Genomic DNA, 112,599 nt, shown 5'->3' with positions numbered 1-112,599 from the left:
GGTTTCGGCGTCCAGCGCCTGGATCAGTTGCTGCAGGTCTACGTTGATCATGTCATCTGTCCTTAATGAATTTTGCTGCCCAGGGTCACCACGCCGTCCGCGCGTTCGCGACCGAGCCAACTGGTCCACCCGAGGCGACAGGCGTTCTGCTCACCGATGCGCAGTTCGCGGATTTCCTCCTGGCGCAGGACCAGGCGAATGTCGTAGTCCAGCGGGTCACGCAGGGTGAACCGCACCAGCGCGCACAGCGGCTGGTAGCCGAAACCGATCGGCAGGAATTCGTGGAAGCGTTGCCAGTCGAGCTGGCGGATATGGATGCGGAACTTGCCGCTGCGGTCGCGCACCCGTTCGCCCAGCACCAGGTCTTCGCCGAGCTGGCTATTGGCGCGGCCGAGGCGGTTGCGCTGCTCTTCGAGAATCTCCACCCGGCGCTCGATGCACTGCTCAATCACCAGGTCCGCATGCTTGAAGTAGTAGCGCAGCACGGCCTCGATCAGCGCCGCCGAGTGGGCCCGCAGGCTGAGCAGGCCAAGGTACGGCAGCAGGCGCTTCCAGTTCAGCTCCTTGGCCTTGCGGATGTCCTCGCCGCCGAGGCCGATCAGGGCGAACAGCTGGGCGGAAAACGGGTCGAGCGCGCCGCTCTTGAAGCTGGCGCGGTAGCGGTACTTGCGCCAGATCGGCAGCATCAGCCGTTGCAGGCGATGGTGGAACAGGTCGAGGAAGTTGCGGGTCGGGTTGCCGTCTTCGCTGTCGCCCAGGGCTTGTTCACCGTAGAACGCCGGCAGCGGCGAGCCGGAACCGAACAGCCCGATCAGGTTGAACCGCAGGCGCGCGCGCATCTGCCCGTGCTCTTCGAAAAACTCCACGCGATCGACGTCGCTGCCAGGGAAACCCAGGCTCGGATTGGCCTGGAATTCCAGCTGGTCGTAGAGATCCTCTTCGCTCAGGCCCGGGTGGGAATCGCGCAGCCGGTCCACCACCAGCAGCACGGCCTGAAACAGCGAGTACTCGCGAATGACCCGGGTCAGCCCACTTAAAGCAGGGGCTGTAGACCCATACGTGGTGTCCATTGGTACACCTCTCCCTGTGTACTTTTTACCCGCAGCTCGTGGTACGAGTTGAGACTGGCGTAAAGAGCGAAAAACTCGTTGAGAACCGAGGCGAAGACGAACATGTCGCCCTCACCGATATAGCCTTCCGGATCGATGGTCAGCTCGGTGCGCAAACCGCGCAGTGGCAGGCCCCGATGCAACCGGTCGACATGCTCGTGGCGGATCGACTTGAGCCCGCCCAGCAGGCGCTTGCTGACCTTTTCCAGGTGCTGGTCGTAGTAGCGCGGCAAGTCGTAGGTTTCGAGAATCACCTTGAGCGCATCGACGTTGGCCAGCGACAGATAGTTGAGCGACATGTTGCTGATCAGCTTCCACAGGAAGTCGCGGTTCAGCGGTGGCGCGTAGCTCGAGGTGGCCGGGGTGATGTTGCGGAAACTGAGGAACTCCGGGGTTTCCTCGCACGCCTGGTTGATCTCGCCGAGCTTGAGCCGGCGCGGCAGGTTCTGGTTGGTGCAGGTCAGCTCGATGGACAGGGTTTCGTGGGCTTCGGTGTGGCGGATGCCGAAGCTCAGGTAAGTGTCCAGACCGTCGTGCAGCAGCGAGGAACGCTGGCGGATGCTGTAGTGCGGGCGGCTTTGCGGGACGTCGAAACTCGGGTCGTGCTCGAAGGATTCGAACGGCACGTATTCCTGGTAGCCCAGGCCGCCGGGCTTCCAGCCGGTCACGGTTTCCACCGAGAATACGCCGCAGTTTTCCAGGTCGTACTCAGCCGGCAGCAGCAGGTACTCGTCCTGCTTGCCGTCGAGGCGGATCGGCAAGGCGTCGTGCTTGAACAGGTTGGCGATCGGCGTGCAATACAGCTTCACGTTGTCCAGGGTCGGCCGCAGGCGCTGGATGCCGCTCTTGCGGATGTCGAAGCGCACTTCCAGGCCGTGCAGCTGCTTGAGGGTGTCCTCCGGCAGCGACTTGAGCAGGTCCAGGCCGTTCAGGTCGACGAACAGGAACTTGTCCTGGAAGGCGAAATACTCCTGCAGGTAGCGATAGCCGCGGAAGGTGTTCAGCGGATACGGGATCAACGCCTCTTCCTCGGCAAAGCCCACCGGCTGCACGCGGTTGCCGGGCATCTTGAACGACATGGCATTGCCGCTGACACCCGGGAACGGCTTGCCGTCCATGCCCAGCGGCACCAGCTCGATGCCTTCCAGGTTGCGCAGCAGGCTCAGGTAGAGCATCTGGCTGATGTAGCGCTCGCCCGCCAGGTGCAGGCGCAGGCGGCTGAGGTTCAGCTCGCCGAGGTGGCCGTCGCAGCTCATCTCCAGGCGCAGGCTGAGCAGCGCGCCGTCGCCTTTCACCGAGTAGTTCAGCGCCGTCAGGTCCAGCGGCAGAACTTCGGTCGGGTAGCAGGTGCGGAAGCGGCAGCGCACGTCATCGATGGGCTTGCTCTCCACCGGCGTATCACGCTCCACGCGCAAGGCCGGCCCGGACTGCTTCAGCGGGTCGAACTGCAAAATGCTGAACGCCGGCAACGGCCGCATGTAGTTCGGCCACAAGAGGTGCATCAGCGAGTGGCTGAGTTCCGGCAGCTCGTCGTCGAGCTTCTGTCGCAGGCGACCGGTGAGAAAGGCGAAACCTTCGAGCAGGCGCTCCACATCCGGGTCCCGCCCGGCCTGGCCCAGGAACGGCGCCAGGGCCGGACTACGCTCGGCGAAACGGCGACCCAGCTGGCGCAGCGCGGTGAGTTCGCTTTGGTAGTAGTGGTTAAAGGACACGGGGGTTACCTGTCTGATCAATAATTTTTTAGTTCGAAAGCTGCACGCACTTCAATTCCAACCGCCCCATCGTTCCACAACCAATCGCGCAACTAACGCCAACCCGCTCATAGAAGCCGTAAGCCCACCATATGCAATTGCCCTTACCGGGTTATCCGGAAGAAAATAGAACAACACAACACCCAACATCAAAACCAACAGTAAAATTTTCAAATATATCTTCGGTACAAAAAAAACAACAAAGTTAACAAAAATAAAAAAATAAAACGTCAACTCAGCAGTACCACCTATCGCTGCTCCACGGTCTGTAAACCCGCCCATATTTTCTTTGTAGTAAGCAACACCAAAATCATGAACAAAGAAATACAAAACACCAGCCAAAAAATAAACTACAGCGCCCGCAAAGATTTTAAATTTCATGGCTTCCACGTTTTATATTTCGCCAATGTGCCGGAATCAATCAAAGTTTTCAGTCGCGTAGCTGAAGATGGCTTGAATACTGTACTCGCCACCGTTGCCCCACTAGGCCCGAACCTCTGAGCACTCATCGGCCTTTTCTCAAGTACCAATTCAAAGTTTTCGGACGCCCATAAACATGCCCTTATGATTATGAAATTGTCGTATACGTTCTCACTTCCATTGTCACTTCCACCGAGTGTTCCATCAGCCCAGTCGAGTCCGGTCTGACCTGTTTTCAGAATCGCGGCATCAACCTCGCGGGTTTCCTCCCAGTACTTCCGGAAGGTATCCACCGCAAATGGAATCTGTCCCAGGCCGTCAGTCCAATAAGGATCACCTTCGACTAAGCAAAGTAGAAATTTAGCGCCCCCTTCAGATTGCTTTTTCCAATCCCCTGGCAGATTTCTGTAGTAAACAAAAGATGGTCGGTCAACAATTGCAAAATCTATAATCGTTTGCCATGTGTGCTGTTTGTAGGCATCGTACACCTCCGAGCCTTCAACACTACTCTTAGGATTTACCCATAGCCGCTCACGATAGAAGTCAGCCAACGGCTCAAACCATTGAATCTTTTCAGCGTAAAGTTTATCAGCACTTAAAATTCGAAATGGCTTATCACAGACATCAGGCCGCACTGCAAATAAAGGCATGCCATTGGAACGAGTCACCAACCAGATATCTGGAAGATGCAGATCCGCAGGATTTGTATCATTACTGGCAGTGGTTTTATTATCCAGCCTTAATGCAGTAGTGCCATTTTCCGTAACAAAGGTGTAAGGCACACCATCGACTTCAACTATTGTTTCCAAGGCCTTACTCCGACGTTACAAAAATCGAGACAGCCTCAGGATTCTGCCCCGTAGAAAAACAGCCAGTTTTTCCGGCCTGTGCAGTACCGAACTTTTCTATCCCACTTTCGGACGTGATTCGGTAACTCAACCCATCTACCGCCTTCCCACTGGCCGTTTTAAAGGCAAACACTCGATTGAAAACACCGGGAATAACTACCGGCAACGGCGGCACAAACTGCGCTGGCGAATGCGAATTGCCGATAATCACCGTCCCCGAGCCGGCCGTGACCGTGTTGCCGTGGGTGCCCACCGAGCCGACAGTCGCCGCCGGCTTGCCATTGATCAGCACGGTAGTCGCCAGGCCGCCGGACATCGCGCCGCCACAGGCCGAGGCATCGCCTTGGCGGGCGGCCGAGAGGCCGTCGAAGAACACATCGCCGGAACCGGCGGCGATCGGGTTGGTTGCGTGGCCGGGGAGCGGGCAGGCGGTGGGGTCGCTGACGCGTGCTGCGGGTTTACCTGACATCCTCGTCTCCTTAACTGACCTTGACCTGACCGCTGCCATCCAGGCGCGCGGAAAAACTGACCTGGCGCTTGAACCCGTCCACCTCAAGCAGGCCTTCGATATTGAAAGCCAGCTTGAGCTGGTCGTGATCGCGCGGCAGGGAAACGACACGCACATTGCTCAGACGCGGCTCGTAGGCTTCGATGAAGCTTTCGATGGCCAGGCGGGCCTGGCTCAGGGCGTCGTGCAGGCTCAGGCGCATGTCGTTGAGATCGGGCAACCCGTAATCGGACAGCGTCTGCACGCTGCCCGCACGGGTGCTGAGCATCTTGCCCAGATGGGCAGCCACCGACGCCATGGCGGAAACCTCGCGGCTCCAGCCGACACGTTTGTCGGCCTCGCCACTCAGGCGTTCGAAAAGGCTGCCGTATCCGGTCATGACCTAGCTCCTGGTTACTCTTTGTCCAGCTTGCCAACCAGCGACAGGGTGAAATCGGCACCCATGTACTTGAAGTGCGGGCGCACGTTCAGGCTGACGCGGTACCAGCCCGGCTCACCTTCCACATCGCTGACGATGATCTGCGCAGCGCGCAGCGGACGACGGCCACGCACTTCGGCGCTCGGGTTTTCCTGGTCGGCGACGTACTGGCGGATCCACTTGTTGAGTTCCAGCTCGAGGTCGGTACGCTCTTTCCACGAACCGAGTTGCTCGCGCTGCAGCACTTTGAGGTAGTGAGCCAGGCGGTTGACGATCATCATGTACGGCAGCTGGGTGCCGAGCTTGTAGTTCAGCTCTGCAGCCTTGCCTTCGGCGCTGATGCCGAAGAACTTCGGCTTCTGCACCGAGCTTGCGGAGAAGAACGCCGCGTTGTCGCTGCCTTTGCGCATGGTCAGGGAGATGAAGCCTTCCTCGGCCAGTTCGTATTCACGACGGTCGCTGACCAGTACCTCGGTCGGGATCTTGGTTTCGATCTCGCCCATGCTTTCGAAGTGGTGCAGCGGCAGGTCTTCCACCGCGCCACCGCTCTGCGGGCCGATGATGTTCGGGCACCAGCGGAACTTGGCGAAGCTGTCGGTCAGCTTGGTACCGAACGCGTACGCGGTGTTGCCCCACAGGTAATGCTCGTGGCTGTTGGCAACGGTTTCCTTGTAGACGAAGGACTTGACCGGGTTCTCTTCCGGATCGTACGGGTTGCGCAGCAGGAAGCGCGGTACGGTCAGGCCGATGTAGCGCGAGTCTTCCGACTGGCGGAAGCTCTGCCATTTGGCGAATTGCGGACCTTCGAAGTGATCCTTCAGATCCTTCAGGTCCGGCAGGCCGGTGAAGCTTTCCAGGCCGAAGAATTTCGGACCGGCCGCGGCGATGAACGGCGCGTGGGACATGCAGGCAACGCTGGACACGTACTGCATCAGCTTCACGTCAGGCGAGCTTGGCGACATGAAGTAGTTGGCGATGATCGCGCCCACCGGCTGGCCACCGAACTGGCCGTATTCAGCGGTGTAGATGTGCTTGTACAGGCCGGCCTGCATCACTTCCGGCGAATCTTCGAAGTCGTCCAGCAGGTCCTGCTTGGAGACGTTGAGGATTTCGATCTTGATGTTTTCGCGGAAGTTGGTGCGGTCGACCAGCAACTGCAGGCCACGCCAGGCCGATTCCAGGGACTGGAAGTCTTCGTGGTGGAGGATTTCGTCCATCTGGCGGCTGAGCTTGGCATCGATCTCGGCGATCATGCGGTCAACCATGGCCTTCTTGACTGGCTCGCCATCGTTCTGAGGCTTGAGCAGCTCTTCGATGAAGGCCGACACGCCGCGCTTGGCGATGTCGTAGGCTTCGTCGTCCGGAGTCAGGCGGGTTTCGGCGATGATGCTGTCGAGAATGCTGTACTCGCCGTTCTCGTTGCTTTTCTGTTGTGCTGCACTAGTGCTCATAGTGTTTGGCTTCCTTGACTGATGGAGACTCAGGCTTCGGTGGCTGCGGCGTTCAGGCCCAGCTCACCGAGTACACGACCGCGCGATTCGTCGTCGGCGAGTACACCTTCGATGGCTTTACGGAATGCAGGGGCGTTACCCAGCGGCCCCTTGAGGGCCACCAGCGCGTCGCGCAGTTCCATCAGTTTTTTCAGCTCAGGCACTTGCTCGACCAGGCTGGCCGGGTTGAAGTCCTTCATCGAGTTGACGCGCAGCTTGACCGCCAGCTCTTCGGTGTCGCCCTCTTCCTGAAGACGGTTAGGCACGCTCAGCGTCAGGCTCAGCTCCTGCTTGGCCAGCACTTCGTCGAACGTCATTTTGTCGATGCTGATCGGCTTGCGGTCTTCCACTTTGCGCTCGTCCACGCGCTGGGTGTAATCACCGATTGCCAGTAGCTTCAACGGCAGTTCAATCTCTTCCTGAGCACCGCCGGTGGCGGGTTTGAAGGTGACGTTGATGCGTTCCTTGGGGGCTACCGAGCCTTCTTTGGCCATGGCTTTTCTCCTTGCGGTTGTTGGCCCTGGGGCCTATTCGAGTACCACTTCGAGGTCGAGGTGGCACAGCCTGCGATAAATCTCTTCCTTGCGTTCTCGCACTGCGTGGTTCTGCGGCAACAACTCACAGCAGCTATGCAGGAGGTGCAGCACTTCCAACGCAAGATCCGGCTCCCAGGCATGCAGGCCCGAGCTCAGTAATTCTTGATCGAGGGTTTCGAGCTGGGTCTTGGCCAGCTCGTATTTCTTGGCCATGAAGCACAGCCGCGCCAGGCTGAACTGCCAGAAAAACCTCACCCGCCCGCCATGGGCGTTCTGCAGGCCTTGCTTGAGGACCTGCACGGCGGCCTTGAGGCCGTCCTTGCGCAGGATCGGCAAGACCTCTTCGAGGGCTTCTTCCCAGGCCGGCTGGCTGGCGGTCGCTTCGACCTTGCGCGGCGCGCTGGCGCTTTGCAGATGGGGCATGACGTGGGCGCTGATCCAGCCGCGGGTGGCCGGGTCGGCGAAAGGCGCGCCGTCGTGGAAACGCAACTCAACCACCCCCGGCAGGCGCTGCAACAGGAGCGCGAAGTGAAACTCCACTTCGCGCATCGCCTGATCGGCGTTCAGCCCCTGCAGGCATTCCCAGACCATGCGCTGGCCGTCGAACCAGAACGGCGCCCTGGCCAGGCTGGCTTCGAGCTCCACCAACAGGTCGGCGTATTGCCCATTGGCAAAACGCTCCTGGTAGGTCTTGAGCTTGTCGGCCGGCAGCCCGCGCAACGCAGTGATCTGCTCGGCGTTGCGCTCCGGGACGGCATCGATGGGCAACCACAGCATGGTGCGGTTCAGGCGCAGGGCGCGTACGTCAGTGGCCTTCTGCTTGAGCCACCAGGCGCTCAGCGGGCGGGCGTTTTCCTGCATCGCACGCAGGGCCTTCTGCGCTTCCTTCTCGTTGTCGATCGGCGCGCCAGGCGTGAACAGCTGGGTCGCGGCCTGCTTGACCTGGGCCACCACCGCGCCCACGGCGCCGGGTTCTGGCTGATTGTCGGCGGCGCGCTGGACCATGGTCGACAGCCGCCGGCAGATCGGCAGCAGCAAGGGCGCGTTGTCACCCAGATGCTCGGTGAGCGCGGCATCGAGCCCTTCCAGGTGTTCCACCAGGCGGCGGAACAGCGGCAACTGCTCCTTGATCGCGATGTTTTCGCCCAGCACCTGCTCAAGACGCGGCACCAGCCAGCCGACGGCGGCAGCCCGGGTACGCAGCTTGGCGGGGTGGACCTGCGCCCAATGCTGTTCGCACAGGTGCTGCAGAAGACCAAGGCCGGCCAGCAGGCCGGGGAAGGATTCACGCTGATACAAGGCCCAGGTGAGCCAGGCGGCCACCCGCAGATCCTTGGACTGGGTACGCAGCAGCGCTTCACTGTTTTCGAGGATTTTCAGCCAGTCGATCTGACCGCTTTCGTGCATGGATTGGGCTTTGCCCAGCTCACTTTCCAGTGCCTCGTATTCGCTGGAGAAGCGAACGTCCTCGCCCGCAAAACTCTCTTTGGAAACAGAGGCCTTGGCGAGTTCGAGGTAATGGGCAGAAAGTTTACTTGAGTAGGACATCCATGGCCTTTTTCGAGATTACGGTCTATACGCCCGCGAGACATTTTTCGCGTGCTTGACAGTATCAAAGAGCGTACTCATCCAATTGAGCCTGCTCTTTCAAGAGCGCGCATCGTAATCAGTATGATGGCCACTAGCAAGCATCCCCTCAAACAACAAGACGAACTGTCATCGGCTGTTCGTAAGAGATTGCCTTATATATGGCAGGGTTTCCCCCTAGACAACCAGTTGAATCCCTATTCCAACCAGCAACGCCAGAAGCCGCGAGCCAGAGCCTTGCGCGATATAAACCAGAGAGCGATTCAATGATTAAGGGGTAATGCCAGACAGAATCGAAAGTGCCGGGTACGGAAATAAATCCTAATTCTGAACTTTTATGAAAGAGTGCAGTCGCGGACGCCTCTAACTTTGTAAAGTGCCACCAATATGATGGCACTCAAGACGATAGTTTGCCATCAAACAGCCTGTATGTTTTTTGAGCAATACAGATGTAGTTCCTCGCGAAACTTGCTGCATGCATTCCCATTCTTTATATGCCGAACAATCATTCATAAAAAATGGGCATCCGAGTTATCGGCTTGCCCATTTTTCAATACGGTTCTCCCTGCTATCGAGGGAGTTCGCAACAGTTATGGATTGACGCTGTCTTTCAGCGATTTGCCTGGCTTGAAGGCTACGGTGTTGCTGGCCTTGATCTTCACCGGCTCACCGGTTTGCGGGTTCTTGCCGGTACGGGCGCCACGGTGACGCTGCAGGAAGGTTCCAAAACCTACCAGGGTGACGCTGTCTTTGCGATGCAGGGCGCCGGTGATTTCTTCGAGAACGGCATTGAGAACGCGGTTGGCTTGTTCTTTGGTCAGATCCGCTTTTTCAGCAATTGCAGCGGCGAGTTCTGGTTTACGCATAGTGAAGCCTCTTTGACGGTTTTTTGTTGTTATGTCCGTGCTGTTCTTCCGGAACAGCGCCCAAGGCGCCGCAGGCTCTACTCTGCGGCAGACGGGTGTGAGGATGGCACGCAGTTAGGAGTGGCGCCAGTCTCTGCGCGACCTTTGTAGTGGCAAACACATGATTATTCCGACAGAACGACCGGTATTTAGGCCAACAAGCCGGGAAGCTCTTTGTTCAGGGCCAGTTTGTCCATGACCGCGGCCCCGGTCAGCGCATAGCCCAGCAGTTTGCCGCTGGCATCGCGGCACAGCGCCTTGATGTCGGCGCCCTGCCCTTCGACCGTCCACACGCCCTCCAGGCCGCGTGGCGGTGGCGAAACCACCAGCGGGCAGACCGGGGTTTTCACGGTGATCGGCATCGGGCCGTAGCTGACTGCCGTCGGGTTACCCGCCAGGGTCTGCGCCAGCGCTCGCGCACAACTCATGAGGGGCATGACGTACAACAGATTCAGCCCATCGACCTCGGCGCAGTCGCCCAAGGCATAAATGTTGGCGTGGGAGGTCTTGAGATGCCGGTCCACCACCACTCCACGGTTGACCATCAACCCCGCGGCGGCGGCCAGGTCGATACGCGGACGCAGGCCGATCGCCGACACCACCAGGTCGCAGGCAATCACCTCACCGTCGGACAGGTGCGCCTCGAGGCCATCCGCCGTGCGCTGCAAGCGATTGAGTACCGGCCCCAGGTGGAAGCGCGCGCCCAGGCTTTCCAGCCCGGCCTGCACCGCGGCGGCGGCCGCAGGGTGCAGCAACGTCGGCATGACCTGCTCGCAAGGCGCCACCAGGTCCACTGCATAACCGCCGAGGATCAGGTCGTTGGCGAACTCGCAGCCGATCAGACCGGCGCCCAGCAGCAACACCCGGCGCTTGCCGGCCGCGGCCGCGCGAAAGCGCGCGTAGTCTTCCAGATCGTTGATCGGGAAGATCAGGTCGCCGGCATCACCCTCCACCGGTACGCGCACGGTTTCCGCGCCCCAGGCGAGGATCAGGTCGCGATAGTTCACCGCTTCTTCACCAATCCACAGGCGCTTGTGGCCAGGGTCGATGCCGCTGATGCGGGTATGGGTGCGCACCTCGGCCTTCAACTGCTCAGCCATGGCGCCGGGCTCGGCCATGCTCAGGCCGTCGGCTTCCTTGTTCTTGCCGAAGCCGGTGGAAAGCATCGGCTTGGAATAGGAACGCCCGTCATCGGCGGTGATCAGCAGCAGCGGCGTTTCGCTATCGAGCTTGCGAAACTCCCGGGCCAGGTTGTAGCCGGCCAGCCCGGTGCCCACGATGACGACAGGTGCGTTCATTCCTTACTCCTTCAGGTTCAGGGGATCACAGGGTGTGATCAGCCGATTTCGATCATTTCGAAATCCATTTTGCCGACGCCGCAATCCGGGCAGAGCCAGTCTTCAGGCACGTCTTCCCAGCGGGTACCGGGCAAGATTCCGTCGTCCGGCCAGCCATCGGCTTCGTTGTAGATCAGGCCGCAGACCACACATTGCCACTTTTTCATTTACGCGTTTCCTCAGGTTCTCAGGCTGTTGCCGGCAGGATGGTCGATGAATCGACTCTGGATGACGCCAGGGGGCGCGTCCGGCCCAGCGCGTTTTGTACTGATGAGCACCGACGGATGCAAGCACGTTCGCTGCGGGCGGCCGCTCCATTGCGGCAAAATCGCCTGGCGCCATGCTAAGCTCGCGGCCTCATTTGCTGCCAATAATGACCCACTGTGCCGCACTCAATCTCTGCATTTTCCACCCCGGACTGGCTCTCGCAAAGCCGGCTGACGCCCCTCCCCGACGCACAGACCCTCGACTGGCTGTTCGATGAAGGTTCGCTGACCCGGCGCCTGACCCGTCTCTCCAGCGACGGCTTCAGCGTGACGCCGCTGGTCGAGGGCTGGCAGCCCCTGCGCGCCGACGAATGCGCCGCGCTGGACCTGCAGCCAGGCAGCCAGGGCTGGGTACGCGAGGTGTATCTGCGCGGTCACGGCCAGGCCTGGGTATTCGCCCGCAGCGTGGCGGCCCGCAGTGCCCTGCAGGACGGCGGGCTGAACATGGACGAGTTGGGCAGCCGCTCCCTGGGCGAACTGCTGTTCTGTGACCAGGCCTTTCAGCGCCGCCCCATCGAGGTCTGCCATTACCCACGCCCATGGCTGCCCGACGAGGTGCAGGCCGACGATCTCTGGGCCCGCCGTTCGCGCTTCGATCGCGCAGCCCTGAGCGTGCTGGTCGCCGAAATCTTCCTGCCGTCCCTGTGGAGCGCCGTCGGCGCCCAGCCGGAGAACCGCTGATGTATCAGAGCCTGCTCAAATCCCTCAACCGCCTGAATCCGCGCGCCTGGGACTTTATCCAGCTGACCCGCATGGACAAGCCGATCGGCATCTACCTGCTGCTCTGGCCGACCCTCTGGGCCCTGTGGATTGCCGGCGAAGGCTCGCCATCGCTGGCCAATATCGTGATTTTCGTCCTTGGCGTAACCCTCACCCGGGCCGGCGGCTGCGTGATCAACGACTGGGCCGACCGCAAGGTCGACGGCCATGTGAAGCGCACCGAACAGCGCCCACTAGTCAGCGGCAAGATCAGCTCCAGGGAAGCCCTGGTGTTCTTCGCCGTGCTGATGTTCATCAGCTTCCTGCTGGTGCTGTGCACCAACGCGACGACCATCTGGCTGTCGCTGGGCGGCCTGGCCCTGGCGGCCAGCTACCCCTTCATGAAGCGTTACACCTATTACCCGCAAGTGGTGCTGGGCGCAGCGTTCTCCTGGGGCATCCCGATGGCCTTTACCGCCGAGACCGGCGAGCTGCCGGCCACCGCCTGGTTGCTGTACATCGCCAACCTGCTGTGGACCGTGGGTTATGACACCTATTACGCAATGACCGACCGCGACGACGACCTGAAGATCGGGGTGAAATCCACCGCGATCCTGTTCGGCGAAGCCGACCGGGTAATCATCCTGACCCTGCAGGGCCTGGCGCTGGTGTGCCTGCTGCTGGCGGGTGCGCGTTTCGAGATGGGTATCTGGTTCCACCTGGGCCTGCTGGTGGCGGCCGGGTGTTTTGCCTGGGAGTTCTGGTACACCCGCGATCGCGACCGGATGAAGTGCTTCAAGGCCTTCCTGCATAACCACTGGGCGGGGTTGGCGATTTTCCTGGGGATAGTCGTGGATTACGCCGTTCGCTGAAGATCGTTATCGCGGGCCAGCCTCGCTCCTACGTAGGAGCGAGGCTGGCCCGCGATGAAAGCACCAAGGTCAATCAGGCTTGGCCACTTTCCAGGCGCCATCCATCTTGCCGTCGCCGGTCATGTCACCGGCTTTCTTGTCCATCACGAAGGTGTACAGCGGCTTGCCGTCGTAGGCCCACTGCATGGAGCCGTCGTCACGCTTGATAACGGTCCACTCGCCCATCGCCTTGTCACCGCTCGCGGCCATCAGCGGCGGCCAGTTGGCGGCGCACTTGTCGTTGCACATGGACTTGCCGCCGCTGTCCTTGGCAAAGGTGTACAAGGTCATGCCCTTGTGGTCGACGAACATACCGTCTTTGGTCATCGCCGGTTCCGCAGCGAACGCCAGCCCCGGCAGGGCCAGCGCAGCGCTCAGCAACAGGGCTTTCCAGGATTGCGTGAGTTGAGTCATGGAAACCTTCTTTGGTGGTTGTCAGGATTCGGACCCAAAGCTTAGTCCACGAATGCAGCCCTCGCACCAGCACCTAAAATACTGTCACACGACTGCAATAATTCCGTTATCTAATGCGGCGCAAGACAGTTAAATGACAAGAGGATTAAGCATGGTTGGCAGGAGCATTCTGATCGTTGACGACGAAGCGCCCATTCGCGAAATGATCGCCGTTGCGTTGGAAATGGCCGGCTACGACTGCCTGGAGGCGGAGAACTCCCAGCAGGCCCATGCCATCATCGTCGACCGCAAGCCCGACCTGATCCTGCTCGACTGGATGCTGCCCGGCACCTCCGGCATCGAGTTGGCCCGGCGCCTGAAACGCGATGAGCTGACCGGTGACATCCCGATCATCATGCTCACCGCCAAGGGCGAAGAGGACAATAAGATCCAGGGCTTGGAAGTCGGCGCCGACGACTACATCACCAAGCCATTCTCCCCTCGCGAGCTGGTCGCGCGCCTCAAGGCCGTGCTGCGCCGCGCTGGCCCGACCGACGGCGAGGCACCGATCGAAGTCGGCGGCCTGTTGCTGGACCCGATCAGCCACCGCGTGACCATCGACGGCAAACCGGCCGAGATGGGCCCGACCGAATACCGCCTGCTGCAATTTTTCATGACCCACCAGGAACGCGCCTACACCCGTGGCCAGTTGCTGGACCAGGTCTGGGGCGGCAACGTCTATGTCGAAGAGCGTACCGTCGACGTGCATATCCGCCGCCTGCGCAAAGCCTTGGGCGATGCCTACGAGAATCTGGTACAAACCGTGCGCGGCACCGGCTACCGTTTTTCCACCAAGGCCTGAAGCCGGCCCCTTATTCGCCAGACGCTTACAAGGACGCGTGTTAAGTGAACCAGAACTGGCATGGCACCCTGATTCGCCACATGCTGCTGTTGGTCACCGGCTGCCTGCTGGTGGGCCTGATCAGCGGTTACTACGGCTGGAGCCTGGCCATCGGCCTGGGGATCTACCTGGCCTGGACCCTCAAGCAACTGTTGCGCCTGCACGAATGGCTGCGCCTGCACCAACCCGATGAAGCACCGCCCGATGGCTACGGCCTGTGGGGCGAGGTGTTCGACAGCATCTACCACCTGCAACGCCGCGACCAACGGGTGCGCGGGCGCCTGCAAGCGGTGATCGACCGGGTCCAGGAGTCCACCGCGGCGCTGAAAGACGCAGTGATCATGCTCGACAGCGACGGCAACCTGGAATGGTGGAACCGCGCCGCGGAAACCCTGCTGGGCCTGAAGACCCCGCAGGACAGCGGCCAGCCGGTGACCAACCTGGTGCGCCATCCACGCTTCAAGGAGTATTTCGAGCAGGACAATTACAACGAGCCGCTGGAAATCCCCTCGCCGACCAATGACCGGGTCCGTATCCAGCTGTACATCACCCGCTACGGCAACAACGAACACCTGATGCTGGTGCGCGACGTGACCCGCATCCACCAGCTGGAACAGATGCGCAAAGACTTCATCGCCAACGTCTCCCACGAGCTGCGCACGCCGCTGACGGTGATCTGCGGCTACCTGGAAACCCTGCTCGACAACGTCGAGGAAGTGAACCCGCGCTGGAACCGCGCCCTGCAGCAGATGCAGCAGCAAGGCGGGCGCATGCAGACCCTGCTCAACGACCTGCTGCTGTTGGCCAAGCTGGAAGCCACCGACTACCCGTCGGACAACCAGCCGGTGCCGATCGACGTGCTGCTGCAGTCGATCAAGAGCGATGCCCAGGCGCTGTCCGGTGAACGCAACCAGCGCATCACCCTGGAAGCCGACGCGCAGGTCCTGCTCAAGGGCAGCGAAGCGGAACTGCGCAGCGCCTTTTCCAACCTGGTGTTCAACGCCGTGAAATACACCCCGGCCGAGGGCAACATCCGCATCCGCTGGTGGGGCGACGAGCAAGGCGCGCACCTGAGCGTGCAGGATTCGGGGATCGGCATCGACAGCAAGCACTTGCCACGCCTGACCGAACGCTTCTACCGGGTCGACTCCAGCCGCAACTCCAACACCGGCGGCACCGGCCTGGGCCTGGCCATCGTCAAGCATGTGCTGCTGCGCCATCGGGCGCGCCTGGAGATCAGCAGCGTACCGGGCCACGGCAGCACTTTTACCTGCCATTTCGCCCCGGCCCAGGTGAAAAGATTGCGTGCCGACACCCTGACCGACCAGCGGTGACAGCCACGCGCCACTAGGCAATCGCCCTGCCAGCCGCTACATTGGCTGGCTTGCGCCTGCTATCGCGCCGCGCATTTCTCTCTTTTTCGAATACACGGAACCCGCAAAACTCCATCATGGACCCTTCCCCTGGTTTTACCCTCGCGTCTCTTTTCGCCGACTTCGGCATGATTCTTTTTGCACTGCTCCTGGTTCTGCTCAACGGCTTTTTCGTAGCCGCCGAGTTCGCCATGGTCAAACTGCGCTCGACCCGGGTCGAGGCCATCGCCCACAAGAACGGCTGGCGCGGGCAGATCCTGCGCACCGTCCACAGCCAGCTGGATGCCTACCTTTCCGCGTGCCAGCTGGGGATCACCCTGGCCTCCCTCGGCCTGGGCTGGGTCGGTGAGCCGGCCTTCGCGCATTTGCTGGCGCCGCTGCTCAGCGCCGTGGGCGTGGACTCGCCGGAGGTGGTCAAGGGCGTGTCGTTCTTTACCGCCTTCTTCATCATTTCCTACCTGCACATCGTGGTCGGCGAACTGGCACCCAAGTCCTGGGCCATCCGCAAGCCCGAGCTGCTGTCGCTGTGGACGGCGGTGCCGCTGTACCTGTTCTACTGGTTGATGTACCCGGCGATCTACCTGCTCAACGCCAGCGCCAACACCATCCTGCGCATCGCCGGCCAGGGCGAGCCCGGCCCGCATCACGAGCACCACTACAGCCGCGAAGAACTGAAGCTGATCCTGCACTCCAGCCGGGGCCAGGACCCCAGCGACCAGGGCATGCGCGTACTGGCCTCGGCCGTGGAAATGGGCGAGCTGGAAGTGGTGGACTGGGCCAACTCCCGGGAAGACCTGATCAGCGTGGAATTCAACGCGCCGCTGAAGCAGATCCTCGCCCTGTTCCGTCGCCACAAGTTCAGCCGCTACCCGGTCTACGACAGCGAGCGCAACGAGTTCGTCGGCCTGCTGCACATCAAGGACCTGCTGCTGGAACTGGCGGCGTTGGACCACATCCCCGAATCGTTCAACCTGGCCGAGCTGACCCGCCCGCTGGAGCGCGTTTCCCGGCACATGCCGCTGTCGCAGCTGCTGGAACAGTTCCGTAAAGGCGGTTCGCACTTCGCCCTGGTGGAAGAAGCCGACGGCAAGATCATCGGCTACCTGACCATGGAAGACGTGCTGGAAGTGCTGGTCGGCGATATCCAGGACGAACACCGCAAGGCCGAGCGCGGCATCCTCGCCTACCAGCCCGGCAAGTTGCTGGTGCGCGGCGATACCCCGCTGTTCAAGGTGGAGCGCCTGCTGGGCATCGACCTGGACCATATCGAGGCCGAAACCCTCGCCGGCCTGGTCTACGAGACCCTGAAACGGGTACCGGAAGAAGAAGAGGTCATGGAGGTCGAAGGCCTGCGCATCATCATCAAGAAGATGAAAGGCCCGAAAATCGTCCTGGCCAAGGTGTTGATGCTCGATTGAGCACGGTCTGACACCTCATCGCGAGCAAGCTCACTCCTACAATGAACCGCGTTCATCTGTAGGAGCAGCCGGTCGAGGCTCGATTGCTCGCGATCCCCTCCCCCCGATTATCACCTGCTCCGCCGATCATCCTGTAGCCGCTGCCGAAGGCTGCGATCGACCTGGGCGGCACTCCGACGAAGCGGGCGCAGGCTCTTGAGATCGCTGAAGGCCTTCGGCCTTATCGCAGCCTTCGGCAGCGGCTACATGGCTACTTTTTGCCCAGCGCGAAATTCGGCAGGCTACCGATGGGCTGGTTGAACTGATAGGGAATCGACACCAGCCCCAGCCCCGTATTGCGCTGCACCACGAAGTGCAGGTGCGGGCCGCTGCTGTTGCCGGTGTTGCCCGACAACGCCAGCGGGCTGCCCACCACGACCCGCTGGCCTTCACGCACGCTTACCGAGCCGCGCTTGAGGTGCAGGTACACCCCCATGGTGCCGTCGTTGTGCAACACCCGCACGAAATTGCCGGAAGGGTCGGTGCCGCGCCCGCTCTGACGGTTCTCGGTCTTCACCACCACCCCGCCACGCGCCGCGATGATCGGCGTGCCCTCGGGCATGGCGATGTCCATGGCATAGCGGCTCTTGGGGCCGAAATGGCTGTACCGGCCGTTGGCGCCCTGGGTCAGGCGAAAGGGGCCGCCACGCCAGGGCAGCGGGTAACGATAGGCCTGGGCGGCGCCCGCAGGGTCGCCCAGGGAGTAACGAAACTGCGGGACATAGATCAGCGGCTTGCCCGCCTGCATGGCCGTGAGCTGCGCCAGGCGCTGTCGGCTGCGGGCCGGCAGTACCCGGCGAATCGGCTGCCTGGGGGCACTGCGGATGTTCTTCAGGCCGGTAAACCCCAGCTCGATCTCCACCGGCGCATACAGGTCGTTACGCACAAAGACGCTGTCCACGCCCCAGCTCTTCTCGACGTCCAGACGCACCTGGCGTTCCAGGTGCTCGACCATGCGATCGCGAAACACGAACACCTGGGCGCCCGGCGACGGACGGTCGCTGTAGGACACCACGCCGTTGGCGTCGGTGGACTTGTAGATGGTCATGGCCATGGCCGAGGTGGCAGCCAGCAACAGACCGCAGGAAAACAGTAGGTGCATGAACATGGGCAAGATTCTGAGGAAAGCCTGACGTCAGGCTAGCAGCCCGACGTGGACTTTGTATGAATCAACCCTGCACCAGAGGTTCCATTGCCGACGGACTGAAACTGATATCGACCCCCAGGTGCGCGGCGTCGGAGAGGTTGACCAGCGCATCCAGGGAAAACTTGTTGATCTTGCCGCTGAGCACGTCGTTGAGCCGCGGCTGGGTGATATTGAGCCGCCTGGCGGCCTCCTTCTGCGAAACACCCCAGGCCTTGATGGTCTTGCCCAGCTCCAGCATGAGCTTGGAGCGCAGGCGCATATTGGCGGCTTCCTGGGGCGAACCTTCGAGCGCGTCCCAGACACTGGCGAAACGCTCGGTATGCATGTGATCGGTCATGGCGTGCACTTATCTCCTGAAGTCTGGCCCGAGCCAGCTCGATGTCCCGCGCTTCGGTCTTGCGGGTGGTCTTGCGCATGGCGTGCAGCACATAAATGGCCGCGGGCCGGTTGGCCACGTAAAACACCCGAAACGCTCCTGAATCCTCACTGATCCTGATCTCGAACACCCCCGGCCCCACGGTTTTCATCGACCGGCAGTCATAGGGCGGCTCGCCCTGCTGCAACAGATCCAGCTGAAAACCCGCGGCCCTTCGCGCATCCAGCGGAAAAGCCCGGAGGTCCCGGAGCGCGCTCCCGACAAACACCACATCCTTGTGCCTAGGCATCGAACCTCTCCCGTTACTGACCCCAGAGAGGTTAAACAACCCGACCGCCACAGCGCGCGACCGGGTTGTTTCAAAGCGTGGCCAGGCACAAGAAAAGCCAAAAGCACAGATCACAACCTATATCAGTACAGATATAAATCAACCTGAAAAACCGAGAATCGGACACACGGCATCAAACCACTGCCCCCTCCCCCAACGCCTTGCACCGCGCCGCCTGCAACACATCACAACCATCATCCAGCAACAGATACAGCGCCTGAGTGACACGCCCCGGATCACCCTCGTCAGCGTGCAAAAGCGTGGTACAGGAAAGTGTTTGCAGCAGGTTTCGCGCCGCATTCAAACGCAGACTGGCACTGGCCTGCAGATCGACCAGCGACGCATCCGGGTTGATCAGTAGAACGGGGGAGTCGCCGGTGTTGGACTTGAGGGGAATTGGCTTGGACATCGATAACGCTCCTATTTTGGGAGCTGTCGACCATCGTCGCCAAACGATAGGGTGGCAGCTGTACGCAGGTTGGCGAACCGGGTAAATAGGAAAACCGGCAGACCCGAAGGTCTCCCACGCACAGCCGCCATAACACGGCGAACACGAAATGCCCGACATGATACATGGCGCTGTTACGCCTATTAACACGAGTCGCCAAACCCGGTCGCGGAATTGGCCGCGACAAACCAGAGCCTAGGTTTGAGCCCAGAAGGAAACAATCGAGGGATTGTGTGGGGATGTGAAAGGTCGGGGGCCAGCGGTCCGGAGAATGCAGCGTCAGAACGGACGCTATCGCGGGCAAGCCTCGCTCCTACAGAGGCGTGGCTACCCGCGAAACAGGGGGCAGGAACCCGTCAGGCGCCGGGGACGAAGTGCTTCTGCGCCGTGCCGCGGGCGATCAGGCGGGAGATGTAGTCGAGCTTCTGCGCATCCTGGTCGACGAAGCGGAAGGTCAGTTGCAACCACTCGCTGTCCGGCTTCGGCTCATAGGCCACCACCGCATGCAGGTAGCCGTTCAGGCGCGCCACTTCGGCATTGTCGCCCTGCTCCAGGTCCAGCACGGCGCTGTCGAGCACCTGCGGCAGCGTATCAGTGCGCTTCACCACCAACAGCGCCTCCTTGATGCTCAGCGCCTTGATCACGCATTGCTGAGTACCGCTGGGCAGGCGCAACTGCCCCTGGCCACGACCACCAGCAGACGCGGCGGCGGCAGGAGCCGGCGCCTTCACCGGCGGACTGTTGAGCAACCCACGAGACGGGGCTGCGGCGGGAGCAGGAGCGGACACCACGGCAGGCTTGGCAAACGGATTGACCGCCGCAGCCGTCGGCGCGGCGCCGATGACTTCGGCCTTGCCGCCGGTCAGGGCACTCAGGGAGTCATTGCCGAACGCCGAGTTCATCTTGGTCGGCGCGCTGTTCATCAAGGTGTCGAGCTTGCCGACCTTGTTCAGCGCCTGTTTGACCTTGGTCAGCAGTTGCTCGTTGGTGAACGGCTTGCTGACGTAGCCGGAGACGCCGGCCTGGATCGCCTGCACCACGTTCTCCTTGTCGCCGCGACTGGTGACCATGATGAACGGCATGGCCTTCATCGCCTCCTGGCCGCGGCACCAGGTCAGCAGCTCCAGGCCGGACATTTCCGGCATTTCCCAGTCGCACAGGACCAGGTCGAAGGCTTCACGGGCCAGCAGGGCCTGGGCTTTACGGCCGTTGATGGCGTCCTCGATCTTGATGCCAGGGAAGTAGTTGCGCAGACATTTCTTCACCAGGTCACGAATGAACGAAGCGTCATCCACCACCAACACACTTACCTTACTCATCGACCACCCCTTTAAAAATCCCGGCTAGCATAACGCTTTACTGATGGCACTTTGCCAAAACTCTTCAGTCACGCCGGGACTTTTCGTTCGCGGGCGCTGCTTTTCAAGTTAAATCCCCATAAACGAAAACGCCCGGCCAAAGGGCCGGGCGCTTCTCTCGGGCAACCTTACTTATCGTCAGCTTCACCCGGAACATTAGCGCTTTCGGCACTGGTGCCTTCAACTTCTTCCTTCATCCGCTTCAGGCCCAGATGGCGCACATCGGTGCCGCGCACCAGGTAAATCACCAGCTCCGAGATGTTGCGCGCGTGGTCGCCGATCCGCTCCAGGGAGCGCAGGACCCAGATGATGCTCAGAACGCGCGAGATCGAGCGCGGATCTTCCATCATGTAGGTGGCCAGCTCGCGTAGCGCGGTCTTGTACTCGCGGTCGATGATCTTGTCGTACTGGGCCACCGACAGCGCCAGGTCGGCGTCGAAGCGGGCAAAAGCATCCAGCGCATCGCGGACCATGTTGCGCACCTGGTCGCCGATATGCCGCACCTCCACATAGCCGCGCGGGGCTTCGCCTTCTTCGCACAGCTGGATGGCGCGACGGGCGATCTTGGTCGATTCGTCGCCGATGCGCTCCAGGTCGATCACCGACTTGGAGATGCTGATGATCAGGCGCAGGTCGGAAGCCGCCGGCTGGCGACGGGCGAGAATGCGCAGGCATTCTTCGTCGATGTTGCGTTCCATCTGGTTGATCTGGTCGTCGATCTCGCGCACCTGCTGGGCGAGCCCCGAGTCGGCTTCGATCAGCGCGGTGACGGCGTCGTTGACTTGTTTCTCTACCAGCCCGCCCATCGCCAGGAGGTGGCTGCGCACTTCCTCGAGCTCGGCGTTGAACTGCTGGGAGATGTGATGGGTCAAGCCTTCCTTAGAAATCATGTGTGTGCTCCGCAAAAGCTGTGAGCTGCAAGCTACAAGCTGCAAGCCATGTTGTGTCGTACTCGAACCGCTCTCACTTGCCGCTTGAAGCTTGCGGCTCGCGGCTGCTGCTAGCCATACCGACCGGTGATGTAGTCTTCGGTCTGCTTCTTCGCCGGATTGGTGAACAGCGTATCGGTGTCGCCGAATTCCACCAGTTTGCCCATGTACATGAACGCCGTGTAGTCGGAGACCCGCGCGGCCTGTTGCATGTTGTGGGTCACGATCACAATGGTGAACTTCGATTTCAGTTCGTAGATCAGCTCTTCGACCTTCAAGGTGGAGATCGGATCGAGCGCCGAGCACGGTTCGTCGAGCAGCAGCACTTCCGGTTCCACGGCGATGGTGCGGGCGATCACCAGACGCTGCTGCTGGCCACCGGACAGGCCGAGTGCCGATTCATGCAGGCGATCCTTGACCTCGTCCCACAGCGCCGCGCCCTTGAGGGCCCACTCGACGGCTTCGTCGAGGATGCGCTTCTTGTTGATGCCCTGGATGCGCAGGCCGTAGACCACGTTCTCGTAGATGGTTTTCGGGAACGGATTGGGCTTCTGGAACACCATGCCCACGCGGCGGCGCAGCTCGGCCACGTCTTCGCCCTTGCGGTAGATGTTGTTGCCGTAGAGGTTGATCTCGCCTTCCACGCGGCAGCCGTCCACCAGGTCGTTCATCCGGTTGAAGGTACGCAGCAGGGTCGACTTGCCGCAGCCGGACGGGCCGATGAAGGCAGTCACGCGCTGCTTCGGAATGTTCATGCTGACGTCGAACAGCGCCTGCTTCTCACCGTAGAACAGGCTCAGGCCCGGGACTTCGATGGCCACGGTTTCCTGGTCCAGGTTCAGGCTCTGCTTGTCGCGGCCCAGGGCCGACATGTTGATGCCGTGGGTATGTGCTTCTTGTTGCATGGTCTCACTCCGTTCGTAGCTGCAAGCTTCTAGCTGCAAGCTGCAAGTTTGAGCAAAAGCGGCGTGTGGCTTGCCGCTTGCCGCTTGTGGCTAATGGCTTTAGCTATCCAGCGCCTTGTATTTCTCGCGCAGGTGGTTACGAATCCACACTGCCGACAGGTTGAGCGTCGCGATCACCAGCACCAGCAGCAGCGCCGTGGCGTACACCAGCGGCCGCGCGGCCTCGACGTTGGGGCTCTGGAAGCCGACGTCATAGATATGGAAGCCCAGGTGCATGATCTTCTGGTCCAGGTGCAGGTACGGGTAGTTGCCGTCCACCGGCAGCGACGGCGCCAGTTTCACCACACCCACCAGCATCAGCGGCGCCACTTCACCGGCGGCGCGGGCCACCGCGAGGATCATGCCGGTCATCATCGCCGGGCTGGCCATTGGCAGCACGATCTTCCACAGGGTTTCCGCCTTGGTCGCGCCCAGGGCCAGGGAACCTTCACGCACGGTGCGGGGAATCCGCGCCAGGCCTTCCTCGGTGGCCACGATCACCACCGGCACCGCCAGCAGCGCCAGGGTCAGGGAGGCCCAGAGCAGGCCCGGGGTGCCGAAGGTCGGCGCCGGCAGCGCTTCGGGGAAGAACAAGCGATCGAGGGAACCGCCCAGCACATAGACGAAGAAGCCCAGGCCGAACACCCCGTAGACGATGGCCGGCACGCCCGCCAGGTTGTTCACCGCGATGCGGATCACCCGGGTCAGGGTGTTCTGCTTGGCGTATTCGCGCAGGTACACCGCCGCCAGCACGCCGAACGGGGTGACGATCATCGCCATGATCAGGGTCATCATCACGGTACCGAAGATCGCCGGGAAGATACCGCCCTCGGTGTTGGCTTCACGCGGGTCGTCGCTGAGGAATTCCCAGACCTTGCTGAAGTAGAAACCCAGCTTGGTGAAGGTGCCCATGGCGTTCGGCTGGTAGGCGTGCACCACCTTGCCCAGGCTGATCTCGATCTCTTTGCCGTTGGCGTCGCGGGCGGTGAGGCTGTCACGGTTGAACTGCGCGTGCAGGTCGCTCAGGCGGGCCTCGACGTCCTGGTAACGGGCGTTCAGCTCGGCGCGTTCGCTTTCCATGTCGGCCTGGGCGGCGGCATCGAGCTTGCCGTCCAGTTCCAGCTTGCGACCGTGCAGGCGGATGCGCTCGAGGCCGGCGTTGATCGCGCCGATGTCGACTTTCTCCAGGGTCTTGAGCTGGGCCGCCAGCTTGTTCACTCGCTCGATCCGCGCCTGCAGTTCCGGCCAGGCCGCTTCGCCTTCGGCGATGACCTTGCCATCCTGCTTGACGTTGACCAGGTAGCCGTAGAAGTTGCCCCACTCGCGCCGCTCGATGGCCATCAGCTCCGGCGGCGTGGTCTGGTTGGTCAGCCAGTCGCCGACGATCCAGGTGAAGTCGTTGCCGTTCAGGTCACGGTTGCCGACCTTGATCAGCTCGCGGGTCATGAACTCGGGGCCTTCGTCCGGCACCGGCAGGCCAGCGCTCTTGAGGCGTGCCCGCGGCACTTCTTCTTTCTGCACCACTTCGCCGATGACCAGGTGGTTGGCCTGGCCCGGCACGTCGTAGTGGGCATGCACCAGGTCCGCCGGCCAGAAGTGGCCCAGACCGCGCACGGCGATCACCGCCAACAGGCCGATAGTCATGATGACCGCGATGGACACCGCGCCACCGCTGATCCAGACGCCCGGGGCGCCGCTCTTGAACCATCCATTCAGGGAGTTCTGTTTCACAGACTTCTACCTTTCTTAAAGCGACGAGTATTTCTTGCGCAGACGCTGACGGATCAGCTCGGCGAGGGTGTTCATGACGAAGGTGAACAGCAGCAGCACCAGCGCCGAGAGGAACAGCACGCGGTAGTGGCTGCCGCCGACTTCCGACTCCGGCATTTCCACCGCGACGTTGGCCGCCAGGGTGCGCAGGCCTTCGAACAGGTTCATTTCCATGACCGGGGTGTTGCCGGTGGCCATCAGCACGATCATGGTTTCGCCGACCGCGCGGCCCATGCCGATCATCAGCGCCGAGAAGATGCCCGGGCTGGCGGTGAGGATCACCACGCGGGTCATGGTCTGCCACGGCGTGGCGCCCAGGGCCAGGGAACCCAGGGTCAGGCCGCGCGGCACGCTGAACACGGCGTCTTCGGCGATCGAGTAGATGTTCGGGATCACCGCAAAACCCATGGCCAGGCCGACCACCAGGGCGTTGCGCTGGTCGTAGGTGATGCCCAGGTCATGGGAGATCCACATACGCATGTCGCCGCCGAAGAACCAGTTCTCCATGAACGGGCTCATGTACAGCGAGAACCAGCCCACCAGGATGATCACCGGGATCAGGATCGCGCTTTCCCAACCATCCGGCACCTTGAGGCGCACCGACTCAGGCAGGCGGCTGAAGACGAAACCGGCCACCAGGATGCCGATCGGCAGCAGCATCAACAGGCTGAAGATGCCCGGCAGATGGCCTTCGACGTAAGGCGCGAGGAACAGGCCGGCGAAGAAGCCGAGGATCACCGTCGGCATCGCTTCCATCAGCTCGATCACCGGCTTGACCTTGCGGCGCATGCCCGGAGCCATGAAGTAAGCGGTGTAGATCGCCGCGGCCACCGCCAGCGGGGCTGCCAGCAGCATCGCGTAGAACGCTGCCTTCAACGTACCGAAGGTCAGCGGCGAAAGGCTCAGCTTGGGTTCGAAGTCGGTGTTGGCCGCAGTCGATTGCCAGACGTATTTAGGCTCGTCGTAGTTCTCGTACCAGACCTTGCTCCACAGCGCGCTCCAGGACACTTCCGGATGCGGGTTGTCGAGCACCAGCGGTTGCAGCTTGCCGCCGGCTTCGACGATCACCCGGTTGGCCCGTGGCGACAGGCCGAACAGGCCTTCGCCCTCGACCACCTGGTCCACCAGCAGGGTGCGGTGCGCGGTGCTGTGGAACACGCCGAGCTTGCCCGAGGCGTCCAGGGCGACGAAGCCCTTGCGGCGCTCTTCGGCAGTGATTTCGATGATCGGCGTGGTGCCCATCTGGAAGGTACGGATCTGCTTCAGGCGCAGTTCGCCGTCCGGGTCGCGGGCCATGAACCACTGGGCCAGGCCGCCCTTGGAAGTACCGATGATCAGCGAGATACCGCCCACCAGCTGGGTGCTGGCCGTCACTTCGGCATCGGCATCCTCCAGCAGTTTGTAGCGACCGTTGAGGCTCTTGTCGCGCAGGCTGAACACGTCGGCCTGGGCACGCCCGTTGATCACGTACAGCCACTGCTGGCGCGGGTCGATGTACATGGCCTTGACCGGTTCGGTCATCTGCGGCAGCTCGATGCGGTTCTGCTCGCTGGTGACCTCGCCGGTCATCATGTTTTCTTCGCGGGTCAGCTGCAGCACGTGCAATTGCGCGCCGCTGGAACCGGCCACCACCAGCGCCGAATCGGTGGCGTTGAGGTTGACGTGCTCCAGGGCACCGCCCTGCTCGTTCAGCACGATCGGGGTTTCGCCGTAGGGGTATTCGATGGCTGGCGAGATGGTTTTCTTGCCTTCCGGGTAGCTGACCTTATAGGTGTGGCGGAACACCAGCGCCTGGCCGTTGGACAGGCCAACCACCACCAGCGGGCTGCCCGGCTGATCCTTGCCGATAGCGGTCACGGTGGTGCCGGCCGGAATCGGCAGGTCGACTCGGCGCAGCTCGGCGCCGCTGTCGATGTCGAAGAACAGCGCCTGGCCCTTGTCGGAAACCCGCATACCGACCTGGTTCTGCTCTTCCAGGGAGAACATCAGCGGCTTGCCGGCGTCCTGCATCCAGGCTGGCGTCAGCGGGTCCTTGGCGGTCAGGTCGGCGCCCTGGAACAGGGGCAGCACGACATAGGCGAGGAAGAAGAAGATCAGGGTGATCGCGGCCAGCACGGCCAGACCGCCAACGAGGACGTACCAGCGGGTCAGGCGATCTTTCAGCGCGCGGATGCGGCGCTTGCGTTGCAGCTCAGGCGTATTGAAGTCAATGCGCTTGGGGGGAGAAGTCGGAGTCATGGTGGAGTTGGCCAGATCATTCATGCGCACACCCTAGCGATCCTGTATGACAGAAAGATGACAATGCAGTGACGCAACAAATCCGCCGCGGAGCAGAGCTGGCAGCGGATCGAAAATTGAGGGGTGTAGGAGCGAGCTTGCTCGCGATGGGAGCCGCCAGACACAGATGCTGCGTTGGCCTCGCCATCATGTCGCGAGCAAGCTCGCTCCTACAAGGTCCGGGACAGGCCCGGACCTAGGGTGTTACTTCTTTACGACTGCAGCGCCTTCCTGCAGGCCCAGGTCAGCCAGCGCCTTGGCGGCGACTTTGGCTGGCAGTGGGATGTAGCCGTCTTTCACTACCACTTCCTGGCCCTGTTTCGACAGGACCAGTTTCACGAACTCGGCTTCCAGCGGGGCCAGAGGCTTGTTCGGGGCCTTGTTGATGTACACGTACAGGAAGCGGGACAGCGGGTACTTGCCGTTCAGGGCGTTTTCTTCGGTGTCTTCGATGAAGTCGCTGCTGCCTTTCTTGGCCAGGGCCACGGTCTTCACGCTGGCGGTCTTGTAGCCGATGCCCGAGTAGCCGATGCCGTTCAGCGAGGAGCTGATGGACTGGACCACCGAAGCCGAACCAGGCTGTTCGTTGACGTTAGGCTTGTAGTCGCCTTTGCACAGGGCTTCTTCCTTGAAGTAGCCGTAGGTGCCGGATACCGAGTTACGACCGAACAGCTGGACCGGCTTGTTGGCCAGGTCGCCGGTCACGCCCAGGTCGCCCCAGGTCTTGACGTCGGCCTTGGCGCCGCACAGGCGGGTCGACGAGAAGATTGCGTCAACCTGTTCCATGGTCAGGTGCTGGATCGGGTTGTCCTTGTGCACGAACACCGCCAGGGCGTCCACGGCAACCGGGATGGCGGTTGGCTTGTAGCCGTACTTCTGCTCGAAGGCAGCCAGTTCGGTGTCCTTCATCTTGCGGCTCATCGGGCCCAGGTTGGAGGTGCCTTCGGTCAGCGCAGGTGGCGCGGTGGCGGAGCCAGCGGCCTGAATCTGGATGTTTACGTTCGGGTATTCTTTTTTGTAGTGCTCGGCCCACAGGGTCATGAGGTTGGCCAGGGTATCGGAGCCGACGCTGGACAGGTTGCCCGACACACCAGTGGTCTTGGTGTAGCTCGGGATAGCAGGGTCAACAGCGGCAACCGCGTGGGCAGTCGCAACGCCAGCAGCGACAAAAGTCATTGCCGCCATCAAACGCTTCAGTTTCATGCCTTACTCCTAGCAGATAGGGTGTGTTAAGTCGGGCCAAGTATCTGTAGGCCGTGTGAACACTCTATGGCTGAAATATGACAATTAGATGAAAGGCCAGCATTCGCGATGGAAGGCTGGCCTTTCTTTATAGAGCGTTTTGTAGCCGCTGCCGAAGGCTGCGATAGGGCCGCAGGCCCTTCTGCGCGCTGAAGACCGTCGCGCCCCTTCGGGTCGATCGCAGCCTGCGGCAGCGGCTACAGGGGCGTGCGCAAGGCCGGGATCAGCGGCCCTTTTTCCACAGGTACAGGCCGACCAGGATCCCGATGCTGCAAATAATTGCAACATAATAGGCCGGGCCCATCGGGCTCTCCTTGAGCAGCGCGGTCACCACCATCGGCGTCAGGCCACCGAAGATCGCGTAGGCCAGGTTGTAGGAGAACGACAGGCCGCTGAAGCGCACCACCGCCGGGAAGGCCTTGACCATCACATACGGCACCGCGCCGATGGTGCCCACCAGCAGGCCGGTCAGCGCGTACAGCGGGAACAGCCAGTCCGGGTGATCCAGCAGGCTGTGGTAGAAGGTCCAGGAAGTCGCCAGCAGCAGCGCGCTGCCGAACACGAATACCCGGCCGGCGCCAAAACGGTCGGCCAGCGCGCCGGACACCACGCAACCCAGGCTCAGGAACACGATCGCCAGGCTGTTGGCCTGCAACGCGGTGGTCGGGGTGAAGTGATAGACCGTCTGCAGCACGGTCGGGGTCATCAGGATCACCACAATGATCCCGGCGGACAGCAGCCAGGTCAGCAGCATCGAGAGAATGATCGCGCTGCGGTGGTCGCGCAGCACCGCGCGCAGCGGCACTTCCTCGGCCAGGGCCTTGCGCAGCTGCAGCTCGGCGAATACCGGGGTTTCGTGCAGCCAGCGGCGCAGGTACACCGAGAACAGACCGAACACACCGCCGAGCAGGAACGGAATCCGCCAGGCGTAATCGGCGACTTCGCCCGGGGTATAGATGCTGTTGATCGCGGTGGCCACCAGCGACCCCAGGAGAATGCCGGCCGTCAGGCCCGAGGTCAGGGTGCCGCAGGCGTAGCCGATATGCCGCTGCGGCACATGCTCGGAAACGAACACCCAGGCGCCCGGTACTTCACCGCCGATGGCCGCGCCCTGGATCACCCGCATCAGCAGCAACAGGATCGGCGCCCACATGCCGATCTGCGCGTAGGTCGGCAGCAGGCCCATGATCAGGGTCGGCACCGCCATCATGAAAATGCTCAGGGTGAACATCTTCTTGCGCCCGAGCAGGTCGCCGAAGTGCGCCATGACGATCCCGCCCAGGGGCCGGGCCAGGTAGCCGGCGGCGAAGATGCCAAAGGTCTGCATCAGGCGCAGCCACTCGGGCATGTCCGCGGGGAAGAACAGCTTGCCGACCACCGTGGCGAAGAACACGAAAATGATGAAGTCGTAGAACTCCAGCGCGCCGCCCAGGGCGGACAGCGACAGGGTCTTGTAGTCATTGCGGGTCAACGGACGAGCAGGTTGCGCGGGCTGCGCGACGCTCGAAGGCACAGTGGTCATGGCAAGGGCTTCTCTTATAGTCGGTTCTGGAAGCCGCAACAGCGCTGGTTGTGGCCTGGCAGGTTCGGCACGATAGCAAATTGTTCGAAAAAGCACATAGACGGGCACAATTGACAATCAAAATCAGAACCGGATGGTCGTCGCCGGGCCTGTCGACCGATATACTCGCAGGCATTGGAGCAACGCCGCCCCGGCAAGGGTTGCTGTGCGAAAACGCCGCTGGGCGCCCCAGGCGCCGACTGGGCCAGCCGGTTTCGCAGAGTTTCCCTTTAGTACGCCTTACGAAGAACGTGACGAACGTAGTATGTTCGGGCTGAATCGTTTTTCCTCAAGACGGCTATTCACCTGAAGTACCAATGAAGAGTCACGGGTCAGAGGCACCCCCGGCATGATAGAGCTCGAACAAGAAGATCCGATCCCGCAAGGCGACCTGGCCTTGCAAATCACTGCGCTTCCCCGCGAAACCAACGGCTTTGGCGATATTTTCGGCGGCTGGCTGGTGGCCCAGATGGACCTGGCGGGTACCGCCATGGCCAGTCGCGTGGCCGGCGGGCGTGTCGCCACGGTCGCTATCGACCGCATGGCATTCCTGGTGCCGGTCGCGGTCGGCGCGCAACTTTCCTTTTATACCCAGACCCTGGAAATCGGTCGCAGCTCGATCCAGATGATGGTCGAGGTCTGGAGCGACGATCCGCTGTCCAGCGAATGGCGCAAGGTCACCGAGGCGGTGTTCGTGTTCGTTGCCATCGACGGCAGTGGCCGCACCCGCTCGGTTCCACCCAGGGCCCGTTAAATTCGGCGTGGGTTAAACCCGGCGGCTGTTACGTGGTCCATAGCAGCCCTGCTTTTGAACGAGAACAGCACCATGCCTACCCCTCACGTTGAAACGGTGAAACTGGATGAACTGAACTGCTGGCGCATCCGCCACGGTCAGGCCGAACTGCTGGTGGCCCAGCAAGGCGCGCACATCCTCAGCTATCAATTGGCCGGGCAACCGCCGCTGATCTGGCTCAACGACGAGGCCGTGTTCAAGACCGGCAAAAGCATCCGCGCCGGCGTTCCGGTGTGCTGGCCGTGGTTCGGCAACTTCGCGCGCAACCCGCAAAGCGTCCAGGCCATGCGCCAGGGCAGCGAGCCGGCCGGCGCCCACGGCCTGGTCCGCGCCACCGACTGGGAACTGCTGGGCATCCAGGCCGAAGGCGAAAGTCTGCTGGTGGAACTGCAACTGCCGATCCCCGAAGGCGGGCTGCCAGGCTGGCCGCACCAGGTCGAACTGAAGCTGAGCATCCGCCTCGACGACCAACTGCACATCAACCTCACCAGCCACAACCTGGGCGACGACACGGTCACCATCAGCCAGGCGCTGCACAGCTACTTTGCGGTCAGCGATGTGCGCAAGGTGCATGTCGAAGGGTTGGACGGCCTGAATTACATCGAGACCCTGGATGACTGGAAGACTGCACAGCAGTCCGGCGACCTGCATTTCACCGGCGAGACCGACCGTATCTACCTCGACCCTCCGCCACAGCTGAGCATCGTCGACCCGGCCTGGGAGCGGCGCATCCAGCTGACCAGCAACGGCTCGCGCTCGGCGGTGATCTGGAACCCGTGGATCGCCCGCGCCGAGCAGTTCAGCGACATGGCCGACGATGGCTGGCAACGCATGCTGTGCATCGAGACCGCCAACGTGATGGATGACGTGGTGACCCTGGCGCCGGGCGCCAGTCATACCCTGGGCGTGAGCGTTACCAGCGTAGCGCTGTAACCGCCGGATTCTTCTGCAGGAGCGAAGCCTGCTCGCGATACGCGGCCAACACACCGCAAGATTTCAGTGAACCCGCGTAATCGTTGAAGTCCATCGCGAGCAAGCTTCGCTCCTACGGGGAAGGCATCACGTCTTACAGATCCGACTCCTGCACCACCCGCACTTTCTGCGCATCCAGCGCATAGGCCGCGTCGGCCAGGTCGTTGCTGACCGTCTCGATATTCAGGTGGCCGGTGACCCACAGCGGCGTGTAGATATCGTCCAGTTTCACACCCTTGGGGAAACGCACCAGCACCAGCTGATTGGGCGGCGGTGGCGGCACATGGATGCAGGCGCCCGGGTAAGGCACGAGGAAAAACAGCGTGCTGCGCCCCTTGGCATCGGACTCCAGCGGCACCGGATAACCACCGATACGGATGTCCTTGCCGTTCATGGCCGGCACGGTCTTGGTCGAATACATCACCGCCGGCAACCCCTTGCTCTGCTTCAGGCCGCCCTTTTCGGTAAAGGTGCCATTGGCTTCGGGGGAGTTGTGATCGATTTCCGGCATTTGCTCGAGGGCTTTCTGGTCCGACTTGGGCATCAGTTCGAGCCAGTCGGTTTCCGGCAGTTCGCCGGCATGGGCCAGGCCCGGGCCCAGCAGAACAAGAGTCAACAGAAGACGGCGCATGGAGGAGCTCGGCAAGAAAGGGACAAGACAACGCCGGGCATTCTAGCCCTCTCTACCTGCGCAGCAGAGAGGGCTTTGTCGCTAAATCAGTTCTTTTTGACCAGGCCGTAGATCACCAGCAGCACGACCGCGCCAACCAGCGCGCCGATGAAGCCCGCGCCCTGGCCCGCCTGGTAGATGCCCAGGGCCTGGCCGCCGTAGGTGGCTGCCAGCGAACCGCCGATACCGAGCAGGATGGTCATGATCCAGCCCATGCTGTCATCGCCCGGTTTCAGGAAGCGAGCCAGCAGGCCAACGATCAAGCCGATAAAGATGGTTCCAATAATTCCCATGGCATTTCCCTCTGTATGAGTTAGGTATGCCAAAGCCTAGTTAGCGCATTGGCATCCTGCCATCAGAGAACGGCGGCCCCGATTGGTTCCACCGCGGCCTCAGGAAGTTATTCGGCGATCAGCGCTTCGACCTTGAGGATCTGCGCCTCGAGGGTTGCCTTGTCCTTGCAGCGCAGGTTGGCGTGACCGACCTTGCGCCCGACCTTGAAAGCCTTGCCGTAGTGATGCAGGTGGCAATCGTCGATGGCGATGACTTTCTCCACCGCCGGCACTTCGCCGATGAAGTTGATCATTGCGCTCTCGCCGACCTTGGCGGTCGAACCCAGCGGCAGGCCGGCGACAGCCCGCAGGTGGTTCTCGAACTGGCTGCACTCGGCGCCTTCGGTGGTCCAGTGCCCGGAGTTGTGCACCCGTGGCGCGATCTCGTTGGCCTTGAGGCCACCGTCGACTTCAAAGAACTCGAACGCCATCACGCCGACGTAGTCCAGCTGCTTGAGCACGCGGCTGGAGTAGTCTTCGGCCAGGGCCTGCAGCGGGTGATCGCTGCTGGCCACGGACAGCTTGAGGATGCCGCTGTGGTGAGTGTTGTGCACCAGCGGGTAGAAGCGGGTTTCGCCATCGCGGGCGCGCACGGCGATCAGCGAGACTTCGCCGGTGAACGGCACGAAGCCCTCCAGCAGGCACCCCACGCTGCCCAGCTCGGCGAAAGTGCCGACCACGTCTTCAGGGCTGCGCAGGACTTTCTGGCCCTTGCCGTCGTAACCCAGGGTGCGGGTTTTCAGCACGGCCGGCAGGCCGATGCTGGCCACGGCGGCCTCCAGGTCGGCTTGCGACTGGATGTCGGCGAACGCCGGGGTCGGAATCCCCAGGTCCTTGAACATGCTCTTCTCGAACCAGCGATCGCGGGCGATGCGCAGGGCTTCGGCGCTCGGGTAGACCGGGACGAACTGCGACAGGAAGGCCACTGTTTCCGCCGGCACGCTTTCGAACTCGAAGGTCACCAGGTCCACTTCGTCAGCCAGCTGGCGCAGGTGATCCTGATCGCCGTAATCGGCTCGCAGGTGTTCGCCCAGGGCAGCGGCACAGGCGTCCGGAGCCGGGTCGAGGAAAGCGAAGTTCATCCCCAGCGGAGTGCCCGCCAGAGCCAACATGCGACCCAGTTGGCCGCCACCGATTACACCGATCTTCATCGTCAAAAACCTCAGGCGATGCGTGGGTCTGGATTGTCCAGGACGCTGTCTGTCTGCTCAGCGCGGAATTTTTTCAGCACAGTATGAAATTGCGGATGCTTGGCGCCAAGGATGCTCGCCGACAGCAGCGCGGCGTTGATCGCGCCGGCCTTGCCGATGGCCAGGGTGGCGACCGGAATGCCCGCGGGCATCTGCACGATGGAGAGCAGCGAGTCCACGCCCGAGAGCATCGACGACTGCACCGGAACGCCCAGCACCGGCAGGTGGGTCTTGGCCGCGCACATGCCTGGCAGGTGGGCCGCGCCACCGGCACCGGCGATGATCACCTCGATGCCACGCGCTTCGGCATCGGTGGCGTACTGGAACAGCAGGTCCGGGGTGCGGTGGGCAGAGACCACTTTCACCTCGTAAGGGATGCCGAGCTTTTCCAGCATATCGGCGGTGTGGCTAAGGGTGGACCAATCGGACTTGGAGCCCATGATCACGCCAACCAATGCACTCATCGTCGTGCCTCTTCTCTCTGGGCGCCCGCGGGCGCGTCAAAAACAACAAGCCACGCGGAGTGCGTGGCTTGAATGTACGAATTATGGCCGGGCGAACCGGCCGAAGGCCGCGCAGTATACCGAAAAAGGTGCATTAAACGCACTTTTGCCGACCATCTGTCATACACCATGTTTCAGGCGCAAAGCGGCGGTTTTATTGACTTCGGGGTCAGTCAGCATGGGCCAGGATCGTTGCCAGATTCCTGTAGTCGCTGCCGCAGGCTGCGATCGACGGCGAAGCCGGCGCAAAGGGGGTAATCCCACTCCTTCAGACAGACCGCGTCGCCAGGTTTTGCGGCCCCTGCGACGGAGTGCCGCCCAGAGCGAGCGCAGCCTTCGGCAGCGGCTACAGGTCAGGTGTTGCCTGTGCCCTGCGCCGCGCCACCTTCGAGCTTGCGCCACAGCAACCGGACGTTGGCCTTGCGCACCAGGGCGCAGCGGTACAGGCGGATCTCCAGCGGCACATGCCATTGCGCGCCGCCGCAGACCACCAGTTCACCGCGGGCCAGTTCGGCGCGCACGCTCAGGTGCGGCACCCAGGCAATCCCCAGGCCTTCCAGGGCCATGCTCTTGAGGCTGTCGGCCATGGCGGTTTCATAGACCGTGGTGAACCGCAGGTTGCGCTGGCGCAGCAGCTGGTTCACCGAACGCCCGAGAAACGCCCCGGCGCTGTACGCCAGCAGCGGCACGCTGGCCTCACCTTCCAGGTCGAACAGGGGCTTGCCGGCGGCATCCGCCGCGCACACTGGCAGCATCTCGGTCTGGCCCAGGTGCAGCGAAGGAAAGATTTCCGGGTCCATCTGCATGGCCGAGTCCGGGTCATAGAAGGCCAGCATCAGGTCGCAGCCGCCTTCGCGCAGGGCATGCACGGCGTCGCCGACGTTGGTCGCCACCAGCCGCGTGGCGATGTTCAGGCCTTCGTTACGCAACTGGGCGATCCAGCGCGGGAAGAAACCCAGGGCCAGGGAGTGCGCCGCGGCGACCTGCATCACTTCGCCCTGCCCGCCTTCGAGGTGATGCAAGTGCCGCAGCACTTCGCCCAGTTGCTCGACCACCGTGCGCGCGGTCACCAGGAACAGCTGCCCCGCCGCCGTCAGTTCGATCGGCGTGCGCGAGCGGTTGACCAGGGTCAGCCCCAGCGCCGCTTCCAGGCTGCGGATCCGCCGGCTGAAAGCCGGCTGGGTCACGAAGCGCCGTTCGGCGGCCTGCGAGAAGCTGCGGGTGGCGGCCAGGGCACTGAAGTCCTCGAGCCATTTGCTTTCCAGATTCATCACGTCCTCCCGGGGAACGCACCATTTTAGGTCGCACGCTTGCCGCGCAAGCGGCGTCACATGGGCATTATGCCGTTTATGCATAGGCCAGTGTTTAACAGCATTGGCCCAAATTTTCCCGCAGGCCTAGGATTCGCAGCGTTCCGGCACAGACCGGGTCCATATCGAGATGATTTCTATCATGTCCTCCGCTGCATCTTTCCGCACAGAAAAAGACCTGCTTGGCGTACTCGAAGTACCTGCTCAAGCGTATTACGGCATCCAGACCCTGCGAGCGGTGAACAACTTCCGCCTCTCCGGCGTTCCGATTTCGCACTACCCAAAACTGGTCGTGGCCCTGGCAATGGTCAAGCAGGCAGCTGCTGACGCCAACCGCGAGCTGGGTCACCTGAGCGAAGCCAAGCACGCTGCCATCAGCGAAGCCTGTGCCCGTCTGATCCGCGGCGACTTCCACGAAGAATTCGTGGTGGACATGATTCAAGGCGGCGCTGGCACTTCGACCAACATGAATGCCAACGAAGTCATCGCCAACATCGCGCTGGAGGCCATGGGCCACAGCAAGGGCGAATACCAGTACCTGCACCCGAACAACGACGTGAACATGGCGCAGTCGACCAACGACGCCTACCCGACTGCGATCCGCCTGGGTCTGCTGCTGGGCCACGACGCGCTGCTGGCCAGCCTCGACAGCCTGATCCAGTCGTTTGCCGCCAAGGGTGAAGAATTCAGCCACGTCCTGAAGATGGGCCGTACCCAGCTGCAAGACGCCGTGCCGATGACCCTGGGCCAGGAGTTCCGCGCCTTCGCCACCACCCTGAGCGAAGACCTGGCCCGCCTGAAGACCCTGGCGCCGGAAGTGCTGACCGAAGTGAACCTGGGCGGTACCGCCATCGGTACCGGCATCAACGCCGACCCGCGTTACCAGGCCCTGGCCGTCCAGCGCCTGGCCACCATCAGCGGCCAGCCGCTGGTACCGGCCGCCGACCTGATCGAAGCCACCTCCGACATGGGCGCCTTCGTGCTGTTCTCCGGCATGCTCAAGCGCACCGCGGTCAAGCTGTCGAAGATCTGCAACGACCTGCGCCTGCTGTCCAGCGGCCCACGTACCGGGATCAACGAGATCAACCTGCCAGCGCGTCAGCCAGGCAGCTCGATCATGCCCGGCAAGGTCAACCCGGTGATCCCGGAAGCGGTCAACCAGGTGGCGTTCCAGATCATCGGCAACGACCTGGCCCTGACCATCGCGGCCGAAGGCGGCCAGCTGCAACTGAACGTGATGGAGCCGCTGATCGCCTTCAAGATCTTCGACTCGATCCGCCTGCTGCAACGCGCCATGGACATGCTGCGCGAGCACTGCATCACCGGCATCACCGCCAACGAGCAGCGCTGCCGCGAACTGGTCGAGCACTCGATCGGCCTGGTCACCGCGCTGAACCCGTACATCGGCTATGAAAACGCCACCCGTATCGCCCGCATCGCCCTGGAAAGCGGCCGCGGCGTACTGGAACTGGTGCGCGAAGAAGGCTTGCTCGACGACGCCATGCTCGCCGACATCCTGCGCCCGGAAAACATGATTGCCCCGCGTCTGGTCCCGCTCAAAGCCTGACCAACGCCCGCCCTGGCCACAGGGCACCGCTCACCAGGTCGAGGGACTAGACACCTCTCACCTTTTGAGGGCTTGGAGATTCTTCTCCAAGCCCTTTTTTTTGCCTGCTCCTTTACCTGCCCTTGAAACCGCCGCGCCCGCTTCGCGGTCGATCGCAGCCTGCGGCAGCGGCTACAGATCCAGGCCTTTGCGATACTTCGCCCAGGCTTTGGCCAAGCACAACCGGCCATCAGGGTAGATAATCGACCTCCCGCCGCGACCGGCAACGAATACCAAGGCATCCCGTCGATGGACCCGACGCACATCCAGGCCCTTCAACAACTGCGCAACCTGATCCCCATCGGCCTGCGCCACGCCCAAACCCTGCTGGCCCGCTGCGCGGGCAATCCCCAGCAAGCCGCCGAGCTCTACAAGTCCGAGCTGTTGCAATTACTGATGGACAAGTCCGGCCTGCCTCCCGAGCAAGCCCGCGAACACCTGCACAACGCCGGCTACGACCTGAACCGTGCCCTGCACGCTATAGAAGAAGCACGCTTCACCCCGACCCAGCGCATCCTGCGCAAACATCACCGAGACAAGGGCCGGGCCCTGGACCTGATCGCCCAGGCCATCGAAACCGAGGAGCAACTGCCGCGCCAGTACTGGCTGGCCTTCGCGCCGCTGGAACAACTGGCACCGGCACCGCGCTGCTTCATGGTGCTCCACGAGTGGCTGGCCTTTGAGGACTGGGAAGGCTTTGACAGTGCCCTGCACTTTCACCTGCCCCAGGTCATCGCCCAATTCCGGCATCTGCAACTGGACGCCCTGGCAGACACCCTGGAACAGGCCGATCAGCGACAGAAACACCTGAGGGCGAGCCATGCCGGGAGCGACAGCCCTGCCGCGCTGGCCGCGCGGGTCAATCAGGACCCGCTCTTCAACAGCCACCAGGACACCTACGACCGCTACCGACCGCTGCTCGACGAGCGCCTGTTCGAGTGGGTGGAACAGCATATACGGCAGTTTCCAGCCTGAGCGGCGAATGGCCGGGGCGTTACCTGACATAAGGGCCTGGCCTGCCGCATCGCCAAACACAGTGACTTCATGCCGCCCCAGGAGTATCGACAAGGACTGCAACAGTTCTTGAGCAAATGCCCGGTAACCCCCGAGCCGGACTGATCCCGCTTGCAGATACTTTTCTTGAGGACCACAAACGCCCTCAAGGACTCTTTCTTCCCCTGATAAACCGATAACTTTTACTTGCTCTGTTTCATATACAAAACAAGTAAGCGATTTATCCCGCTTTTTGCGTTACCTGAACAAGCACCGACTTCTTGCAACTTCCCAGGCTTTGCCCGGGCAGTGTGCAATTTCGTGCCAAATAAGAAACCACGTTTCATATATGGAACATTTCATTTTCAACTAAATAAATACAACTCATTAATAAACAAGGACTTTTAAACTAAAACATCGCGTTATAAAGCACTGGCATTGTTCATGCACTAAACGGCGTATCACCTATAAAACAGACCAGAGTACCTTCCCAATGGCTGTGAAAGAGATGTACGCCGTCGCCCCTCAATGGAATAAGCCCGCTCCCAAGGAAGATCTGGAGCCGACTGAAATTGAATTTCGCAATGTCGGCAAATGTTTCCCGGCCAAGGGCCAATCCGCAGCGCCATTCGCTATTCGCGAGGTGAACTTCAAGATTCGCCGGGGTGAAGTGGTATCGATCATCGGCCCTTCCGGTTGTGGCAAGAGCACCATCCTCAATATGGGTTCCGGCCTGTATCGCCCCAGCGAAGGCGAGGTGTTCGTCAGCGGCGAGCCGGTCACCGGCCCGGTACGCCAGGTCGCCTTCATGTTGCAGAAAGACCTGCTGATGCCCTGGCGCAGCATCCGCCGCAACGTCGAACTGGGCCTGGAGATCCAGGGCGTGCCCGCCGCGACCCGGCAGACCGTGGCCAACGACCTGCTCGAACGCTGCCACCTCAAGGGCTTCGCCGATCACTACCCGTTCCAGCTGTCCGGCGGCATGCGCCAGCGCGCGGCCCTGGCCCGGACCCTGGCCATCGACCCGCAGGTGCTGTTCCTCGACGAGCCGTTTTCCGCCCTCGATGCCCAGACCAAGATGATCCTGCAACAGGACATGGCGCGGATGCTCTACGACGAAAAGAAGACCGCCCTGTTCATCACCCACGACCTGATCGAAGGCATCGCCATGTCCGACCGGTTGCTGGTCATGAGCGCCCGCCCCGGCACCATCATCGAAGAAATCAACATCGACCTGCCGTTTCGCGACAACCCTCTGGAGCGCCGCAAGCTGCCGGAAATCGGCCCGCTGGTGGGCCGCCTGATGGAGTTGCTGCAAGTCGGCGCGGACACCGAACTGCACTGATCACCGCCCTCGCGGCCCCCAACCGATTCAGGAGTCCCCATGCTCAAGTCTCTGTTTCAACGTCTTTGCGCATTCAGCCTGGGCCTCGGCCTGGCCTGCACGGCCCAGGCCCGGACCGACGTCACCTACCTGCTGCCGGCACCGCCCAACTCGCCGGCCTTCGCGCCCTGGATCATCGCCAAGGAGAAGGGTTACTACGCCGCCCAGGACCTCAACCTGACCTTTATCGCCGCCAAGGGCGGGGTCGACGTGGCCAAGCAGATCGGTGCCGGTAATGCCTTGCTCGGCGGCGCCATCGGTGACACGCCGATCGTGGTCCGGGCCAATGGTATTCCGGTGCGCGCCGTGGCGGTGCTGGGCTCCGGCGGGGTGACCATGATCGCCACCAACGCCAAGGAAAATATCGAGTCCATCACCGACCTCAAGGGCAAGACCATGACGGTGATGTCCTACTCCGACACCACCTACTACGCCCTGCTTGCCTCGCTGCGCAAAGCCGGCCTGAGCAAGACCGACGTGAATATCCAGGCCGCCGGGCCGGCCGGGGTCTGGCAGCTGTTCTCGGCCGACAAGGCCCAGGCCATGGCGGGCGTGCCGGACTGGGTGGTCAACGCCGAAGAGGCCGGGGTGCGGATCAAGCTGATTCCCCAGGCGCAGATTTTCGAAAGCATGGCCCAGGCGATCCTCGCCTCCGACGACGCCATCAAGAACCAGCCCAAGGTCGTGCGCGGCGTGGTCCAGGCCACCCTGCAAGGCATGCGCGACATCATCCAGGACCCGCGCGCCGCCGCCGTGACCTTCGCCAAGGCCGTGCCGGCCTACGCCGGCAAGGAAGACTCGCTGGAGAAGGTTTTCAAGCTTTACGTCGAGCATGTCTACGCCAACCAGCGCGTGCTCGGCCACATCGATCCGCAGCGCCTGGACAAGGTCCGCCAGTTCTACGTCAGCGAAGGCATCGTCAGCCAGGAGCCCAAGCTCGAGGACCTGTTCACCAACCAATTCGTCGACAGCCCGGTCGCCGCGCAATGAGCCACCGGGACAACAAGGTACGCACATGATGAAAAGCCTGAATAACTCCATGCTCGGCAGCGCCGCGCTGCTGGTCCTGTTCCTGGTGCTCTGGCAATGGGGCCCGGGCCTGCTCGGCATGCCCGAATTCGTCATGCCGCAACTGAGCCGCGTGGCCCAGGAAAGCCTGGTGATGTGGCACAGCGGCGGCCTGCTGCAACACACCCTGATCACCGCGCTGGAGATCATCGTCGGCTTCGGCCTCGGCGCCCTGCTGGGGGTGGTGATCGGCGTGTCCCTGGGCCTGTCGCCCGCCGCCGAAGCCATGTTGTCGCCCTACATCCTGGCCCTGCAGATCGCCCCGAAAGTCGCCTTCGCGCCGCTGTTCGTGATGTGGCTGGGCTACACCATCTACCCGAAGATCCTGATCGCCATCCTGATCGTGTTCTTCCCGGTGATGATCAACGTGCTCTCGGCGATCCGCACCGTCGATCCGGACATGATCAACCTGGTGCGCACCATGAACGCCAGCCGCTGGCAGATCTTCCGCCTGGTGGAGTTCCCCTCGGCCATGGCCGCGCTGTTCTCCGGCCTGCGCATCGCCTCGACCCTGGCGGTGATCGGCGTCACCGTCGGCGAGCTGGTCGGCGGCAACCAGGGCCTGGGCTTCTTGCTGGTGGACGCCGAGGGCCAGGGCAACACTGCCGGGGTGTTCGTCGCCATTGTCATGCTCACCCTGATCGGGGTGATCGCCTACGGCGCCGTGGTCTGGGCGGAAAAACGCGTCCTGCACTACATGCCCAAAGCCATGCTGAGCACCCAATAATGAACAGCCAGAATCTTCTGCTAGAAGGGCGCCGGGTGCTGGTCACCGGCGGCGCCCGTGGCCTGGGCTACGCCTTCGCCCAGGCCATCGGCCGGGCCGGTGCCCGGGTGGTGATCGCCGACGTGCTGCAAGAGCGCGTGCAGCAAGCCGCCAGCGAACTGCAGGCCCAGGGCCTGGACGTCCAGGCTGTGACCCTCGACCTGGCCCAACCGGCCTCCATCGACGCCTGCATCGCCGCCACCCTGGACCTGCTCGGCGGCCTCGACGGCCTGGTGAACAACGCCTCGATCACCAACTCCGGCGGCAAAGGCTGCGAAGAACTGAGCATCGACACCTGGGACCAGGTGATGCAGGTCAACGTGCGCGGTACCTGGCTGATGACCACCGCCTGCCTGCCGGCCCTGCGCGCCAGCGGCCACGGCGCCATCGTCAACCTGGCCTCCGACACCCCGCTGTGGGGCGCGCCGAACCTGCTGGCCTACGTCGCCAGCAAGGGCGCGATCATCGCCATGACCCGCAGCCTGGCCCGCGAGCTGGGCGCCGACAACATCACGGTCAACGCCATCGCCCCCGGCCTGGTGCTGGTGGAGGCCACCGCCTACGTGCCCGAGGCACGCCACCGTTTGTACAACGACCAGCGGGCCATCCAGCGCCCGCAACTGCCCGAAGACGTCAGCGGCGCCGTGCTGTTCGCGCTGTCCGACCTTGCCCGCTTCATCACTGGACAAACCCTGCCGGTCAACGGCGGGTTCGTCATGCCTTGATCTGGAGACTGTCATGACCGATCTATCTGCCCAAAACGCCACCCCGAAAAGCTGGGACCGCCCTGCCGGCGCCAGCCTGGAAAGCTGGATGAACACGCGCATCGCCCGCTACCAGACGCGCAAGTACGACTGGGACGCGCTGAAGTTCCAGGCCGACTACGACCCGAAATTCCGTCGCGCGCAAATGCGCTACATCGGCACCGGCGGCACTGGTGTCAGCAGTGACATGAACACCATTGCGTCGGAGCACTTCACCTTCTCCACCATGGTCATCCCGGCCGGCCACGAAGGCCCGCCACACCTGCACATCGACGTCGAGGAAGTGTTTTTCGTGCTGCGCGGCAAGCTCAAGGTGGTGCTGGAAAAGGATGGCGAGCGCTTCGAGACCATCCTCACCGACCGCGACGTGATTTCCGTGCCGCCGGGCGTGTACCGCGAAGAAATCAACATCGGCGACGAAGACGCGCTGATGTGTGTGATGCTCGGCGCGAAAAAGCCGATCACCCCGACCTATCCGCCAGAGCACCCTCTGGCCTCGATCAAGCGCGGATAAGCCCATGTTGCCAGGCCTCTCTCAACCCGTATCGACAGCGGACCTCCAGGCCCGACTGGCCCGCGACTTTGTCCAGCGCCTGGTGCCCGTGGCCGGCGGCCGGCAGGCCCTGCGCGAATGCGGCGCGGGCCCGGCGATCGTGCTGCTGCACGGCATCGGTTCCGGGGCGGCGTCCTGGCTAGAGGTGGCCCGACAGCTGGCGCCCCAGGCCCGGGTCATCGCCTGGGACGCGCCCGGCTACGGCGATTCCAGCCCCCTGGAATCCCCCGCGCCCAAGGCCGAGCACTACGCCGCCCGCCTGGTGCAGATGCTCGATGCCCTGGACGTCGAGGAATGCGTGCTGGTGGGGCATTCCCTCGGCGCGCTGCCGGCCCTGGCCTTCGCTCGCAGTTCACAGGCGAGCCGGGTGAGTCGCCTGGTACTGATTAGCCCGGCCCGGGGTTATGGCGCGCCGGAACGCGGCGAGCAGCGCCAGCTGGTGCGCCGCCAGCGCCTGGAGAACCTGGAGCATCTGGGGATCGCCGGCCTGGCCGAACAACGCAGTGCCCACATGCTCTCGCCCAACGCCGCGCCGCAGGCCCTGGCCTGGGTGCGCTGGAACATGGCGCGGCTCAACCCCGCGGGTTATCGCCAGGCCATCGAGCTGCTGTGTGGCGACGACCTGCTGCGCCACGGCCAGCCCGGCATGCCCTGCGAAGTGCATTGCGGCGAAGCCGACCGCATCACCCCGGCCGAGACCTGCCTGACCCTGGCCAAGGCGCTGGGCGCCAGCTTCAACCTGATCGCCGACGCGGGCCACGCCAGCCCCATCGAACAACCGCTGGTGGTCGCGGGCCGCCTGGCCTTTGCCATCAAAGAATCCCTGACAGGTAGAACCCTATGAACGACTCCGATCCGCTGAAGGACGCTCAGGACAAATACATAGTGCCGGGCCTGGAGCGTGGCCTGTTGCTGCTCTGCGAGTTCAGCCGGCGCAACCGCACCCTGACCGCGCCGGAACTGGCCCGCCGCCTGGCCCTGCCGCGCTCGACCATCTTCCGCCTGCTCACCACCCTGGAAACCATGGGTTTCGTCACCCGCAGCGGCAACGAATACCGCCTCGGCATGTCGGTGCTGCGCCTGGGCTTCGAATACCTGGCGTCGCTGGAGCTGACCGAGCTCGGCCAGCCGCTGCTGGCGCGCCTGTGCGACCGCCTCAACTACCCGAGCAACCTGGTGGTGCGCGACGGCCGCTCGATCGTCTACGTGGCCAAGGTCTCGCCGCCCTCGGTGTTCTCCAACGCGGTCAACGTCGGCACCCGCCTGCCGGCCCACGCCACGGTGCTGGGGCGCATCCTCCTGGAGGACCTGTCCCTGGCCGAACTGCGCGAGCTGTACCCCGAAGAGCATCTGGAGCAGTACTCCCACAGCACGCCGAAAACCGTGCTGGAGCTGTTCGACATGGTCCAGGCCGACCGCCAGCGCGGCTTTATCAGCGGCGAAGGTTTCTTCGAATCGGCGATCTCCACGGTGGCCGCGCCAGTGCGCGACCAGAGCGGGCGCATCGCCGCGGCCTTGGGCGTGACCATCCCCACCACACAGATCGGCCACGTCAACTTCGAGGAACTGCTGTCGCAGGTCCGCCGCAGCGCCGACGAGCTGTCGCGCCTGCTCAACTACAACGGCGTGGCCCACGACGGGCAACAGCGCGTGACCGCCTTGATGAGGGATTGAGATGAGCCTTTATCAACTGCAAGGCCGCACCGCGATCGTCACCGGCGGCTCCTCGGGCATCGGCCTGGCCTGCGTCGAGCTGCTGCTGGAAGCCGGCGCCGCCGTGGCCTTCTGCGGACGCGACGGCGAGCGCCTGCGCAGCGCCGAAGCCGACCTGCGCCAGCGCTTCCCCCAAGCACAGCTGCTGGCCCAGGTGTGCAACGTGCTCGACGCCGAGTCGGTCAGCGCCTTCGCCCATGCCAGCCAGGCCGCGCTCGGCGAGGCCAGCGTGCTGATCAACAACGCCGGGCAAGGCCGGGTCTCGACCTTCGCCGACACCAGCGACGCCGCCTGGAGCGAAGAGCTGAACCTGAAATTCTTCTCGGTGATCAACCCGGTCCGCGCCTTCAAGGCCCAGCTGGAAAGCCAGCGCGAGGCCGCCATCGTCTGCGTCAACTCGCTGCTGGCCTGCCAGCCGGAACCGCACATGGTCGCCACCTCGGCCGCCCGCGCCGGGGTGATGAACCTGGTGCGCTCGATGGCCACCGAATTCGCCCCGCAGGGCATCCGGGTCAACGGCATCCTCATTGGCCTGGTGGAGTCCGGGCAATGGCGCCGGCGCTTTGAGGCCCGCGAAGAACGCGACCTCGACTGGGCGCAATGGACCGCCCAGCTGGCGCAACGCAAACACATTCCCTTGGGGCGCCTGGGCCTGCCGCTGGAAGCGGCCCGCGCGATCCTGTTCCTGGCCTCGCCTCTGTCGGCTTACACCACAGGCAGCCATATCGATGTATCCGGAGGCCTGTCCCGCCATGCGTAACGAAAACACTGTCACCGTGGGCGCTGCCATCACCGCCTTTCTCGAACAATGCGAGGTCAAGGCCGCGTTCGGCGTGATCTCGATCCACAACATGCCGATCCTCGATGCCTTTGCCGTGCGCGGCAATATCCGCTTCGTCATGGCCCGTGGCGAAGCCGGCGCCGCCAACATGGCCGACGCCTATGCCCGCACCACCGGCGGCCTCGGCGTGTGCCTGACCTCCACCGGCACCGCGGCCGGCAACGCCGCCGGCGCCATGGTCGAAGCGCAGACCGCCGGCACGCCGCTGCTGCACATCACCGGGCAGATCGAAACGCCATACCTCGACCAGGAACTGGCCTACATCCACGAAGCCCGCGACCAGCTGAACATGCTCAAGGCGGTGTCCAAGGCGGCGTTCCGCGTGCGCAGCGTCGAGACCGCCATCAGCACCCTGAAGCTGGCGGTGCAGACCGCCCTGACCGCGCCGACCGGGCCGGTGAGCGTGGAAATCCCGATCGACATCCAGTCGACCTTTATCCCGATGCCCACCGACCTGTCGCCGTTGCCGATCCCGGTCGCGGTGCCGGCGCCGGAAGCCCTCGACCTGGTCGCCGAACGCCTGGCCGGGGCCAAGCGTCCGCTGCTCTGGCTCGGCGGTGGCGCCCGGCATGCCGGGGCGCAGGTCAAGCGCCTGCTGGCCATGGGCGTGGGCGTCATCACCTCGACCCAGGGCCGCGGCGTGGTCAACGAAGACGACGAGCGTTGCCTCGGGGCCTTCTCGCAGAACAAGCGGGTCGAGCAGTTCCTGCAAACCTGCGACGCGCTGCTGATCGCCGGCTCGCGGCTGCGCAGCAACGAGACCTTCAAGTACGCCCTGAAGTTGCCGCAGAACACCCTGCGCATCGACGCCAACCCGGCCATCGAAGGCCGCAGCTACGCCAGCGAACTGTTTATCTGCGGCGACGCCGCGCTGGCCCTGGAGGGCCTGGCCGACCGCCTCGAAGGCCGCTTGCAGACCGACCCGGACTTCCTCGCCGAACTCAAGGCGGTCCGCGAGCAATCGCGCAGCCAGCTGGTGGCCGACCTGGGGCCGTACTCGGCGATGGTCGAACAGTTGCAGGCCAGCACCGGCCGCAACTTCTCCTGGGTGCGCGACGTGACCCTGTCCAACAGCATCTGGGGCAACCGCCTGCTGACCCTCTACCACCCGCGCGCCGGGGTCCACGCCCTCGGTGGCGGCATCGGCCAGGGCCTGGCGATGGGCATCGGCGCGGCCGTGGCCGCCGCCGAAACCGCGCCCGGGCGCAAGGTCTTCGCCCTGGCCGGCGACGGCGGTTTCATCCTCAACCTCGGTGAGCTGGCGACCCTGGTCCAGGAGCGCGCCAACCTGGTGATCCTGCTGATGAACGACCAGCGCTACGGGGTGATCCGCAATATCCAGGACGCGGTCTACGGCAGCCGCCATTGCTACGTCGACCTGCACACCCCGGACTACACCAAGCTCGCCGAGTCCCTGGGGCTGCGCCACGGCCTGGTCACCGACCTCAAGGACTTCGGCAAGGTGGTGGACAGCGCCCTGAGCCAGCCCGGCCCGTTCCTGCTGGAAGTCGACATGCTCAGCGTCGGCAACTTCGCCACCCAGTTCGCCGGCCCGCCCAACAGCGAAACCAAAGCCCAGAAGGCCACCGCCTGAGGATCGCGCCATGTTGCATATCACCATGATCGGCTGCGGCGCCATTGGCGTCGGCGTGCTCGAACTGCTGGAGCAGGACCCGCAGTTGTGCGTGGACTACGTCATCGCCTCCCAGGGTTCCGAAGCCCTGGTGCGCCAGCGCCTGGCCAGCTTCAAGCAGCCGCCGCAGGTACTCACCGCGCTGCCGGCCGACGCCCGTCCGGACCTGCTGGTGGAATGCGCCGGTCACCGGGCCATTGAAGAACACGTGCTGCCGGCCCTGGAGCGCGGCATCGCCTGCCTGATCGTCTCGGTCGGCGCGCTCTCCGAAGTCGGCCTGGTGGAGCGCCTGGAAGCCGCCGCCGAACGCGGCCAGACCCGCATCGAACTGCTGCCCGGCGCCATCGGCGGCATCGATGCGCTGTCGGCGGCCAAGGTCGGCGGGCTGGACTCGGTCAACTACACCGGACGCAAGCCGGCCCGCGCCTGGAAGAACACCCCCGGCGAGCAGGCCTGCGACCTCGACAGCATCAGCGAGGCCACGGTGATCTTCCAGGGCAGCGCCCGCGAAGCGGCGCGGCTGTACCCGAAGAACGCCAACGTCGCCGCCACCCTGTCGCTGGCCGGGCTGGGCCTGGATCGCACCCAGGTGACGCTGATCGCCGACCCCCACAGCGAGGAAAACGTCCACCACTTCGAAGCCCGGGGCGCCTTCGGCGGTTTCGAGTTGAGCCTGCGCGGCAAGCCGCTGCTGGCCAACCCCAAGACCTCGGCGCTGACCGTGTACAGCGTGGTCCGTGCCCTGGGCAACCACGCCCACGCGATATCCATTTAAGGAGCCGGTCGATGACCCTCGAACAGACTTTACCGATCTGCATCGCCGGCGAGTGGCGCCTGGGCCGCGGCGAGCGTTACGCCAGCCGCTACCCGGCCACCGGCGAAGCCGTGGCCTGGCTCAACGCCGCCGATCTGCAGGATGTCGAAGACGCCATCCAGGGCGCGCACCAGGCGTTCCTGCACAGCGGCTGGGCCCAGCGCAAACCCCACGAGCGGGCCGGCGTGCTCTACCGCATCGCCGAACTGATCCGCCAGCACGGCGAAGAGCTTGCGCAATTGCAGCGCCAGGACAACGGCAAGCCGATCAACGAGACCCGCGCCCTGGTGGCCAGCGCCGCCGGCACCTTCCAGTTCTTCGCCGCGGCCTGCGAAACCCTGGAAGAAACCATCACCCCGTCGCGCGGCGATTTCGTCAGCATGAGCGTGTATGAGCCAATGGGCGTGGTCGCCGCGATCACCCCGTGGAACTCGCCGATCGCCAGCGAGGCGCAGAAGGTCGCGCCGGCCCTGGCGGCGGGCAACGCGGTGGTGATCAAGCCGGCGGAAATCACCCCGCTGCTGGCCCTGCGCCTGGCCCGCCTGTGCGAAGAAGCCGGCCTGCCCAAGGGCCTGGTCAGCGTGCTGCCCGGCAAGGGTTCGCTGCTCGGCGATGCCCTGACCCGGCATCCGCTGGTCAAGCGCGTGTCGTTCACCGGCGGCACCCGCACCGGCAAGCACATCGCCCATATCGCCGCCGACAAGATGATGCCGGTGTCCCTGGAACTGGGCGGCAAGTCGCCGACCATCGTCCTCGACGACGCCGACCTCGACCACGCCGTGGCCGGGGTGCTGTACGGCATCTTCAGTTCCTCGGGTGAAGCCTGCATCGCCGGCTCCCGGCTGTTCGTCGCCCGTGCCTTGTACGAGCCGTTCATGCAGCGCCTGGTGGCGGCCGCGGCCAACCTGCGGGTCGGCGACCCGGCCGACGAAAACACCCAGATGGGCCCGCTGATCAGCGCCGGCCATCGCGAATCGGTGGAGCGCTACGTGGCCCTCGGGCTGGCCGAGGGCGGACGCCTGCTGCTCGGCGGCCAGCGCCCAACCGGCGGCATCTACGATCAAGGCTACTTCTACCCGCCGACCATCCTCGAAGGCCTGAGCAACAGCCAGCAGACCTGCCAGGAAGAAATCTTTGGCCCGGTGCTGGTGGCCATGCCCTTCGATGACGAAGCGCAGCTGCTGGAGCAGGCCAACGACAGCCTGTACGCCCTCGCGGCCGGGATCTGGAGCCGCGACTACAAGCGCGCCTGGGCCCTGGGCCGGCGCCTGCAGGCCGGCACGGTGTGGATCAACACCTACAAGCAGTTCTCGATCTCCACGCCCTTCGGCGGCTGGCGCGACAGCGGCCTGGGCCGCGAAAAAGGCCGCCTGGGCATCCTGCAGTACATGGAACAGAAGAGCCTCTATTGGGGCATGAACGAACAGCCACTGGCCTGGGCCGGTGTGCCACGAGAGGTAGCGCTATGAGCGTGTTAGGCATCGATGAAGTCACCTATGGCGTCGAGGATCTGGACACCTGCGTGCGGTTTTTCAGCGACTGGGGCCTCAAGCAAGTCAGCGCGCAGCCCGACGAGGTGATCTTCGAAACCCTCAACGGCTGCCGCGTGGTGCTCGCCGACCTGGACAAGCCGGGCCTGCCGCCCGCCATCGAGGCCGGCTCCACCGTGCGCGAAGTGGTCTGGGGCGTGGCCAGTACGGCGGACCTGGCTCTGTACCGCCAGCGCATCGCCCATGACCCGGGGTTTGTCGAGACCGACGGGCGCATCGGCTGCACCGATCCCAACGGCCTGGCGATCCGCCTGCAAGTGACCCGCAAGCGCGAGATCGACATCGAGTGCAGCGGCCACAACACCTGGCAGACCAAGGGCCGGATCAACAAGGCGGCGCCGGTCTATGAACGCGCGACGCCGATCGAAGTCGGCCACGTGGTGTTTTTCGTCAAGGACGTGAACGCCTGCGAAGCCTTCTACCACGAGCGTTTCGGCTTCCAGGCCTCGGACCGTTATCCGGACCGCGGGGCGTTCTTGCGCACCGCCGAGGAAGGCGGCCACCACGACCTGTTCATGCTGCAACTGCCGGCGCCGCGGGCCGGGCTCAACCACGTGGCGTTCACCGTGCGCGACGTGCACGAAGTGTTCGGCGGCGGCATGCACATCTCCCGCAGTGGCTGGACCACCGAGATCGGCCCGGGGCGGCACCCGGTGTCTTCGGCGTTCTTCTGGTACTTCAAGAACCCCGCCGGCGCGCTGGTGGAGTACTACGCCGACGAAGACCAGCTGACCGGCGAATGGCAGCCGCGCACCTTCGAACCGGGGCCCACGGTGTTCGCCGAATGGGCCATCGCCGGCGGCATCGACGGCCATACCCGGCGCCAGCAGAACGTCGAGGCGCCGCAAGGCAAATTCCTCACCGACAAACCGAAACCCTGAGCAGGAGTCGTCCATGTCTTCCCTGAACATTGCCATCGCCGGCGCCGGTATCGGCGGCCTGACCGCTGCCATCGCCCTGCACCGCGCCGGCCACCGGGTCACCGTGTTCGAACAGTCGAAAGCCTTCCTGCGGGTCGGCGCCGACATCAACCTCACGCCCAACGCGGTGCGCGCGCTGGATGGCCTGGGCATAGGTGCCGCGGTGCGCCTGCCGGCCGCCCGGCCGACCCATCGCATCAGCCGGATGTGGGACAGCGGCGAAGAAACCTCGCGCCTGGAAATGGCCGACGCCGCCGAGCGCAAATACGGCGCGCCGCAACTGACCATCCACCGCGCCGACCTGCTGGCGGCCCTGGCCGAAGTGTTCCCGCTGGAGCAGGTGCAATTCGCCAAGCGCGCCGAGCGGGTGATCCAAGACGACGACGGCATCGCGCTGCACTTCAAGGACGGCAGCCAGCACCGCTGCGATGTCTTGATCGGCGCCGACGGCATCCACTCGGTGGTGCGCAACGCGCTGTTCGGCGAAGAACATCCGCGCTTCACCGGGGTGGTGGCCTACCGCGCGGTGGTGCCGGCCGAGCGCGTGGCCCAGGTGCCGAACATCCAGGCCTTCACCAAATGGTGGGGCCCCAACCCGCAGAGCCAGATCGTCACCTTCCCGCTGAACCAGGGCAAGGACATCTTCATCTTCGCCACCACCGCCCAGGACAGCTGGCACGAGGAGTCCTGGACCAGCGCCGGCGACGCCGAGGAGCTGCGTAGCCACTACCGGGCGTTCCACCCGGACGCCCGCGCCCTGCTCGACGCCTGCACCGATGTGCTCAAGACCGCGCTGTACGAACGCGATCCGCTGCCGTTCTGGTCCAGGGGCGCGATCACCCTGCTGGGCGACGCCTGCCACCCGATGATGCCGTTCATGGCCCAGGGCGCCGGCCAGGCCATCGAGGACGCGGTGGTGCTCGCCCGCTACCTGCACGACCTCGACAGCCCGGCGTCGGTCGCCGCGGCCTTGCAGGCCTACCAGCAGGCGCGCCTGGCGCGCACCAGCCAGATCCAGATCGGCTCGCGGGGCAACCAGTGGCTCAAGGACGGCGGCAACGCCGACTGGGTCTACGGCTATGACGCCTGGGCCGTGCCCACCGACAGCGCGGCCTGAACATGAGCGAGACATTGCTGGTGACCGTGCTGCTCAAGCACGACCAATCGAAGAACCTGGAAGACATCCAGCGCCACATGAAGCAGCAGGACTGGTGGGAGCGCTTTCCACCGCAAGGCGTCGAGCTGGTGTCGTGGACCGTGGCCATGGGCCTGGGCCAGATCGTCACCCTGCGCTTGCCGCCAAGCCTGCTGCCGGCCCTCAACGTCGAGCTCGAACGCTCGGCCTGGGGCGTGTTCGGCACTGAGGTTTTCCCGACATACGACTTTATCCCGGTGCGCGAAACGATCCGCGAACGGGTACGCAACGGAGGTCAATGACATGAGCACCCACGAACGATTCCTCGAACCCCATCAGGCGCGCAAGCGGCCCAACACCCAGTTCGAAGAGCTGCTGGGCGATTCCATCGAGCGCGCTTTCGGCAATGGCGTGAGCGAGCTGCCGGCGCTGCTCGCCCACCTCAACCTGGCCGGGCCGCCCTGCCCGCTGACCAGCGGCGAGTGGACCGAGGATGCCTATAAAACCCTGATGGCCCGGCTGGGCGAATGACCCGGCAGAAGGAATAACAAGATGAATACGCAACTGACCGTCGACCCTGTTGAAAATCACCTGGCCAATGGCCTCAAGGACCTCTGGTTCCCGGTATTGCCCTCGGACCTGCTGGGCGAGAAACCGGTATCGGTGCGCCGCCTGGGCTACAAGATCGCCCTGTGGCGCGACAACGATGGCAGCGTCCATGCCCTGGAAGACCATTGCCCGCATCGCGGCGCGCCGCTGTCCCAGGGGCCGGTGCTGGGTGATCGCCTGCAATGCCCTTACCACGGCGTCGAAGTGCGCTGCGACGGCACCGTGACCAAGGTGCCCGGCAGCCCCGGCTGCAAGCTCGAAGGCAGCCGGCCGACGCGGATGTTCCACACCCGCGAGGCCGCCGGCGCGATCTTCCTGTTCAACGCCACCGACCCGCACTTGGAAACTCCGCCGGAACTGGTGCTGCCGGAGCAGCTGAGTTCCCCCGAGTGGAGCAGCTTCGTCTGCTACACCGAGTGGAAAGGCGACTACCGCTATGTGCTCGACAACGTCATGGACCCGATGCACGGCACCTACCTGCACAAGATGTCGCACTCGATGAGCGAAGGCGAAGCCACCGCCAAGTTCGTCACCCGCGACACCGACAACGGTTTCTTCTTCGAGAAGGAAGGCCAGCGCGGGGTGAACTTCGACTGGACCGAGTTCATGGACAACGGCTGCCACTGGCTGCGCCTGGAAATTCCCTACCCGAAAACCGGCGGCCCGGGCGGCAACTTCACCATCATCGGCAGCTACACCCCGAGCAGCCGCTCGCTGGCGGCGGTGTTCCACTGGCGCTGCCGTCCGCTGACCGGCTGGCAGCGCGACACCTGGCGCTTCCTCTACAAGAACCGCCTGGAAGCGCGGCACTGGGCGGTACTGGAGCAGGACCGGGTGCTGCTGGAGTTCATGGAGCCGGACGCCAACCAGCGCGAAAACCTCTACCAGCACGACCTGGGCGTGGTGCGGTTGCGGCGCTACCTGAAGAACGCTGCCAAGGCCCAGCTCGAACTGATCGAAGCGAAGCAGCTGCCATGAACCGGGCCCTGCGCCGGGTGCGCAGCGCAGCCGTGGCCGAGCCGGCCGGCGCCAGTTGGTCCAATGCCCTGGTGATCGGCCGCGAGGTGCTGCTGTCCGGCATGACCGCGCACCCCGCCAGCCGCGAGGCCGCGCAAGCCGGCGCGGCGCTGGATGGCTACGCCCAGACCCTGCTGGTGCTGGGCAAGATCCAGGCATTGGTGGAAGCCGCCGGCGGCCACATCGGCAATATCTGCCGGCTGACGGTGTACCTCACCGACATCGCCGACAAGGAGCAGGTGGGCCGCGCCCGGCGCGATTTCTTTGCCGGGCAGGCGCTGTTCCCGACCTCCACCCTGGTGGCGGTCAGTGCGTTGGTGTTTCCCGAATTACGGGTCGAGATCGAGGCCGGCGCCCGGCTCGATGTCGACCTGCGTACCGTCATAGAGGTGAACGATGTCTAAACCCTCCCTCCTCACCGCCCGCGTCCACACCTTGCGCTACGAAGCCGAAGGCATCATCAGCGTCGAGCTGCGGCCCCTGGGCGATACGGTGTTCCCGCCGTTCGACGCCGGCTCGCACATCGACCTGCACCTGGCCAACGGCCTGGTGCGCAGCTACTCGCTGCTCAACTCGCCCAGCGACCAGGGCCGTTACGTGGTCGGCATCCTGCGCGACCGCAACAGCCGCGGCGGCTCGGAATACGTGCACAGCCAGCTGCGGGTCGGCATGCACCTGTCGATCGCCGCGCCGCGCAACAACTTCGAACTGGAGCCAAGCGCCAGCCACAGCGTGCTGGTGGCCGGTGGCATCGGCATCACGCCGATCTACTGCATGTTCCGCCAGCTGCTGGCCCTGGGAAAATCCGCCGAGCTGATCTACTGCGCGCGCTCGCGCCAGGAGGCCGCGCTGGTGGAAGAGCTGAGCGGGCTCAAGGCCCGGGTGATCTACCACTTCAACGATGAGAAAGGCGCGCCGCCGGACCTCGCCGCCTACCTCGCCGGCCAGCCGGCGGACACGCACTTCTACTGCTGCGGCCCGACGCCGATGCTCGATGCCTTCGAAGCCACCTGCGAGCGCCTGGGTTATCCCCATGCCCATATCGAGCGCTTCGCCGCCGCCGAGTTGCCACCCAGCGCAGACGCCCAGAGCAGTTACAGCGTCGAGCTGAAAAAGTCCGGCAAGACCCTGTCCGTGGAGCCCGGCCTGAGCCTGCTGGATGTGCTGCTCGAAGCCGGCTGCGACATCGACCACAGCTGTCGCGAAGGGGTCTGCGGCTCCTGTGAAACGCGGGTGGTGGAAGGCGAGATCGACCACCGCGACGGCGTGCTGACCAAAGCCGAACGGGCGGCCAACCGATCGATGATGGTCTGCGTTTCCGGCTGCAAGAGCCGGCGCCTGGTGCTGGATCTCTAGCACGCTATGTAATTGCTACGTAACGGTTACGTAATTGCTACGTAATCGTTGCGAGGCAAAGGCTGTACGGCTATTACATACCGCCAAAACCGCTGGAAGGCTGCAAAACGACCGCTGTAGCCGCTGCCGAGCCTGCGAGGCTGCGATCGGTTGCGCAGCAACCGCAAAACCTGCCAACTGCGCTTCCATTGATACACCGCGGCGCCCGGATGGCGGCCCCTGCGGTGCCGTTCGCAGCCTCGCCCGCTCGGCAGCGGCTACAGGAATCCAGGCATGTCGCCGGCCGACGCTCCCACACAATGGCCGCCACAACCGCCGAGAGGCTGCAAAAACCGCTGTCGTAGCCGCTGCCGAGCCTGCGAGGCTGCGATCGGTTGCGCAGCAGCCGCAAAACCTGCCAACCGCACTTCCATTGATACACCCCGGCGCCCGGATGGCGGCCCCTGCGGTGCCGTTCGCCGCCTCGGCAGCTCGGCAGCGGCTACAGGCAGTGATGTCGGCCTTTTTTATGCTCGCGGTTTATGGCGAAAAATGAACTTTCGCTGCAACCGACAGGCATCTGATTGTTCACCAGTAAAACAAACTTCCTGCCCGCTTATTTAACAGCGTGCAATAAAGACGCACCTATAACGCGCAACTTTGTTACCCACTTTCCCCGCTGTTTCACAGGCTGCACAGAAGCCTGTGTTTCCCATATAAACAATTGTTTTCAATAAACTTTTCATAAACATCCAAGATGCCGGACGCCTGGCACAGTTCCTGCTCTACCCCCTGTAAATCCACGGGCCAAACGGCGTTCCACCGATAAAACAACAATAACCAGCACTTAATCCGGCAAGACCCACTCCCGCCACAGTTGCCTTATCAGGCAAGCGGGTAAGTGTTGCCGATCGTCAAGTAGCGCCGAGCATTAAAGGTGAGGTCAAAAATGAAACGTCATGTCTTATGTGCAGGATTGATGGTAGTCAGTTGCGCAAGTTTCGCCGTCGAACCCATTCCTTCCGCCCCCGTGCGGGCCAACGCCGCCAACAAGCCTTTTCCGCATATTTCCTGGCGCAGTGACGACGGCGACAGCAGCCTGGATATCGGCGGCGCGCTGCGCACCAATTACCGCGACGAACATTGGGACACCACCGAGAATAACGGCCGGTTCCTGTTCGACACCTTCCGCCTGGATGTGCAGGCCACCTACAAGAACCTCTACAGCGATATCGGCTACTGGTTCCAGGACGACGGCAAGCGCTCCATCGACCGCGGCTTCGTCGGCTACCGGCTCAACGCCAACTCCAACCTGCAACTGGGCGCGCCGTTCAAGCCCTTCGGCCTGGAGCCCTATCCGCAGTTCGGCTGGAGTTATCACATCCCGTTTTTCATGGGCTACGGCGTGAGCGCGGGCTCGGGCCTCAAATACACCTACAAGGATCAGGACTGGGACGTGCAGCTCGGCTACTTCCCGCGCATGTTGCCCACGGATATTCGCTACTCGCCGGAAGTCGGGCGTTACGCCGACCTCGATAACAACGCCATTGCCTTCACCCAGTCGCGCCAGGACAACGAGAAGCGCAACCAATTCAACGCCCGCGTGGCGCGGACCTTCAACAGCGATGGCTGGAAGACCGAGATCGGCGCCTCGCTGGCCACCGCCCAGCTCTACAACGCCACCACCAGGGACGATGGCGACTACTGGGCCGCGGGCGTGCACGCGGTCATCAGCAAGGGTCCGTGGACCGTCACCACCCAGGGCATCCGCTACGAGTTCGATCCCCAGAACCCGACCGGCGTCAGCCAGGATTCGGTGCTGATGGGCGGCAACGGCCTGACCCCGGCGTACCTGATCGCCTCCAAGGCCACCATCGCCTCGTTCAACGTCGGCTACGACATCTACACGCCCAAGCTCGGGCAATTGAAGAAGATCAAGCTGTACAACGACTACAGCCGGATGATGAAAGACCGGAGCGGCTGGGACGACTCGCAGATGTACACCGTGGGCGCGCAGTTCCTGGCCATGCCGATCATGGCCTGGGTCGACCTGACCTGGGCCCGGAACGCCAACCCCTACGGTGGCGCGGAGAACGGCAGCGGCTTCACCAGCACCAGCTCGGTGGGCAGCAACCAGTGGTACTACCGGACCAACGTCAATATCGGCTACTACTTCTGAGGCCTGCCGGACCGCGCCGCCCCCCATCGCGGGCAATCGAGCATCGACCGGCCCGCTCCTACGAAAACGCAAAGCTGTCGCCGGTATCGTCTGCGACGGGAATCTTCTGTAGGAGCGGCCGGTCGACGCTCGATCGCTCGCGATAGCCGCAAAGCGGCGCTCTGCCAGCCACACCACATTTTCGTTGACGTTCATCGCGAGCAAGCTTCGCTCCTACGGAGGCGATAAAGCGTGCCGAGGCGCCGGCGCAAGAACCGATTCAGCCCCTTTCCCCGCCTGCCGTTCCTCGGCTCGACGCGCTACATGCAGACGGCGGGCGCGCGCACCGGTATAGTGCGCCCCCTCTTCACATGGACAGCCGTCGGTAACGAGGCTCAACCCCATGGGAAACCCGAACTAATAACAACCCGCGAATTGGAACCGGGACGAACACTCGCCCCACCTGTCGTGCTGCCCGCGCGACGGTGTGTAACTCGATGTTTCGGACCGCCCAGCTTCTGCCTTTACAAAAAACAGCGAGGAATACTCCATGCTCGAAGTCATCAACGACTTCCTCTCAGGGAAAGTACTGATCGTGCTCATTGTCGGGCTCGGTAGCTACTTCACGATCCGCTCGCGTTTCGTTCAATTGCGCCACTTCTTCCACATGTTCGCGGTGTTCCGCGACAGCCTCAAAGGCAGCGCCGGGCAACTCAGCTCGTTCCAGGCCCTGATGCTCAGCCTTGCCGGCCGTGTCGGTGCAGGCAACATCGCCGGTGTCGGCATCGCCGTGACCCTCGGTGGTCCGGGTGCGGTGTTCTGGATGTGGGTGACCGCACTGGTCGGCATGTCCAGCAGCTTCTTCGAATGTACCCTGGCCCAGGTCTACAAGCGCGCCGATGGCGACGGCCTGTACCGTGGAGGTCCGGCTTACTACATCCAGCACGGCCTGAAGCTCAAAGGCATGGCGGTGGTGTTCTCGATCCTGCTGCTGGTCACCTACGGCTTCGCCTTCATCGGCCTGCAGTCCTACACCGTGACCCATTCGCTGCAGAACGCCTTTGCCTTCGACCCACAACACACCGGTATCGTCCTGGCGGTGCTGCTGGCCATCACCTTCATCGGCGGTATCAAGCGCATCGCCTCGGTGTCCGACCTGCTGGTACCGATCAAGACTCTGGCCTATATCGGCGTGACCCTGTACGTGATCGGCACCCAGATCGAACAGGTCCCAGCCATGCTGGAAACCATCTTCAAGAGCGCCTTCGGTCTCGACCCGGCTTTCGGCGGCTTGCTCGGCAGCGCAATTGTCATGGGCGTGAAGCGTGGCGTGTTCGCCAACGAAGCGGGCCTGGGCAGTGCGCCGAACGTCGCCGCCGTGGCCGCCGTGAAGCACCCGGGCGCCCAAGGCGTGGTCCAGGCTTTCAGCGTGTTCCTCGACACCTTCGTGATCTGCACCTGCACCGCGCTGCTGATCCTGCTGTCGGGCTTCTACACCCCAGGCTTCGAAGGTGACGGCATCGTCCTGACCCAGAACTCGCTGGCCGCCGTGGTCGGTGACTGGGGCCGCATGTTCGTCAGCGTCGCGCTGTCGCTGTTCGTCTTCACCTGCATCCTCTACAACTACTACCTGGGCGAGAACAGCCTGCAGTTCCTCACCCGCAACCGCGCTGCGCTGATGACTTTCCGCGGCCTGGTGCTGGCGCTGGTGGTCTGGGGTTCGATGCAGGACCTGTCGACCGTGTTCGCCTTCGCCGACATCACCATGACCTGCCTGGCCTTCGTCAACCTGGTGGCCCTGGCCATGCTGTTCAAGGTCGGCCTGCGCGTGATGCGCGACTACGACGAGCAGCGCCGCGCCGGCGTCAGCCAGCCAGTGTTCGACTCCAGCAAATTTACCGATCTGGACCTGGACCTGAAGGCCTGGCCGACCAGCCCGTCGGTTGCTGCCGAGGCCGACGTTCAGCCGCAAGGTATTCCCGCAGCGCAACGCTGATCGGGTAAAAACCGGGCGCATGTCTTGCGCCCGGCGTGACACAAGCGGCGGTCAGCTTCATGCTCGACCGCACGCTGTCATCGTTCCGGAGACTCCCCAATGAATGCCAACACCTATCCTGCCGCGCAGAACGTCATGGTGCTCTACACCGGCGGCACCATCGGCATGCAGGCCAGCGCCCACGGCCTGGCCCCGGCCTCGGGTTTCGAGGCGCGGATGCGCGACTACCTGCACAGCCAGCCCGAGCTGGTAGTGCCCGACTGGCGCTTTCGCGAGATGGCGCCACTGATCGACAGCGCCAACATGACCCCCGCCTACTGGCAGCGCCTGCGCGAAGCCGTGGTCGATGCGATCGACGTGCAGGGCTGCGACAGCGTGCTGATCCTGCACGGCACCGACACCCTGGCCTACAGCGCCGCGGCCATGAGCTTCCAGCTGCTGGGCCTGCCCGCCCGCGTGGTGTTCACCGGCTCGATGCTGCCGGCCGGGGTGACCGACAGCGATGCCTGGGAAAACCTCGGCGGCGCCCTGGTCGCCCTCGGCCAGGGCCTGGCGCCGGGCGTGCACCTGTACTTCCACGGTGAACTGCTGGCGCCGACCCGCTGCGCGAAGATCCGCAGCTTCGGCCGCCATCCGTTCGCGGCGTTGCAGCGCCAGGGTGGCGCAGCCAAGGCGACCTCGATTCCAGCGCAGCTGGATTACCGCCAGGCCAAGCAACTGGCCAGGGTCGGCGTATTGCCGCTGGTGCCGGGGATCGCCGCCGAACAGCTCGACGCCCTGCTGGGCAGCGGCATCCAGGCGCTGGTGCTGGAGTGCTTCGGCAGCGGCACCGGGCCGAGCGATAACCCGCAGTTCCTGGCCAGCCTGCAACGCGCCCGGGAACAGGGCATCGTGGTGGTGGCCATCACCCAATGCCATGAAGGCGGCGTGGAGCTGGACATCTACGAGGCCGGCAGCCGCCTGCGCGGCGTCGGCGTGCTGTCCGGCGGCGGCATGACCCGCGAAGCGGCCTTCGGCAAACTCAACGCCCTGCTGGGCGCCGGCCTGGACAGCGCCGAAGTGCGGCGCCTGGTGGAACTGGACCTGTGCGGCGAGCTGAGCTGACAGCACGTCATCGTTCACCTTCATCGCGAGCAAGCTCGCTCCTACAGAAGCTCCACAGTCCCTTGTAGGAGCGAGCTTGCTCGCGATAGCCGCAACGCGGCGATCCAGCCGCCGCCCCACGCCATCGTTGGAATTTGTCGCAGGCGCGGCATACAAATTGCTCCGTTTTCAGCATCCCCCGGGCTGGAAACGGACATGCTGCACTCCCACCTCACCACCCTCAACGCCGTCTCGCTGGTGCTCAACACCTTCAAGGACCAAGGGCTGCCCAGCGACGCGCTGCTGGCCGGCAGCGGCATCAACGCCGCCGACCTGAGCCGCGCCGACACCCGCATCACCACCAACCAGGAAATGCTGGTGTGCGCCAACGCCGTGGCCCTGCAAAGGGATATCGGCCTGGAGCTGGGCCGGCGCATGCACGTCTCCAGCTACGGCATGCTCGGTTATGCCCTGCTCACCAGTGCCACCTTAGGTGACGCTTTGCGCCTGGCGCTGCGTTATCCGGCGCTGTTGGGAACACTTTTCGAGCTGAGCCTGGAAGCGGACGGCGAGCTGATCTGGCTGACCGCCGCGGATTACCGCGAGAACCCGGCGCTGGCGACCTTCAATATCGAGTTCTGCCTGGTGTCGTTGAAGGTCATCTGCGACGACCTGCTGGGCCATCCGCTGCCCTTGCGCGGCGCCCGCTTCGACTACCCCGCCCCCGATTACCAGCGCCGCTATGCCGAGCGCTTCGACTGCCCGCTGCAATTCGATGCAACCTGCAATGCCTTCGCCTTCGACCGGCGCTGGCTCGAACAGCCGCTGCCCCTGGCGGACGCCATCACCCACCAGGCCATGGCCGAACGCTGCCGCAAGCAGAACACCGAATTCACCGGGCGCCAGGCCTGGCTCGGGCGCATCCGCCAGCTGCTGGCGGCGCAACTGGACGCCGCGCCGGGCCTGGAAGGCCTGGCCGAACAGATGAACTGCTCGGCCCGCACCCTGCGCCGGCACCTCAAGGACCTGGGGTGCAGCTATCAGGAACTGCTCGACGAGCTGCGCTTCGAGCGAGCCAAGCAGATGCTCTGCGAGGACGACCTGCCGATCTACCGCATCGCCGAAGCCCTGGGCTTCAGCGAAACCGCGAGCTTCCGCCATGCCTTCGTGCGCTGGAGCGGCGTCGCCCCGAGCCAGTTCCGGCCCTGACACAAACCCCGGCATAAAACCGCCGATTGCATTACATTGCCGGCCTTTCATATCGGCAAGGGACTGCAAACGTGAACTTCTTTACAGGCATCGTTGCCAGGCACATCCGCTTTTGCGCGAGCAGCCTGGCGCTGCTGATGCTCGCCATCGCGCCCGCCGTCCAGGCATTCGACCTGGACCTGGCCAAGATCAAATGGTGGCAAGTCTCCCGCGGCATCGTCCTGGACGAACCGGAAACCGCCACCCTGCAGATCAAGCCGTTCCCCCTGCCAGGCCTTGAGCAGCTGCCAGCGCGGATCGTGCTCAGCCAGTACCGCGGGCTGTTTTATCTCAACGCCTACCAGGACGCGCAGTACCAGCAGCGCATCTACAAGTCGCCGCCCTTGCCGCTGTTCAGCCCCGAGGAACTGCGAGCCTGCGTCTCGCCGGACGACCCGATCCAGGTCTCGGACAACTGGCCGCCGAGCAATCAGCTCGAAGTCGGGCTGAGCCTGACGCCCTTGAGCTTCAATTGCATCAGCCCGGACTGGCAGCTCAGCCAGCGTTATCTGCTGATCGACCAGCGCTATCCGAAGCAGCCGATGCTGGCCGTCAGTCACCGCCGCGACCTGACCCAGATGGACTTCACACCGCTGCAACCGATCGGCGCCGAGATCGAGCAACAGTGGTTGTACGCCCTGCAGCGCTTTCCTGCGTGGTTCCGGCCCTTCAGCAGCGGCACGGGCCCGATCACCTTCAATGCCTATACGCCACCAGCCACGGCGGATGATGTCTGGACCCAGTTCCGCGAACTCCACGAGCAACTGCGCAAAGCCAAGGACAAGGGGCCGGGCATCCGCCAGGTGGAAGACTTCTTCGCCGCCCATGACTTTCGCACCATGGCCCAGGACCGCAGCGAATACCCGGGCCTGCTCAACGACATCGCCTACTGGACCAGCGAGGCCGGCCAGCTGAAAACCGCCCGCCCCTGGCTGTTGGAGGTGTTGCGCCGGGAACCCGGGCGCATGCCGACCTACCTCAACCTGGCCGACCTGGACTGGGCCCAGTTCGAACAACGGCCGCTGGACAATATCCACCAGGGCCGCGCCATCGAGCGCTATCGGCTGTATTGCGGCCTGCGCCTGCAACGCCAGTTGAGCGTGCCGCCGCGCGTGCTGCAGCGCCTGGGCCTGAAGTCCGCCAACCCGCAGGCGTGCCAGGGCTTCTGGCCGCTGGTGGCCGCCGTGGATGCCGGCGACGCGGCCGAGGTCCGGCGCTTGCTGGCCAGTGGCGTCAGTGGCGAAGTCATGGCCGATGACGGGCGCAGCGCCCTGCTGCACGCCCTGGACGCGCCAAACCTGGAGATCGCCCGACTGCTGCTGGCCCACGGCGCCCATACCAGCGGCCAGTACAAATGGACCACCCTGGCCCTGCAGGCCATGGAGCGCGACCTCAAGGACAGCCCTGACCTGAACCAGGGCGGGCGCCTCAAATTCCTCCTGGAAGCCGGGGTCGCCGTCGACGAGCAAAACAGCCGGGGCTACACCCCGCTGATGCAACTGGCCGAGCAGAAGCGCAACCTCGAAGGCTTCACCTGGCTGCTGCAACACCCGCAGAACCTCGAACTGCGCACCGTGGATGACAACGAAACCGCACTGTACCGGGCGTTCTGGGGCAACAACTACACGGCCATGAGGCAACTGATCGAAGCCGGTGCCAATCTCAACCTGAACTACGGTCGCGGCACCTGCTCCAACCAGCAACCCGGCGGCCAGAGCCTGCTGACGTTCGTCGCCGACAAGACCTCCGCCGACGACAAGACCTCCGCCGACGACAAGTCCCCCACTGTCAGCCAGCAGGAGACCCTGGACATGTTCACCCTGCTGCTGGAGAAAGGCGCCGATCCGAATGCCGGCCAGCGCTGCGAGAAAAACGGCCGCGCCCTGCTGCTGGGTATCCTCACCCGGAAAAAACGCGAGGACATGCTCCAGGTGCTGCAGCGCTTCGATCAAGCGCCGCCCGCAAGCTGACCCCGCTGGCGCCCCGCAATGGGGCGCCGTGCTGTTTCAAGGGGCGAATTGCGGACACAGGTTTTGGCCATATCGATCCCATTTTGGCCGCTCCGGCCGTTCTCCAAAAGCCCCGGCGCCGCAAGACTGTGAGCACCGAACCAGCCTGCGGAGAACAAGAAATGCTGACGATCTACTCGGACGATCACCACCTGCACCACGGCCGCTGCGAACTGATCGACGGGCAACTGATGCCCTGCTTCGAAATGCCGTCGCGCGCCGACCACGTGCTGGACCGCGTGAAGTATCGCAACCTGGGCCCGGTCGAGGCGCCCAGGGACTTCGGCCTGGGGCCCATCGAACGCATCCACAGCCGCGCCTACCTGGACTTCTTCAAGGGCGCCTGGGACCGCTGGGCCGCCCAGGGCATCGACGGCGACCTGCTGCCCTACACCTGGCCGGCGCGCACCCTGCGCAGCGTGATCCCCACCAGCCTGCACGGCCAGCTCGGCTACTACAGCTTCGACGGCGGCGCGCCGATCACCGCCGGCACCTGGCAGGCGGCCTACAGCGCCGCGCAAGTCGCCCTGACCGCCCAGGCGGTGATCCAGCGCGGCGCGCGCAGTGCCTTCGCCCTGTGCCGGCCACCGGGACACCATGCCGCCGGCGACCTGATGGGCGGCTACTGCTACCTGAACAACGCGGCCATCGCCGCCCAGGCCTTCCTTGACCAGGGCCACAAGAAGGTCGCGATCCTCGACGTCGACTACCACCACGGCAACGGCACCCAGTCGATTTTCTACGCGCGCAGCGACGTGCTGTTCACCTCGATCCACGGCCACCCGGAAGCCGAATTCCCGTTCTTCCTGGGTTATGCGGACGAGCTCGGCGAAGGCGCAGGCGTTGGCTTCAACTTCAACTACCCGCTGCCCGCCGGCAGCGGCTGGGACAGCTGGAGCGCGGCGCTGGAACAGGCCTGCGAGGAAATCCGCCGTTATGGCGCCGACATAGTGGTCGTATCGCTGGGCGTGGACACCTTCAAGGACGACCCGATCTCGCAGTTCAAGCTCGACAGCCCGGACTACCTGGCCATGGGGCAACGCATTGCCGCCCTGGGCACGCCGACGCTGTTCGTCATGGAAGGCGGCTACGCGGTGGAAGAGATCGGCATCAATGCCGTGAACGTTCTCGAAGGCTTTCAAAACGCCCAGTGAAGGAAACCCGCCACATGAACAGGCTCAAAAGCTACCTCTTGCCCGCGCTCTGCGCGGCGCTGCTGGGCGGTGCCGCACAGGCTGAAGAACGCACCCTGCGCGTCTACAACTGGTTCGACTACATCACCCCCAAGGCCCTGGAAGACTTCAAGGCCGAGAACAGCCAGGTCAAGCTGGTCTATGACATCTTCGACACCAACGAGGCGCTGGAGGCCAAGCTGCTGACCGGCAACTCCGGCTACGACGTGGTGGTGCCATCCAACGTGTTCCTCGCCAAGCAGATCGAGGCCGGGGTGTTCCAACCGCTGGACCGCAGCAAGCTGCCGAACTGGAACCACCTCGATCCCAAGCTGATGCAGCTGATCGAGGCCAACGACCCGGGCAATAAGTTCGCCGTGCCCTACATGTACGGCACCATCCTGATCGGCTTCAACCCAGCCAAGGTCAAGGCCGCCCTCGGCGAGAACGCGCCGGTGGACAGCTGGGACCTGATCTTCAAGGAAGAGAACATCAGCAAGCTCAAGCAGTGCGGCGTGGCCCTGCTCGACTCGCCGTCGGAGATCCTGCCGCTGGCCCTGCAGCACCTGGGCCTGGACCCCAACAGCAAGCAGCCGGCGGACTACGCCAAGGCCGAAGCGCTGCTGCTGAAGATCCGCCCCTACGTCACCTACTTCCACTCGTCCAAGTACATGGCCGACATCGCCAATGGCGATATCTGCGTGGCGGTGGGGTATTCCGGCAGCTTCTCCCAGGCCGCCAACCGCGCCAAGGAAGCCAAGAACGGCGTGGTAGTAGACATGCGCCTGCCCAAGGAAGGGGCACCGATCTGGTTCGACATGCTGGCGATCCCCAAAGGGGCGAAGAACCCGGACGACGCCTACCGCTTCATCAACTACCTGCTGCAACCCAAGGTGATCGCCCCGGTCAGCGACTTCGTCGGCTACCCGAACCCGAACAAGGACGCCACTGAGCGGGTCGATCCGTCGATCCGCAACAACCCCAACCTGTACCCGACCGACGCGGCAATGAGCACGCTGTACACCCTGCGGCCGCTACCTCGCGACGCGGAACGGGCACGGACCCGGGCCTGGACCAAGATCAAGGCCGGGACCTGATCGCCCGGCGTCCGTAGGAGCGAGGCTTGCCCGCGAACAACCTGCCCGGCGCCTGTCTGTAGGAGCGAGGCTTGCCCGCGATAGGGACGCCGCGGTGTATCGGCTACACCGCGTTATCGTTCATCGCGGGCAAGCCTCGCTCCTACGGAAACTCAACATCCCGTCAGCCCTTGCGGCTGACGCTCCTCGGCAAAGAACCACGGCCGCAGGCGCACGCCCACGCCATTGCCGATAAAGGCCGCCACCAGCCACAGCCAGCCATGCAGGCTACCGGAGGCGATACCGCTGAAGTAGGCGCCGATGTTGCAACCGTAGGCCAGGCGCGAACCGTAACCCAGCAGCAAACCACCGATCACCGCCGCCACCAGCGAGCGCGCGGGAATCTTCAGGCTTGGCGCGAAACGCCCGGCCAGGCCCGCCGCCAGCAAGGCGCCGAAGACGATGCCGATATCCATCACGCTGGTGATGTCCTGCCACACCGGCGCGGCCAGGGCCTTGGCGTTCGCCGCGCCCTGCCAGAACACCCAGTTGCCGACATCCACCCCCAGCCCGCTGGCGACCTTGGCGCCCCACAGGGCAAACGCCGAGGTGATGCCCCAGGGCCGTCCGGCCAGGGCCAGGGTGGCGAAGTTCAACAGGGCCAGGGCGACCGCGCCCCACACCAATGGCCAGGGCCCGCGCAGCAGGCGGCGCCAGCCCTGGTGCGCGCTGTCGACCGGCGCTTCCAGCGTGCCGTGGCGGCTCTTCTCCAGGCGTACCGTAACCAGGGCGATCAAGGCGAACAGACCGAGGCTGAGCCCCAATGCCGGCGCCACGCCGAAGCGCTGCACGATGGACACCGGCGGCAGCGACGGCAAGGCGAACCACCAGTCCACATGGTGGGTGGCGATCAGCGAACCGCAGATGAAAAACAGCAGGGTCACCAGCATCCGCGCGTTACCGCCGCCCACGGTAAACAGCGTGCCAGACGCGCAACCACCGCCCAGCTGCATGCCGATGCCAAAGATGAACGCACCGACAATCACCGAGACCCCGGCCGGCGCCACCAGCCCCGTGACCGGCGAACCGAACAGGCTGCCCTCGCCCAGGGCCGGGAAGAACAGCAGCACCGCCAGCGCCAGCATGACCATCTGCGCCCGCAGGCCGGCGCCGCGACGATCGCGGATAAACACCCGCCAGGCCGAAGTGAAACCGAAGGCGGCGTGATACAGGGTCAGGCCCAGGGCCGCGCCCAGCAGCAACAGCCACACCTGGCGCGAGCCAGCCTGGGCCTGCAGGAATACAGCGCCAGCCAGCAGCACGATCAAAGCGAACAAAGGCGCGCCGAACTTGCGTTCGGGCGTTGCGGAAAGAGTCAGGCTCATAAGGGTTCTCGACAAAGACAATGGCCGCGAGTATAGCCGTCACACGCCCCAGGCCCGGCGCAGACGCTCCAGGGCACAGGCGATAGCGGCCTCGGGCACCGCGGCGAAGCCCAGCACCAGGCCAGCGCGCTGGTCCGCCGGCTGGGGCGAGTCCGGCAGCCAGTAGTTGCTCAGGCCGTTGATCTCGACATCCAAGGCGGCGGCCTTTTCCAGCAGTTCGCGCTCCCGGGCCAGGCTCTGCACCGGGATCGTCAGGTGCAGGCCCGCCGCCACATTCGGTAACTTGCCCACCCCGGGGATATCCACAGGCCAGCCGGCCAGCAAGGCGTTGCGCCGACTCAGGGCGGCGCGGCGCATGCGCCGGATATGCCGCTGGAAATGCCCGGCGGCCATGAACTCGGCCATCACCGCCTGGGTGCTGACCTCGGAATGGCGCACATCCACCGCCCGGCGCTGGGCGAAGGGTTGCACCAGCGCCGGCGGCAGCACCAGGTAACCCAGGCGCAAGGCCGGGAACGCGACCTTGCCGAAGGTGCCGACGTACAGCACCCGGCCCTGCCGGTCGAGCGCCGCCAGGGGGGCCAGCGGCGCGCCGCTGTAGCGGTACTCGCCATCATAGTCGTCCTCGACTATCCAGCCGTTGGTGCGCTCGGCCCAGGCCAGCAGTTCCAGGCGCCGGGCCAGGCTCAGGGTGACCCCGGTGGGGTACTGATGGGACGGCGTAACGTAGACCAGTCGGCAATCGCTCAGGGCTGCCAGCGCCCCGCAGTCGAAGCCCTCGTTATCCACCGCCACCCCGTGCAGGCGCGCGCCGGCAATCGCGAAGGCATGCCCCGCCGCCCGATAGCCGGGGTTTTCCACCGCCACCCCGTCGCCGGGGTTCACCAGCAACTGTGCACAAAGGCTTATGCCCTGTTGTGCACCACTGGTGATCACAATTTGTTCAGCGCTGCATTGCATGCCGCGCGAACTGCGCAAGTAGGCGGCGATCAATCCACGCAGACGCTCCTCGCCGGCCGAATCGCCATAACACAGCTGGCCCAGATCCGGTTTGCGCCAGAAAGCCGCATTCAGCTTGGCCCAGACCTCGAACGGAAACAGATCGAAGGCCGGAATCCCCACCCGAAAAGCCCGTGGCGGGCCGCTTTGCGGAGTCGCCAAATGGTGCTGTTCGACCCGTTCCAACGCCTCGCTGTGGATAACTTTACTGGATGTAATCCCAGGTAAATCCGGGCATTTTGTGGATAACCCTGTGGGTAAGCCTGGTGATAACCCTGTGGATAGTTTTGTGGATAAATTTTTCGCCGACTTTTTGATCGGCAGCCGGCTCTCGGGCAATTGCGCCACATAGGTGCCATCGCCCACCCGGCCTTCGATAAAACCTTCGGCGTACAGCTGGTCGTAGGCGCGCACCACGCTGTTGCGGGAAATCTCCAGGGCCGCCGCCAGGTCGCGGCTGGCCGGCAGGCGCGTGCCGCTGGCCAGCCGGCCGTCCAGCACCCGCTGGCGCAAGGCCTGGTACAGCTGGCGGCTGAGTCCCTGGCCGCGGTCCAGCTCGATACCGGCGGGGTTGAAGGAAAGCGGCAATGTCGGGCTGTTCATGGACTCCCCCCGGCCGGCTGAATGGACCCGCCAATGGACCTATGAAAATGACTGAAGATGGCTCTTACAACAGACCAATAGCCTGCCTAGGATGCAGCCATTCGCCAAGGATATTTTTCCATGTACCTACCCCGCGCTTTCGCCGAAGAAGACCTGCCTACCCTGCACCAGCTGATCGGGGAAACCCGCCTTGCCACCCTGGTGACCTACGGGGAGCGCGGCCTGCAGGCCAATCACCTGCCGCTGTCGTTCGCCCCGGACCAGGGCCCGTACGGCACCCTCTACGGCCACCTGGCCAGGGCCAACCCGCAATGGCAGGAACTGGCCAGCGGCGCCGAGGCGCTGCTGATCTTCCAGGGCGCCGAAGCCTACGTCAGCCCGTCGCTGTACCCGAGCAAGGCCGAGCACGGCAAAGTGGTGCCGACCTGGAACTACGTGAGCGTGCATGCCTACGGCGTGGCCGAGGTGTTCCACGATCCGCAGCGCATCCGCGAAGTGGTCAGCGCCCTGACCGACCAGCATGAAACCGGCCGCGCCAGCCCCTGGAAATTCGAGGACGCCCCCGCCGAGTTCATGGACAGCATGCTGCGCGCCATCGTCGGCTTCGCCCTGCCGATCCAGCGCCTGGAGGGCAAGCGCAAACTCAGCCAGAACCGCACCGCCGCCGACATCGCCGGCGTGCGCGAAGGGTTGGCCGCCAGCGCCGATCCCCATGACCAGAGCATTTCCCAACTGATGCGCCAGGAGCAGCCATGAGCCAGATCCAGATTCGTCCCGTCACCACCGCTGACCACGCAGCCTGGCTGCCGCTGTGGCAGGCCTACCTGCGTTTCTACAACACCGAGCTGGCCGACGCGGTCACCCGCAGCACCTGGCAGCGCTTCCTCGATCCCGCCGAGCCGACCCACGCCGCCCTGGCCTGGGACGGCGAGCAGGCGGTGGGCATGGTGCATTTCATCTACCATCGCTCCAACTGGAGCATCGAGAACTCCTGCTACCTGCAGGACTTGCTGGTGGTCCCGGAGCAACGCGGCACCGGCGTCGGTCGCCAACTGATCGAATTCGTCTACGCCACCGCCAAGGCCGACGGCTGCTGCAAGGTCCACTGGCTGACCCACGAAACCAACGCCACCGCCATCCAGCTCTACGAGCGGATCGCCGAACGCCCGGGTTTCATTCAATTTCGCAAAGCCCTTTAAGCGTTCAAGGAGAACCCCATGCCGACCTCACTCGCCGACTGGAAAGGCGTGCCGCCGCCGTCCACCACCCTGCTCGAAGGGCGCTTTATCCGCCTGGAAAAACTCGACCCGGCGCGCCACGCCGACGACCTGTGGCAAGCCTTCCAGGGCCCGGGTGCCGACCCCAAGCTGTGGGACTACCTACCCTACGGGCCCTTTACCGAACGCAGCGCCTTCAATGACTGGCTGAACAACCACGCGGCCAACAGCGACCCGTATTTCTTCAGCGTGGTCGACCGGGCCAGCGGCCAGGTGCAGGGCCTGCTCAGCCTGATGTCGATCGTCCCGGCCCAGGGCCGCATCGAGATCGGCCACGTCACCTTCGGCGCCCCCATGCAACGCTCGCCCAAGAGCACCGAAGCGGTGTACCTGCTGGCCAAGGAAGCCTTCGCCCTGGGCTATCGCCGCCTGGAGTGGAAGTGCAACAACGCCAACGCCCGCTCGCGTTATGCGGCCGAGCGCCTGGGTTTCAGTTTCGAAGGGGTGTTCCGCCAGCACATGGTGGTCAAGGGCCAGAACCGCGATACCGCCTGGTATTCGATCCTCGACTCCGAATGGCCGAAGGTCGGCGCCGGGTTCGAGCGCTGGTTGAGCGAGGACAACCAGAGCGGCTCGGGGCAGTTGAAGGGGTTGGCGGAGTGCCGGGGGTAAGCCGGTGTAGCCGCTGGCGCAGCCTGCGATAGACCCGCAGGGTCTTTGGCGGTCGCAAGATCCCCGCGAGCGTGCCGCTCGATCGCAGCCTTCGGCAGCGGCTACACAAAGCCTGGAACACGGCTGCATTATCGTGCCCGGCACTGCCCCTGTAGCCGCTGGCGCAGCCTGCGATAGACCCGCAGGGTCTTTGGCGGTTGCAAGATCCCCGCGAGCGTGCCGCTCGATCGCAGCCTTCGGCAGCGGCTACATAGAGCATCGAGCGTGGTCGGGATATCAAGGAGTCGCACGGTTTAGGTCAGCTGCTGCGCCAGCACCGCAATGTGCTCCGGCCCGATACCGCAGCAACCGCCCAGGTGGCTGGCGCCGCGTTGCCGCCAGTCGGCCGCCCATTGCAGGTAACCCGGCGGGTCGAGGTCGTCGCGCAGCGGGTCGAGGCCATCGTTGGCCGTGGCTTCTTTCGGTTGCGGCGGGAAGGCGTTGGCGTAGGCGCCGATATGGATCTTCACCCCCAGCCGCTCGAAGGTTGCCCGCGCCGCGTCGATCGCCGCGCCTATCACTTCCGGCTGGCTGCAATTGAACAATAGGGTTTCCACCCCCAGCTCCGCGGCCACCTTCGCCGCGTCCGCCACCGGCTCGCCGGAGCGCAGGCGTGGCATCTGGTCAGGGTTCTCATCGTGCAAGGTGAACGATAGCCAGAAGGGTTTGCCGTCCTTGGGCAGGCCGGCATGGATCGCCCGCGCCTCGACCGTGGAGCTCTGGGTTTCCGCCAGCCACAGGTCGACATGCGGGGCCAGGCCGTTGACCAGCGGTGCCAGCAACTCGGCGGCACGACCGGCCTCGAACAGGTCCGGGCGATAGGAGCCGAACAGCGGCGGCAGCGAACCGGCTACCCGCACCGGTTTGCCGGAAGCCTGTACCGCGCGCCGCGCCAGTTCGCCGGCCAACGCCGCCAGCGCCTGGCCTTCGGCGGCAAAACGCGCTTCGCCGATGTGGAACGGCACCACCGCGTAGCTGTTGCTGGTGATGACGTTGGCACCGCTTTCGATATAAGCCGCATGCACCGCTTCCACTGCCTGCGGTGCTTCGCTCAGGGCCAGCGCCGACCACTCGGGCTGCCTGAACGGCGCCCCACGGCGTTGCAGTTCACGACCCATGCCGCCATCCAGAATTACCCTGCTGCCTGCGCCCATATGCTCTTTACTCATATGCTTATGAAAATAACTCACTACCTGAGTCGTTCTTATAACTATTTAATACGCACCGTTCAGTTAATAACAACCTTTTTTCTGCCCGGGATTCCAATGAAATTCAAACCGCTGCTGGCCCTGGGCCTGACGATTCTCGCTGCCTCCAGCCAGGCTTTTGCCGGTGCCACCCTGGACCGTATCGAACAGAAAAAAGAGTTGGTCGGCGTACTGATGGAAAGCTACCCGCCCTTCTCCTTCCTCAACGATCAGAACCAGCTCGATGGCTTCGACGTGGACGTGGCCAAGGCCGTGGCCGACAAACTGGGGGTGAAGCTGCACCTGGAAACGCCGTCCTGGGACGTGATCGCCGCCGGCCGCTGGAGCGGCCGCTACGACATCTGCATCTGCTCCATGACCCCGAGCAAGGCCCGCGCCGAAGTCTTCGACTTTCCGGTGCAGTACTACGCCTCGCCAGCGGTGATCGTAGTCAACGCCAAGGACGATCGTATCCACGGCGCCAAGGACCTGAGCGACAAGAAGGTCGGCCTGACCAGCGCGTCCAGCTACGAGAGCTACCTGAACAAGAACCTGGTGATCGAGGGTGCCGAGGACACCCGGTTGCAGTACCCGTTCGACAACGTGCAGATCGCCCCGTACGACACCGACAACGTGGCCTTCCAGGACCTCGGCCTGGGCGCTGGCGTGCGCCTGGACGCGATCCTCACCAACCTGGTAACGGCCCAGCCGCGCCTGGCCCAGGACCCGCGCTTCAAGCTCGCCGGCGAGCCGCTGTACGCCGAACCCAACTCGGTGGCCATCGAGAAGGGCGACGCCCAGTGGCATGCCAAGGTCCGTGAAGTGTTCGCCCAGCTGAAGCAGGACGGCACCCTGAGCAAGCTCTCGCAGAAATGGATCGGCGCCGACATCAGCCAATGACTTCTCTTTCGCAACCACCTCGGCCACCGCAAACGCTGGCCGAGCCGCTGGTCAAACGCCTCTTCGGTTTCCGCGCCCGCCTGTACCTGACCTGGGCGGTACTGTTCGGCCTGTTCGCCAGTTTCTTCCTGAGCTTCGACCTGAAGTTCTCGATCATCCTCGACAAGCTGCCCAACCTGCTCGGCATCACCCTGGCCCCCAACGGTTTTCTGCAAGGCGCGGCGCTGACCCTGTTCCTCTGCCTCTGCTCGATCGTGCTGTCGTCGCTGCTGGGCTTCGTCACCGCGCTGGCCCGGTTGTCGAAAAGCGCCGTGGCCTTTGGCATCGCCAGTTTCTACGCCTCGTTCTTTCGCGGCACGCCGCTGCTGATCCAGATCCTGCTGATCTACCTCGGCCTGCCGCAACTGGGCGTGGTGCCAGGCGCCATCGCCGCGGGGATCATCGCCCTGTCGCTGAACTACGGTGCCTACCTCAGCGAGATCTTCCGCGCCGGCATCCTCGGCGTGCCCCACGGCCAACGCCAGGCGGCCCTGGCCCTGGGCATGAGTGACAGCGTGATCTTCTGGCAGGTGACCCTGCCCCAGGCCATGCGCACCATCATCCCGCCGGCCACCAACCAGTTCATCTCGATGCTCAAGGATTCGTCGCTGATCTCGGTGATGGGCGTCTGGGAAGTGATGTTCCTGGCCCAGTCCTACGGCCGCTCCAGCTACCGCTACATCGAAATGCTCAGCACCGCGGCGATCATCTACTGGCTGCTGTCGATCGGCCTGGAACTGATCCAGGCGCGGATGGAGCGGCATTACGGCAAGGCTTACGCCCAGCGCGACTGAGGTTCAGTGGGGTGTCGAGGGCCCGGGCGTACCCGGGCCCTTTTCCAGGCGCTCGAGATCACTGAGCAGCGAGCGGGCGCGACTGGTTTTCTGCACGGCCAGCACCCCCATCTGCAAACCGAAGGGCTTGAACACCGCGTTCAACGACTTGAGGGTCGGGTTGCCGTCACCGTGTTCGATGTGGATCAGGGTGCGCAGGGAAATCCGGCACATCCTGGCGAACTGGCTCTGGTGCAGCCCCGTGACTTCGCTGCGCAGGCGCCTGACCGCATCGCCAAGCGGCAAGCGGCCGGCCGCCAGCTCCTGCTGGATGTTGTCGATCAGCGCGCCGCGTTCTTCCAGGGTTGTACTCATCGCAGTCCCCACTCCTGCAGGCGTCGGTCCAAGTGGCGCAAGTGAATGCGCGGGTGATTCAGGGTGGCGTCGGGCAAGCCGCTGGCGTGCAACAGGTCCGGCAAGGCCCGCAGCCGTTCGGCATCCTCCCGCAGGCGCGTCAGGGCGGCTTCGGGGTCGAGCAGCGGCTTCAGGCTCGCGCATACCAGGCGCCAGTCCACGTCACCCGCCACTTCCATGCGCCCGGGCCATTTGATGGTCCGGGTAATGCCCTCATCGTCCATGACCGTGGGTGCCAGATCGTAGATCGGCGCCAGCTGCACCCGACTGTCGGTGCGGATGATCGAGAGGTTGCGTCCATGATTGTCCGAGTTGCCGAGGATCTTGTTGAGCAGGTCCCGGCGCAGGTAATCCGCCACCAGCTCGGGGATCGCCGACTCCTGGCCCGTGGCTCGCCACAGTTCGGCGAGGATCCCCAGCACCTCGGTGTGCCGCATGCCCTGGCCATGGCCCACCAGCCCCGCCAGGGAATAGATCGACTCCACCGCCAGGCGCTCCACCCCCGCCGGCGTTACCCGACGGTCGAAGCGCTGCATCCACAGGCTGGGCCTGGGGCCTTCTTCCAGGGCCAGGCCCTCGGTCGGCAGCGTATCGATGCCCAACTGTTGCAGCGCCCGGTAATAGTGGAATTCGCTCCTGAGGATGTCGCCGTCATTCTGCGTAGCCGGGTTACGGGGAAACTTCACCCACCAGTGGCACGCCGCCGAGGCATCGTCGAGCAACGCGTCGGGGTACAGCAGGCCCTCGCGGTTTTGAGCCAGCAGCAGCTTGGGCGCTTCGCCGCCGATGCTCGCAGTACCGCCGAACGCCGCGCCCTGCTCGTGGGCGTACTCGAGAAAGCGATTATCGAGGGCAATCACCTGGTCCCGGGAAAACCCCAGCGCCGGACGCCTGCGCAAGCCCGCCAGCGACTCCCTGATCCGCAGGTTGCCGATGGGCGCCGCGCTGGACCGGCTCAAGAGGAACAACTCGACGCCCATGCCGTCTGGCCGCTCGTGGCCAATCTGGCGCAGCAGGAAGCGCCCGGTCGCTGCCGCCGGGGCAAGGTCATAGAGAAAGGCCGGGGCTCGTTCTTCCCGCCACGATTCCCAGCCCAATGGGATCTGCGCACTGACCGACCTGGCCAGCGGGCTGGCGACAGCCTCCAGGTTATCCACCAGGTACTGCTGGACATAACCAAAACGGCAGGGGCTGGCGAAGCCCTCTTCGGGCCTGTCGAAGGTCAGGGTCATGGCGTCGTTCCATACCCCTGCGCAGTAGAGCTGTAAAGTCAGCCGAAGCACTTTGTTACCTGCATTTTAGTGCACTTTTAATGAGACATAAGGCCTTAACACGCATTGTAATGCAGATAGATAAAATTCATAACTTAATAAGTGCATTAAAATACATTCACATGATGTTCGTTCCAGCCTGGAAATATCCCTCAAGCCGCCTGTAGCGGCACGCGCATCGCTCTCCGCCGCCCCGGGCAACAGGCAAAAAAAAGGGAGGCCGTAGCCCCCCCGAGGTAAAACGTTACCGATGAAGGATTGAAATTCAGCCTTCGATCTCGATCAGGATTTCGCCCGGGTTGACCCGGTCGCCCTTGGCCACGTGGATGGCGGTGACCTTGCCGGCGATGGCCGCCTGGACTTCGGTTTCCATCTTCATGGCTTCGGTGATCAGCACCGCCTGGCCGGCCTTGACGGTGTCGCCTTCCTTGACCAGCACGTCGACGATGTTGCCCGGCATGGTGGTGCTGACATGGCCCGGCGCGCTGGCCTGCTTGCGCTTGCTGCTGCCGCTGCCGACGAACTCGTTGAGCGGCTCGAACACCACTTCTTCCGGCATGCCGTCGATGGACAAGTAGAAGTGGCGCTTGCCTTCGGCCTTCACGCCGACACCGGTGATGTCGACGCGGTAGGTCTCGCCGTGCACGTCAATGACGAACTCGGTCGGTACACCTTCGCCGCCGGCCGAGCTCACGCCGCCCGCTTCCGGAATCGGCAGCAGCACTTCCGGAGTCAGGGTGCCGGCTTCGCGTTCTTCGAGGAACTTGCGCCCGATGTCCGGGAACATGGCGTAGGTCAGCACGTCTTCTTCGGATTTGGCCAAGGCGCCGATGTCATTGCGCAGCTTGGTCATTTCCGGCTTCAGCAGGTCGGCCGGGCGCACGTCGATCACGTCTTCGCTGCCGATGGCCTGGCGCCGCAACTTCTCGTCCACCTCGCCTGGTGCCTTGCCGTAACCGCCTTGCAGGTACAGCTTCACCTCGTTGGTGATGGTCTTGTAGCGCTCGCCGGCCAGCACGTTGAAGAACGCCTGGGTGCCGACGATCTGCGAAGTCGGGGTCACCAGCGGCGGGTAGCCGAGGTCATGACGCACCCGCGGGATCTCCGCCAGCACTTCGTTCATGCGGTTCAGGGCGCCCTGCTCCTTGAGCTGGTTGGCCAGGTTGGAAATCATCCCGCCCGGCACCTGGTTGACCTGCACCCGGGTGTCGACCGCGGTGAATTCGCTTTCGAACTGGTGGTACTTCTTGCGCACGGCGTAGAAGTACAGGCCGATCTCCTGCAGCAGTTCCAGGTCCAGGCCGGTGTCGAATTCGCTGCCTTTAAGGGCTGCGACCATCGACTCGGTGCCCGGGTGGCTGGTGCCCCAGGCGAAGCTGGAGATCGCGGTGTCGATGTGGTCGGCGCCGTTCTCGATGGCCTTGAGCTGGCACATCGCGGCCAGGCCGGCGGTGTCATGGGAGTGGACGAACACCGGCAGCGATTGCTCGGCCTTCAGCGCCTTGACCAGCTCGCCGGTGGCGTAAGGGGTCAGCAGGCCGGCCATGTCCTTGATCGCCACCGAGTCGCAACCCATGGATTCCATTTGCTTGGCCTGGGCCACGAACGCCTCGATGGTGTGCACCGGGCTGGTGGTGTAGGCAATGGTGCCCTGGGCGTGCTTGCCGGCGGCTTTCACCGCTTCGATGGCCACCCGCAGGTTACGCACGTCGTTCATGGCGTCGAAGATGCGGAACACGTCGATGCCGTTGACCGCCGCCTTGGCGACGAAGGCCTTGACCACGTCGTCGCTGTAATGGCGGTAGCCCAGCAGGTTCTGCCCGCGCAGGAGCATTTGCAGGCGGGTGTTGGGCAGCGCGGCGCGCAGTTTGCGCAGGCGCTCCCACGGGTCTTCCTTGAGGAAGCGCACGCAGGCGTCGAAGGTCGCGCCGCCCCAGACTTCCAGCGACCAGTAGCCGACTTTGTCGAGCTTGTCGCAGATCGGCAGCATGTCTTCGGTGCGCATGCGGGTCGCCAGCAGCGATTGGTGGGCGTCGCGCAGGATGGTGTCAGTAACAAAGATCTTCTTGGACATTCTTATCTCCTCATAGCGACAAGCTTCAAGCTACAAGCCGCAAGAAAAAGCCGATCTGCTTCTACTTGCAGCTTGCCGCTCACAGCTTGCCGCTGCATTCAAAGGCCTGCGTGGGCGGCGATGGCGGCGGCGATGGCCAGGGCCAGCTCTTCGGGTTTGCGCTTGATCGAGTAGTTGGTCAGCTCAGGGTGGCTTTCCACAAAACTGGTGTTGAACTGGCCGCTACGGAATTCCGGGTTACGCAGGATTTCCTGGTAATAGGCAGCAGTGGTCTTGACCCCTTGCAGACGCATGTCGTCCAGGGCGCGCAAGCCACGGTCCATCGCCTCCTCCCAGGTCAGGGCCCAGACCACCAGCTTCAGGCACATGGAGTCGTAGAACGGCGGAATGGTGTAGCCGGTGTAGATCGCCGTGTCGGTCCGCACGCCGGGGCCGCCGGGCGCGTAGTAACGGGTGATCTTGCCGAAGCTCGGCAGGAAGTTGTTCTTCGGGTCTTCGGCGTTGATCCGGAACTGCAGGGCGAAACCACGGTGATGGATGTCTTCCTGCTTCACCGACAGCGGCAGGCCGGAAGCGATGCGGATCTGCTCGCGAACGATGTCGATGCCGGTGATTTCTTCGGTGATGGTGTGTTCCACCTGCACCCGGGTGTTCATCTCCATGAAGTACACCTCGCCGTCGGCGAGCAGGAACTCCACGGTACCGGCGTTCTCGTAGCCCACGGCCTTGGCCGCGCGCACCGACAGGTCGCCGATGTAGGCGCGCTGTTCCGGGGTCAGTTGCGGGCTGGGGGCGATCTCGATCAGCTTCTGGTTGCGGCGCTGGATCGAGCAGTCGCGCTCGAACAGGTGCACCACGTTGCCGAAGCTGTCGCCGAGGATCTGCGCCTCGATGTGCTTGGGATTGACGATGCATTTTTCCAGGAACACTTCGGCGGAGCCGAACGCCTTGGTCGCCTCGGAAATCACCCGTGGGAACGCCTGTTCCAGTTCTTCCCGGCTGTTGCAGCGACGAATGCCGCGGCCGCCACCGCCGGAAGTGGCCTTGAGCATCACCGGGTAACCGATGCGGTCGCCTTCGCTCAGGGCTTCATGGATATCGGCGACGTTGCCTTCGGTGCCCGGGGTGACCGGCACGCCTGCCTTGATCATGCTGCGGCGGGCTTCGGTCTTGTCGCCCATGCGGCGAATCACTTCAGCCGATGGGCCGATGAATTTGATCCCACGTTCGGCGCAGATGTCCGCCAGCTCGGCGTTTTCCGAAAGGAAGCCGTAGCCGGGGTGCAGCGCGTCGCAGCCGGTTTCCACGGCCAGGTTCACCAGCTTGCGCGGGTTCAGGTAGCCGGCCAGGGGTTCGGCGCCGATGCTGTGGGCTTCATCCGCGCGCTTCACATGCAGGGCATGGCGATCGGCGTCGGAGAAGATCGCGACCGAGCGAATGCCCATCTCGGCGCAGGCACGCACGATTCGTACGGCAATCTCACCACGGTTGGCGATCAGGATCTTTTTTATCACTTGGAGGTACCCTTGAGCCGTTGGAACAAAAGACCCGCTAGACCGGGTCGGCGCGTGACCAAATGTTTCAAGCCAGTCGCAGGCCCACACTATTCCTGTCGATGAATTAACAAAAATCAATAATTATTGGGTCGCTCATAAGCAAAGACTTATAGTTGACCCGACAGCCCTCGGCGCGAGACCTTATATAATGCGTAAGTCCTTGATGCGTATGACATTACGCCAATTGCAGATTTTCAATGAAGTCTGCGACCTGCGCTCCTACAGCCGGGCGGCCGACGAAATGTCCCTGACCCAGCCCGCCGTCAGCCTGCAGATTCGCCAGCTGGAGGAGCTGATCGGCCAGCCCCTGTTCGATTACGTCGGCAAGAAGCTCTATATGACCGAGGCCGCCGAGGCGCTGCAACGGGCCAGCCGCGACATCTTCGGGCGCCTGGAAAACCTCGACATGCAACTGTCGGACATGCAGGGTTCCTTGCAGGGCCAGCTGAAACTGGCGGTGGAATCCAGCGCCAAGTACTTCGTGCCGCACCTGTTCGCCGCCTTCAAGCGCCAGCACCCGGAGGTCAACCTGCAACTGACGGTGGTCAATCGGGGCCAGGTGATCCGCCGCCTCTCGGACAACCGCGACGACCTGGTGATCATGTCCATGGTCCCGCAGGACATGGGCCTGGAATTCCTGCCGTTCCTCAACAACCCGATCGTCGCCGTGGCGCCGCCCGACCATCCGCTGTGCCACCTCGGGCCGCTGCGCCTGCAGGACCTGGAACCCTACAACCTGCTGGTGCGCGAACAGGGTTCGGGCACGCGCCTGGCCTGCGAGGAGTATTTCAAGGAAAAACGCGTGCACTTCACCCAGACCCTGGAAGTATCGTCGGCCGAGGCTCAGCGCGAGTGTGTGCTGGCGGGTCTGGGCGTGGCGCTGTTGACGCGCCACGCCCTGAACCTTGAGTTGGCGACCGGGGGACTCGTCGAGTTGCCGGTCGAAGAGCTGCCGTTGTATCGCAGCTGGTGCCTGGTGCAGGCCAAGGCAAAACGCCTGTCACCGGTAGCGCATGCGTTCCTGGGGTTTATCCGCAGCGAACGGGTGCAGATCAGCGGGCTTGTTGAACGTTTTGACGGGAAGCTGCCGAGGCTGCCTGCCAGTAATTGACGGCGTCCAGCTCGGGGTAGTCGTTGATTTCCTGCTGCAGACGGCGCAGCTCACAGCGATGTTCGATCGCGCGGCGAAATTCCATGCGGCGCTGGTCTTCCTGTTGACGACGGGTCTTGACTGCGCTGCTGCTCTCTTCGTAAGGCCGGGCCATTTCGAGTCTCCCAATGCGAGTACGGGAGCTTCAAGATGGACGTCGGGCGTTACGGTTTGGCGGCGGGTCCATGACAGGACGATGAAAGCTGCCGTATGGCGCCCGCCTCCCTTGTAGGAGCGAGCTTGCTCGCGATAGCCGCGAAGCGGCGGTTCATTCCGCTACACCGCATCATCATTGACGATTGTTCGCGAGCAAGCTCGCTCCTACAGGGGGACGCTCGGCGATGAGGCGCAGCGTTCAATCGTCCAGGGCTTTTACCGACTTGGGCGACAGGCGCAGGCTGCGAAGGCTGCGCTTGACGCTCTTGAGGTGGTTGACCAGGCTCGGGCCGCGGGCCATGGCCACGCCCATCGCCAGGACGTCGATCACCACCAGGTGGGCGATGCGCGAGGTCAGCGGGGTGTAGATTTCGGTGTCTTCGTGCACGTCGATCGCCAGGTTGACGGTCGACAGCTCGGCCAGCGGCGTCTGGCTCGGGCACAGGGTGATCAGCGAGGCGCCGCTTTCACGCACCAGGTTGGCGGTGATCAGCAAGTCCTTGGAACGCCCGGACTGGGAAATGCAGATCGCCACGTCGGTGGGCTTGAGGGTCACCGCCGACATCGCCTGCATATGCGGGTCGGAATAGGCCGCCGCGGTCAGCAGCAGGCGGAAGAATTTGTGCTGGGCGTCCGCCGCCACTGCGCCCGAGGCGCCGAAGCCGTAGAACTCCACGCGCTGGGCCTGGGACATGAGGGTCACAGCCCGTTGCAACTCCACCGGATCGAGCTTCTCGCGAACCTCCATCAGGGTGTGCAGGGTGGTGTCGAAGATTTTCAGGCTGTAGTCGGCGACCGAGTCGTCTTCATGAATCGCGAACTGGCCGAAGCTCGCCCCGGCGGCCAGGCTCTGGGCCAGCTTGAGCTTCAGGTCCTGGAACCCCGAGCAACCGATGGCGCGGCAGAAGCGCACGATGGTCGGCTCGCTGATACCCACGCTGTGGGCCAGGTCGGCCATGGAACTGTGCATCACAGCCGCAGGGTCGAGCAGCACATGATCGGCGACCTTGAGCTCCGACTTGCGCAAGAGATGGCGTGATTGGGCAATGTGCTGCAACAGATTCAAAGGGCTGGACTCATTGTTATGGGGCAGACGCCCAAGGATGTAGCAATTTTGTAGTTATACTACATGAATTCGCTTTTTGCCTGCTCAATGCGTAACTGAATCACCTTTGCGCCCCACTGTTTTAGCCTCGCCTGCTCTTTGTAGCTGCTGGAGCCGGGCAGCCGGTATTCGTAAAAACTTCAGATATTCCTGGCCTTCTGCGGCCGCTGCGCAGCCTGCGGCAGCGGCTACAGGGTCTCGGCCCGCAACAGCGCCGCAAGCCCCTCGGCTTCCACCGGCCGACTGATCAGGTAGCCCTGCACCTCATCGCATTTCTGCTCCTTGAGAAATGCCAGCTGCTCCGGATGCTCCACCCCTTCGGCCACCACCTTCAGCGACAGCCCATGGGCCATGGCGATGATCGCCCGGGTGATCGCCGCGTCGGCGCTGCCTTCGCTCAGGCCGCGGATGAATGCCTGGTCGATCTTCACGTAGTCCACCGGAATCCGCTTGAGGTAGCTCAGCGAGGAATAACCGGTGCCGAAGTCGTCGATGGCCAGCTTCACCCCCAGGTCACGCAGCTGCTGGAAGGTGGAGACGATATGGTCGACGCTGTCGAGCAGATGGCTTTCGGTCAGCTCCAGCTCGAGGAAATGCGGCGCCAACCCGGTCTCTTCCAGCACACTGCGGACCAGGCTGACCAGCTTGCCCTGGCGCAGTTGATGCACCGACAGGTTCACCGACACCCGAATGGCCGGCAGCCCCTGGCGCTGCCATTCGCAGGCTTGCCAGCAGGCCTGGCGCAGGACGAATTCGCCGATCGGACCGATCAGCCCGATCTCTTCCGCCAGGCCGATAAAGTCACACGGCGGCACCCGCCCCAGCTCGGGATGATCCCAGCGCACCAAGGCTTCGGCGGCATTCAGGCGGCCGCTGGCCAGGCACAGCTTCGGTTGGTAGAAGACCTTCAGCTGGTGCTCTTCCACCGCCTTGCGCAGCTGGTTCTCCAGGTGCAGGCGCTCCAGGGTGCTGGCTTGCAGGCTGGCGGTGTAGAACTGGAAGTTGTTGCCGCCCAAATGCTTGGCGTGTTGCATGGCGATGTTCGACTGGCTGATCAGTGCCGGAATTTCCCGCGCGCTGTCGGGCAGCATGCTGATACCCATCGAGGCACTGACCACCAGCTCATGCCCTTCCACGGTGATCGGCAGGCGCAGCTTCGCCGACAGTCGTGTAGCCACCCGGCTCAGGCTCGACAGGCTGCCGTAGGCGTCGAACAGCACGGCGAATTCATCGCCGGATAAACGGGCGATGGTGTCGGCTTCCGGCAGCGCGTTGACCAGCCGCCGCGCCATTTTCTGCAACAGCTGGTCGGCGACCTCATGGCCCAGGCTGTCGTTGAGCAGCTTGAAACGGTCCAGGTTGATATGCACCAGGGCCAGGCTGCGGCCGCCCTGGCGCACCCGCTGATGGGCTTCGCCCAAGCGTTCGCGAAACAGCGAACGGTTGGCCAGGCCGGTCAGTTCGTCGTAATGGCTCAGGTAGCGCATGCGCTCTTCGGATTCGCGTCGGGCCGACAGATCAGCGAAGAAGCCCACAATATGACTGATGTTTCCCCGCGTATCGCGCACCACGTTCAATTGCAGCCACTGCGGGTACAGCTCGCCGTTCTTGCGCGCCTCCACCAGTTCGCCCTGCCAGCTGCCGTGCTGTTCCAGGGCCTGGTGAATCGCCGGATAGTGCCGCCGTGCATCGCGGCTGCACGGCAGGTCGACCATATTGCGCCCGAGCATGTCCTCGAGCTGGTAGCCGGTAACCCGGCTGAAGGCCTGATTGGCCGCCAGCAGCAGGTAATCCGGGTCGAGAATCACAATGCCCTCGCTGGCCGCCTCGAACACCATCGCCGCCAGGCGTCGCTGCTCTTCCTGCTGCTTGCTGGCGCTGATATCGCGCCGGGTGCCGACCATGCGCAGCACCTGGCCCTCGGCGCCGCGCTCCACGGCCCGCCCACGGTCCTCGATCCAGACCCAGCGGCCATCGGCGTGCCGCACGCGGTATTCCACCAGGTAATCCTCGGTGCGCCCCTTCAGGTGCTCCACCAGCGCGCGCTTGAGCAGCGGCAGGTCTTCGGGATGCAGCAGCGGCTTGAGATGGCTGAGCATCGCCCGCACGAATTCCGGCTCCAGGCCGAACAGCTCCTTGATATGGCTGTGATGGACTTCGTCGGTCTCCAGGTTCCAGTCCCACAGCCCCAGCTGGCTGGCCTTCAAGGCCAGTGCCAGGCGCGCCTCGCTCTTGCTCAGCGCCTGGTTGGCCGCATCCAGTTCAAGGCTGCGCTGGGCCACGCGGTTTTCCAGCCCGGCCTGGGCTTCGCGCAATTGCTCTTCGGCGCGGCGACGCTGCTCGACTTCCCGCAACAGCTCGCTGTTGAGCTGCTCGCTGCGGCTCTGCGCCTGTTGCAGATGTTCGATCAGGGCCTGGTTCTGGAAACGCCGCAGCAAGCCCATCTGGATCAGGCGGTTGACCTGCCAGGCCACCACGCTCAGCGACACCAGCAGGATCAACCCCAGCCAGCCCCAGCCGCGCTGCTGCTCGTCGCCGCCCCAGAACAGGTAGCCGATCGCCGGTAGCAAACAGGGCAAGGTAAAGGACAGGAAGGCCGGCAGGCTGACCGCGTAGGCCACGCTGGCCGAGAGGATCGCCGCGCCGATCAGGCCGAAGACCCAGGCCTGCTGCAGGAAATTGTCGGTGGGCATCAGGGCGATGCCGGCGCAGGCCAGGGTCAGGCCGCTGACGGCGGAGCCGAGCAGGAACATGCGGCGCCAGATCGGCTGCGCCTGGCGGCTGGGAATCGCCGAGTCGAACGCCGCCACCTGGATCACCCGCAGGGCGACCAGGGCCAGCAACCAGACCATCCACACGCTGACCAGCCAATAACGCTCGGGGCTCCACAGCAGCCAGGCGCAGACCAGGCCGTTGAGCAGCATGAACAGGGTGGGCAACAGGGAGCCCTGATAAAGCAGGCGCGTGCGCTCTACCGCCATCTCCATGGCGTATTGCTTGCGAACAACCCGAGGCTCCACGGAGGGTCCGGACGGGCCAGTGCTGAGTGTCATAGGCAGTGTTCTTATAATGATTGAGCCCGAAACGTCGCCGGAGCATACACAAGCAACCGCCCGGACCAAACTGCCTGGAATCATAAAATCGGCAAATCCGCGCGAGCGCCGATCCCTGCGAAATTCCTCCAGCCAAGCCCGGCCAACGGCTGCAGCCCGTGACCGACCGGTCGTCCCCGGCGTTCTTTTATCGGCTAAACCAAAGCTTGGTTTGCCCGGTGTGCGCCAGCCCCCTAGAATGCCCCGATGCGCGATGATCTCTCCCTTCTGCTGAACTCCCTCAACGATGCCCAACGCCAGGCCGTAGCCGCCTCCTTGGGTCGTCAGTTGGTCCTGGCCGGTGCTGGCTCCGGTAAAACCCGAGTGCTGGTGCACCGTATCGCCTGGTTGATCCAGGTCGAGAACGCCTCGCCCCACTCCATCCTGTCGGTGACCTTCACCAACAAGGCCGCTGCCGAGATGCGCCAGCGCATCGAGCAGTTGATGGGTATCAACCCGGCCGGCATGTGGGTCGGCACCTTCCACGGCCTGGCGCACCGCCTGCTGCGGGCGCACTGGCAAGAGGCCGGCCTGAGCCAGACCTTCCAGATCCTCGACAGCGACGACCAGCAACGCCTGGTCAAGCGGGTGATCCGCGACCTCGGCCTGGACGAGCAGCGCTGGCCGGCCCGGCAGGCCCAGTGGTTCATCAACGGGCAGAAGGACGAAGGCCTGCGTCCGCAACACATTCAAGCCAGCGGCGACCTGTTCCTGGCCACCATGCGCGGCATCTACGAAGCCTACGAGGCCGCCTGCCAGCGCGCCGGGGTCATCGACTTCTCCGAGCTGCTGCTGCGTGCCCTGGACCTGTGGCGCGACCACCCAGGCCTGCTGGCGCACTACCAGAAGCGTTTCCGCCACGTGCTGGTGGACGAATTCCAGGACACCAACGCCGTGCAGTACGCCTGGTTGCGCCTGCTGGCCAAGGGCGGCGACAGCCTGATGGTGGTGGGCGACGACGACCAGTCGATCTACGGCTGGCGCGGCGCGAAGATCGAGAACATTCACCAGTATTCCGAAGACTTCCCGGACACCGAAGTGATCCGCCTGGAGCAGAACTATCGCTCCACCGCCGGCATCCTCAAGGCCGCCAACGCCCTGATCGCCAATAACACCGGGCGCCTGGGCAAGGAGCTGTGGACCGACGGCGGCGAAGGCGAAGCGATCAACCTGTACGCCGCCTTCAACGAACACGATGAAGCGCGCTACGTGGTGGAAACCATCGAAAGCGCCCTGAAAACCGGCCTGGCCCGCAGCGATATCGCCATCCTCTATCGCTCCAACGCCCAGTCGCGGGTGCTGGAAGAGGCGCTGCTGCGCGAGCGCATTCCGTACCGCATCTACGGCGGCCAGCGCTTCTTCGAACGCGCCGAAATCAAGAACGCCATGGCCTACATGCGCCTGCTCGAAGGTCGCGGCAACGACGCGGCCCTGGAGCGGGTGATCAACGTGCCGACCCGCGGCATTGGCGAAAAGACCGTCGAAGCGATTCGCGAACACGCGCGCCACAGCCATGTGTCGATGTGGGAAGCGATGCGCCAGCTGGTGGCCAATAAAGGCGTGACCGGGCGCGCCGCCGGTGCCCTGGGCGCCTTCATGGAGCTGATCGAGCACCTGGCGCTGAAAACCGCCGAGATGCCGTTGCACCTGATGACCCAGACCGTTATCGAGCAGTCCGGCCTGATCGCCTACCACGAAGCGGAAAAAGGCGAGAAAGGCCAGGCCCGGGTAGAAAACCTCGAGGAACTGGTCAGCGCCGCGCGCAACTTCGAGCACACCGAAGAAGACCAGGAGCTGACGCCGCTGGCGGCCTTCCTCGGCCACGCTTCGCTGGAAGCCGGCGACACCCAGGCCGACGAGCACGAAGACAGCATCCAGCTGATGACCCTGCACAGCGCCAAGGGCCTGGAATTCCCTTACGTGTTCCTGGTGGGCATGGAAGAAGGCCTGTTCCCGCACAAGATGAGCCTGGAAGAGCCCGGCCGCCTTGAAGAGGAACGGCGCCTGGCCTACGTCGGCATCACCCGGGCGATGCAGAACCTGGTGATGACCTACGCCGAAACCCGACGCCTGTACGGGAGCGAGACCTACAACAAGGTGTCGCGTTTCGTACGGGAGGTACCGAAGGGGCTGATCCAGGAAGTGCGCCTGTCCAACAGCGTCAGCCGTCCGTTCGGCGGTGGCCAGTCGCAGAGCACCAGCAGCCTGTTCGGCGGCAGCGAGATCCCGGACACCGGCCTCAGCCTCGGCCAGGCGGTGCGCCACTCGGTATTCGGCGACGGCGTGATCCTCAACTTCGAAGGCGCCGGCGCCCAGGCCCGGGTCCAGGTGAACTTCAGCGAAGGCAGCAAGTGGCTGATGCTCGGCTACGCCAAGCTCGAAGCCATCTGACGCCTTGACCTCCTTCGCCATGCCGGGGCGATGCTTCTGAACCAGAAGCATGCCCCGCGGCATGGGGCGAAGTCGGGCTGACCGGCCACTGAGCCGTTGTATCCGCCCAACGGACAAACCTGTACAGGGCCCACTTGCCTCGACCCAAGCTGAACCGCGGCTGTCAGGCAAAAGCCCGAAACACTCTGCCGCTAGCCAGTGACACTTCACCTGTGCAACATGGCGCGCGTGCCATCCACAAATGGGAATTCCCTTTATGAAACGTTTTCTTAGCATCGCCATGGCGTTGTGCATCGGCCTGACGATGAGCCTCGACGCCAACGCCAAGCGCTTCGGTGGCGGCAAAAGCGCTGGCGCCGCGCCGACCCACCAGACCAGCCAGATGGCTCCGTCCTCTTCCGGCATGGGTTCCACTGCCGCGACCGCCGGCGCTGCCGGTGCCGCGGGCGCTGCCACCAAGGCCAGCGGCGCCTCGCGCTGGCTCGGCCCTCTTGCCGGTATCGCCGCAGGCGGTCTGCTGGCCTCCATGTTCATGGGCGACGGCTTCCAGGGCATGCAGATCTTCGACATCCTGATCATGGCGGTCATCGCCTTCCTGGTCTTCCGCTTTATCGCCGCCCGTCGTCGCAAGCAGCAGGAGCAGTACGCTCCAGCCGGCCACGCACCAATGCAGCGTGAAGCCTTCGAGCCAAAACCTGCCTCCGGTTCGATCTTCGGTGGTTCGGCTGCACCTGCCGCCGCGGCCCGTCCGGTAATCAACGCGCCAGCCTGGTTCAACGAAGAGCGTTTCGTCGAAGCCGCGCGCAACCACTTCCAGTCCCTGCAGCAACACTGGGACGCCAACGAAATGGACAAGATCGCCGAGTTCGTGACCCCGCAGATGCTGCAATTCCTGAAGCAGGAACGTGCCGATCTGGGCGACGGCTTCCAGTCGACCTACATCGACAACCTCAATGTGCAACTGGAAGGCGTCGACGACCGCGCCGACAAGACCATCGCAACCCTGACCTTCACCGGCGTGTCGAAGACCTCGCGTTTCGACCAGGGCGAAGTGTTCAGCGAAAGCTGGAACATGGAGCGCGCCCAGGGCGAAAATCAGCCTTGGCTGGTTGCAGGTATCCGCCAGAACGGCTGATTCTCTCCAGTGTCACATCGGTAATCGCAAAACCCCGGCTCAGGTCGGGGTTTTGCATTTCACGATTGCACTTATAGCGAGCTACTGTATAAACCGCCGTCTATTAAACCGCGCCATAGAGCTAAGAGGACCCAGGCCGTGGAAGAAGTCATCGAGCAACTCCGTGAAGCAAACGAACCGGTACCCGTTCCCCTGGAACTGCCGGATGAAGACCTGCTGGTGGAAATCGAAGAACAGCTGTTCATCAATATCCCGTTCGTCTTCAAAGAGTTCCTGTTGACCGTGAGCGATGTCGTCTACGGCAGCCTGGAGCCGGTCACCGTGACCGACCCGCAATCCCACACCTACCTGCCGGAAGTGGCCGCCACCGCCTGGGACATGGGCGTGCCGCGCGAGCTGATCCCGATCTGCCAGGACGGTGACGACTACTACTGCGTCGAGGAAGACGGCACCGTGGTGCTGTGGTCCGGCGAAGAAGAGCTGATCACCGAAGAATCCTGGGAATCGGTGTGGCACTGGGCGCGGGACGTCTGGCTGGAAAGCTGATCGGCCTTGCGCGGTTTCGCCCCGCGGGCGCAGGCGCATGGATCGACTGCCACCCGTTGCATGACGTTCACAAGCGGTCGCGCCACCCGGTCGATCGCCGCATTGACACTACTCGCCAGCAGCCTGCTGGCGGGTTGTCAGTCGCCCATGGCTCAGTTGCAAAACCTGAGCACGCAGTACGCCCATCAGGTCGAAGTCCTGCCCACTTCACCCTTCCCGCTCGCCAGCAGCCTGCCCCTGCGCTTACCCAAACAACCCCGCCTGCGCGTCTACCTTGAAGGTGATGGCCATGCCTGGGCGACAGCCCGCCAACCCAGCCTCGACCCCAGTCCGCAGCACCTGCTGATGGTACAACTGGCGCTGAGCGATCCGCGTCCCAGCGTCTATCTGGCCCGCCCCTGCCAATTCGTCAGCGCGGCCGACTGCACGGCGGCCATCTGGACCGACCAGCGCTTTTCCCCAGCGGTACTGCGCAGCCTCGACCAGGCCCTCAACCGCCTCAAGCGGCGTTATGGCAATCAGGATTTCGAGCTGATCGGCTATTCCGGTGGCGCGGCACTGGCCCTGTTGCTGGCCGCGCGGCGAGACGATATTGCCCAGGTGCAAACCCTGGCTGGCAACCTGAGCCCTCGGCTATGGGTCAGTACGCTGGGGCTGAGCCCGTTGCACGGCTCCCTCGAGCCGCTGGACCAGGCACCCAAGCTGGCCCTGGTGGCGCAACGGCATTTGCTCGGCCAGGCCGACCGCAGCGTGCCTGCCAGCCTCTACCCCGCCTATCGGCAGGCACTGGGGACGCAAGCCTTCTGCGTACAATCCGTCAGCCTGCCCGGGGTCACCCACGACCAGGGCTGGGTCGAAGCCTGGCGACGCTGGCGTGACCGACCGCTGAGTTGTGCATCACCCGGCGATTAGTGCCCATTGTCTTCCTTGTGGTTATCCAGGGTATCCAGCAAGGCCACCTGCATGCGGGTGTGCACGCGGATGAACCAGCGCCACAGCAGCGCGGCCACCGCCGCCGTCACCACCGCGATCAGCACCAGCAGCTCGGTGGTCGGCAGGATGCTCGAAGACAGCGCCGCCAGCAGCAGGAAGATCACCAGCAGCGACAGCACCGGAATCACCTCGGCGATCACCCGGCGCACGCGCTGGGTGTGACGCCCGGCCATTTCCGGCTTCACCCCCATCTCCGCCAGCAGCATCGACAGGGCCTTGAGCTTGCGATAGGCGGCGATCAGGAACGGCAGCGACAGCAGCAGCGCCCCGCCCCAGATCAGCGCCTTCTGCCAGCTCGGGTCGCGGATCCAGTCCTGCAGGTATTCGCCAATGCGCGCGGCGAAATAACCGCCGGAGAAGAAGATCGCCACCACCAGCGCCAGATTGACCCCGACCTGCAACAGGATCCGCCGGATCATCGACGCCAGCAGCGCCCCCTCGCCATGGGGCTGGATACTGCGCAACCATTCGCCGTACATGCCCAGCACCCGGCTCAGGCGGGTCGGCATCACGGCGGCGAGCTTCAGCGACAGCGGGTCGGCGGCGCGGATCAGGTAAGGCGTGAGCAAGGTGGTAATGGCCGATACGGCGACCGCCACCGGGTAGAGAAAGTCGCTGGTGACCTGCAGGGTCATGCCCAGCGCCGCGATGATGAAGGAGAACTCGCCGATCTGCGACAGGCCCATGCCGACCCGCAGCGAGGTGCGGCCATCGTTGCCGGCGATAAAGGCACCCAGGCCGCAGGACAGCATCTTGCCCAGCACCACGGCGACGGTGATCACCGCGATCGGCCAGGCGTACTGCAGGAGGATCTGCGGGTCGATCATCAGGCCGATGGCGACGAAGAAGATGGCGCTGAACATGTCGCGCACCGGCTCAATCAGGCGCTCGATCTTCAGCAATTGCCGCGACTCGGCCATGATCGCGCCGATCAGGAAAGCGCCGAGCACCATGCTGTACTCCAGCTTGACCACCAGCAGGCAGAAGCCGAAGCACAGCCCCAGCACGGTGATCAGCAACATCTCGTTGCTTTCGAACCTGGCCACGTAGGCCAGCAGCCGCGGGACCAGCAGGATGCCGATGACCAGGGCGACGATCATGAACAGCGAGAGCTTGCCGACGGTGGAGAACACTTCCCCGGAGCTGACAGTGCCGCTGACCGCGATGCTCGAGAGCAAGGCGATGATGCCGATGCCGAGGATGTCTTCGACGATCAGCACGCCGAAGATCAGCTGGGCGAAGCGCTGGTTCTTCATCTTCAGGTCGTTGAGCGCCTTGACGATGATGGTGGTCGAGGAAATCGCCAGGATCGCGCCGAGGAACAGCGAGTCCATGGTGTTCCAGCCGAACCAGCGGCCGATCTCGTAGCCGATCCAGATCATCAGCACGATTTCCATGAACGCCGCGATAAAGGCCGTGGCGCCGACCTTGAACAGCTTGCGCAGGCTGAACTCCAGGCCCAGGCAGAACATCAGGAAAATCACCCCCAGCTCGGCCAGGGTCTTGATCGTGTCTTCGTCGTGGATCAGGCCGAACGGCGGGGTGTGCGGGCCGATGATGAAGCCGGCGACGATATAGCCGAGGACCACCGGCTGCTTGAGCCGGTGGAAGAGAATGGTCACCACGCCTGCGACCAGCATGATCACTGCCAAGTCCTGAATAAAGCTGATGGCATGCATGGCGTGGGGCTCCTTGGGGTCGTGTTCTTGCGGGCGGCGCGGGGGCGTTGCGCAGCCGGCCGGCCAGCGGGAAAAGCCCTTGGGACGGGCTTTTGAAGGTTAACATCGCGACTTGTGCCAGAAAGGCGGTGCAATATATGGAAACAGATAGATCGCCGCGTGACGGCGATCGCGGGCGCAGCGTCCCGTTATCGATGGTTTGAAACGCTGACCAAGCACCCGCAGAGGTGCGCCCCGCAACCCCTGCCTTAACCCGTGAGTGTGCTATGGAACCCGGAAACGCCCAGCTGTCGATGACGGTATTGATGACCCCTGACATGGCCAACTTCTCAGGCAATGTCCACGGCGGCACCCTGCTCAAGTACCTCGATGAAGTCGCCTACGCCTGTGCCAGCCGTTATGCCGGCCGTTATGTGGTGACCCTGTCGGTGGACCAGGTGATCTTCCGCGAGCCGATCCACGTCGGCGAACTGGTGACCTTCCTGGCCTCGGTCAACTACACCGGCAACACCTCGATGGAGGTCGGTATCAAGGTGGTCACCGAGAACATCCGCGAGCGCTCGGTGCGCCACACCAACAGTTGCTTCTTCACCATGGTGGCCGTGGACGACCAGCGCAAACCCGCCGCCGTGCCGCCACTGCAACCGCAAACCAGCGAAGACAAGCGCCGCTTCATGCAGGCCCAGCAACGCCGGCAGATCCGCCAGGAGCTGGAAAAGCGCTATCAGGAAATCAAGGCCGACGCCTGATCGTCCGAGACAGGCTCGCTGCTGCCGAGCGAGCCTGTTGGCGATAAGCCCCCGCGCAACCCGTTAGTTACAGCTCGATCGGTACCGCCTCGAACCGCACCCGTGGATGGGTGATCCGGTCCTGGGCCCGTATCAGTTGCAGTTCGTAACTGGCGCAGGCCTGGGTTTCCAGCAGCACTTCATGCACCGCCGCGGCGGTGAACTCGAACGCCGCCACCAGGCTGTCGCCCAGCAGCACCCGGGCCAGGAACAGGCCCGAAGTCAGGTCGCCCACACCCACCGGCTGACGCGGGAATGCCAGCAGCGGACGACGCAGGTGCCAGCTGCCTTCGGCGGTCACCAGCAACATCTCGAAGCCGTCCGGCAGCTTGCCCGGGTAATCCAGATGCTTGACCAGCACCGCTTTCGGCCCACGCGCCAGCAGCGCCCGGGCCATGGCCAGGCAGTCGAACAGCGACTGCGGTTTGCGCCCGGCGAAGCTGTCCAGCTCCAGTTGGTTGGGGCAGAGGAAATCCGCCACGGCCGCCGCCTCTTCCAACAGGAAGTCGCTGACCTCCTGGGGCACGCTGCAACCCTTTTCCGGGTGGCCCATCACCGGGTCGCACAGGTACAGGGCCTTGGGGTTGGTCGCCTTGATCCGCGCCACGCCACCGAGGATCGCCCGCCCCTGCGCCGCGCTGCCCAGGTAGCCGGACAGCACCGCGTCGCAGTTACCCAGTTCGCCGATGGCGGCAATGCCTTCCACCAGCTCCGGGATCTGGTGCGGCGACAGCACCTCGCCGGCCCACTGGCCGTATTGCGTGTGGTTGGAGAACTGCACCGTATTGAGCGGCCAGACATTCACCCCGACCCGCTGCATGGGAAACACCGCGGCGCTGTTGCCGGCATGGCCGAAGACCACATGGGACTGGATCGCGAGCAGATGAGGCGTACGTTTCATTCGGGTCATTCCGTAAAACGATTGAAATTCGAGCCGCGCAGTATGCGACTAAACGCAACCTGTACGACAGACCGAAGACGCAGTTAAGCTGGTGCGACTTCGTTGGAGCGCACCTCATGCTGACCCTTGGAAACATTTTCGTGCTGATGCTGCTGGCGACCGGCGCCGCCTGGCTATGGCACAACCACGGCCTGCGCGAGCGGGCGCTGGAGAGGGTCAAGCAGCATTGCGCGCGGCTCGATATCGAGCTGCTGGACGGCAACGTGGCGTTGAAGCGCATCGGTTTCGTCAGGGACGCCAGTGGTCGCCGGCGCCTGGCCCGGATCTACACCTTCGAATTCACCGTCACCGGCGAAACCCGCCATGCGGGGACCATCACCCAGTTCGGCGCCCACAGCGCGCAGATCGAGCTGGCGCCCTACCCGATTGCAACGCCCGCGCCGCCACCCGTGCCGACACACAGCGCCGAAGTGATCGAACTGAGCCAATGGCGCGAAGGACGCAGCAAGTAAGGCCAACCGCCTATGCACTCCTGTAGGAGCGAGGCTTGCCCGCGATAGCCGCGAAGCGGCGGTTTTTCCTGGCAAAACGCGTCATCGTTGACGAGTTTTTCGCGGGCAATCGAGCGTCGACCGGCCGCTCCTACAGAAGCAGGGGTTGGATTATTGGCAGCACTCAGCCAGGGACTGTTGCAGGGTGGCCACGTCCTGCGGCTCGCTGAAGATCAACTCGATACGTGAATCGCGGCGCCATTCGCTGGCTTGCCAGTGCAGCGCGGCGTTATCCAGGGCGTTGCCCGAGACCCAGCCCTGCGCACCGTGGATCACCAGCTTGGCCCGGCGCCAATCAAGGCTCGCCAGCCATTGCTCGAGGCACCGAACATCGAACACCCGGCTCGGGTGCCAGCGCCAACCAATGCTCCAGCCGCCCTCCTGGGCCTGGCTCAGGCAGATGGGCTGGGCCGGATCGGTCCAGATCGCCGGCAGCTGCGCCAATCCCTTGGGTACTTCGAAGGCCTCGACGGCAGCCCCCGCGCGAGCCTCCACGCCAGGCAAGCGCTCCAGCGCCAAGATCCCGCGGGTAGTCCAGAGCAGCGGACAGACCGGCAACTGCTCGAGAATGCCCTGACGCTGCGCCGCGTCGAGCCCTTCGTCCTTGTTCAGCAGCAACAGGCCGGCGCTGGGCAATGCTTCCTGTTGGGCCTGCGGCAGCGGCTTGCCGGCCGCCAGCGCCTGGGCATCGAGGACCAGCACGCAAGGTTGCACGGCCAGGACCGTTTGCCAGGGCGCCTCGCGCAATTGCTGGAGCAGTTGCGCCGGGTGCCCCAGGCCGGAAGGCTCGATAAACAGGCGATCAGGCCGGGCCTTGCGCAACAGGCGCCCCAGGCCCACCTGGAACGGCGCGCCGTTGACGCAACACAGGCAGCCGCCGGCCACTTCGCCCAGGGCGATACCGTCCTCGTCCCGGGCCAGCAGCGCCGCGTCCAGGCCGATCTGGCCGAACTCGTTGATCAGCACCGCCCAGCGCTCATTGGCCGGACGCTGTGCCAACAGGTGCTGGATCAGGCTGGTCTTGCCCGCGCCGAGGGGACCGGCGATGACGTGGGTGGGGATGTTGTGCAGCATCGGCGGAACGCTCGGAAAGGAGGTGATTGATCCTACGCGCTAACCCGCGACAGCGAAATTCCTGTAGCCGCTGCCGCAGGCTGCGATAAGGCGCGCAGCGCCTTCCGAGGGCCTCAAGAGCACGTCTCCTACGGAGCCGATCGCAGCCTGCGGCAGCAGCTACAGGGTCAGCCGAGCCAGTCCAGGGTGAGGATCAGCCGGCGCTCGCCGGGGGCCGGTTTCGGCGAGCGGTGGATCAGGCCGAAACCCTCGTTGCCCAGCCATTTCTCGCCCTTGAACAGGGCCACCTCGCCGCTGGCCATCTGCTGGATCAGCGCGGCATCCGTGGGTTCGGCCTCGGCCTGGCCCAGTTGCCGACGATCCATCGCGCCCTCGCGCAGCCATTGGCTGCCGGCGCCGGCATAGGTGGTGATCAGCCGTACCGGCACATGGTCGACATGAAAGCGCGGGCACATGGCCTTATCCAGCACCCGCAGGCGCAGGCCGACGCGCTTGGCGCCCAGCAGGCAGGCAAAGGCGCTGACCAGCCAGGCGACATCGGCGATAAAGCCATCGTAGCCCTGCAGATCGCTGAAGCCAGAAGCCAGGCCGCGCAGGTTCGGCTCGGCGTCCTCGGTGTCGAGTTCCAGCGACAGCGACTCGGCCAGCGGCTCGTTCAGCGACAGCAGCAAGGCACCGAAATCGGCGATATGCGCCGGCAACTGGCGCTGCCACAGGGCCAGGTTGACCTCGTCGTCCAGCACCTCGGCCAGGACGATAGGGGCCGGGCCGCAAGCCTTGCGGCGTATCGGTTTCTGCAGGGTTGGCCGCAGGAGCAGCTTCGCAAGTAGGTTCGCTCCCACAGGGGACAGTGGTTGGTAGAGCATCAGGCGGCGGCCTCTTCATGCCAGGGGCCGAACGGGTCGCGCATCAGGCGCCAGCCCTCCGCGCCCAAGGCCATTTCGTCGTCCGTCAGCAGGCAATCGTCGAGTTCGGTGGTGAGCCGGGCGAAGTCGATGTTCTGGCCGATGAACACCAGTTCCTGGCGGCAGTCGCCAGTGGCCGCGGTCCAGTTCTGCATGATCGCCGCGGTGCTTTCCGCATCCTGCGGCCAGTGCTGCTTCGGCACGAAACGCCACCAGCGTCCGGCGAAACCATGACGCATCAGCCCCCCCGCCTGGGACCAGCTGCCGGCCTCCTGGTGCTTGCTGGCGAGCCAGAAAAAGCCCTTGGAACGCAGCAGTTTGCCGTTGCTCCAGGGGCGGTTGATGAAGTCGAAAAAACGCTGTGGATGGAACGGCCGCCGCGCCCGATAGGCGCTGGAGGCGATGCCGTATTCTTCGGTTTCCGGCACGTGCTCGCCGCGCAGTTCCTGCAACCAGCCTGGCGCCTGGGCAGCGCGCTCGAAGTCGAAACGACCGGTGTTGAGGATCTTCGCCAGCGGCACTTCGCCCATCACCATGGGGATGATTTCCGCCTGGGAATTGAGGCGTTCGAGGATGGCGATCAGTTCCTGGCGCTCGTCGCTGCCGATCAGGTCGATCTTGCTGATCAGGATCACGTCGGCGAACTCGATCTGTTCGATCAACAGATCGGTGATCGAGCGCTCGTCTTCCTCGCCCAGGGTTTCGCCGCGGGACGCCAGGCTTTCCGCGGCCTGGTAATCGAGCAGGAAGTTCATGCCGTCGACCACGGTGACCATGGTGTCCAGCCGCGCGATGTCGGCCAGGCTCTGCCCCGTTTCGTCGCGAAAGGTGAAGGTCTCGGCCACCGGCAGCGGCTCGGAAATGCCGGTGGACTCGATCAGCAGGTAATCGAAACGCCCGTCCCTGGCCAATTTGCCGACCTCTTCCAGCAGGTCTTCGCGCAGGGTGCAGCAAATGCAGCCGTTGCTCATTTCGACCAGTTTTTCTTCGGCACGGTTGAGGCTGACATCGCGCTGCACTTCGCTGCCGTCGATGTTGATTTCGCTCATGTCGTTAACGATCACCGCCACCCGCAGGTTGTCGCGGTTGCGCAGAACGTAGTTGAGCAGCGTGCTTTTGCCGGCGCCGAGAAAGCCGGACAGCACGGTAACGGGAAGACGGTCGGTCATCAGGTGATCCTCATCGGGGGCTGGGTGGCTGGGTCAGATCGCCCGTTGATGGCGTTCGCGCAGCTCTTGGCGTTCTTTGGCTTCGATACACAGGGTGGCGGTAGGCCGCAGCAGCAGGCGCCTGAGGCCAATTGCCTCGCCGGTTTCGCGGCACCAGCCGTACTCGCCACGGGCCAGGCGTTCGAGGGCTTCGTCGATCTTGTCCAGCAGCTTCTTTTCCCGCTCCAGCAGGCGCAGTTGCCACTGACGCTGCTCTTCGGCGCTGCCGATATCGGCGGGGTCGCTGTGGGGTTCCTGCTCGCGCAGCACCTCGAACTCGCCATCGATGCGCTCTTGCAGCTCGACGCGCTGCGCCAGCAGCAGCTCACGGAAATAGGCCTGCTGGACGTCGTTCATGTAGTCCGCCTCGGGCTGGGCGAGAAGTTGCGCTTCGGTCATCGGGCGTTCAGTCATGGTGGGTCACGGGTCAGGCTTTATTTAATGTTATAGTATAACAATACAAATAAGCCAACCCTCTCTTGCCGCACGCGACGAAGGGCGGGATGCTTGAGCCTCCCTTGCCGAGAAACCCCATGCGCCACGCCTTGAAATACACGCTGCTGAGCCTGTCCCTGCTGGTCGCGGACACCGCCATCGCGCAGGTGCCCAGCGCCCTGGCCACCTGCACCCGCAGCGCCAACCTGCTGGCCTGCGTGGATGCCGAAGGCAACGCCTACAGCGTCGCGGCCGCGGGCAGTACTACCTATCTGCGGGGTTTCGAGGTCGCCGGCAAACGTTATTGGGCGCAGACCAACAGCCGTTACGGCCAGCTGACCTTCTTTACCGGCCTGGCCTCCGACGGCGAGGCCTGGGTCGGCTACAGCCAGCGCGTCGGCTGGACCACCCGCAACCGTTTTTCAAGCTCCGGCGGCAGCAGCGGCAAGTTCACTTGCAGCCGGATCACTGGCTGCTGAGCAAAGCATTTTGTAGGAGCGAGGTTTGCCCGCGATGGACGCTTACGCGGTATAGCTGATACACCGCAGCGTCTTCATCGCACGCAAGCTGTGCTCCTACAGAAGCAGGCTGGGCCGCGTCAGGCCTGGGCTTTTTTCTGTTCCTGCAACCAGGCCATGTAGCTGTTCACCGGCGGGTTCTTCTGGAAGTAGCTCTGCAAGCCCGCGAACAGCCCATCGGCAATCGCCTGCTGGTGCCGCGCGGTGACCAAGCGCTGGCTGTCGCGGCTGTTGGAGATGAAGCCGGTCTCCACCAGGATCGAGGGCACGTCGGGGGACTTGAGCACCGCGAAACCGGCCTGCTCCACACGCTTCTGATGCAGGGTGGTGATGCCCGCCAGGCTGCCCAATACGGTGCCGCCCAACTGCAGGCTGGCGGCGATGGTGGCGTTCATCGACATGTCGAGAATCACCCCGGCGAGCATCGGGTCCTTGTCTTTCAGGTTGAGCAGGCTGGTGGCGCCCAGCAGGTCGGCGCCGTTCTCCCGCTGCGCCATGAAGCGCGCCGTGGCCGAAGTGGCGCCACCTTCGGACAGGGCATACACAGAAGCCCCGGACGCCGTCAGGCGTGGCGCCGCATCGGCATGCACCGAGATAAACATGTCGGCCTTGTGCTTGCGGGCGATCTCCACCCGCTTGCGCAGCGGCACGAAGAAATCGTCGTTGCGCACCAGCTTCACATCGAAGCCCTTCTCGCGCTTCAACCGCTTGGCCAGCAGTTGGGCGATCGACAACACCACATCCTTCTCCCGTTCGCCACGGGCGCCGACCGCCCCCGGGTCCTTGCCGCCGTGACCCGGGTCGACCACGACGATGATGTCGCGCTTGGGATGCACCCGATCCGTCGGTGTTTCACGCGGCAAAACGGGAGCGGCGACCGCCGCGATCTGCTGCGGGACGCGGCTGACATTGCTCAGGTCGAGCACCAGGCGGTGGCCCTGGCCGTCCTGGGGCGGCAGCAAAAAACTGTCGAGCCGCAGCGGTTCGGCGAGATCGAGGACGATCCGTGTATCGCCCTGGCCAAAGTGCCCGGAACGGATCGAGCGAATCGGCGTGTTGGCCAGGGCCAGTTGGCTGAAATCGCCACAGAGCTGCGCGCCGCGAAGGTCGATGATCAGCCGTTCCGGCGCGCTGAGAGAGAAGGTCTTGTATTGCACCGGCCCACTCAGATCGAGCACCAGGCGCAGCTTGTCGGCTGAGTTCCATAACCGCAGGTTGCGAATCTGGGTGGCGGATGCCCCCAAAGGCAGAACCAAGGCCGCGCTGGCCAACAGCAGGTTGAGCAACTGACGTCTGTGCATGACTTACACCGCAGATTGAGGAGCATCCGTACTCGAAAGGCTTGGTGAAAAAACGTTCAGGAAAAAGGTTTCATCGACTGCATTGTTATAATATAACATGGCGAATTGTTTCCAACGATGGACCTGCTCATGAATGCGCTGACTCTGCCGGATATCGCCGCGCAGGCCGCACGCCAGGCCCTGCCCCTTGAGTGGGTGGGCATGTGTGGCATTGCCTTACCTGTGTTGTTTGATGGCCAGCGGATTGGCGCAACAGCGGATGCCGGCGTCAGCCTCGACGACGGCGAAGCCCGCGGCATTCATATGTCGCGCCTGTATCTGGCGCTGGAAATGCTCGAACAGGAAAATCTCACCCCGGCCCTGATGCGCCAGGTACTGCAACGTTTTCTCGACAGCCACGACGGGCTGTCCAGCAGTGCCTACCTGCGAATTCATGCCGATCTGCTGCTGAAACGCCCGGCCTTGATCAGCCCGTTGGCCGGCTGGAAAACCTATCCGGTGAGCATCGAGGCGCACCTGAAAAACGCAATGTTCCACGTGGAACTAAAAATCGAGGTGCCTTATTCCTCGACGTGCCCTTGTTCCGCCGCGCTTTCCAGGCAGCTGATTCAGCAGCAATTCATCGATGATTTCGCCAACCGGGCATTGCACCATGAAGACATCCTGACTTGGCTCGGCTCCTCGAAAGGCATAGTCGCCACGCCCCACAGCCAGCGCAGCACCGCGCAATTGCAGCTGCGCCTGGATGATTTTCTCGACGAGTTGCCGTTGATGGCGGCGATCAACGACGCCGAAGCCGCCCTTGGCACCGCCGTGCAAACCGCGGTGAAACGCGCCGACGAACAAGCCTTCGCCCTGGCCAACGGGCAAAACCTGATGTTCTGCGAAGACGCCGCGCGCCGCCTGAACCTCGCCTTGCAACGTTCGCCAGGCATCCGCGCCTTCCAGGTGCGCGTGGTACATGCTGAAAGCCTGCACGCCCATGACGCCGTGGCCGAGAGCCGCTGGAACTGGGAGCTCGCATGATCAGCCTGCAATCGCTGCGTTGGGGCGCGCCCGGCCAACCGCTGACGCCGGCACTCGACCTTGAGCTGGAGCCCGGCAGCCTGACCGCCATCATCGGCGCCAACGGCTCGGGCAAAAGCAGCCTGCTGAAAGTCATCGCCGGCCTGCAAAAGCCCTTGGCCGGGAAGATCAAGTTGCAGGTCCCTCGCCGTGGCGGCCTGTCCTTTCTGCCGCAGCAGCAGTACCTCGACCGGCAGTTCCCCATCACCCTGCAGGAATTGGTGGCCGCCGGTTTCTGGGGCGATCGGCAAAGCGCGCAACAGCGTGCCGGACGTTTGCAGCAGGTGCTCGCAGACTGGTGCCTGAGCGGCCTGGAACAACGCCCGTTGATGGCCTTGTCCGGCGGCGAATTGCAGCGTGCCCTGCTCGCCCGCCTGAGCCTCGCCGATGCCCCGCTGTTGCTGCTGGACGAACCCCACGCCGCCCTGGACGAACTGGGCCAGGCCCTGCTGTGGAAACACATCCACACCTGGCAGCAGCAAGGTCGCACGCAAATCGTGGTCTGCCATGACCTCGCCGCCGTGCGCCAGCACATCCCCCAGGCCCTGCTGATCAAAGCCAGCGGTTGCCGGTTCGGCAGCAGCGAAGAACTGATCGTCCAGCCCATTCAGATGCAGGTGGCCTGATGCTCGCCGCCGCCCAGCTCTGGCAGCCCTTCCACGAGTTCGTGTTCATGCGCCGGGCATTGCTCGGCGGCCTGGCGCTGGCATGCAGCACCGCACCGTTGGGGGTGTTTCTGATCCTGCGGCGCATGAGCCTGATCGGCGACGCCGTGGCCCACGGCATCCTCCCCGGCGCGGCGCTGGGCTTCTGGTTCGCCGGGCTGAGCCTGCCGGCACTGACGCTTGGCGGCCTCGGCGCCGGACTCGGCATGGCCGGCCTGGCCGCCTGGATTACCCGGCGCACCGGCTTGCGCGAGGACGCCAGCCTGGCCGCGATCTACCCGATTTCCCTGGCCAGCGGCGTGCTGATTCTCGGCCTCGCCGGCAAACGCCTGGACCTGCTGCACCTGCTGTTCGGCTCGGCCCTGGCGGTGGACGGGCCGACCCTGGAGGGCATGCTCTGGGTCTCCGGGTTCAGCCTGCTGGCCATGGCGCTGATCTACAAAGCGCTGCTGCTGGACACCCTCGACCCACTGTTCCTCAACAGCGTCAGCCGCCTCGGCCCCCTCGCCCACGGCCTATTCCTGACCCTGGTGGTGCTGAACCTGGTGATCAGTTTCCAGGCCATCGGCGCCTTGATGGTGGTCGGCCTGATGATGCTGCCGGCCGCCGCTTCGCGCTTCTGGAGTCGCCGCCTGCCGGTGCTGATCGGCATTGCCGCGGTGCTCGGTTGCCTCTCGGTGTGGCTCGGCCTGTTGCTGTCGTTCCACTACTCGCTGCCCAGCGGCCCGGCCATCGTCCTGGTGGCGGGCGGCCTGTACCTGCTGTCCGTGGTGTTCGGTCCGGTGCACGGTCTGCTGCGCCGCCCGCCTTTGCTCACATCCCCATGAGGTGTTCCCCGATGCGCGCCCTACTCGTGCTCTTCAGTCTGTTGCTGCCGTTGTCTCTGTCGCCCGCCCAGGCCGCGGACAAACTCGCTGTGGTCACCAGCTTCAGCATCCTCGCCGACATCACCCGCCAGGTCGGCGGCGAGCATATCCAGATCACCGACATGGTCGGTCCGGACGCCGACGCCCACACCTACGAACCGACGCCGGACGATGCCAAGGCCCAGCTCAAGGCCCGGCTGATCATCAAGAACGGTCTGGGTTTCGAGCCCTGGCTGGATCGCCTGGTGGCCAGTACCGGCACCCGGGCCACGGTGATCACCGCCAGTCGCGGAGTGATCCCGCGCTCGCTGGATGAGGACGGCGAGACCGTGCCCGACCCGCACGCCTGGCACAACCTGGCGAACGCCGAACTCTATGTGAGCAACATCACCAAGGCGCTGGTGGCCGCCGACCCGGCGAACAAAGCTGATTACGAACACAACAGCCAGGCCTACCTGAAACGGATCTACGCGCTGCTGGCCGAAGCCAAGGCCAAGTTCGGCGCGCTGCCGCCGGGCAACCGCAAGATCGTCACCTCCCACGACGCCTTCGGTTACCTGGGGCAGGCCTATGGCATCGACTTCATGGCCCCGCAAGGCCTGTCCACCGAGCGCGAACCCTCGGCCGCCGAAGTCGCGGCGCTGATCACCCAGATCCGCAACGCCAAGGTCAAGGCGGTGTTCATGGAGAACATCAAGGACGCGCGCCTGCTCAAGCAGATCGCCGACGAAAGCGGCGCCCATATCGGCGGCACCCTGTACTCCGACGCCCTCGCCGCCAAGGGGCCAGCCAGCACTTTCACCGGGCTGTTCGAATACAACCTGAACACCCTGTACGACGCCCTGAGCCAGCCATGAACAAGCGCCCTCCACTGTCGATGCTCGACCTGGAAAGCGCGCCCCTGGGCAGCCGTTGGCCGCTCACCAGCGTTCTCGATGCCCTGCCATGGAACGCCGACGGCCTGATCGCCGCCATCGCCCAACAGCACGACAGCGGCGAGGTGCTGATGCTGGCCTGGATGAACCGCAAGGCGCTGGCCGAGACCCTGGCCAGCGGGCAGGTCTGCTACTGGTCGCGCTCGCGCCGGCAACTGTGGCGCAAAGGCGAAAGCTCGGGGCATCGCCAGCGTCTGCTCGAAGCGCGCCTGGACTGCGACGGCGACGCCGTCCTGCTGCTGGTGGACCAGCAAGGCCCGGCCTGCCACACCGGGCGCCCCAACTGTTTCTACAACGCCATTCGCGACGGCGCGGTGCAAGTCATCAGCGCGCCGCTACAGGAAACCCCAGCATGATTCGCAAGAACCCCTCCGGCGATCTGCCGGTCATCGCCGAGTCGGCCTATGTCGACAAGACCGCCATCATCTGCGGCAAGGTGGTGATCGGCGAGAACGTATTCGTCGGCCCCTACGCGGTGATCCGTGCCGACGAAGTCAACGAGCAAGGCGCCATGGACCCGATCGTCATCGGCGCCAATTCGAATATCCAGGACGGCGTGGTGATCCACTCCAAATCCGGCGCGGCGGTGACCATCGGCGAGTTCACCTCCATCGCCCACCGCTCGATCGTCCATGGCCCGTGCACGGTCGGCGACCGGGTCTTCATCGGCTTCAACAGCGTGCTGTTCAACTGCGCGGTCGGCAACGGCAGCGTGGTGCGACACAACTCGGTGGTCGATGGCCGCGACCTGCCGCAAGGCTTCTACGTGCCCTCCACCACCCGCATCGGGCCCAACACCGACCTCTCGCAGTTCCCGCCAGTCAGCGTCAGCGCCTCGGAGTTTTCCGAAGACGTGGCGCGCACCAACGTCGATCTGGTGCGCGGTTACAAAGCCCTGCAGAACGAGTTCTGAACATGAACAGCGTGCTGATTCGCAACGCCCGGCTGGTCAATGAAGGACGCGAGTTCGACGCCGACCTGCTGGTGGACCACGGGCGCATCGTCAAGATCGCCAGCAGCATCGAAGGCGAGAATGCCCGCACCGAAATCGACGCCCAGGGCCAGTGGCTGCTGCCGGGCATGATCGACGACCAGGTGCATTTCCGCGATCCCGGCGCGCCGGAGAAAGGCAGCTTCCACAGCGAGTCGCGGGCGGCCGTGGCGGGTGGCATCACCAGTTTCATGGACATGCCCAACACCCAGCCCGCGACCCTGACCCTGGCCGCGCTGGAGGACAAGAAGCGCCGAGCGGCGATCCACTCGGTGGCCAACTATGGCTTTCACTTCGGCGTCAGCCGCGACAACCTCGACACGGTCGCCGCCCTCGATCCGTGCCTGGTGGCCGGGGTCAAAGTGTTCATGGGCGCCTCCACCGGCAACATGCTGGTGGACGATCCGCAGGTCCTCGAGCGGTTGTTCGCCGAGGTGCCGACCATTCTCCTGGCGCACTGCGAACACACGCCCAGCATCCAGGCCAACGAGCGGCGCATGCAGGAGCGTTTCGGCGAAGCGATTCCCGCCGTGGCTCACTCCCTGATCCGCGATGCCGAAGCTTGCTATCGCTCCTCGTCGCTGGCCGTGGATCTGGCCAAGCGTCACGGCACTCGCCTGCATGTCTTGCACCTGACCACTGCCCGCGAACTGGAACTGTTCGAAGACCAGCCCCTGGCGCAAAAGCGCATCACCGCCGAAGTCTGCCTGCACCACCTGCTGTTCGACGACCGTGATTACACGCGCCTCAGGCACCTGATCAAATGCAACCCGGCGATCAAGACCCGCGCCGACCGCGACGCCCTGCGCCAGGCCTTGCTCGGCAACCGCCTGGATGTGATCGGCAGCGATCACGCGCCGCACACCTGGGCACAGAAACAGCGGCCCTACCGCCAGGCGCCTTCCGGGCTACCGCTGGTGCAACACGCCCTGCCCGCCCTGCTGGAACTGGTGGCCGATGGCGTGCTGCCCATCACCACCCTGGTGGAGAAAACCAGCCACCGGGTCGCCGACCTGTTCGCCATTCCCGATCGCGGCTACCTGCGCGAAGGCTACTGGGCCGACCTGGTATTGATCAGGCCCGAGCCCGAGGGCCTCGCCGTGGCCCAGCAACCGATCCTCGCCCAGTGCGGCTGGACGCCCTTCGCCGAACAGCGTTTCCGGCACAGCGTCGACACCACCCTGGTATCGGGGCAACTGGCCTGGCACGCCGGGCGCCTGTACGACAACTGCCAGGGCCTGCCGCTGCGTTTTACCCGCTGATCCCTTCCCTGAACCCCTCCCCTGGAACACCAAGGAACACCCGATGATTCACATCACCCTGCCCGACGGCTCACAACGTGAGTACGACCAGCCGCTTTCCGTGTACGAGGTGGCCGCGAGCATCGGCCTCGGCCTGGCCAGGGCGGCGGTCGCTGGCCGGGTGAACGATCGACTGGTGGATTGCTCCTTTATGCTCGAGGGCGATGCCCGGGTCAGCATCGTCACCGCCCGCGAGCCCGAGGGCCTGGAAATCCTGCGTCACTCCTGCGCGCATCTGCTGGCCATGGCGGTGAAGGAGTTGTACCCCTCGGCCCAGGTCACCATCGGCCCGGTGATCGAGGACGGCTTCTTTTACGACTTCGCCTACGAACGGCCCTTCACCCCCGACGACCTGCAGCGCATCGAAGCGCGCATGACCCGCCTGGCCGCGACCAACCACGCGGTACGCCGGCGCGAGCTGAGCCGTGACGACGCCCTGGAATACTTCGCCAGCCTGGGCGAGTACTACAAGGCCGAGCTGATCCGCGACATCCCGCAGGACCAGGTGCTGTCGCTGTACCGCCAGGGCGATTTCGAAGACCTGTGCCGTGGCCCCCACGTGCCGTTCACCGGCATCCTCCAGGCGTTCAAGCTGACCAAGGTCGCTGGCGCCTACTGGCGCGGCGATGCCAGGAACGCGCCGCTGCAACGGATCTACGGCACCTGCTGGGCCACCCAGAAAGACCTCAAGGACTACCTGACCCGCCTGGAAGAAGCCGGCAAACGCGACCACCGCAAGCTCGGACAGCAACTGGACCTGTTCCACTTCGACGACTGCGCGCCGGGCTCGGTGTTCTGGCACGCCAAGGGCTGGACCCTGTTCCAGCAACTGATCGGCTACATGCGCCGGCGCCAGGACCAGGCCGGCTATCAGGAAGTGAACACCCCGGACGTGATGGACCGCAGCCTCTGGGAAACCTCCGGGCACTGGCAGAACTACCGCGACCACATGTTCAGCACCACCACCGAAGACCAGCGGGTGTTCGCCCTCAAGCCGATGAACTGCCCCGGCGCGGTGTCGATCTTCAGTCGTGGCCTGAAAAGCTACCGCGACCTGCCGCTGCGCATCGCCGAGTTCGGCAAGGTGCATCGCTACGAACCCTCCGGCGCGTTGCACGGGTTGCTGCGGGTGCGCCACTTCACCCAGGACGACGCGCACATCTTCTGCACCCCGGCGCAGATGCAGGCGGAATGCGCGAGCACCATCGCCCTGGTGTTCGACATCTATCGCGACTTCGGCTTCCACGACGTCGCGGTCAAGCTCTCCACCCGGCCGGCCCATCGCATCGGCAGCGACGCGCTGTGGGACCAGCTGGAAGGCGCCTTGTCCGGCGCCCTGGAGACGATGGCGATCGACTACCGGATCAACCCCGGCGAAGGCGCGTTCTACGGCCCGAAACTGGAGTTCGTGCTGCGCGACGCCATCGGCCGCGACTGGCAATGCGGCACGCTGCAGGTCGATCTCAACCTGCCGGAACGCTTCGAGATCAGCTACATCGACGAGCACGGCGAACGCCAGCGCCCGGTGATGCTGCATCGCGCGCTGTTCGGTTCCCTGGAGCGTTTTATCGGCATCCTCATCGAGCATTACAGCGGCGCCCTGCCCTGCTGGCTGGCGCCGCGGCAGGCGGTGGTGATCAACATCAGCGAAGGTCAGGCGGACTATGCCCGCTCGGTAGCCGACAGCCTGTCACGCCAGGGCCTGCGAGCCAGCGCCGACCTGCGCAACGAGAAGATCAGCTACAAGATCCGCGAGCACAGCCTGCAAAAGGTGCCGTACCTGCTGGTGGTGGGCGACAAGGAAAAGGACGGGGGATTTGTCAGCTTGCGCAGCCGCAATGGCGAAGACCTGGGGCGGTGGGCGGTGAGCGAGGTGGTGGAGCGCTTGCGGATAGAGTTGTAGCGACAGACGCCATCGCGAGCAAGCTCGCGCCTACAGGTTTAATACGATCCCCTGTAGGAGCGAGCTTGCTCGCGATGCTCTTAGGCTCTTGGCTTGACCGTCCCGCAATCCTGCCCCAGCCACACCGCACGGGTGTCCATGCTGCCCTTCTGCTGGAAGCCGGTGGCATTGAAGGTACCGATGACGTTGGTGGTGAACTCACGATCGCTGAGGAATTTCGCCACGCCCGAGCCCTGGGCTTTCGGGCAGCTGAAGCGGAATTTCCACTGGTTGGAGGTGCGGTCGGTGACCTCCTGGCGGCAACCCGATTGCGGGTCCTGCAGCGGGATGGTGTCGGACTTCACCTGCTCCGGCGTCAGGCACACGCGGATGCCCTTGCCGCCCATGGTCACGCCCTGCTTCTCCAACTGCGCCCGTTGCTCGGGCGTCAGCTGTTGTTGCAACTGACCGAGAATCAACGACAGGTCCGGCAGGCTCTGGTCATCGACTTTCATGTTGCTGGTGGTCAGTTCCCACAGGCCCGGTTGCAGCATCTGGGCCTGCGCGGCCAGCGGAAGCGAGACAACGGCGGCCATGGCCAAACCCAGTAGACGAAGCTTCATCGAATGACTCCTAGACAGTAGTGGCCGTTAGACGCCAAAAATGCAGCGGCGTTGCATGGCGAATTAATTAGCGACAATCATGCTCGAACATGGTCTGTTAGGGTCTGCAACGAAGAGTTGGCGAGCAAGGTCGCGCCTGTTTGCACGCAGCGCCGAAGGCGCCCGGCACGCCGCTTTTCATACGGACCCCAGCATTGAATCTTCAGGAGCAAGGCTGTCCCCATGGATTATTTTGGCCCACATATTTTTGGCTATCTGATTGCCACCCTGCACTTTCTCGGCCTGATCGCCGCCATCCACGCCGTGCTGACCGTCAGGACCGCCCAAGGCTCCATCGCCTGGGCCCTGTCGCTGTTGTTCATGCCGTACCTGACCCTTATCCCTTATCTGGTGTTCGGCCGCAGCACCTTCGATGCCTATATCAAGGCCCGGCGCCAGGCCAACCTGGAGATGCGCAAGGCGATCAACGAGCTGAACTGGCGCCCCTGGATCGAGGAGGCCCTGAGCGCCCGCGCCTCCGCCGCCTACACCTCGCTGCGGGCCATGCCCAAGCTGGGCCGCATGCCCTGCCTGGCCAGCAACCATGTACAACTGCTGATCAACGGCGATGCCACCTTCGCCGCGATTTTCCAGGCCATCGAACGTGCCCGCACGGCGGTGCTGATCCAGTTCTTCATCATCCACGACGACGACCTTGGCCGACGCCTGCAAGCGCTGCTGCTGAAAAAGGCTGGCGAAGGCGTGGCGATCCACCTGCTCTACGACCGCATCGGCAGCCATTCCCTGCCCCACGCCTATGTGCAGCCACTGCGCGACGCCGGCATCCAGGTGCATGCCTTCGCCACCCGCAGCGGCTGGCTCAACCGCTTCCAGATCAACTTTCGCAATCACCGCAAGATAGTGGTGGTGGATGGCCTGCTGGGGTTTGTCGGCGGGCATAACGTGGGCGACGAATACCTGGGGAAAAAACCGCCTCTGGCGCCCTGGCGCGATACCCATGTTTCGGTCAGCGGTCCGGTGGTGGCCTGCCTGCAGGAATCCTTCGCCGAAGACTGGTTCTGGGCCTCGCGGCAATTACCGCCGTTGATCCTGCCGGACACCTACCCCGATGACGGCGTGCTGTGCCAGGTGCTGGCCAGCGGCCCGGCGGACCCTTATGAAACCTGCTCGCTGTTCTTCGTCGAAGCCATCCACGCGGCGACCGAACGGGTGTGGATCACCAGCCCCTATTTCGTTCCCGACGAGGCCGTGTTCGCCGCCTTGCGCCTGGCTGCCTTGCGCGGGGTGGATGTGCGGATCCTGCTGCCGTCGCGCGCGGACCACCGGATCGTCTACGCGGCGTCCAGCCTGTACGCCTTCGAAGCCGTACGCGCCGGGGTGCGGGTGTTCCGTTATCAGCCGGGTTTCCTGCACCAGAAAGTGGTGCTGATCGACAGCGAAATCAGCGCGATCGGCAGTGCCAACCTGGACAACCGCTCGTTCCGCCTGAATTTCGAGGTGATGTTGCTGACCGTGGACGAAGCCTTCGCCAGGGAGGTGGAACATATGCTCAACCTCGACTTCGAGCGTTCCCGCGAAATCGCCAAAGAGGAAAGCCGGGAAACCCACCGCCTGCAACAACTTGGCATGCGGGTAGCCCGGCTTATTTCACCGATCCTCTAGCGTCGGCGCTTCACGAGTAATACAGGTCGTCGCGAGTCCAGGGCAGCTCATGACTGCCATCGGCGTGAGCCTTGACCGCGAGAATCTGGTGCAGGTTGATCCAGCCGCGGGCGAAGGCGTAGGCACAGCCGGCCAGGTACAGGCGCCAGATGCGCAAGGCCTGTTCCGGCACCAGCCGGGAGGCGGCTTCCAGGTTGTCTTCCAGACGCTCGCTCCAGTGGTCCAGGGTGCGGGCGTAATGCAGGCGCAGGCTTTCCACGTCGACGATCTCCAGCCCCGCTTCGCTGATCTCGGCCGAAATCATCGCCAGGTGCGGCAGCTCGCCGTTGGGGAACACATACTTCTCGATAAAGTCGCCGGCTCCACGGCCCACGGGACGTCCATCGGTGTGCTTGGCAGTGATCCCGTGGTTCATCACCAGGCCGCCTTCGCGCACCGCGCCGAACAGCGTCTTGCAGTACTGCGCCAGGTTGGCGTGGCCCACATGCTCGAACATGCCGACGCTCACCACCTTGTCGAAACGGCCGTCCTGGGGCAGGTCGCGGTAGTCCAGCAATTGCAGTTCCACCAGGTCCTGCAAGCCTTCGGCGGCCACCCGCTCCCTGGCCAGCGCCAGCTGTTCCTTGCTCAGGGTGATTCCGAAGACCTTGGCCCCGAATTCTCGCGCCGCATACCGCGCCAGCCCGCCCCAGCCGCAACCGACATCCAGCAGGTATTCGCCGGGCTGCAAGCGCAACTTGCGGCACAGGTGGCGAAACTTGGCCTGTTGGGCCTGTTCCAGGCTCTCACTGCCGGTCTCGAAATAGGCGCAGGAATAGGCCATGTCGCTGTCGAGCCAAAGCTGGTAGAAGTCGTTGGAAAGGTCGTAGTGGTAGGAGATGGCGGCCGCATCGGTGGCCTTGTCGTGCAGGGAACGTACCGGCAGCGCTTCTTCCTCGCCGTCCAGCAGTGCCTGGCTCAGTTCATCGCAAACCCGGATGACTTCGCTGATTGAGCCTTCCAGCTCAAGTTTGCCCTCGACGAACGCCGCTCCCAGCGAGTTGAGAGTGGGATGGGCGAGCTGGGTGACCAGTTGCGGGTCCTTGACCACAATAGTGACGCTGGGCGCCGGCCCCAGGTTGAACTCATGGCCGTCCCAGAGTCGCAGGCGTAGCGGTAGTTGCAGATTCTGTAAGGCCGGTGGAAGTTGCGCGAGCATGGATTATCCCCCTTGTTTCAGACGTCTGAGTGAGGTTAGACCATACTGAAAAATTAGCAGGCTATCGATCTGATAGCTGAAATTCATCAGTGCCGGCAGTGCAACAATCCCTGCTGAACAGCCAGCCGACCGTCCCGGAAGCTGGGCCCTCTTCACAGATGACCGCCAGGCGGGCGCACAGTTCGACCTGGTTTAATTCTAGCTCCAGACGCTCAAACCCGCGCTTTCCGCCCCGGCCCACACCCCTACAACTTGAGCAATGGCTCCTGGAAACGCAGCAAGCGCCCGGCATTGCCCAGCACCAGCAAGGTGCTGAGGTTATGCAGCACCGCCGCGATCATCGCCCCCGCCGCGCCAAGCCAGCCGAACGCGGCAAAGGCGACTATGGCCAGGGTCCAGCCCAGGCCGATGATCACATTGACCTGCAGGGTCTGGCGGCACTGGCGACTCAGGCGCACACAGGTGCCGAGGCGCCGCAGGTCGCTGCCGATCAGCACGATATCGGCCGACGCCAGGGCAATGTCCGCCCCACCCGCGCCCATGGCCACGCCGACCACGCCAGCCTTGAGCGCCAGGGAATCGTTGATCCCGTCGCCCACCACCATCGGCCGGAAACCGCTGTCGATTTCCCCCAGCACGCGCTTGAGTTTGTCTTCCGGTAGCGCCTGGGCTTCGACATCGCCGATGCCGACATCCCGCGCCAGGCTGTCGGCCACGCTCTGGCGGTCGCCGGTCAGCAACAACTGGCGGCCCAGCCCCAGTTCGCGCAGCTCGTCGAGGGCAAACCGCGCTTCCGGCTTGACGCTGTCGGCCAGCAACAGCCAGGCGAGAAATTCGCCGTTCAGCGCCAGCCCGGCAATCGGTCCGTCATGTTCGGGCACCGCCGTGGTGGCGATGCCGAGCTGGCCGAACAACTCGGGACGCCCCAGGGCGGCTTCGCCCTGCTCGGTCTGCGCCACCACTCCCAGCCCCTGGCGCTCGCGAATATCCGACAGCACCAGGAAATGCTCCTGGGCCACCAGGCCGGCCAGCGCGCGGCTGACCGGGTGGCTGCTGGCCGAACCGAGACTGGCCGCCAGGTTCAACAAGGCCTGGCGATCTTCCCGCGGGCTGTCGATCGATTGCAGGCGCAAGGTGCCGAAGGTCAGGGTGCCGGTCTTGTCCACCACCAGCGAGGTCAGGTCCGCCAGTTCCTCGAGGAACGCCGAGCTGCGAATCAGGATGCCGTGCCGCGCCGCCACGGCGATCCCGGCAATCGCCGTGGCCGGCGCGGACAGCACCAGGGCACAGGGACAGGCCGCCACCAGCACCGCGAGCATCGCCTGGGCATCGTGGGTGATGAACCAGGTCACCGCCGCCAGCAGCAACACCAGCACCATATAGCTGCCGGCGTAACGTTCGAGCAAACGGGTGATCGGCGGCTTGGAACGTTCGGCGCTTTGCATCAGCGCGATGACCTTGCCCAAGGTCGATTCGTGGCCGGTGCGGGTCACTTCCAGGCGCAACAGGCCGTCGAGGTTGATCGCCCCGCCGAACACCTGCATGCCGACATCGGCCTCCAGCGGCACCGACTCGCCAGTGATCGGTGCGGTGTCGAGGCTGGCCTGTCCGGACAGCACCAAACCATCGGCGGGCACCCGGTCACCCGCACGCACTTCGACGACATCGCCGGCCTTGAGCGTGGCGTTGTCCACCTCGCCAATGCTGCCATCGGCCTGCACCAGACGCGCATGGCTGCGGGTCAAGCGGCCCAGGGCATGAATGGCTTCCTGGGAGCCGATCACGCTGCGCTCTTCCAGCACGTGGCCGAAGATCATGATGATCGGCAACAGCGCCGCGGTCAGCAGGTCGCCGGTGGCCCAGGCGCCGAGCATGGCCAGGGCGATCAACTGGTCGGTGATGCCGTGCAGGCTCGGGTAACGCAGGCTGTACCAGGCCGAACGCATCACCGGCAGTGCCACCAGCAACGAAGCGAAACCCAGCAGCAACTGGCTGACGCCGGTCTGCTCCGGGGCCAGCCAGCGCCAGACCAGGCCCAGGCCGAGCAGCCCCAACGCGAGCATGGCCAGGGTCAGCTGACGCGCGGCGCTACGTTGTTCTGCGGAGGTGAGCATGCTCGCCGGCGCGGCGGCATGGGTGTGGGCAGTCATGGTTGGGCTCCCTGAATAATCAGGCGGGAATCGTCTTGGGGATTGACCGTGGTCACCGAGCCGGCCTGGCCGAGAATCTTCGGCAGCCGTTCGCGGTAGATGCGCAGGAGCATTTCCGGGTCGGTGCCGTTGCGTTGCGCCTGGGCCAGGCCCTGGATGGTCGCGGTGTCGGCCTGGGCCTTGGCCAGGCGCTCACCAGCCTGGGCGTGCGCCACCTGCAAGGTGCGGTCGGCCTGTTCGTTGGCGGTTTGCGTGAGTTTTTCGGCTTCGGTGCGAGCGTTGGCCACCGCCTTGTCGGCTTGCTGGCTGGCGGTCAGCACCGCGTTGAAGGCGCTGACCGCCGGCCCCGGCAGACTGGACTGGACGTCGACCCGGGTCACTTCGATACCGATCCCCTGCCCGGTCGCCGCCAGATCCGCCAGCCGCTGGTTGATGCCTTGCACCAGATCACCACGCAGCCGTTCGCGACGCTCGGCGGCCTGGTTGTCGGCCCCGATCAGTTCCGGACGCGCCACCAGAATGGTGTCCAGATCGCGGGCGGCGGTCAGGGCCAGGGCACTGCGGGTCACCAGTCGATCCAGCGCCGGCAACACATGCTCGCCCTGCAATACAAAGGCATAAGGCTCGGTGACCTTGTAGAACACCCGCACATCCAGCTGCACCACCCCGGCGTCGCCGGTCAGCAGATAACCGGAACCAGCCAGGGCATCGCTCAGGGGCACGGCGAAACTGGCCACCTTGTCACCCTTTAAGGCCGCATCGGAACGCAGCAGGCTTTCCACTCGGCGTTCGATCACCCGGTCAGCGGCGGGCAACAGCACTACCTGTTCGAACGGCTGCGGCCAGGCCAGTAACAAGCCGGCGTTCTGGATGCGATCCAGGGCGCCGAAATGCAGGACCACCGCGCGATTTTGTGGATCGATCTGCCGCACATTGGAAAACGCCCAGGCCAGGGCTGCCAGCACGGTCACCGCATACAGGGCGAGAAACGCCAGGCGACCGGCCTGAATCCATGGGCTGCCAAGTTCATGTGTTCCACGTGGAACCAAACTCATGGTTGCGACCCGGCGGCTTTATTGCCGAGTGTCGGCGGCCCGTCCACCAGCACCCGGAACGGCGCGGCGTCGGTGCGCAGAATCAGCTTGGTGCCTGGGGTCACCACAGTGCCCAAGGTGTCCAGCGAACGCAGCAGGTTGTACAGCTGCGGCGAACCGGCGTAGGCGCGGCCGTAGATCTCCGCCGCCTGCACCCGCGATTGTGCTTCGATGTCCGCGGCTTTCACCGTGGCATCAGCCTGGACGATGCGCGCATCGCGCTCGGCGGCGGAACGGATTTGCGCCGCTTCGCGCTTGCCGATGGCCGTGCGTTCGGTGGCGATGGTTTCACGCTCGGCGCGCATGCGGTCGACGGTGGCGGTCAGGGTCACCGAGGGCAGGGTCAGGCGTTCCACACCGACTTGCAGCACGCGCACGCCGTAAGTACTCAGCAACTGTTGCTCGATCTGTTTGCGCAACTGGGCTTCGAAGTCGGCGATGCGCACCTTGCTGGCATCGGTGTTCACCAGATTGGCCAGGTCAAAACTGCTGGCGGTGGTTTCCAGGGCCGAGCCGACAAAGGTGCGGATCTGCCGCGCCGCTTCGTCCGGCTGGTTCTGCACCGCGCGCATAAAGCGTTTCACGTTGTCCGCATCGCCCTGCACCTG

106 protein-coding genes and 2 pseudogenes (2 of these 108 only partly in view) are annotated in these 112,599 nt (G+C 64.0%); 56 read left to right on the top strand and 52 right to left on the bottom strand.

The window, feature by feature from the left end:
- From tssH to AC07Y9_RS09400, 13 genes are all read right to left on the bottom strand, one after another.
- Window positions 1–51 carry the beginning of a type VI secretion system ATPase TssH gene (tssH, locus tag AC07Y9_RS09460; protein ID WP_102681498.1) on the bottom strand. The gene continues 2,604 nt to the left of window position 1, outside the view, so the window shows 51 of its 2,655 coding nt (coding positions 1–51); it begins with the start codon at window positions 49–51; the stop codon falls past the left edge of the window.
- Between the two features lie 11 nt (window positions 52–62).
- Entirely contained in the window at window positions 63–1,070 is a 1,008-nt protein-coding gene (gene tssG / locus AC07Y9_RS09455) for a type VI secretion system baseplate subunit TssG (RefSeq protein ID WP_007930277.1), read from the bottom strand.
- Window positions 1,034–2,821 carry a type VI secretion system baseplate subunit TssF gene (gene tssF / locus AC07Y9_RS09450; RefSeq protein WP_007930278.1) on the bottom strand — a complete coding sequence of 596 codons (1,788 nt, stop codon included), beginning with the start codon at window positions 2,819–2,821 and terminating at the stop codon, window positions 1,034–1,036. Before tssF ends, tssG begins: the two co-directional genes overlap by 37 nt.
- A 51-nt stretch (window positions 2,822–2,872) precedes the next feature.
- Complete coding sequence (locus tag AC07Y9_RS09445) at window positions 2,873–3,241, bottom strand: hypothetical protein (RefSeq protein WP_102690437.1); 369 nt, start codon at window positions 3,239–3,241, stop codon at window positions 2,873–2,875.
- Window positions 3,238–4,089, bottom strand: coding sequence for a hypothetical protein (locus AC07Y9_RS09440; RefSeq protein WP_007930279.1), 852 nt, complete (start codon window positions 4,087–4,089; stop codon window positions 3,238–3,240). Before AC07Y9_RS09440 ends, AC07Y9_RS09445 begins: the two co-directional genes overlap by 4 nt.
- A 4-nt stretch (window positions 4,090–4,093) precedes the next feature.
- Window positions 4,094–4,597, bottom strand: coding sequence for a PAAR domain-containing protein (locus AC07Y9_RS09435; protein ID WP_102680263.1), 504 nt, complete (start codon window positions 4,595–4,597; stop codon window positions 4,094–4,096).
- Between the two features lie 10 nt (window positions 4,598–4,607).
- Window positions 4,608–5,015 (bottom strand): type VI secretion system baseplate subunit TssE, encoded by a 408-nt coding sequence (gene tssE / locus AC07Y9_RS09430; protein ID WP_007930282.1) that lies wholly within the window; start codon window positions 5,013–5,015, stop codon window positions 4,608–4,610.
- Window positions 5,016–5,029: 14 nt separating this feature from the next.
- Complete coding sequence (gene tssC / locus AC07Y9_RS09425) at window positions 5,030–6,505, bottom strand: type VI secretion system contractile sheath large subunit (RefSeq protein WP_007930285.1); 1,476 nt, start codon at window positions 6,503–6,505, stop codon at window positions 5,030–5,032.
- A 29-nt stretch (window positions 6,506–6,534) separates the two neighbouring features.
- A complete protein-coding gene (gene tssB / locus AC07Y9_RS09420) occupies window positions 6,535–7,038 on the bottom strand; it encodes a type VI secretion system contractile sheath small subunit (RefSeq protein WP_007930286.1) in 504 nt (167 codons plus the stop codon).
- Between the two features lie 33 nt (window positions 7,039–7,071).
- Window positions 7,072–8,628, bottom strand: a complete 1,557-nt coding sequence (tssA, locus tag AC07Y9_RS09415; RefSeq protein ID WP_102680262.1) for a type VI secretion system protein TssA — start codon at window positions 8,626–8,628, stop codon at window positions 7,072–7,074.
- A 629-nt stretch (window positions 8,629–9,257) separates the two neighbouring features.
- Window positions 9,258–9,533 (bottom strand): HU family DNA-binding protein, encoded by a 276-nt coding sequence (locus AC07Y9_RS09410; RefSeq protein ID WP_003213368.1) that lies wholly within the window; start codon window positions 9,531–9,533, stop codon window positions 9,258–9,260.
- A 188-nt stretch (window positions 9,534–9,721) separates the two neighbouring features.
- Window positions 9,722–10,870, bottom strand: a complete 1,149-nt coding sequence (locus AC07Y9_RS09405) for an NAD(P)/FAD-dependent oxidoreductase (protein WP_102680261.1) — start codon at window positions 10,868–10,870, stop codon at window positions 9,722–9,724.
- Between the two features lie 38 nt (window positions 10,871–10,908).
- Window positions 10,909–11,076, bottom strand: coding sequence for a rubredoxin (locus AC07Y9_RS09400; RefSeq protein ID WP_007930291.1), 168 nt, complete (start codon window positions 11,074–11,076; stop codon window positions 10,909–10,911).
- Between the two features lie 216 nt (window positions 11,077–11,292).
- Here AC07Y9_RS09400 and AC07Y9_RS09395 point away from each other — a divergent pair, with 216 nt between their 5' ends.
- Window positions 11,293–11,856, top strand: coding sequence for a chorismate--pyruvate lyase family protein (locus tag AC07Y9_RS09395; protein ID WP_102680260.1), 564 nt, complete (start codon window positions 11,293–11,295; stop codon window positions 11,854–11,856).
- Entirely contained in the window at window positions 11,856–12,746 is an 891-nt protein-coding gene (ubiA, locus tag AC07Y9_RS09390; protein ID WP_102680259.1) for a 4-hydroxybenzoate octaprenyltransferase, read from the top strand. Before AC07Y9_RS09395 ends, ubiA begins: the two co-directional genes overlap by 1 nt.
- Before the next feature lie 69 nt (window positions 12,747–12,815).
- Here the strand turns inward: ubiA and AC07Y9_RS09385 are convergent, their stop codons facing one another.
- On the bottom strand, window positions 12,816–13,199 hold the full coding sequence (locus AC07Y9_RS09385) for a COG4315 family predicted lipoprotein (protein WP_097134626.1): 384 nt from the start codon (window positions 13,197–13,199) through the stop codon (window positions 12,816–12,818).
- Between the two features lie 151 nt (window positions 13,200–13,350).
- Here AC07Y9_RS09385 and phoB point away from each other — a divergent pair, with 151 nt between their 5' ends.
- From phoB to AC07Y9_RS09370, 3 genes are all read left to right on the top strand, one after another.
- Window positions 13,351–14,040, top strand: coding sequence for a phosphate regulon transcriptional regulator PhoB (phoB, locus tag AC07Y9_RS09380; protein WP_007896474.1), 690 nt, complete (start codon window positions 13,351–13,353; stop codon window positions 14,038–14,040).
- A gap of 80 nt (window positions 14,041–14,120) precedes the next feature.
- Complete coding sequence (gene phoR / locus AC07Y9_RS09375) at window positions 14,121–15,413, top strand: phosphate regulon sensor histidine kinase PhoR (RefSeq protein WP_219735118.1); 1,293 nt, start codon at window positions 14,121–14,123, stop codon at window positions 15,411–15,413.
- 116 nt (window positions 15,414–15,529) lie between these two features.
- The gene (locus tag AC07Y9_RS09370; RefSeq protein ID WP_009051600.1) at window positions 15,530–16,870 is read left to right on the top strand and encodes a hemolysin family protein; all 1,341 of its coding nucleotides are present in this window, start codon (window positions 15,530–15,532) and stop codon (window positions 16,868–16,870) included.
- A gap of 250 nt (window positions 16,871–17,120) precedes the next feature.
- Here the strand turns inward: AC07Y9_RS09370 and AC07Y9_RS09365 are convergent, their stop codons facing one another.
- From AC07Y9_RS09365 to AC07Y9_RS09315, 11 genes and pseudogenes are all read right to left on the bottom strand, one after another.
- On the bottom strand, window positions 17,121–18,017 hold the full coding sequence (locus AC07Y9_RS09365; protein ID WP_007928535.1) for a peptidoglycan DD-metalloendopeptidase family protein: 897 nt from the start codon (window positions 18,015–18,017) through the stop codon (window positions 17,121–17,123).
- A 61-nt stretch (window positions 18,018–18,078) separates the two neighbouring features.
- The gene (locus AC07Y9_RS09360) at window positions 18,079–18,393 is read right to left on the bottom strand and encodes a helix-turn-helix domain-containing protein (RefSeq protein WP_037004383.1); all 315 of its coding nucleotides are present in this window, start codon (window positions 18,391–18,393) and stop codon (window positions 18,079–18,081) included.
- Window positions 18,394–18,400: 7 nt separating this feature from the next.
- Window positions 18,401–18,721: pseudogene (locus AC07Y9_RS09355) on the bottom strand (type II toxin-antitoxin system RelE/ParE family toxin); the annotation flags it as partial.
- Between the two features lie 172 nt (window positions 18,722–18,893).
- Window positions 18,894–19,169 carry a hypothetical protein gene (locus AC07Y9_RS09350; protein ID WP_102680258.1) on the bottom strand — a complete coding sequence of 92 codons (276 nt, stop codon included), beginning with the start codon at window positions 19,167–19,169 and terminating at the stop codon, window positions 18,894–18,896.
- Window positions 19,170–19,564: 395 nt separating this feature from the next.
- Window positions 19,565–20,527, bottom strand: coding sequence for a response regulator (locus tag AC07Y9_RS09345; protein ID WP_087087478.1), 963 nt, complete (start codon window positions 20,525–20,527; stop codon window positions 19,565–19,567).
- Between the two features lie 167 nt (window positions 20,528–20,694).
- Window positions 20,695–21,456: a phosphate signaling complex protein PhoU gene (phoU, locus tag AC07Y9_RS09340; protein ID WP_007928528.1), complete on the bottom strand. Its 762-nt coding sequence runs from the start codon at window positions 21,454–21,456 to the stop codon at window positions 20,695–20,697.
- A 110-nt stretch (window positions 21,457–21,566) separates the two neighbouring features.
- Window positions 21,567–22,400: a phosphate ABC transporter ATP-binding protein PstB gene (gene pstB, locus AC07Y9_RS09335; RefSeq protein WP_007928526.1), complete on the bottom strand. Its 834-nt coding sequence runs from the start codon at window positions 22,398–22,400 to the stop codon at window positions 21,567–21,569.
- Between the two features lie 99 nt (window positions 22,401–22,499).
- Window positions 22,500–24,170 carry a phosphate ABC transporter permease PstA gene (pstA, locus tag AC07Y9_RS09330; RefSeq protein WP_007928524.1) on the bottom strand — a complete coding sequence of 557 codons (1,671 nt, stop codon included), beginning with the start codon at window positions 24,168–24,170 and terminating at the stop codon, window positions 22,500–22,502.
- A gap of 15 nt (window positions 24,171–24,185) precedes the next feature.
- Window positions 24,186–26,471 (bottom strand): ABC transporter permease subunit, encoded by a 2,286-nt coding sequence (locus AC07Y9_RS09325; RefSeq protein ID WP_102680257.1) that lies wholly within the window; start codon window positions 26,469–26,471, stop codon window positions 24,186–24,188.
- A 219-nt stretch (window positions 26,472–26,690) separates the two neighbouring features.
- Complete coding sequence (locus tag AC07Y9_RS09320; RefSeq protein WP_007928520.1) at window positions 26,691–27,689, bottom strand: phosphate ABC transporter substrate-binding protein PstS family protein; 999 nt, start codon at window positions 27,687–27,689, stop codon at window positions 26,691–26,693.
- A 262-nt stretch (window positions 27,690–27,951) separates the two neighbouring features.
- Entirely contained in the window at window positions 27,952–29,250 is a 1,299-nt protein-coding gene (locus AC07Y9_RS09315) for an MFS transporter (protein WP_102680256.1), read from the bottom strand.
- A gap of 388 nt (window positions 29,251–29,638) precedes the next feature.
- Here AC07Y9_RS09315 and AC07Y9_RS09310 point away from each other — a divergent pair, with 388 nt between their 5' ends.
- Together AC07Y9_RS09310 and AC07Y9_RS09305 are read left to right on the top strand one after the other, a co-directional pair.
- Complete coding sequence (locus AC07Y9_RS09310) at window positions 29,639–30,043, top strand: acyl-CoA thioesterase (protein ID WP_003229628.1); 405 nt, start codon at window positions 29,639–29,641, stop codon at window positions 30,041–30,043.
- A gap of 72 nt (window positions 30,044–30,115) precedes the next feature.
- Window positions 30,116–31,015 carry a D-hexose-6-phosphate mutarotase gene (locus tag AC07Y9_RS09305; RefSeq protein ID WP_053263274.1) on the top strand — a complete coding sequence of 300 codons (900 nt, stop codon included), beginning with the start codon at window positions 30,116–30,118 and terminating at the stop codon, window positions 31,013–31,015.
- A gap of 133 nt (window positions 31,016–31,148) precedes the next feature.
- Here AC07Y9_RS09305 and AC07Y9_RS09300 read toward each other — a convergent pair whose 3' ends face one another.
- From AC07Y9_RS09300 to AC07Y9_RS09280, 5 genes are all read right to left on the bottom strand, one after another.
- Window positions 31,149–31,685: a DUF3299 domain-containing protein gene (locus AC07Y9_RS09300; protein WP_102680255.1), complete on the bottom strand. Its 537-nt coding sequence runs from the start codon at window positions 31,683–31,685 to the stop codon at window positions 31,149–31,151.
- Between the two features lie 86 nt (window positions 31,686–31,771).
- Complete coding sequence (locus AC07Y9_RS09295) at window positions 31,772–32,017, bottom strand: GlsB/YeaQ/YmgE family stress response membrane protein (RefSeq protein WP_007928514.1); 246 nt, start codon at window positions 32,015–32,017, stop codon at window positions 31,772–31,774.
- A 107-nt stretch (window positions 32,018–32,124) separates the two neighbouring features.
- Window positions 32,125–33,207, bottom strand: coding sequence for a 5-(carboxyamino)imidazole ribonucleotide synthase (locus AC07Y9_RS09290; protein ID WP_007928513.1), 1,083 nt, complete (start codon window positions 33,205–33,207; stop codon window positions 32,125–32,127).
- A gap of 11 nt (window positions 33,208–33,218) precedes the next feature.
- Window positions 33,219–33,710, bottom strand: a complete 492-nt coding sequence (purE, locus tag AC07Y9_RS09285) for a 5-(carboxyamino)imidazole ribonucleotide mutase (RefSeq protein ID WP_007928512.1) — start codon at window positions 33,708–33,710, stop codon at window positions 33,219–33,221.
- 392 nt (window positions 33,711–34,102) lie between these two features.
- Window positions 34,103–35,020 (bottom strand): LysR substrate-binding domain-containing protein, encoded by a 918-nt coding sequence (locus AC07Y9_RS09280; protein ID WP_009041373.1) that lies wholly within the window; start codon window positions 35,018–35,020, stop codon window positions 34,103–34,105.
- 181 nt (window positions 35,021–35,201) lie between these two features.
- On the opposite strand from AC07Y9_RS09280, the gene aspA reads away from it, so the two are divergent.
- From aspA to AC07Y9_RS09145, 27 genes are all read left to right on the top strand, one after another.
- Window positions 35,202–36,626 carry an aspartate ammonia-lyase gene (aspA, locus tag AC07Y9_RS09275; protein ID WP_007928510.1) on the top strand — a complete coding sequence of 475 codons (1,425 nt, stop codon included), beginning with the start codon at window positions 35,202–35,204 and terminating at the stop codon, window positions 36,624–36,626.
- A 288-nt stretch (window positions 36,627–36,914) separates the two neighbouring features.
- A complete protein-coding gene (locus AC07Y9_RS09270) occupies window positions 36,915–37,640 on the top strand; it encodes a hypothetical protein (RefSeq protein WP_102680254.1) in 726 nt (241 codons plus the stop codon).
- Window positions 37,641–38,166: 526 nt separating this feature from the next.
- Window positions 38,167–39,003 (top strand): ABC transporter ATP-binding protein, encoded by an 837-nt coding sequence (locus AC07Y9_RS09265; RefSeq protein ID WP_256580964.1) that lies wholly within the window; start codon window positions 38,167–38,169, stop codon window positions 39,001–39,003.
- 39 nt (window positions 39,004–39,042) lie between these two features.
- On the top strand, window positions 39,043–40,032 hold the full coding sequence (locus AC07Y9_RS09260; RefSeq protein ID WP_102680252.1) for an ABC transporter substrate-binding protein: 990 nt from the start codon (window positions 39,043–39,045) through the stop codon (window positions 40,030–40,032).
- Window positions 40,033–40,060: 28 nt separating this feature from the next.
- Entirely contained in the window at window positions 40,061–40,837 is a 777-nt protein-coding gene (locus AC07Y9_RS09255; protein WP_007928506.1) for an ABC transporter permease, read from the top strand.
- Window positions 40,837–41,601 carry an SDR family oxidoreductase gene (locus AC07Y9_RS09250; RefSeq protein WP_102680251.1) on the top strand — a complete coding sequence of 255 codons (765 nt, stop codon included), beginning with the start codon at window positions 40,837–40,839 and terminating at the stop codon, window positions 41,599–41,601. The genes AC07Y9_RS09255 and AC07Y9_RS09250 overlap by 1 nt, the downstream gene beginning before the upstream one ends.
- A 13-nt stretch (window positions 41,602–41,614) precedes the next feature.
- Window positions 41,615–42,154, top strand: a complete 540-nt coding sequence (locus AC07Y9_RS09245) for a cupin domain-containing protein (RefSeq protein ID WP_007928504.1) — start codon at window positions 41,615–41,617, stop codon at window positions 42,152–42,154.
- A 4-nt stretch (window positions 42,155–42,158) separates the two neighbouring features.
- Window positions 42,159–43,037 (top strand): alpha/beta fold hydrolase, encoded by an 879-nt coding sequence (locus tag AC07Y9_RS09240; RefSeq protein WP_102680250.1) that lies wholly within the window; start codon window positions 42,159–42,161, stop codon window positions 43,035–43,037.
- A complete protein-coding gene (locus tag AC07Y9_RS09235) occupies window positions 43,034–43,867 on the top strand; it encodes an IclR family transcriptional regulator (protein ID WP_007928502.1) in 834 nt (277 codons plus the stop codon). Before AC07Y9_RS09240 ends, AC07Y9_RS09235 begins: the two co-directional genes overlap by 4 nt.
- 1 nt (window position 43,868) lies before the next feature.
- Window positions 43,869–44,666, top strand: a complete 798-nt coding sequence (locus tag AC07Y9_RS09230) for an SDR family oxidoreductase (protein WP_102680249.1) — start codon at window positions 43,869–43,871, stop codon at window positions 44,664–44,666.
- Complete coding sequence (locus AC07Y9_RS09225) at window positions 44,659–46,341, top strand: thiamine pyrophosphate-binding protein (protein WP_007928497.1); 1,683 nt, start codon at window positions 44,659–44,661, stop codon at window positions 46,339–46,341. The genes AC07Y9_RS09230 and AC07Y9_RS09225 overlap by 8 nt, the downstream gene beginning before the upstream one ends.
- A gap of 10 nt (window positions 46,342–46,351) precedes the next feature.
- Window positions 46,352–47,155: an aspartate dehydrogenase gene (locus AC07Y9_RS09220; protein WP_007928496.1), complete on the top strand. Its 804-nt coding sequence runs from the start codon at window positions 46,352–46,354 to the stop codon at window positions 47,153–47,155.
- Window positions 47,156–47,166: 11 nt separating this feature from the next.
- On the top strand, window positions 47,167–48,663 hold the full coding sequence (locus tag AC07Y9_RS09215; protein ID WP_102680248.1) for an aldehyde dehydrogenase: 1,497 nt from the start codon (window positions 47,167–47,169) through the stop codon (window positions 48,661–48,663).
- Window positions 48,660–49,625, top strand: coding sequence for a VOC family protein (locus tag AC07Y9_RS09210; protein WP_102680247.1), 966 nt, complete (start codon window positions 48,660–48,662; stop codon window positions 49,623–49,625). The genes AC07Y9_RS09215 and AC07Y9_RS09210 overlap by 4 nt, the downstream gene beginning before the upstream one ends.
- 13 nt (window positions 49,626–49,638) lie before the next feature.
- On the top strand, window positions 49,639–50,781 hold the full coding sequence (locus AC07Y9_RS09205) for an FAD-dependent monooxygenase (RefSeq protein WP_101336303.1): 1,143 nt from the start codon (window positions 49,639–49,641) through the stop codon (window positions 50,779–50,781).
- 2 nt (window positions 50,782–50,783) lie between these two features.
- Entirely contained in the window at window positions 50,784–51,101 is a 318-nt protein-coding gene (locus AC07Y9_RS09200) for a hypothetical protein (RefSeq protein WP_085532767.1), read from the top strand.
- Window position 51,102: 1 nt separating this feature from the next.
- Window positions 51,103–51,330: a recombinase-like helix-turn-helix domain-containing protein gene (locus tag AC07Y9_RS09195; protein WP_102680246.1), complete on the top strand. Its 228-nt coding sequence runs from the start codon at window positions 51,103–51,105 to the stop codon at window positions 51,328–51,330.
- 21 nt (window positions 51,331–51,351) lie between these two features.
- Window positions 51,352–52,386, top strand: coding sequence for a Rieske 2Fe-2S domain-containing protein (locus AC07Y9_RS09190; RefSeq protein ID WP_007928484.1), 1,035 nt, complete (start codon window positions 51,352–51,354; stop codon window positions 52,384–52,386).
- Entirely contained in the window at window positions 52,383–52,829 is a 447-nt protein-coding gene (locus AC07Y9_RS09185; protein ID WP_102680245.1) for a RidA family protein, read from the top strand. Before AC07Y9_RS09190 ends, AC07Y9_RS09185 begins: the two co-directional genes overlap by 4 nt.
- Window positions 52,822–53,781 (top strand): PDR/VanB family oxidoreductase, encoded by a 960-nt coding sequence (locus tag AC07Y9_RS09180; protein ID WP_085532761.1) that lies wholly within the window; start codon window positions 52,822–52,824, stop codon window positions 53,779–53,781. Before AC07Y9_RS09185 ends, AC07Y9_RS09180 begins: the two co-directional genes overlap by 8 nt.
- Window positions 53,782–54,709: 928 nt before the next feature.
- The gene (locus AC07Y9_RS09175; RefSeq protein ID WP_102680244.1) at window positions 54,710–55,939 is read left to right on the top strand and encodes a putative porin; all 1,230 of its coding nucleotides are present in this window, start codon (window positions 54,710–54,712) and stop codon (window positions 55,937–55,939) included.
- A 529-nt stretch (window positions 55,940–56,468) separates the two neighbouring features.
- Window positions 56,469–57,914 carry an alanine/glycine:cation symporter family protein gene (locus tag AC07Y9_RS09170; RefSeq protein ID WP_007927555.1) on the top strand — a complete coding sequence of 482 codons (1,446 nt, stop codon included), beginning with the start codon at window positions 56,469–56,471 and terminating at the stop codon, window positions 57,912–57,914.
- Window positions 57,915–58,013: 99 nt separating this feature from the next.
- Window positions 58,014–59,018, top strand: a complete 1,005-nt coding sequence (locus tag AC07Y9_RS09165; RefSeq protein WP_102680243.1) for an asparaginase — start codon at window positions 58,014–58,016, stop codon at window positions 59,016–59,018.
- 195 nt (window positions 59,019–59,213) lie between these two features.
- A complete protein-coding gene (locus AC07Y9_RS09160; RefSeq protein WP_102680242.1) occupies window positions 59,214–60,206 on the top strand; it encodes an AraC family transcriptional regulator in 993 nt (330 codons plus the stop codon).
- Window positions 60,207–60,277: 71 nt separating this feature from the next.
- Window positions 60,278–62,215 carry an ankyrin repeat domain-containing protein gene (locus tag AC07Y9_RS09155; protein WP_102680241.1) on the top strand — a complete coding sequence of 646 codons (1,938 nt, stop codon included), beginning with the start codon at window positions 60,278–60,280 and terminating at the stop codon, window positions 62,213–62,215.
- A gap of 161 nt (window positions 62,216–62,376) precedes the next feature.
- Window positions 62,377–63,408, top strand: coding sequence for a histone deacetylase family protein (locus tag AC07Y9_RS09150; RefSeq protein WP_102680240.1), 1,032 nt, complete (start codon window positions 62,377–62,379; stop codon window positions 63,406–63,408).
- 14 nt (window positions 63,409–63,422) lie between these two features.
- Complete coding sequence (locus tag AC07Y9_RS09145; RefSeq protein ID WP_102680239.1) at window positions 63,423–64,523, top strand: polyamine ABC transporter substrate-binding protein; 1,101 nt, start codon at window positions 63,423–63,425, stop codon at window positions 64,521–64,523.
- A gap of 152 nt (window positions 64,524–64,675) precedes the next feature.
- Here the strand turns inward: AC07Y9_RS09145 and AC07Y9_RS09140 are convergent, their stop codons facing one another.
- Both AC07Y9_RS09140 and pdxR read right to left on the bottom strand, forming a co-directional pair.
- Entirely contained in the window at window positions 64,676–65,887 is a 1,212-nt protein-coding gene (locus AC07Y9_RS09140; protein WP_102680238.1) for a YeeE/YedE family protein, read from the bottom strand.
- 39 nt (window positions 65,888–65,926) lie between these two features.
- Window positions 65,927–67,489, bottom strand: a complete 1,563-nt coding sequence (gene pdxR, locus AC07Y9_RS09135; protein WP_102680237.1) for a MocR-like pyridoxine biosynthesis transcription factor PdxR — start codon at window positions 67,487–67,489, stop codon at window positions 65,927–65,929.
- Between the two features lie 120 nt (window positions 67,490–67,609).
- Here pdxR and AC07Y9_RS09130 point away from each other — a divergent pair, with 120 nt between their 5' ends.
- Genes AC07Y9_RS09130 through AC07Y9_RS09120 form a run of 3 tightly spaced genes read left to right on the top strand, consistent with a single transcriptional unit; the run spans window position 67,610 to window position 69,378 of the window.
- Window positions 67,610–68,245, top strand: coding sequence for an FMN-binding negative transcriptional regulator (locus AC07Y9_RS09130; RefSeq protein WP_087087458.1), 636 nt, complete (start codon window positions 67,610–67,612; stop codon window positions 68,243–68,245).
- Entirely contained in the window at window positions 68,242–68,688 is a 447-nt protein-coding gene (locus tag AC07Y9_RS09125) for a GNAT family N-acetyltransferase (protein ID WP_102680236.1), read from the top strand. Before AC07Y9_RS09130 ends, AC07Y9_RS09125 begins: the two co-directional genes overlap by 4 nt.
- Before the next feature lie 18 nt (window positions 68,689–68,706).
- The gene (locus AC07Y9_RS09120; RefSeq protein WP_102680235.1) at window positions 68,707–69,378 is read left to right on the top strand and encodes a GNAT family N-acetyltransferase; all 672 of its coding nucleotides are present in this window, start codon (window positions 68,707–68,709) and stop codon (window positions 69,376–69,378) included.
- Window positions 69,379–69,671: 293 nt separating this feature from the next.
- Here the strand turns inward: AC07Y9_RS09120 and AC07Y9_RS09115 are convergent, their stop codons facing one another.
- On the bottom strand, window positions 69,672–70,571 hold the full coding sequence (locus AC07Y9_RS09115; RefSeq protein WP_102680234.1) for a homocysteine S-methyltransferase family protein: 900 nt from the start codon (window positions 70,569–70,571) through the stop codon (window positions 69,672–69,674).
- Between the two features lie 111 nt (window positions 70,572–70,682).
- Between AC07Y9_RS09115 and AC07Y9_RS09110 the strand changes: the two genes are divergently transcribed.
- On the top strand, window positions 70,683–71,504 hold the full coding sequence (locus AC07Y9_RS09110; RefSeq protein WP_102680233.1) for an ABC transporter substrate-binding protein: 822 nt from the start codon (window positions 70,683–70,685) through the stop codon (window positions 71,502–71,504).
- Entirely contained in the window at window positions 71,501–72,337 is an 837-nt protein-coding gene (locus tag AC07Y9_RS09105) for an amino acid ABC transporter permease (RefSeq protein ID WP_102680232.1), read from the top strand. The genes AC07Y9_RS09110 and AC07Y9_RS09105 overlap by 4 nt, the downstream gene beginning before the upstream one ends.
- An 87-nt stretch (window positions 72,338–72,424) precedes the next feature.
- On the opposite strand, the pseudogene AC07Y9_RS09100 reads toward AC07Y9_RS09105, so the two are convergent.
- From AC07Y9_RS09100 to AC07Y9_RS09085, 4 genes and pseudogenes are all read right to left on the bottom strand, one after another.
- Window positions 72,425–72,691: pseudogene (locus tag AC07Y9_RS09100) on the bottom strand (helix-turn-helix domain-containing protein); the annotation flags it as partial.
- The gene (locus AC07Y9_RS09095) at window positions 72,688–73,962 is read right to left on the bottom strand and encodes a type II toxin-antitoxin system HipA family toxin (RefSeq protein WP_102680230.1); all 1,275 of its coding nucleotides are present in this window, start codon (window positions 73,960–73,962) and stop codon (window positions 72,688–72,690) included. The pseudogene AC07Y9_RS09100 and the gene AC07Y9_RS09095, both read right to left, overlap by 4 nt.
- A 304-nt stretch (window positions 73,963–74,266) precedes the next feature.
- Complete coding sequence (gene oadA, locus AC07Y9_RS09090; protein WP_087087444.1) at window positions 74,267–76,075, bottom strand: sodium-extruding oxaloacetate decarboxylase subunit alpha; 1,809 nt, start codon at window positions 76,073–76,075, stop codon at window positions 74,267–74,269.
- Window positions 76,076–76,173: 98 nt separating this feature from the next.
- Complete coding sequence (locus AC07Y9_RS09085; protein ID WP_087087442.1) at window positions 76,174–77,589, bottom strand: acetyl-CoA carboxylase biotin carboxylase subunit; 1,416 nt, start codon at window positions 77,587–77,589, stop codon at window positions 76,174–76,176.
- A 190-nt stretch (window positions 77,590–77,779) separates the two neighbouring features.
- Between AC07Y9_RS09085 and AC07Y9_RS09080 the strand changes: the two genes are divergently transcribed.
- Complete coding sequence (locus AC07Y9_RS09080) at window positions 77,780–78,742, top strand: LysR family transcriptional regulator (protein WP_028683627.1); 963 nt, start codon at window positions 77,780–77,782, stop codon at window positions 78,740–78,742.
- On the opposite strand, the gene AC07Y9_RS09075 is transcribed toward AC07Y9_RS09080, so the two are convergent.
- From AC07Y9_RS09075 to AC07Y9_RS09065, 3 genes are all read right to left on the bottom strand, one after another.
- Window positions 78,684–78,896 carry a PA3496 family putative envelope integrity protein gene (locus AC07Y9_RS09075; protein WP_007927592.1) on the bottom strand — a complete coding sequence of 71 codons (213 nt, stop codon included), beginning with the start codon at window positions 78,894–78,896 and terminating at the stop codon, window positions 78,684–78,686. The two genes, AC07Y9_RS09080 and AC07Y9_RS09075, sit on opposite strands and share 59 nt — an antisense overlap.
- Before the next feature lie 240 nt (window positions 78,897–79,136).
- Window positions 79,137–80,003 carry a transcriptional regulator HexR gene (hexR, locus tag AC07Y9_RS09070; RefSeq protein WP_007927594.1) on the bottom strand — a complete coding sequence of 289 codons (867 nt, stop codon included), beginning with the start codon at window positions 80,001–80,003 and terminating at the stop codon, window positions 79,137–79,139.
- A 227-nt stretch (window positions 80,004–80,230) separates the two neighbouring features.
- Window positions 80,231–83,095 (bottom strand): EAL domain-containing protein, encoded by a 2,865-nt coding sequence (locus AC07Y9_RS09065; RefSeq protein ID WP_102680229.1) that lies wholly within the window; start codon window positions 83,093–83,095, stop codon window positions 80,231–80,233.
- Window positions 83,096–83,341: 246 nt separating this feature from the next.
- Here AC07Y9_RS09065 and uvrD point away from each other — a divergent pair, with 246 nt between their 5' ends.
- The 4 genes from uvrD (at window position 83,342) to AC07Y9_RS09045 (ending at window position 88,118) form a co-directional block, all read left to right on the top strand.
- A complete protein-coding gene (uvrD, locus tag AC07Y9_RS09060) occupies window positions 83,342–85,525 on the top strand; it encodes a DNA helicase II (protein WP_102680228.1) in 2,184 nt (727 codons plus the stop codon).
- A 256-nt stretch (window positions 85,526–85,781) separates the two neighbouring features.
- The gene (locus tag AC07Y9_RS09055; protein ID WP_007927597.1) at window positions 85,782–86,660 is read left to right on the top strand and encodes a Tim44 domain-containing protein; all 879 of its coding nucleotides are present in this window, start codon (window positions 85,782–85,784) and stop codon (window positions 86,658–86,660) included.
- Window positions 86,661–86,798: 138 nt separating this feature from the next.
- A complete protein-coding gene (locus AC07Y9_RS09050; RefSeq protein ID WP_007927598.1) occupies window positions 86,799–87,206 on the top strand; it encodes an SMI1/KNR4 family protein in 408 nt (135 codons plus the stop codon).
- A 147-nt stretch (window positions 87,207–87,353) separates the two neighbouring features.
- Window positions 87,354–88,118 carry an alpha/beta hydrolase gene (locus AC07Y9_RS09045; protein WP_256580963.1) on the top strand — a complete coding sequence of 255 codons (765 nt, stop codon included), beginning with the start codon at window positions 87,354–87,356 and terminating at the stop codon, window positions 88,116–88,118.
- Here the strand turns inward: AC07Y9_RS09045 and AC07Y9_RS09040 are convergent.
- Window positions 88,115–89,878: a cation:proton antiporter gene (locus tag AC07Y9_RS09040; protein WP_102680226.1), complete on the bottom strand. Its 1,764-nt coding sequence runs from the start codon at window positions 89,876–89,878 to the stop codon at window positions 88,115–88,117. The genes AC07Y9_RS09045 and AC07Y9_RS09040 overlap by 4 nt on opposite strands.
- Window positions 89,879–90,144: 266 nt before the next feature.
- On the opposite strand from AC07Y9_RS09040, the gene AC07Y9_RS09035 reads away from it, so the two are divergent.
- Complete coding sequence (locus AC07Y9_RS09035; RefSeq protein WP_007927601.1) at window positions 90,145–90,627, top strand: acyl-CoA thioesterase; 483 nt, start codon at window positions 90,145–90,147, stop codon at window positions 90,625–90,627.
- Between the two features lie 67 nt (window positions 90,628–90,694).
- On the opposite strand, the gene pdxY is transcribed toward AC07Y9_RS09035, so the two are convergent.
- Entirely contained in the window at window positions 90,695–91,567 is an 873-nt protein-coding gene (gene pdxY, locus AC07Y9_RS09030; RefSeq protein ID WP_007927602.1) for a pyridoxal kinase PdxY, read from the bottom strand.
- Window positions 91,568–91,683: 116 nt separating this feature from the next.
- Between pdxY and AC07Y9_RS09025 the strand changes: the two genes are divergently transcribed.
- Window positions 91,684–92,079, top strand: coding sequence for a DUF3301 domain-containing protein (locus AC07Y9_RS09025; protein ID WP_007927603.1), 396 nt, complete (start codon window positions 91,684–91,686; stop codon window positions 92,077–92,079).
- Between the two features lie 150 nt (window positions 92,080–92,229).
- Here AC07Y9_RS09025 and AC07Y9_RS09020 read toward each other — a convergent pair whose 3' ends face one another.
- The 4 genes from AC07Y9_RS09020 to dksA form a co-directional block, all read right to left on the bottom strand.
- Window positions 92,230–93,192: a CobW family GTP-binding protein gene (locus AC07Y9_RS09020; RefSeq protein WP_102680225.1), complete on the bottom strand. Its 963-nt coding sequence runs from the start codon at window positions 93,190–93,192 to the stop codon at window positions 92,230–92,232.
- Window positions 93,193–93,359: 167 nt separating this feature from the next.
- A complete protein-coding gene (locus AC07Y9_RS09015) occupies window positions 93,360–94,058 on the bottom strand; it encodes a DUF1826 domain-containing protein (RefSeq protein WP_102680224.1) in 699 nt (232 codons plus the stop codon).
- Window positions 94,058–95,266, bottom strand: a complete 1,209-nt coding sequence (gene zigA / locus AC07Y9_RS09010; RefSeq protein ID WP_102680223.1) for a zinc metallochaperone GTPase ZigA — start codon at window positions 95,264–95,266, stop codon at window positions 94,058–94,060. Before zigA ends, AC07Y9_RS09015 begins: the two co-directional genes overlap by 1 nt.
- A 33-nt stretch (window positions 95,267–95,299) precedes the next feature.
- Window positions 95,300–95,704, bottom strand: a complete 405-nt coding sequence (gene dksA, locus AC07Y9_RS09005) for an RNA polymerase-binding protein DksA (RefSeq protein ID WP_009051641.1) — start codon at window positions 95,702–95,704, stop codon at window positions 95,300–95,302.
- A 134-nt stretch (window positions 95,705–95,838) separates the two neighbouring features.
- Between dksA and AC07Y9_RS09000 the strand changes: the two genes are divergently transcribed.
- Window positions 95,839–96,219, top strand: coding sequence for a glutamine synthetase (locus tag AC07Y9_RS09000; RefSeq protein ID WP_102680222.1), 381 nt, complete (start codon window positions 95,839–95,841; stop codon window positions 96,217–96,219).
- Between the two features lie 119 nt (window positions 96,220–96,338).
- On the opposite strand, the gene AC07Y9_RS08995 is transcribed toward AC07Y9_RS09000, so the two are convergent.
- On the bottom strand, window positions 96,339–97,559 hold the full coding sequence (locus tag AC07Y9_RS08995; RefSeq protein ID WP_102680221.1) for an N-acetylmuramoyl-L-alanine amidase: 1,221 nt from the start codon (window positions 97,557–97,559) through the stop codon (window positions 96,339–96,341).
- 129 nt (window positions 97,560–97,688) lie between these two features.
- On the opposite strand from AC07Y9_RS08995, the gene folE2 reads away from it, so the two are divergent.
- From folE2 to thrS, 8 genes are read left to right on the top strand one after another with little or no spacing between them, the layout of a single operon-like run.
- The gene (gene folE2 / locus AC07Y9_RS08990) at window positions 97,689–98,585 is read left to right on the top strand and encodes a GTP cyclohydrolase FolE2 (RefSeq protein WP_007927611.1); all 897 of its coding nucleotides are present in this window, start codon (window positions 97,689–97,691) and stop codon (window positions 98,583–98,585) included.
- Complete coding sequence (locus tag AC07Y9_RS08985) at window positions 98,582–99,250, top strand: metal ABC transporter ATP-binding protein (protein WP_102680220.1); 669 nt, start codon at window positions 98,582–98,584, stop codon at window positions 99,248–99,250. The genes folE2 and AC07Y9_RS08985 overlap by 4 nt, the downstream gene beginning before the upstream one ends.
- Window positions 99,250–100,116, top strand: coding sequence for a metal ABC transporter permease (locus AC07Y9_RS08980; protein WP_102680219.1), 867 nt, complete (start codon window positions 99,250–99,252; stop codon window positions 100,114–100,116). Before AC07Y9_RS08985 ends, AC07Y9_RS08980 begins: the two co-directional genes overlap by 1 nt.
- An 11-nt stretch (window positions 100,117–100,127) precedes the next feature.
- Window positions 100,128–101,012, top strand: a complete 885-nt coding sequence (locus AC07Y9_RS08975) for a metal ABC transporter substrate-binding protein (RefSeq protein ID WP_102680218.1) — start codon at window positions 100,128–100,130, stop codon at window positions 101,010–101,012.
- The gene (gene hisI, locus AC07Y9_RS08970) at window positions 101,009–101,446 is read left to right on the top strand and encodes a phosphoribosyl-AMP cyclohydrolase (protein WP_007927616.1); all 438 of its coding nucleotides are present in this window, start codon (window positions 101,009–101,011) and stop codon (window positions 101,444–101,446) included. The genes AC07Y9_RS08975 and hisI overlap by 4 nt, the downstream gene beginning before the upstream one ends.
- Window positions 101,443–102,003 (top strand): gamma carbonic anhydrase family protein, encoded by a 561-nt coding sequence (locus tag AC07Y9_RS08965; RefSeq protein ID WP_053263163.1) that lies wholly within the window; start codon window positions 101,443–101,445, stop codon window positions 102,001–102,003. Before hisI ends, AC07Y9_RS08965 begins: the two co-directional genes overlap by 4 nt.
- Before the next feature lie 2 nt (window positions 102,004–102,005).
- Window positions 102,006–103,343, top strand: coding sequence for a dihydroorotase (locus AC07Y9_RS08960; RefSeq protein ID WP_102680217.1), 1,338 nt, complete (start codon window positions 102,006–102,008; stop codon window positions 103,341–103,343).
- A gap of 43 nt (window positions 103,344–103,386) precedes the next feature.
- Window positions 103,387–105,285, top strand: coding sequence for a threonine--tRNA ligase (thrS, locus tag AC07Y9_RS08955; RefSeq protein WP_102680216.1), 1,899 nt, complete (start codon window positions 103,387–103,389; stop codon window positions 105,283–105,285).
- Window positions 105,286–105,365: 80 nt separating this feature from the next.
- On the opposite strand, the gene AC07Y9_RS08950 is transcribed toward thrS, so the two are convergent.
- Entirely contained in the window at window positions 105,366–105,887 is a 522-nt protein-coding gene (locus tag AC07Y9_RS08950) for a DUF3617 domain-containing protein (RefSeq protein WP_007927620.1), read from the bottom strand.
- A gap of 222 nt (window positions 105,888–106,109) precedes the next feature.
- On the opposite strand from AC07Y9_RS08950, the gene cls reads away from it, so the two are divergent.
- Window positions 106,110–107,549, top strand: coding sequence for a cardiolipin synthase (gene cls, locus AC07Y9_RS08945; RefSeq protein WP_102680215.1), 1,440 nt, complete (start codon window positions 106,110–106,112; stop codon window positions 107,547–107,549).
- A 10-nt stretch (window positions 107,550–107,559) separates the two neighbouring features.
- Here the strand turns inward: cls and cfaB are convergent, their stop codons facing one another.
- The 4 genes from cfaB to hflC form a co-directional block, all read right to left on the bottom strand.
- A complete protein-coding gene (cfaB, locus tag AC07Y9_RS08940; RefSeq protein ID WP_102680214.1) occupies window positions 107,560–108,747 on the bottom strand; it encodes a C17 cyclopropane fatty acid synthase CfaB in 1,188 nt (395 codons plus the stop codon).
- A 245-nt stretch (window positions 108,748–108,992) separates the two neighbouring features.
- Window positions 108,993–110,897 carry a cation-translocating P-type ATPase gene (locus tag AC07Y9_RS08935; protein WP_102680213.1) on the bottom strand — a complete coding sequence of 635 codons (1,905 nt, stop codon included), beginning with the start codon at window positions 110,895–110,897 and terminating at the stop codon, window positions 108,993–108,995.
- Entirely contained in the window at window positions 110,894–111,952 is a 1,059-nt protein-coding gene (gene hflK / locus AC07Y9_RS08930; protein WP_053263169.1) for a protease modulator HflK, read from the bottom strand. The genes AC07Y9_RS08935 and hflK overlap by 4 nt, the downstream gene beginning before the upstream one ends.
- Window positions 111,949–112,599 carry the 3' portion of a protease modulator HflC gene (gene hflC, locus AC07Y9_RS08925; protein WP_007927627.1) on the bottom strand. 393 nt of this gene lie beyond the right edge of the window, so 651 of the gene's 1,044 nt are visible here — the last part of the coding sequence; the start codon falls outside the window, past its right edge; it ends in the stop codon at window positions 111,949–111,951. Before hflC ends, hflK begins: the two co-directional genes overlap by 4 nt.

The sequence above is a fragment of the Pseudomonas sp. GW456-L12 genome (assembly GCF_059424045.1).
The sequence above is the reverse complement of the archived record's forward strand: the minus strand, read 5'-3'. Positions and strand labels throughout refer to the sequence as shown.

Bases quoted from the DNA above. Each gene is read 5' to 3' on its own strand.
- AC07Y9_RS08935 (WP_102680213.1), bottom strand. From the start codon at position 110,897: ATGACTGCCCACACCCATGCCGCCGCGCCGGCGAGCATGCTCACCTCC.
- AC07Y9_RS09365 (WP_007928535.1), bottom strand. From the start codon at position 18,017: ATGTTCATGCACCTACTGTTTTCCTGCGGTCTGTTGCTGGCTGCCACC.
- ubiA (WP_102680259.1), top strand. From the start codon at position 11,856: ATGTATCAGAGCCTGCTCAAATCCCTCAACCGCCTGAATCCGCGCGCC.
- AC07Y9_RS09410 (WP_003213368.1), bottom strand. From the start codon at position 9,533: ATGCGTAAACCAGAACTCGCCGCTGCAATTGCTGAAAAAGCGGATCTG.
- AC07Y9_RS08975 (WP_102680218.1), top strand. From the start codon at position 100,128: ATGCGCGCCCTACTCGTGCTCTTCAGTCTGTTGCTGCCGTTGTCTCTG.
- AC07Y9_RS09315 (WP_102680256.1), bottom strand. From the start codon at position 29,250: ATGACCACTGTGCCTTCGAGCGTCGCGCAGCCCGCGCAACCTGCTCGT.
- tssG (WP_007930277.1), bottom strand. From the start codon at position 1,070: ATGGACACCACGTATGGGTCTACAGCCCCTGCTTTAAGTGGGCTGACC.
- AC07Y9_RS09360 (WP_037004383.1), bottom strand. From the start codon at position 18,393: ATGACCGATCACATGCATACCGAGCGTTTCGCCAGTGTCTGGGACGCG.
- AC07Y9_RS09435 (WP_102680263.1), bottom strand. From the start codon at position 4,597: ATGTCAGGTAAACCCGCAGCACGCGTCAGCGACCCCACCGCCTGCCCG.
- AC07Y9_RS09150 (WP_102680240.1), top strand. From the start codon at position 62,377: ATGCTGACGATCTACTCGGACGATCACCACCTGCACCACGGCCGCTGC.
- AC07Y9_RS09230 (WP_102680249.1), top strand. From the start codon at position 43,869: ATGAGCCTTTATCAACTGCAAGGCCGCACCGCGATCGTCACCGGCGGC.
- cls (WP_102680215.1), top strand. From the start codon at position 106,110: ATGGATTATTTTGGCCCACATATTTTTGGCTATCTGATTGCCACCCTG.
- AC07Y9_RS09270 (WP_102680254.1), top strand. From the start codon at position 36,915: ATGGACCCGACGCACATCCAGGCCCTTCAACAACTGCGCAACCTGATC.
- AC07Y9_RS09405 (WP_102680261.1), bottom strand. From the start codon at position 10,870: ATGAACGCACCTGTCGTCATCGTGGGCACCGGGCTGGCCGGCTACAAC.
- AC07Y9_RS09165 (WP_102680243.1), top strand. From the start codon at position 58,014: ATGAATGCCAACACCTATCCTGCCGCGCAGAACGTCATGGTGCTCTAC.
- AC07Y9_RS09125 (WP_102680236.1), top strand. From the start codon at position 68,242: ATGAGCCAGATCCAGATTCGTCCCGTCACCACCGCTGACCACGCAGCC.
- phoR (WP_219735118.1), top strand. From the start codon at position 14,121: ATGCTGCTGTTGGTCACCGGCTGCCTGCTGGTGGGCCTGATCAGCGGT.
- AC07Y9_RS09170 (WP_007927555.1), top strand. From the start codon at position 56,469: ATGCTCGAAGTCATCAACGACTTCCTCTCAGGGAAAGTACTGATCGTG.
- AC07Y9_RS09075 (WP_007927592.1), bottom strand. From the start codon at position 78,896: ATGGCCCGGCCTTACGAAGAGAGCAGCAGCGCAGTCAAGACCCGTCGT.
- tssE (WP_007930282.1), bottom strand. From the start codon at position 5,015: ATGACCGGATACGGCAGCCTTTTCGAACGCCTGAGTGGCGAGGCCGAC.
- AC07Y9_RS09205 (WP_101336303.1), top strand. From the start codon at position 49,639: ATGTCTTCCCTGAACATTGCCATCGCCGGCGCCGGTATCGGCGGCCTG.
- AC07Y9_RS09295 (WP_007928514.1), bottom strand. From the start codon at position 32,017: ATGGGAATTATTGGAACCATCTTTATCGGCTTGATCGTTGGCCTGCTG.
- AC07Y9_RS09190 (WP_007928484.1), top strand. From the start codon at position 51,352: ATGAATACGCAACTGACCGTCGACCCTGTTGAAAATCACCTGGCCAAT.
- AC07Y9_RS09025 (WP_007927603.1), top strand. From the start codon at position 91,684: ATGCTGACCCTTGGAAACATTTTCGTGCTGATGCTGCTGGCGACCGGC.
- AC07Y9_RS09225 (WP_007928497.1), top strand. From the start codon at position 44,659: ATGCGTAACGAAAACACTGTCACCGTGGGCGCTGCCATCACCGCCTTT.
- AC07Y9_RS09055 (WP_007927597.1), top strand. From the start codon at position 85,782: ATGAAACGTTTTCTTAGCATCGCCATGGCGTTGTGCATCGGCCTGACG.
- AC07Y9_RS09265 (WP_256580964.1), top strand. From the start codon at position 38,167: ATGTACGCCGTCGCCCCTCAATGGAATAAGCCCGCTCCCAAGGAAGAT.
- AC07Y9_RS09245 (WP_007928504.1), top strand. From the start codon at position 41,615: ATGACCGATCTATCTGCCCAAAACGCCACCCCGAAAAGCTGGGACCGC.
- AC07Y9_RS09300 (WP_102680255.1), bottom strand. From the start codon at position 31,685: ATGCGCCGTCTTCTGTTGACTCTTGTTCTGCTGGGCCCGGGCCTGGCC.
- AC07Y9_RS09350 (WP_102680258.1), bottom strand. From the start codon at position 19,169: ATGTCCAAGCCAATTCCCCTCAAGTCCAACACCGGCGACTCCCCCGTT.
- AC07Y9_RS09235 (WP_007928502.1), top strand. From the start codon at position 43,034: ATGAACGACTCCGATCCGCTGAAGGACGCTCAGGACAAATACATAGTG.
- AC07Y9_RS09160 (WP_102680242.1), top strand. From the start codon at position 59,214: ATGCTGCACTCCCACCTCACCACCCTCAACGCCGTCTCGCTGGTGCTC.
- AC07Y9_RS09290 (WP_007928513.1), bottom strand. From the start codon at position 33,207: ATGAAGATCGGTGTAATCGGTGGCGGCCAACTGGGTCGCATGTTGGCT.
- AC07Y9_RS09320 (WP_007928520.1), bottom strand. From the start codon at position 27,689: ATGAAACTGAAGCGTTTGATGGCGGCAATGACTTTTGTCGCTGCTGGC.
- AC07Y9_RS09260 (WP_102680252.1), top strand. From the start codon at position 39,043: ATGCTCAAGTCTCTGTTTCAACGTCTTTGCGCATTCAGCCTGGGCCTC.
- AC07Y9_RS08965 (WP_053263163.1), top strand. From the start codon at position 101,443: ATGATTCGCAAGAACCCCTCCGGCGATCTGCCGGTCATCGCCGAGTCG.
- AC07Y9_RS09095 (WP_102680230.1), bottom strand. From the start codon at position 73,962: ATGACCCTGACCTTCGACAGGCCCGAAGAGGGCTTCGCCAGCCCCTGC.
- AC07Y9_RS09255 (WP_007928506.1), top strand. From the start codon at position 40,061: ATGAAAAGCCTGAATAACTCCATGCTCGGCAGCGCCGCGCTGCTGGTC.
- AC07Y9_RS09445 (WP_102690437.1), bottom strand. From the start codon at position 3,241: ATGAAATTTAAAATCTTTGCGGGCGCTGTAGTTTATTTTTTGGCTGGT.
- AC07Y9_RS09220 (WP_007928496.1), top strand. From the start codon at position 46,352: ATGTTGCATATCACCATGATCGGCTGCGGCGCCATTGGCGTCGGCGTG.
- AC07Y9_RS09015 (WP_102680224.1), bottom strand. From the start codon at position 94,058: ATGCTCTACCAACCACTGTCCCCTGTGGGAGCGAACCTACTTGCGAAG.
- phoB (WP_007896474.1), top strand. From the start codon at position 13,351: ATGGTTGGCAGGAGCATTCTGATCGTTGACGACGAAGCGCCCATTCGC.
- AC07Y9_RS09065 (WP_102680229.1), bottom strand. From the start codon at position 83,095: ATGACACTCAGCACTGGCCCGTCCGGACCCTCCGTGGAGCCTCGGGTT.
- AC07Y9_RS09305 (WP_053263274.1), top strand. From the start codon at position 30,116: ATGCCTACCCCTCACGTTGAAACGGTGAAACTGGATGAACTGAACTGC.
- AC07Y9_RS09000 (WP_102680222.1), top strand. From the start codon at position 95,839: ATGCGCCACGCCTTGAAATACACGCTGCTGAGCCTGTCCCTGCTGGTC.
- aspA (WP_007928510.1), top strand. From the start codon at position 35,202: ATGTCCTCCGCTGCATCTTTCCGCACAGAAAAAGACCTGCTTGGCGTA.
- AC07Y9_RS09020 (WP_102680225.1), bottom strand. From the start codon at position 93,192: ATGCTGCACAACATCCCCACCCACGTCATCGCCGGTCCCCTCGGCGCG.
- AC07Y9_RS09045 (WP_256580963.1), top strand. From the start codon at position 87,354: ATGGCTCAGTTGCAAAACCTGAGCACGCAGTACGCCCATCAGGTCGAA.
- AC07Y9_RS09145 (WP_102680239.1), top strand. From the start codon at position 63,423: ATGAACAGGCTCAAAAGCTACCTCTTGCCCGCGCTCTGCGCGGCGCTG.
- purE (WP_007928512.1), bottom strand. From the start codon at position 33,710: ATGAGTGCATTGGTTGGCGTGATCATGGGCTCCAAGTCCGATTGGTCC.
- AC07Y9_RS09325 (WP_102680257.1), bottom strand. From the start codon at position 26,471: ATGAATGATCTGGCCAACTCCACCATGACTCCGACTTCTCCCCCCAAG.
- pstB (WP_007928526.1), bottom strand. From the start codon at position 22,400: ATGCAACAAGAAGCACATACCCACGGCATCAACATGTCGGCCCTGGGC.
- AC07Y9_RS08980 (WP_102680219.1), top strand. From the start codon at position 99,250: ATGCTCGCCGCCGCCCAGCTCTGGCAGCCCTTCCACGAGTTCGTGTTC.
- AC07Y9_RS09210 (WP_102680247.1), top strand. From the start codon at position 48,660: ATGAGCGTGTTAGGCATCGATGAAGTCACCTATGGCGTCGAGGATCTG.
- AC07Y9_RS09200 (WP_085532767.1), top strand. From the start codon at position 50,784: ATGAGCGAGACATTGCTGGTGACCGTGCTGCTCAAGCACGACCAATCG.
- AC07Y9_RS08985 (WP_102680220.1), top strand. From the start codon at position 98,582: ATGATCAGCCTGCAATCGCTGCGTTGGGGCGCGCCCGGCCAACCGCTG.
- AC07Y9_RS09175 (WP_102680244.1), top strand. From the start codon at position 54,710: ATGAAACGTCATGTCTTATGTGCAGGATTGATGGTAGTCAGTTGCGCA.
- hisI (WP_007927616.1), top strand. From the start codon at position 101,009: ATGAACAAGCGCCCTCCACTGTCGATGCTCGACCTGGAAAGCGCGCCC.
- thrS (WP_102680216.1), top strand. From the start codon at position 103,387: ATGATTCACATCACCCTGCCCGACGGCTCACAACGTGAGTACGACCAG.
- AC07Y9_RS09240 (WP_102680250.1), top strand. From the start codon at position 42,159: ATGTTGCCAGGCCTCTCTCAACCCGTATCGACAGCGGACCTCCAGGCC.
- AC07Y9_RS09370 (WP_009051600.1), top strand. From the start codon at position 15,530: ATGGACCCTTCCCCTGGTTTTACCCTCGCGTCTCTTTTCGCCGACTTC.
- AC07Y9_RS09385 (WP_097134626.1), bottom strand. From the start codon at position 13,199: ATGACTCAACTCACGCAATCCTGGAAAGCCCTGTTGCTGAGCGCTGCG.
- AC07Y9_RS09180 (WP_085532761.1), top strand. From the start codon at position 52,822: ATGTCTAAACCCTCCCTCCTCACCGCCCGCGTCCACACCTTGCGCTAC.
- AC07Y9_RS09400 (WP_007930291.1), bottom strand. From the start codon at position 11,076: ATGAAAAAGTGGCAATGTGTGGTCTGCGGCCTGATCTACAACGAAGCC.
- dksA (WP_009051641.1), bottom strand. From the start codon at position 95,704: ATGACCGAAGCGCAACTTCTCGCCCAGCCCGAGGCGGACTACATGAAC.
- AC07Y9_RS09195 (WP_102680246.1), top strand. From the start codon at position 51,103: ATGAGCACCCACGAACGATTCCTCGAACCCCATCAGGCGCGCAAGCGG.
- AC07Y9_RS09215 (WP_102680248.1), top strand. From the start codon at position 47,167: ATGACCCTCGAACAGACTTTACCGATCTGCATCGCCGGCGAGTGGCGC.
- AC07Y9_RS09080 (WP_028683627.1), top strand. From the start codon at position 77,780: ATGCGTAAGTCCTTGATGCGTATGACATTACGCCAATTGCAGATTTTC.
- hflK (WP_053263169.1), bottom strand. From the start codon at position 111,952: ATGAGTTTGGTTCCACGTGGAACACATGAACTTGGCAGCCCATGGATT.
- AC07Y9_RS09040 (WP_102680226.1), bottom strand. From the start codon at position 89,878: ATGCATGCCATCAGCTTTATTCAGGACTTGGCAGTGATCATGCTGGTC.
- AC07Y9_RS09110 (WP_102680233.1), top strand. From the start codon at position 70,683: ATGAAATTCAAACCGCTGCTGGCCCTGGGCCTGACGATTCTCGCTGCC.
- pdxY (WP_007927602.1), bottom strand. From the start codon at position 91,567: ATGAAACGTACGCCTCATCTGCTCGCGATCCAGTCCCATGTGGTCTTC.
- AC07Y9_RS09310 (WP_003229628.1), top strand. From the start codon at position 29,639: ATGATAGAGCTCGAACAAGAAGATCCGATCCCGCAAGGCGACCTGGCC.
- AC07Y9_RS09280 (WP_009041373.1), bottom strand. From the start codon at position 35,020: ATGAATCTGGAAAGCAAATGGCTCGAGGACTTCAGTGCCCTGGCCGCC.
- zigA (WP_102680223.1), bottom strand. From the start codon at position 95,266: ATGACCGACCGTCTTCCCGTTACCGTGCTGTCCGGCTTTCTCGGCGCC.
- AC07Y9_RS09185 (WP_102680245.1), top strand. From the start codon at position 52,383: ATGAACCGGGCCCTGCGCCGGGTGCGCAGCGCAGCCGTGGCCGAGCCG.
- AC07Y9_RS09120 (WP_102680235.1), top strand. From the start codon at position 68,707: ATGCCGACCTCACTCGCCGACTGGAAAGGCGTGCCGCCGCCGTCCACC.
- AC07Y9_RS09140 (WP_102680238.1), bottom strand. From the start codon at position 65,887: ATGAGCCTGACTCTTTCCGCAACGCCCGAACGCAAGTTCGGCGCGCCT.
- AC07Y9_RS09130 (WP_087087458.1), top strand. From the start codon at position 67,610: ATGTACCTACCCCGCGCTTTCGCCGAAGAAGACCTGCCTACCCTGCAC.
- AC07Y9_RS09345 (WP_087087478.1), bottom strand. From the start codon at position 20,527: ATGAGTAAGGTAAGTGTGTTGGTGGTGGATGACGCTTCGTTCATTCGT.
- AC07Y9_RS08950 (WP_007927620.1), bottom strand. From the start codon at position 105,887: ATGAAGCTTCGTCTACTGGGTTTGGCCATGGCCGCCGTTGTCTCGCTT.
- pdxR (WP_102680237.1), bottom strand. From the start codon at position 67,489: ATGAACAGCCCGACATTGCCGCTTTCCTTCAACCCCGCCGGTATCGAG.
- folE2 (WP_007927611.1), top strand. From the start codon at position 97,689: ATGAATGCGCTGACTCTGCCGGATATCGCCGCGCAGGCCGCACGCCAG.
- oadA (WP_087087444.1), bottom strand. From the start codon at position 76,075: ATGTCCAAGAAGATCTTTGTTACTGACACCATCCTGCGCGACGCCCAC.
- AC07Y9_RS09105 (WP_102680232.1), top strand. From the start codon at position 71,501: ATGACTTCTCTTTCGCAACCACCTCGGCCACCGCAAACGCTGGCCGAG.
- tssC (WP_007930285.1), bottom strand. From the start codon at position 6,505: ATGAGCACTAGTGCAGCACAACAGAAAAGCAACGAGAACGGCGAGTAC.
- AC07Y9_RS09250 (WP_102680251.1), top strand. From the start codon at position 40,837: ATGAACAGCCAGAATCTTCTGCTAGAAGGGCGCCGGGTGCTGGTCACC.
- tssB (WP_007930286.1), bottom strand. From the start codon at position 7,038: ATGGCCAAAGAAGGCTCGGTAGCCCCCAAGGAACGCATCAACGTCACC.
- AC07Y9_RS08960 (WP_102680217.1), top strand. From the start codon at position 102,006: ATGAACAGCGTGCTGATTCGCAACGCCCGGCTGGTCAATGAAGGACGC.
- uvrD (WP_102680228.1), top strand. From the start codon at position 83,342: ATGCGCGATGATCTCTCCCTTCTGCTGAACTCCCTCAACGATGCCCAA.
- AC07Y9_RS09035 (WP_007927601.1), top strand. From the start codon at position 90,145: ATGGAACCCGGAAACGCCCAGCTGTCGATGACGGTATTGATGACCCCT.
- AC07Y9_RS09115 (WP_102680234.1), bottom strand. From the start codon at position 70,571: ATGGGCGCAGGCAGCAGGGTAATTCTGGATGGCGGCATGGGTCGTGAA.
- AC07Y9_RS08995 (WP_102680221.1), bottom strand. From the start codon at position 97,559: ATGCACAGACGTCAGTTGCTCAACCTGCTGTTGGCCAGCGCGGCCTTG.
- cfaB (WP_102680214.1), bottom strand. From the start codon at position 108,747: ATGCTCGCGCAACTTCCACCGGCCTTACAGAATCTGCAACTACCGCTA.
- phoU (WP_007928528.1), bottom strand. From the start codon at position 21,456: ATGATTTCTAAGGAAGGCTTGACCCATCACATCTCCCAGCAGTTCAAC.
- tssA (WP_102680262.1), bottom strand. From the start codon at position 8,628: ATGTCCTACTCAAGTAAACTTTCTGCCCATTACCTCGAACTCGCCAAG.